The sequence below is a fragment of the Staphylococcus sp. GDY8P67P genome (assembly GCF_017892545.1).
GTDB lineage: Bacteria > Bacillota > Bacilli > Staphylococcales > Staphylococcaceae > Staphylococcus > Staphylococcus ureilyticus.
This window is the reverse complement of record NZ_JAESLH010000004.1, coordinates 115,343-230,685: the sequence shown is the minus strand read 5'-3', so window position 1 is coordinate 230,685 and position 115,343 is coordinate 115,343. Positions and strand designations below refer to the sequence as shown.

Below are 115,343 nucleotides of genomic sequence, written 5' to 3'. Positions count from 1 at the left end.
TTTCTTAACTCGGATGTAGGTGCAATATTTTTTAGCCAATGGTCTAAATTGGCCTGATCTTTTGATATACCTCTTGGCCAAACACGGTCTACAAGTACACGAACGCCTTCTTTAAGTGGTTTTTCATAAATGCGTTGTATTTGAATAGTCATAAAATACTCCTTTAATTTGAATTATTTCAATTATTTTTCTATAGCCTAAAATTTAATATTAAAAACATCAGAGGTCTCAGAGGTCATATATTCTACCTTAAAGGGTATAGATAAATATAATGCTGAAAAGGAGATTTTAACTATGACGAATTTTGATCAAGTACAACCACCCGAACAATTTAGATACCGTAGTAATGCAGTGCTTATTAAAAATTATTATGAATTCACTTGTGATAATCGAATATATTTCAGTCAAACAGAACACAAAGATTTAGCAAATCAACATTATAAGTTCGATATTGAAATTTTATCTGAAATAGACGATACCGGATTGGCATTAGATTTTAATGAAGTAGATAAAATATATAATCAAAAAATCGCAACTTATTTGGATGGTCAACTCGTTAATGAAACATTGCCATCAATGAATACAACTGCTGAAAATATAGCCTTTTGGATATGGGAACAATTTGAGCAACACTTGCCAGAGCAAAATACACTACAAAAGCTAGAATTTTTTGAGAATGCAACACAAGGTTTAGTATTGACGCGTGAATTCATGGACGGAAAATAAGGTATGTTAATAACACGGTTTCATCAATAATACGCATGTACTAGAGTATGTTAAATTTTAGCGACAACAAGGTTTAATATCGTTTTGAATAGCAACCAAAGTATACGGATAGACAAGTTCATGCAATAGATATGAATGTCTGTCCGTATTTTGTGTGCAATTTTTGTGATTTGTAAGCATACTGTAGAGTTGGAAAATTTTGAGAATATACTTAACTACATTTTTAATTTGAAATGGAAAAGTTTACATAAATAAATATTCTGAAAATTGCGATAATATGGTATATTTTATTTATCACAACATAGGAGGCACACAATGATTAAAGTAAGTCCGAAACAATTTATTAATAATGTATTATCTGGAGTAGCAATTGCAATTGTTGCTGGGCTCATACCTAATGCTATTTTAGGTGAGGTGTTTAAGCTTTTAGCGCCGAAACATGCCATTTTTGAATCTTTACTACAGGTTGTTTTAGGTATTCAATTTACAGTTCCACTATTGGTAGGTGCTTTGATTGCAATGCGCTTTAGTTTAACGCCTTTAGCGACCGCTGTAGTTGCTAGTTCAGCTTTTGTTGGCAGTGGTGTTGCGCAATTTAAAGATGGCGTATGGGTACTTGCTGGAGTAGGAGACTTAATTAATACAATGATTACAGCAGCAATTGCAGTATTTTTTATATTGGTAATTGGTGAACGTTTTGGTAGTCTCACATTGATTATTTTACCAACCATCGTTGGTGTAATTTCAGGTTTGATTGGTTTGACGTTATTACCATACATACAATTAATTACGACTGGTATCGGTAACTTAGTTAATACATTTACAGAATTACAACCTATCATCATGTCAATGCTTATTGCACTTGTCTTTAGTTTCATCATCATTTCACCAATTTCTACAGTGGCTACAGCATTAGCTATTGGTATTAGTGGTTTAGCAGCAGGTTCAGCCTCATTAGGTATCGTAGCATGTGAAGGAGTTCTTGTTGCAGGTACGATGAAAATAAATCGATCAGGTGTACCTATCACAATATTTTTAGGTGGTGTAAAAATGATGATTCCTAATATGGTTCGACATCCTATCATTTTATTACCTATCTTTACCAATGCGCTAATCACTGGTTTTTTTGGTGCATTGCTAGGTATTGCAGGTACCAAAGAATCTGCAGGTTTTGGTATCATTGGACTCGTTGGGCCAATCAGTGCATTTAGACATATGGAAGCGCCGTTACTACTTAATCTATTATATGTATTTATCGCTTTTTTTGTCGTTCCGTTTATGATAGGTTTCTTAATCCATATGTTCTATATGAAAGTTTTGAAATTATATAATAAGGAAGTATTTAAATTTTTAGCATAAAATAAGCAGATATATGCTTGATTAATGTAATATATTGAAAATACGTATAGTTAAAATGTAAGAGAAAACATTAAAAAAGGCCTCAAATCAAAGGTCTTTTTTTATTTTGTACAAAAAAATTTGCAAGTTTGACCCCAATATATAAAAAAGATATCGAAATATATTATTACAGTTATGTAACAAAACGGTTGTTTGTAATTTTTCAGACAATATAAAAAATGAAGTGGTTCAAGTGAAAATACTTTTTTTATGCCAGTATTCATAAATCGTATGAGCAATAATAATTATTTGAGAACGTTGTATAAAATGATTACAAAAGATTGCAATGTTACAAATCAGAATAATTTTTGTAAAGTTTTGTTATATAAGTGTAATATGTTTGATAAAAATATGTGGTATATTAACTATGGTCAAAAAACAAAACATAAAATTTAAAGAATTTTAGCAAATACGACAAAAAAATTATCGAAAATATATTTTATTAGAAATTAAATTTGGAGGATTTATTTTATTATGAAAAAATCAATTTTAGCTTCATCATTAGCAGTAGCATTAGGCGTAACAGGATATGCAGCAGCATCTGACAACAATCAAGCTCACGCTTCAGAACAAAACATCGACAAAGCACATTTAGCAGAATTAGCATTAAATGATTCAGCTGAATTAAATCAAAAACCATTACACGCTGGTGCGTATAACTATAATTTTGTACTAGATGGTAACGAGTTTACTTTTACATCAGACGGTAATACATGGTCATGGGAATACCATGCAGTTGGTGCACAAGCTTCAACACCTAACACTACACAAGATGTAAGTTCAGAAGTTAGTGTTAATACAAATGAAAAATCTGCAAGTGAAGTACGTTCGCAACAATCATATACTGCTCCAGCAGCAGTAGAAGCACCAAAAGCTTCAGCAACTACAAATGTTAGAACAGCACAAACAAGTGCAGCTACGCAAACATATAAAACAGCTCAAGCATCAGCAGCTTCAACTGGTGGATCAGTTAAAGCACAATTCTTAGCGGCTGGTGGATCAGAAGCTATGTGGAATTCAATTGTAATGCCTGAATCAAGTGGTAATCCAAATGCGGTTAACCCAGCAGGATATAGAGGTTTAGGCCAAACTAAAGAATCATGGGGTACTGGTTCAGTAGCAGATCAAACTAAAGGTATGTTAAACTATGCTAAACAACGTTACGGTTCTGAAGCAGCAGCATTAGAATTCCGTAAAAACCACGGTTGGTGGTAAAATCTATAACGCTGAACGAGTTCTGTTTGGTGATATAGATAAAGAGTGACTCAAGCGAGTCACTCTTTTTTTATATTGACATGTTAGAATATTCTGATAAAATTAATATTAATTTAATTATAAAGTAACTTATCCAGAGAAGTGGAGGGACTTGACCCGTTGAAACTTCAGCAACAGACTTATCTATTATCATAAGTACTGTGCTACATTCAACAAGTAAAATACTTGATAGATAAGTGTCATGTGAGAGCTATATGTCACTTAAGGGGCATATAGTTTTTTATTTTAAGGAGGACTTTTAATGGTAATATCAGATCGATTATCACAAATTCCGGATAGTTACTTTGGCAAAACGATGGGGCGTAAAATAGAGCCTGGTCCTTTGCCATTGATTAATATGGCAGTAGGTATACCTGATGGTGCAACGCCTAAAGGTATTCTTGATTGTTACGCAGAAGCCATCTATAAACCAGAAAATCAAAAATATGTCGCTTTTCATGGGAAAGAAACATTTAAGCAAGCAATCGTGGATTTTTATAAAAGACAATATGAGGTTGAATTAGATAAGGATGAAGAAGTTTGTATCTTATATGGTACGAAAAACGGCTTAGTCGCTTTGCCTACATGCATCGTTAATCCAGGGGAAAATGTGCTGCTTCCTGATCCAGGTTATACAGATTATTTAGCAGGTGTATTATTGGCAGATGCTAAGCCACAACCACTTGTGTTAAAGCCACCTTATTATTTGCCACAATGGCATACGATAGATAAAGATGTCTTATTGAATACGCGCTTAGTTTATCTAACTTATCCAAATAATCCTACAGGTTCAGTTGCTACAAAAGATGTGTTTGATAAAGCAATTAAACAATTTCAAGGCACAAAAACTAAAATTGTTCATGATTTTGCCTACAGTGCATTTGGTTTTGATTATAAAAATCCAAGTATTTTACAATCAAAGGGTGCTAAAAACTTAGCAATAGAAGTTTTCTCTTTATCAAAAGGATATAATATGTCAGGTTTTAGAGTTGGTTTTGCTGTAGGAAACAAAGATATGATACAAGCATTGAAAAAATATCAAACACATACGCACGCTGGTATGTTTGGTGCACTGCAAGATGCGGCTACCTTTGCTTTAAATCACTATGATGATTTTCTCTTGAGTCAAAATGAAATATTTAAAGTTCGTAGAGATAAGTTCACTGCTAAATTGAATGCAGTGGGAATCCCTTTTGAACCGATGAATGGTGGCATATTTTTATGGTTGAAAACCCCTAAACATTATGATGGTGAAACATTTGAAACGTATTTATTAAAAGAAAAATCCATTTTGGTTGCGCCAGGTGTTCCATTTGGTGAACATGGGCGGCACTATGTACGTATTTCATTAGCAGTGGATGATGATAGCTTAATGGAAGCCGCAGAACGCATTCAATCATTAAAACATTTATATGAAGCAGATTAGGAGTGAAACGATTAATGAAAAGCATTAAACTTTTTGGTGTCAGAGAAGAAGATATCCCTTTTATTAATGAATGGTCAGAAAAAAATCAGGTTTTAGTAGATTTAGATAGTGACATTTTATCTTTGGAAACGGTAGATCGTGTCAAAGGTTTTGATGGGGTATCATTGTCACAACAAATTGAATTAGATGAAACAGTATATAAAAAATTACATGATTATGGCATTAAGCAAATTGCTCAGAGAAGTGCTGGATTTGATAGTTACAATCTTGAGTTAGCTAAGCAATATGAACTAGTTATAACCAACGTACCTTCATATTCTCCAAATTCAATCGCTGAATATACCGTATCCCAAGCATTAAATTTAATTAGAAATTTTAATGATATACAAAATAAAACTGCAACATATGATTTTAGATGGCAACCAAGTATTTTGTCACGTTCTATAAAAGATTTAAAAGTTGCAGTTATTGGTACAGGTCGTATTGGTTCCATTGTTGGTAAAATTTTTGCAGAAGGTTTTGGTTCAGAAGTAGTAGCATATGATATTGAACCTCAAATTTCATGCGAAGCGTATTTGACATATCAGGAAAGCATGAGTGAAGCAATTAAAGACGCGGATATTGTCACTGTACATATCCCAGCGACAAAGGATAATACATATTTGTTTAATGAGACAGTATTTACAGAAATGAAAACTGGTGCCGTGTTTATTAATTGTGCGCGCGGTACGATTGTTGATACAAAAGCGCTTATAGATGCATTGAATAGTGGGAAATTAAAAGGAGCAGCATTAGACACTTATGAAGGTGAGAAAGGCTTATTCCCAAGTGATCAACGCAATACACAATTGGATGATGCAGTATTAGTTGAATTGATAGAGCGACAAGATGTCATTCTATCTCCACATATTGCTTTTTATACAGATGCAGCTGTGAAAAATCTTATTGTGGATGCGCTAGATGCAACATTAGAGGTAATATATACAGGGGATAGTAAACTTCGCGTTAATTAAATAGGTAATATAAAAACAGGGCTAAGACGTTTGATTTCGTCTCAGCCCTTATTTTATAAATGTACAGGTTATTTAGCATCATAGCCTTGATCTTCGATAGCATCTTTCATGCTTGTCATTGTAACTTTATTGTCGTCAAAATTGACTTCAACATTACCAGCCTCCAGGTTTACATCAGCTGTTGATACGCCATTTAGATTCGTCAGCGCAGATTCTACTGCATGCTTACAATGATCGCAGCTCATGCCATCAACTTTAATTGTTTCTGTTGCCATAAGAATCACCTCCTTAAATTAAGGATATTTATTATTAGTATTATTACAAAATTGAGTTATAATTTCATTCGTTTTAATCTAAGCGAATTGGTTACTACACTTACGGAGCTTAATGCCATAGCTGCGCCAGCTACCCATGGTGCAAGTAAACCTAAAGCGGCAATAGGGATACCGGCAACGTTATAGCCGAACGCCCAAAATAAGTTTTGTCTGATATTGCTTATCGTTGAATTACTAGCTTTGATTGCTTTAGGAATTAATAATAATTCTCCGCCTAAAATAGTGACATCCGCTGCTTCTATTGCTACTTCTGTACCTGTACCAATAGCAATACCAATATCGGCTTGAACTAATGCTGGTGCGTCATTAACGCCATCTCCAACCATAGCAACAATTTTATTATTATCTTGTAGTTCAGCGATTTTTGAAGCTTTTTCTTCTGGTAATACTTCTGAAATTACAGCGTCTATACCTACTTGTTTAGCAATCGCTTGTGCTGTTCGTGCATTATCTCCTGTAAGCATTGTTACGGAAATACCTAATTCGTGTAGTTGTTGTATTGCTTCCTCGGCAGAGTCTTTGACTGTATCAGCGACTGCAATCACACCTTGCAGTGTTTGATTAATAGCAATGAGCATAGCCGTTTTACCTTCGTATTCATATTTAACTAAATTATCTTCATACATTGAAACATCTATATGCGCATCTTTCATGAATTTACGTGTGCCAACAAATACGTCTTGGTTATGAATCATTGCTTGAATGCCGTGTCCAGGTACGGCTTCAAAAGCAGATGTTTCTAATAAGTCGATGTTTTTTTCATTTGCATAATTGACGATTGCTTCAGCTAATGGGTGTTCAGAATCTTTTTCTGCGCTAGCTAATAGTTGTAGGGTTTCATTATTACCCTCAAAATCAGTCACAATTGGTTTACCGTTTGTGATTGTTCCTGTTTTATCTAGAACAACTGTATCGACTTGGTGCGTACGTTCTATGTGCTCGCCGCCTTTAAATAAAATACCATTTTCAGCAGCCTTACCAGTACCCACCATAATTGAAGTGGGTGTTGCGAGGCCCAATGCACATGGGCAAGCGATCACTAATACAGCGATTGCTGCTACAAGCGCAGGTTCAAATTGGCCCGTTTGAACAAAAGCAATCCAAATGATAAATGTGAGTATAGCAATGCCTACGACAATAGGAACAAAGTAACCAGAAATCGTATCAGCTAAACGTTGTATAGGCGCTTTTGAACCTTGAGCGTCTTCAACTACTTTAATAATAGAAGATAAAGCAGTGTCTTTTCCTACTTTTGTTGCTTCTATTGTAATCGTACCGTTTTTATTCATTGTTGATCCTATCACATTATCGTTTAATGTTTTTTCAACAGGGATAGATTCACCGGTTAACATAGATTCATCTATCGCAGTCATACCTTTAATTATTTGACCATCAACTGGTATTTTTTCTCCTGGTTTTACTTGTATATAATCTCCCACAACAACTTCACTGAGTGGCACCATCTGTGTTTTACCATTTCTGATTATACGTGCTTCTTTGGCTTGTAAGCTTAACAATTCACTTAAAGCATTGGTAGTTTGTGTTTTGGCACGACTTTCTAAATATTTACCAAATAAGATAAGTGTTATTAATACGGCACTCGTTTCAAAATACAAATGAGGTGTATCATTTGTATTGCTCAACCATTTTATCATTTCATAAATACTGTAAAAGAATGCTGCGCTCGTACCTAAAGCAACTAATACGTCCATATTGGCTGAGCCATTTCGTAGATTTTTATAAGCGCCTACATAAAATTGCCAACCAATTATAAATTGAACAGGTGTAGCTAATATGAATTGAAACCAGGGATTCATTAAGAAACTCGGTAATGGTAGTCCGAATAAATGGACAAACATCGTCAATAATAAAGGTAAAGAAAGGATGGCTGAAATGATTAATTTGTTTCGTTTCCCTTTTAATTCTTGAGCTTTGCGTGAATTCTTTTCTGAAGGAGCTGCTTTGGTTTTTGCATCATAGCCGATGTTTTGTATTTTCTTTATCAATTCATCTATAGATGTCACTTCTGGATTATAATTTATCGTTGCATTTTCGGTTGTGAGATTGACGTTGGCTTGTTCAACACCGTCAGTGCGATTAAGAACTTTTTCAATACGATTTGAACATGCAGCGCAAGTCATACCGATGACATCTAAATCAGCTTTTTCAGTGACAACATCATAACCTGTATCTTTAATTTTTTGAGTTAAAGCATCGATTGAAGTATGATCTGAATTATATTCAATCGTTGCTTTCTCGGTTGTGACATTGACATTTGCTGTGACATCTTCCATTTTATTTAAATTCTTTTCGATACGGTTTGCACACGCGGCACAAGTCATGCCCGTAATGCCTAGTGTCGTTTTTTTGTTGTTACTCATCTCAGTGACTGCCTCCTTTTGTTTTATAGATTTATAACGAAACGCTATTTGTATGTCATCTGTTAAATTTAATATACCCCCTATAGGTATAAAAGTCAATGTGTTTGTTTGAAACAAAATAAGCTAACATCAGTATGTATGTAACAAGTGATGTTAGCTTATGATTTAAATCAAAGTTATATTAGATGTTGCTGCTGATTGACTTTGCTGAGTTCAGAAACAATTTTACGGCTGTCTTTATTAAGATGTTTTACATAAATCATATTATTTTTCTTTTTATAATTTTCTATTAAAGTATCTATTGCATTGACAGCTGAATCATCCCATAGATGTGCTTGGCTAAAATCGAGATAAATTGTTTGATCTCTTATTTCTAAATCTAATTGATTCATTAAAGAATCGATAGAGACAAAGAAAATTTGTCCTTTAACTTTATAATAGACGTGATGATTTTGTTCCTCATATTGGACAGAAACATTGGATATCTTTGTAGCAAAACATAATGCACTGATGATAACACCAACAATGACGCCAAGCGCTAGATTACTTGTGAACAAAACGATAACGACCGTTAATATCATCACAAATGCATCAGAACGTGGGGCTTTTTGAATAAATTTAAATGATCCCCAGTTAAATGTACCTACCGAAACCATCACCATGATGCCTGCTAAAATTGGCATTGGAATTTCAACAACCCAGTCACCAAAGACCATAATTAAGATAATTAAAAATACACCCGCTGTAAATGTGGAAAGTCGTGTGGTTGCACCTGAGCGCACATTAATAACCGACTGTCCAATCATAGCACAACCTCCCATTGCACCGAAAAAGCCTGTGATAAAGTTTGCGATACCTTGTCCACGAGCTTCTTGATTCTTGTTGCTATAACTATCGGTTGCCTGATCGACGATGCGTGAGGTTAATAAGCTTTCTACAAGACCTACGATTGCCATTGATATGGCATAGGGAAATATAATTTTAAAAGTCTCCATATTAAATGGTACATTTGGGATTATTAATTGCGGTAAGCTTTTTTTAATTTCGCCTAAATCTCCAACCGTTTTAACGTCTGCCCCGGTAACTAAATATGCGATTGTTAATACGACGATAGCAATTAATGGTGCAGGTATACGATTGAACACACGAGGTAATAAATAAATGATTAATAGTGTGATAATGACAAATAAGTATGTAGGCATGGAGATACCAAAGATATGTTTAAGTTGTGTCATAAATATCATTATAGCTAATGCGTTCACAAACCCAATCATTACAGAATTTGGAATAAATTTCATAAGTCTACCTATTTTCAACAACCCAAAGATGATTTGAATGATTCCCATTAAAATGGTGGCAGCAAGTAAATATTGAATACCATGATCTCGAACTAATGGCACAATAACTAAAGCAACAGCACCAGTAGCAGCTGATATCATTGCGGGTCTACCCCCAACTAATGAAATGACAACAGCGATGATAAACGAGGCATATAATCCAACCATTGGATCTACACCTGCAATGATAGAGAATGAGATTGCTTCAGGAATTAACGCAAGTGCTACAACAATACCTGCTAATATATTTGTACCTGGTGCAGTGAGCCATTCTTTCTTTAATTTATTTAGCATAAACTGTGCTCCTTTATTAAAAGTCAATTTTAATAGTATAGCACATAGCATAAAAAAAGTTTATAGTACTTTATGACAAAAAAATTTAAAAAAATATAATTTATTACGAAATAAACATGTGACAGTTTTGTAATTTGAAAATATGTATTTGTTAGTAAAATCAAACGAGAAAATAAAGTGAATTCGCTATGATACAAATATAAATAAAAGTAAAGTGATTGAAGGAGTGTAACACATGTCTATTCTTAAAGTAGAAGGATTAACTAAAAATTATGGTAATAAACATAGAAAACAAGAAGTACTCAAAGGCATAGATTTTGCAATAGAAAAAGGTGAATTTGTGACGATTATGGGGCCATCAGGCTCTGGAAAAACGACATTGCTTAATGTGATTAGTTCCATAGATTATATAACGAGTGGTACTGTTGAAATTAATGGCCATCAAATTAATAAAATGAGTAATAAAGCATTAGCAGACTTTCGTAAAAAAGAAATAGGTTTTATTTTCCAAAATTATAGTGTGCTTAATACATTAACTGTTAAAGAAAATATAATGTTACCACTATCTATTCAAAAATTATCTAAACAAGAAAAAGAGCAAAATTATAACGAAGTCACGCAAGCATTAGGTATTAGTCAACTGGGCCATAAATATCCAAATGAGATATCTGGAGGACAACAACAACGTACTGCTGCGGCAAGGGCTTCAGTACACAAACCTGCTATTATTTTTGCAGATGAACCAACGGGTGCCTTAGATTCAAAAAGTGCACAAGACTTACTAAACCGTTTGGAAGAGTTAAATCAAAAGACGAATGCTACCATCGTAATGGTCACTCACGACCCCGTTGCAGCTAGTTATTCAAATCGTGTCATTATGCTAAAAGATGGTGATATACATTCAGAAATATATCAAGGTGAGGATAGTAATCAAGCATTTTATAAAAACATCATTCACATGCAAACTGCCTTAGGTGGTGTGGCAAATGAATTTTAATCAAATCGTTATCAAGAATTTAAGGAAAAACGTTAGACATTATGCCATGTATTTATTTTCCTTAATTGTCAGTATCGTTTTATATTTTAGTTTTGTAACTTTAAAATATACAAATAGTATTAATAATGAGCAATCATTAAAGACAATTCAAAAAGGTTCAGAAATTGGCGCAGTATTTTTATTCTTTATAATTGTTATATTTTTAATGTATGCAAACCAACTATTTATTAAGCGTAGAACGCGTGAATTTGCGCTGTATCAATTGATTGGTTTAACAAGAAACAACATCATGAGAATGTTAGTCATTGAGCAAGCGATGATGCTTTTATTAACTGGCGTTATCGGCATGATTATCGGCATATTTGGTTCGAAATTGCTGCTGATGATCGTGCTCAAAATATTAGACATCAATATGAGCGTATCGTTATCGTTCCAATTGCCAGCAGTCATACAAACATTGATGCTTATTGTGGTGTCATTTGTACTCATACTCATACAAAGTTTTATCTTTTTACGTAAGCGTAGTATTTTAATGATGATGAATGACAATGCACGCACAGAAGCAACCAAATCTCAAATCACTGTGATCGAAGTGATCTTCGGTGTGTTAGGTATTGTGATGATTGGTGTAGGATATTATATCTCAACAGAAATGTTTGGTAAGTTTCTCAATATGGTTATCTATTCACCATTTATCATTTTATTTTTAACGGTGTTAGGGGCATATTTATTTTTCCGTAGTTCCGTTTCGCTTATATTTAAAACGTTAAAACGTTCAAAAAAAGGCAATGTGTCAATCACTGACGTTGTGTTTACATCATCTATCATGCACAGAATGAAGAAAAATGCATTATCATTAACAATCATTGCAACTATTTCAGCAGTAACCGTAACGGTATTATGTTTTGGTGCAATTAGTAAATCAACGATGGATGAAAATACAAAGTTAATGGCACCTCATGACTTAAATTTTAAAGATAGTAAACAAGCAAAACAATTTGAAAGTAAATTACAAAAAGCACACATTGAAGTAAAGAAAGACTATAAAGAAGTGACACGTGGCGATATATTAAATGATCAAGTATTTCAAAAATCAAATATGGGTAATATGAAAACCTTGTTTGTTACGAGCAATCAATACTTTAATGATAAAGCAGTTTCTGGAAATAAAGCTAAATTGATTAACTTAGCAGCTGGTTCTGGAATAGTAAAATATGATTTAAATAAAGAGATTCAGTTAAAAAATAGTCATACGGAAACATTCAAGGTGATTGGCGACAGTAATAAAGCGACATTTATGAGCGAAGTAAGTTATGGTGGTCCAGTATTATTAGTAAGCTCGGATAAATATGAGCAAATCAAGCAAGAAGGTAAAGAAACGAATAAACAATACGGTTATGATTTGAAACATCATACAGATTTGACAAAAGCAACGAAAATTGCACAATCTATTGAACCGAGTATCCAATCACAAGGTATGATAAAACAAGAAATGAATGAAAGTGTCGGCATTTTATTATTTGTCACTTCATTTTTAGGTTTGGCATTTTTAGTGGCAGCAGGATGTATTATTTATATTAAACAAATGGATGAGACTGAAGATGAAATCCCGAACTTTCGCATTTTAAGAAAAATTGGTTATACTCATCAGGATATGTTGAAAGGACTAGGGTTAAAAGTAATTTTCAACTTTGGCTTACCTTTAGTTGTGTCACTGATGCATGCTTACTTTGCAGCAAAAGCTTTTATGGGTATTTATAATGCGACAAGTATGACACCAGTTTATGTTGTCATGATAGTATATTCAATTGTGTATTGTATATTTGCAATTATGTCTTTTATACATTCAAGCCGAATTGTAAAACATTCAATTTAAAAAATAAAACATTCTATTAATAAGCTTAAATAAAATGCTGTGAATGAAGTTATAAACATATAACATGATTCACAGCATTTTTAATTTATGTATCGGGTTTTTTTAAATATGTTTGTCGTTGTCTATTCGTGGTATGTAGTACACGGCACAATGATTACACATGGGGGTATAATGATGAATTTATTAGAATTTCATAAGCAAATTAAAGGTTATACACAAAACAAACAACCAGGTATTCAAAAAGAGATGAATCCACAGCCTATAACAGAGATGGAAGGTTATAAAAGCGGTGGCAAATTAACGGGCAAGGTTGCTCTGATTACTGGCGGTGATTCTGGCATTGGGTGTTCTGTAGCGATGCTATTTGCAAGAGAAGGTGCAAATGTTGCTATTGGCTATTATGATGAACATGAAGATGCTCAAAAAGTAGTGGATGATTTGAAAAGAATAGGTGTAAAAGCTAAAGCCTATGCACATGATTTAAAGGTAGTGTCAGACGCTCAAGCATTAATTGATAAAGTGGTTAAAGACTTTGGAGGTTTAAACATTTTAGTAAATAATGGTGGCGTTCAATTTCCACAGGATAGTTTTCAAGAAATTACGCCAGAGCAAGTGAAAGAAACGTTTGAAACTAATATTTTTGGCATGATGTTTTTATCTCAAGCAGCAGCGCCACATTTAGCAGACGGTGATGCCATTATCAATACTACAAGTGTAACAGCATATAGAGGATCAGCGCATCTTATTGATTATTCAGCAACCAAAGGGGCAATTGTAGCGTTTACAAGATCTTTAGCGACAAGTTTGATAGAACGGGGCGTACGTGTAAATGCTGTTGCACCTGGTCCGATATATACACCTTTAATACCTGCTACATTTTTAGAAGAAAAAGTAGCACATCAAGGTGGAGAAACGCCAATGGGTCGCCGAGGACAACCCGCAGAACTAGCACCGTCGTATGTATTTTTAGCGTCTTATGCAGATAGTTCTTACATTACAGGACAAGTCATTCATGTAAATGGCGGTGATTATATTACTTCTTAAGTATAGTGTGTAGCTTGATTATTATGGACTAACGAAATAACAACTTACTGCAACTTTGATAGTAAAGCTTACTCTATAAAATTAGTAATGAATGTAGGGTGTGTCTTGTTTTAAAGTTAATTGAAATATTTGATTTAGCATTATCATTTTGTAGCCCTTAAGGGGATAGACTTTGATAATACCTTCTATATTAAGTAGTAGTAAAAAACACTTTCATATCAATTCATGCAAAAGCATGAATTGAACGAAAGTGTTTTGTTATATTTTATAGCAAATGTAAAATCCTTTGAAAGATGAAAGTACTTTTGCAATGTTTGTAAAGTTTTCTAAAGTTGAGCGTGTATTGTTAATATGATATTTAACATAGATATGTTATTGATCTAGTTTTGAATTGAGAGATGCTAGGTTGCATGTACATCTATATCTAAAAAGTATGTTAATCATTTATAACTAAGGCATCAAGTTTGATGCATACGTTTTAAAATATTAAAAGAAATCTGAAGGAATGAAATCATCGACATTGATATTTTTTAAAGAGTCAAAGTTAACATTTTCAATATTTTGTAGTATTTCTCCTTCTTTAAATTGTTGATAATAATTTGTAGTTTCTGCTACGATATCGTGATCTTGAAATGTTTTTACGACACCTAAGATTAAGAGGACTGCTATTGCACCTTTGATGATTGTTTTCATAAGTAATGACTCCTTTTAATGATAATACATATATTATAAATGAAAATTTAGTCTGTGACATGCGTCCAGAGTATTTACATACTATCGTACCTTAGTTGTATACGACGTGCTTATGAAAATATATGGTCATCAATTCTAATTAAAGTTTCAATTAGAGACCAAAAGCAATTGGTAACCAGAAATAAGCAAATAGTGATATGACAATAATGGTGAATATATTTAATATAAAACCAGCTTTTACCATATCTTTCATTTCTAATTCATCAGAACTAAATACCGCTGCATTTGGTGGTGTTGAAATGGGCAACATGAAAGCACATGTTGATGATACTGCTACAATACCCATAATAATGAAAGGGTCTTGGCTGATAGCTGCAGCAAATCCAATACTGATTGGCATTAACATATTTGATACGGCTGTATTAGACATCACTTCGGTAAGGAATAAAATGCCAGTCGTAAGCACGATAACAATTAAAATGAGTGGCAACGGTTTTACAACGCCTAGCATACCCCCAAACCACTTTGTTAAACCAGAGTCTTCAAAAGCAGCAGCTAACGAAAGACCGCCACCAAACAATAGTAATATACCCCAAGGGAGTTTACTCATATCATCCCAAACAAGTAAACCACCTTTGTGGGATTTAGCTGGAATTAAAAATAAAAGCACTGCACCTATCATTGCAATAACTGTGTCTGATAAGTGGAGAGAAGATGGAAGCAGGCTACCACAAATCCATAATATACTAACAAATAGAAATACAATACCTGTTAATTTTTCTTCTAGACTCATAGGTCCTAAATCACGTAATGATTTTTTAGCAAAATCAGAAGATATTTGATCTGCATCTTCAATTTTAAAGAGCCATTTTGTCATTAACAAATATAATATGATAAGTAATATAATTGTTAATGGTAATGCAAAAATCATCCATTGTGCAAAAGAAACTGTTCTATTTAAGCTTGAAGAAGCGATTGCAGCAAAAACTGCATTTGGCACTGAGCCAATTAATGTTGCGAGACCACCTATAGAAGCGGAATAAGCGACCGTAAGTAATAAAGCTTTACTGAATTTATGTGCTGACTCAGGCTTTAAAAATTGTGCGTTTTGGATTTCATGTATTAAAGCTAATGCAATCGGTAACATCATTAAGGCTGTTGCAGCATTTGAAATCCACATCGATATAAATGCCGTTGCAATCATGGTACCTAAAATAATCCTATTGCTATTAGAACCCATCATAGCGATAATCGTCATAGCGATACGTTTATGTAAGTTCCATTTTTCAATTGCCAAGGCAATAATGAAGCCCCCCATATACATAAAGACGATCGGATCAGCATAAGCACTTGCAGCTACTTGTTCGTCTGTGCCTCCACTTAAAGGTAGTAGAATAAGTGGTATGAGTGAAGTAGCCGGAATAGGAATCGCTTCTGTAATCCACCACGTGGCGACAAAAAGTGTTACAGCAAGTACGGCCCTAGGAGCGTCATCTAGCCCAGTAATCTCAGGAATAAAATAAAAAGTAAGAAAAAGCAACGGTCCTAGTATCAAACCAATTTTTTGTTTCATAAAAATCCCCCTTGTTTGTACCCTTGCATTAGTAAGAATATCAAGTTGGAAAAGTAATGACAATTTATTTTTCAGAAAATTGTAAAAAAACAACTGTTTTATTGTTAGAATAAATTTAATCTTATGCATGCAAAATAAAGGGGAGTGATTTTATGGTTTTGGGTACACTAGTAGGAAAAGATGATACATGGGTATTATGGGCGATTATTATAGTTTGGGCCACAATAAGTATCTTTTTAGAACAACGATATCAATGGGCAAGTACGATTTCAGGAGCGATTATTGCATTGGTAGGAGCGATGTTACTTTCTAACTTTAAAGTTATCCCAACGAGTGCACCAGTTTATGATACCGTGTGGGATTATATTGTCCCTTTATCTATACCGTTGCTACTTTTTAGTTCAAATATATTAAAAATTTGGAAAGAAAGTCGGCGATTGTTATTTATTTTTTTAATTGCGTCAATAGGGACCATGATAGGGACAACTGTAGCTTTTATTATATTAAATCATTCAGTGCCTTATTTATCAAAAATAGGGGCGATGATGACTGGAAGTTACATTGGTGGGGGTGTGAATTTTGCGGCATTAAGTTCCAAATTAAAAACGCCTGGAGAAATGGTTTCATCCACAGTTGTTGCAGATAATAGTGTCATGGCATTATATTTTCTGTTATTAATTGCTATACCATCCATTCCGTTTATTAAAAAACACTTTAAAACACATTATCATAGTGATCATACACCGGCAGCACAACAATCATTTTGGCAACCAAAAAAAATTCAATTATTAGATATCGCATTTTCAATCGCTGCAGCAATAGCAATCGTTGCAATCAGTTTTAAACTTTCTGAATTAATACAACATGTTGTACCTCAAAGTAATTTGCTCTTAACTATACTTGTGTCATTTTTTGGTGATTTCTATCTCTTACTTACAACTTTAACACTTGTCATCGTTGCAATTTGGGGAAACTTCTTTGAAAAATTAGCAGGTGCCTCTGAAATTGGAACATTCTTAATTTATATTTTCTTTGTTGTCATAGGTACACCAGCCTCGTTTGTTACGATTGTAAAAACGGCACCGTTGTTATTTATTTTTGTTATGATAATTTTAATATTTAACTTGGGTTTGAGCTTGTTGTTAGGAAAATTGTTGAAATTCAACATTGAAGAGATATTACTTGCAAGTAATGCAACTGCTGGAGGTCCTACTACTGCAGCTGCATTAGCTATTGGTAAAGGTTGGACTGATTTAGTCGGACCTATATTAATTGTAGGTACATTAGGTTATGTGATTGGCAATTATGCAGGTACATTAATGTATCAATGGTTATCTTATATTGCATAGTGGTAAGACAATTATTTAGAAATATCATGACGCGATGATATAGTTAATCTGGTGAATTATTATAGATGAGTGAGGGATGTAATATGAGGGAAAAAGAAAAAATGTTAGCTGGACAATGGTATGACGCAAATTACGATGAAAATTTGGATAAAGAAAGAAATATAGCTAAAGACTTATGCTTTGAATTAAATCAAACGAAACCTAGCAATAAAGCAAAGCGTCAAACTATTTTGAAGGCATTGTTACATGCTGAACCAAATAATTTGGAATTATTAAGTCCGTTTTATGTCGATTATGGTTATAACCTTTTTTTAGGTGAACAGGTGTTTATCAATCATGATTGTTATTTTATGGATGGTGGTAAAATTTTTGTGGGCAATCATGTGTTTATTGGACCAAAATGTGGTTTTTACACTGCGATACATCCATTAGCATATCAAGATAGAAATCAAGGATTGGAACAAGCGTTACCCATACATATAGGAGATGATGTATGGATTGGCGCAAATGTCATAGTCTTACCAGGAGTAACAATAGGTAATGGCTCAGTAATTGGTGCGGGAAGTGTTGTATCTAAGGATATTCCTGAGAATGTAGTTGCAGTCGGCTCTCCGGCAAAACCAATAAAAACGATTGAAAACAACGCATCGACATGATGATATTAAATATTGAACTTTTTCGATAGGAGTTAGTGACATGATTCAACGTTTGCAACGGATCATGTTACGACTCTTTTTTATTTTTTAACAGGATAAATAAAATATTATTGCGTGAAATTTTAAAATAAATTAAATTTGTTTTAAAAAATGTTCCGCGGAGCTTAATTAGAAATTAATAAAATTGTTCGGAATATAATAAAAAATTATGTTAGAATATATAAATATGGAAATTGAAAAGTTTATATTTTGTGATTTTCAAATATTTTAATATTTATTTTTTGCAAGTAGCTTTGCCATCCATATTTAGAAAGGATTGAACGATTTATTGCACAAATTTATTGTGTGAGCAGTTCAAAGAAAGAGGAGAATGATTCATGGATATTTTAATAGGGACCTTGTTTTTAATCGTTGTACTAGTGTTATTTACATTATTTACATATCGTGCTCCTAATGGCATGCGTGCAATGGGAGCATTAGCTAATGCAGCGATAGCAACATTTTTAGTGGAAGCTTTTCATAAGTATGTTGGTGGAGATCTGTTTGGTATTAAATTTTTAGGAGATCTTGGTGATGCTGCTGGTGGACTTGGCGGTGTGGCAGCTGCAGGTTTGGTAGCTTTAGCAATCGGGGTTTCGCCTGTGTATGCTTTAGTGATTGCAGCAGCTTGTGGCGGTTTAGATTTAATACCAGGATTTGTTGCTGGTTATGCAATTGGTTATTTAATGAAGTTTGCAGAACATAAAGTGCCGGACGGCGTAGATTTAATAGTGGGTATTTTGATTATAGCGCCACTAGCAAGATTAGTAGCTACTGTAATTACGCCATTAGTAAATAATTCATTATTGAAAATTGGGGATATTATTCAAAGTTCCACAGAAATTAACCCGATTATTATGGGTCTTATACTTGGTGGCGTCATTACAGTTGTTGGAACGGCACCATTAAGTTCCATGGCATTGACTGCGTTATTAGGTTTAACTGGGATGCCAATGGCAATTGCAGCCATGGTTTCATTTGCATCATCTTTCATTAACGGTACGATGTTTAATAAACTTAAACTAGGAGATCGTAAATCTAGAATTGCAGTTTGTATTGAACCATTATCACAAGCAGATGTTGTGTCAGCCAATCCAGTACCCGTCTATACCGCTAACTTTATTGGTGGTGCTTTAGCAGGTGCGGTGATAGCATCATCAGGTATGATTAATGATGCGACAGGTACAGCTACCCCGCTCGCAGGTTTTCTTGTTATGTTCGGTTTCAATAACCCGATAAAAATAATTATTTATGGCGCCATTGTAGGTGTTATAGGTTTAATCGTAGGATATGTATGTTCAGTTTGGTTTAAAAATTATCCAGTCGTTTCGAAAGAAGAGATAGAAGCACGATAATGCTACGTTATAAGTAAATGATGTAAATGTTAATCTTAAAATAGTCAACCGTGTTTCATACTGATCATAAAAACCATTATAAAAATGAAAAGCAGCATATAGCAGCCATTTAGTATTTGTGGATGCTATCATGCTGCTTTTTAAATTTCCATCATTAAAATTAGTGTGTAAAAATGTGTATCATGTGAAATTAATCGCTTAACTGACTATCTGGGACGTCAGTGATAAACATATGTCCTGGTGCATGTGTAATCATCAATTCTGGTTTAGCATCTAACGCAACAGATTGAGGCGTAACACCACAGCCCCAAAATACTGGTACTTCATTTTCTTTAATCGTGACAGGTTCGCCAAAATCAGGATTTGTTATGTTTTCGATGCCAATTGTTGATGGATCTCCTATATGTATTGGCGTACCATGAACATTTTTAAAGTGTGTCGTAATTTCTGTTGCTTTTATAGCTTGTTGCATAGTCATCGGTCTCATACTAACAGTGATATTTCCTGAGAAATGGCCACTTGGTGCGGCTGGAATATTTGTTATATACATTGGAACATTATGTTCTTCTTCAATGTGACGTATTGGTAGACCCGCCTCCAACAAAGCATGCTCAAAAGTGAAGCTGCAGCCAATCAAAAAACTGACCATGTCATCATTAAATAAATGAGATATGTCAGTAGGAGATTCTACTAATTCGCCATAACGGTATACTTTATATTGTGCTACTTCATTTGTGATGTTAGCTTCTTTACCATAAGTAGGAAAAGAGATTGAACCAATTTCTGAAACATCTAAAAGTGGGCATGTTTTTGGGTTTCTGAAACAGAATTTTAAAAAATCATATGCATAAATAGAGGGTAATATGACTACATTAGCTTGGACATAACCTTTAGCCATTCCGCTTGTATGACCTGTAAGTTCATTTTTACTAATCATTTTTCTTAATATACTTGGGTGTTGGTTTTGTAAATTCATTAAGTGTTCATCCCCTTAAATTTAACGTCTTAGCTACATTTTAGCAAAAAGTAGCATATAAGTTGTATAAAATGTTCAGAATCTTTTGGAAAATATAAATAGACATCGTATTGAAATTAAAGTACATTTGGATTTCAATACGATGTCCGTTTGTGATATTTAATACTCAATTAAACAATGGTAATTTATTGGGTCAGCTGGATGAGTTTAAACAGTATGATAGATTAATCATCTTTGTTTTTGGTATCTTTATCATGGTTTTTGCCATTATCGTTATGATTACTTGGTTCATTTTCTTCTATCGGGGCATCCTCATCGGTTTCTAAATGATTTGTTTCGCGTTCTTCTAGTGGTATAGAATAATCTTTATCATCATTGATGTAGGTCATTTTAAAGTGTTCCGTTGGTTCTCTTCTCAATGCACGCATTAGAGAAAAAATCATGAGTAATAAAATAATTGAAAATGGTAGACCTGTTACAACTGAGGCAGTTTGTAAACTCGTTAAACCACCTGCAATTGTCATAGAAACAGATATAGCACCAATTAATATGCCCCAAATAATTTTATGTTTGATTTTAGGATTAGCAATACCACCAGTTGCCATACCCGCAACAATATGTGTAGTAGAATCAGCACTTGTAATGATAAATATAAAGATAAGTGCGATTGCTAATGCACTTGTGATGTCAGCGATAGGAAATTTGGATAATAATTCAAAAAGAGCAACAGTATAATCCTTGTCGACAATATTAGCGATATTGTCGTTACCATTCAATGCTATTTTAACAGCTGTACCACCAAATCCAGCTATCCAAGTAAATGAAATTAAAGGTGGGATAATTAATACACCAATAACAAATTCTCTAATCGTTCTACCGCGAGAGACACGAGCTACGAAACCACCAATAAATGGTGACCAAGATATAACCCATGCCCAATAGAAAACAGTCCATTGTTGTATCCAACTGTTATCGCCTGTATATGGGCTGATGCGTAAACTATATTCAATGAAATGACGTAGATAATCACCGATTGCTAATGTATAAGATTCTAAAATAAATTTAAAATCACCAAAAATAAACATGAAGATAAGTAATATTGCGCCTAAGCCAATATTGATATTACTTAACCATTTTACACCTCTATTTAAACCAGTAATCGCTGATGTTAAAAAAATACCTACCATTAAAATAGTGATTGATATTTTGGTAACATTATTGTTAGGAACGTTAAAGACATGTTGTAGACCACCACTAATTTGCATAATACCTAAACCAATAGATGTGGCAATCCCCATTACTGTAGCTATAATGGCTAATACATCTATCACATTTCGATATGGTCGTTTATAAGATTCACCAAATACAGGTTCCATCGCCGTTGAAATGAGACCATCACGTTTTTTTCTAAATTGGAAGTACGCCACTGTTAAACCGGCAATTGCGAAGATAGACCATTGAGAAATACCCCAATGAAAAAAAGTATAGCCCATAGCAACACGCGCTGATTCTGATGAAGCGTCTGGCGTTTTTCCAGGAAATGGAGAGTGTAAATAATGCGTTAATGGTTCTGCTACACCCCAAAATACAATGCCGACACCCAAACCTGCAGAAAAGAGCATCCCAATCCAAGACATCATAGAAAATTCAGGAGCTTCATTATCATCACCCAATTTAAAGCGACCATAACGTGAAATGGCTAACGCAATTAAAAATATATCTAAAATAAAAATAATTACTAAAAACAGCCATCCAAAACTATTTGCTATATAATCGTAGACTTGTTGTGCGTGATTACCAAAACTTTTAGGGAAAATACCTGCAATTAATGTTATAAGTACAATAATTGCAACAGATATCATATAAACAAGATTTCTATGTTTCTTCTTTCTGTCGTGTGCATTTTTGTCACTCATAATAGTGTTAAATCATCCCTTTGTTTTCATTTATATTAAGAAATTACCCTAATACAATGACACTATTCATTGAAAATGCTAGCGAATATTATAATATGGATGACGTTGCATGATTCATATTTTTGTGGGTATAGAACATATGAAAAATTATAAATTGCAAAGGAGGTTGCATATGAAACGTACTTTTGAAAAAGTACTAATTTGGCTAGGAATTTTCATACAATTTGTACTGATTTTTTTAATGGCTATTGCTGCACCATTTTTAAACGATCGGAGTTTTAAACGTTCATTAATGGGTTCTTTTAAAAATCAAGATGCTATTAGCGATAATTTAACTCAAACAGAAACATCACAATTATTAGATAGTATTAGTCAATTATTTATCGTTGCTTTAGGCTTAGTTATTGTAACGACAATCTTAGCATTAATATTTGTTTTATTAATCAAGAAGATACCAAAAACTGCAGGTGTTGTATTTATATTACTTGCAATTGTCTGTGTGTTTACATTAAATATATTTACAGCATTGTTATGGCTAATTGCAGGCATCATACTGTTAGTTAAAAAACCACATAAACATAATAAAAGTCAAAAAAGTACATAAAAATTAAATATTGTTTGTTGACTTGATAAATGTCATTATTCAACGATGGTTGAATTGAATGGACGTTGTAACAATTTTAATGTGACATTATACGAATTAAACACTTTCTTTAAGTTCATAAATGTAAAAAATTTAAAGAAAGTGTTTTTTGAAATCACTTGAACGATATAAATCAAGCGCAATACAGTTTTTAAAAGTAAAAGTTAGACATAAAATACGATTTATTTTTATAAAAGTTATTGTAAGCGATTGCATTTGTTGTGTGATACCTATACAATGAAAATAAGAATGGAATTTTTCCATTTTAGTTTTCTATTTACAAACTTACATGGGGGTAGAAAAAATGGTTGTCAACTATACAAATGAACCAGGCATTGACTTTACTGATAATAACAATGTCGAATCATTCAAAGAAGCATTAAAGAAAGTTAAAGGTGAATTAAATCAAAAACTTCCGTTAGTGATTAATGGGGAGAAAATTTTTACTAAGGATACATTTCAGTCTATCAATCCTGCGAACACTTCTGAAGTTATTGCTGAAGTATCAAAAGCTACAACAAAAGAAGTAGATAAAGCTTTTGATGCAGCTAATGAAGCTTATAAATCTTGGAAACGTTGGACGCACAGAGATCGTGCTGAATTTTTAATTAGAGTTGCAGCTATTATTAGACGACGCAAAGAAGAAATATCAGCAGTGATGGTGTATGAAGCTGGTAAACCATGGGATGAAGCAGTTGGTGACGCAGCTGAAGGTATTGATTTTATCGAATATTATGCTAGATCAATGATGGAATTAGCAGACGGTAAACCAGTATTAGATAGAGAAGGCGAACACAATAAATATTTTTATAAACCAATTGGTACTGGGGTAACAATCCCACCATGGAACTTCCCATTTGCAATTATGGCGGGTACTACTTTAGCGCCAGTTGTTGCTGGTAATACAGTTCTTTTAAAACCTGCAGAAGATACCCCGTTAACAGCGTATAAATTAATGGAAGTATTAGAAGAAGCAGGTTTACCAAAAGGTGTTGTGAATTTTGTACCAGGTGATCCAAAAGAAATTGGCGATTATCTTGTTGATAGTGTTCATACGCACTTTGTTACGTTTACAGGTTCACGCGCAACAGGTACACGAATCTTTGAAAGAGCCGCAAAAGTTCAAGAAGGACAGCAATTTTTAAAACGTGTTATCGCTGAGATGGGCGGTAAAGATGCGATTGTTGTTGACAAAGAGATCGATACAGACTTGGCAGCAGAATCTATTGTTTCATCAGCGTTTGGCTTCTCAGGTCAAAAATGTTCTGCTTGTTCACGTGCGATTGTTCATCAAGATGTATATGATGAAGTATTAGAAAAAGCAGTTAAACTTACACAAGATTTAACTTTAGGAAATACAGAAAATAACACTTCAATGGGACCAGTTATTAACCAAAAACAATTTGATAAAATTAAAAATTATATCGAAATTGGTAAAAAAGAAGGTAAGTTAGAACAAGGTGGCGGTACAGATGGTGCTACTGGTTACTTTGTTGAACCTACGATTTTCTCTGGACTTAAATCAAGCGATCAAATCATGCAAGAAGAAATCTTTGGGCCTGTTGTTGGTTTTGTAAAAGGAAAAGATTTTAATGAGTTATTAGAAATCGCTAATGACACAGATTATGGATTAACAGGTGCAGTTATTACTAATAATCGCGAAAACTGGATTGAAGCTGTTAAAGAATATGACGTTGGTAACTTATACCTAAACCGCGGTTGTACTGCAGCGGTTGTTGGTTATCATCCTTTTGGTGGTTTCAAAATGTCTGGTACAGATGCAAAAACAGGTAGCCCAGATTATCTATTGCACTTCTTAGAACAAAAAGTTGTTTCAGAAATGTTTTAATTGTTAACAATCGGCTAGGATAACATTTCTAGTAAAATAAAGATTCTGGGATAAATCCCAGAAAAATAGCACTCAGATGATTTAATTCAATTCAATTCATCTGAGTGCTTCTTTTTATTCATCATTAACTTGAATATTAATCATTTTATGAAAAAGTGCATCAATGGCTTCATACGACATATTACTATTATGTTCACGCATCCATTCCATAAAACCGTATAAAGTCGCACCGTAAACATAAAATACTAAATCTATTGGAACGCTTTGGTCAACCGTTATCCGATGTTCGTTTGCTTTAATATCATTTTGCAGTATACGGATAAAATGATTTTCAACTGTACGTTCAAATTCTTTATCGTCTTCTTGTTTATGCTTTATTTTACTAAAATCGTCAATGTGTGTGACGGATTGTTCCATGCTAGTAAAAGGGTTATTGATACGATCTTTAATATCTGTGGAAAAGTAATCTTGAGTTAAGTAAGTCATTAAATAAATAAGTAAATCGTATTTATCATAGAAATGCTTATAGAAGGTTGTACGATGAACTAACGCTTCATTGCAAATTTGATTAACTGAAATAGTTGAAAACGCATATTTTTCTAATAGTACATATAAGCTTTGAGATAATGCCCGTTTTGTTTTGATTACACGCAAATCTTTTTCATTCATTCTACAATTCTCCTAATCTGTAGTTTAAATATACGGAATTGGATATTTAGTTCTTTTTTAAATAGGGTAAATCATTATAAGATGTCAATAGAAATAATCTACAGTATATGTATAAACTATAACGTTGATTAATTAAGGAGGCAATAGTTTGGCGAAATTTTTATACAAATTAGGTTCATTTGTTGCAAAGCACAAATGGTGGAGTGTTGTTGCTTGGGTGATTATTCTTGCAGCAATTATTATACCGCTTACAATAAGTTCACCTAAGTTTGATAATGATATAACTATGAATGGCTTACAGTCATTAGATACGAATGACAAAATAGAAGACGAATTTGGGCAAGACAGTGAGAAAGCTCAAATTAGAGCAGTCTTTAAAAGTGATTCAGATAATGGCATAGTGAAGCAAGATATGACTAAAGATATCAAAGATACATTGAAAGATATTAAAGATGATGATGGAGATATTAAAAATATCTCAGACCCTTATGACAATAAACAAATCAGTGAGGATAAATCGACAGCCATCGCTGATATTAATTATGATGTGTCTGCAACGTCATTAAAAGAAGATTCAAAAGATAAAGTGAAAGACCAAGTTGAAAAATTAGAAGATGAGCATAATGTACAAGTAGAACTGATGGGTACAGGTATGGAATCGACTGAAATTGGCGGTTCTTCTGAATTAATCGGAGTGATTGTCGCATTTGTTGTACTTCTAATTACGTTTGGATCGTTTATTGCAGCAGGTATGCCAATCATTAGTGCTTTACTTGGTTTAGGCACGGGTGTAGGTATCATATCGTTATTGACGTATGCATTTGATATTCCAAATGTTACTTTAACATTAGCGGTTATGATTGGTTTAGCAGTAGGTATCGATTATGCATTATTTATTTTATTTAGATATCGTCAAATTGTTAAAAGCGAACCAAATCACATTAAAGCAATAGGTTTAGCTGTAGGAACTGCAGGCAGTGCAGTCATCTTTGCAGGTGTTACAGTTATTATTGCTGTTTGTGGATTATCACTTGTTGGTATAGATTTCCTAGCCGTAATGGGCTTCGCTTCTGCAATTAGTGTATTTGTCGCAGTGATTAGTGCATTAACTTTATTACCAGCATTGATTAGCATTTTCCATAAGCAAATTCATCCTAAACAAACGAAAACTGAGTTTGAGGGAGATGTAGATACGAAATGGTCCAAATTTGTAGTTGGAAAACCACTTGCAGCAGTGCTTATTGGACTTATTATCTTAGTTGTAGCTGCTATACCGATTAATGATATGCGTTTAGGTATACCTGATGATGGTATGAAACCAGCGGATACAACTCAGAAAAAAGCATATGATATTGTATCTGATAAGTTTGGAGAAGGATATAATGGTCAAATTGCAATGCTTGTCAATGTGAAAGATCAAAATGATGATCCTGAAGCGTTGCAAAAAGACTTACAAAGCTTGAGCAAAGATATTAAAGATATGGATAATGTGAAAATGGTTGCACCGCCCCAATTAAGCAAAAATAAAGATTATGCATTAGTAGCGGTAATTCCTGATAAAGGTCCAAATGCTAAATCTACCAATGATTTAGTTCATGATTTGAGAGATTATAATGATGATGCGAGAGACAAATATAATTTCAAAACTGAAGTATCTGGACAAAGTGTAATTAATATAGATATGTCGCAAAAACTAAATGAAGCTATCCCATTATTTGCTGGCGTAATCGTAGCATTAGCGTTCGTACTATTAATGGTTGTCTTCCGTTCTATCATTATTCCACTAAAAGCAGTTCTAGGTTTCGTCCTTTCTTTAGTGGCAACATTAGGCTTTACGACTTTAATAATGCAAGAAGGATTTATGTCTGAACTGTTTGGCGTAGATACAACGGGACCATTACTAGCTTTCTTACCGGTTATTACAATTGGCTTGCTCTTTGGTCTGGCGATGGATTACGAAGTATTTCTTATGTCTCGTATTCATGAAGAGTACAGTAAAACAGGTAATAATGAGCACGCGATTAAAGTAGGTATTAAAGAAAGTGGTCCAGTCGTTGTTGCGGCAGCACTTATTATGTTCAGTGTGTTTATTGCATTCGTCTTCCAAGATGATGTAATGATTAAATCTATGGGATTATCACTTGCATTTGGTATATTGTTTGATGCATTTATCGTACGTTTATTATTGATTCCTGCGTTGACACAATTATTTGGCAAAGCATCTTGGTATATGCCTGCATGGTTAAATAGAATATTACCTCACGTAGATATTGAAGGGCATGCTTTACAAGGCGAGATGCCTGCATCTAATTATTCACGTATCAATCAGTCTTCTGGTAATGATAGTTATGATCGTACATTTAGCATTCGCAAACAACAAAACGCGTACAATGGAGAAACTAATACGATATCTGTAGATCAAAAAACAAAAAGACTATATAACGAAATTGCACAACAAACAACACAACAAGCATTCTTATATGAAGCTTTAAAATCATATAAAGAAGATTTAACACAGTTGCAAAATGATAGTGAACAATCAACATCCTTCGCTACACACGTAGAGAATAAAAACGAAAGTACGCGTGGCCGTGAAGATGATGAAATTGTTAAGCTATTAGCACAACAAAGTGAAAACATTCGACATTTAAATGAACTAATTGAAAAAACAATTAATAAAAAGTAAAAATTCCGGGAATTAACACTGTTCTCAGAAAAATACTAATCCGTTGTGTACGGATTAGTATTTTTTTTATTTATAATATTCCTAGAGCTAAAGTTTTTTTAAAAGTCTGTTGGAGTATCGTTCGATTCTGTATCTACTTCACTTGAAGTGTTAAAGCATACCAGTTTAACACACTTTAACATCGTTTTAGCATATCCATAAATTAGCAAGATATATTAAGCACATAAATGACCGTCAACAAAATCAGAGACTTTATTTGAAGATAGGTAGATTTTTGTCCAATTAACGACAAATTAAAATCAAAATAGCAAATACGCACTTATTTTATTAAAATATATTTTAATAAAGAGGTGTGTTATGGAAAAATTTTATGATATCGAATTTAATCCAAGCAATAATTCAGTATTTAATTTTAATGATGGTGTACGTATCGTTCTCGTATTAAAAAATAAATTAAAATTTGTCAGTGGGACTAGTATTCATAAATTTCAAGCAGGTGATGTTTTTATTATCAATCATCGAGAGCGTTATCGACTGATTGAGGAGGATGACACTTTATATACCGCTATTCATTTGAAAGCATCGTATTTAAAACAATATATCAGTGATTATAATGATAAAGTATATATTTTAAATTCCCAGACATTGCAAAACGTCATTTATCAACAAATTCTGAATGTTGTGGCTAAGATAGGTGTCGTCTATATTCGAAAAGGTAAATTTTATAGATTATATATGGAACAACTGTTAATTGACTTAATGTTTATGATTGTAAGATATTTACCAGCTTATGAAAATATAAATCATGAACATCATGTCAATGATCATCGTTTAGCATTTGTATGTAAATATATTGAAAGAAATTTCACCAAACCAATCACATTAAGTGAAGTAGCTGAAAAGGTGCATTTAAGTCACACATATTTGTCTAAATTATTTACAAAACATATGGGTATCGGTTTCAATCACTATGTCAACCATATTAGAATTGAACATTGTAAAAATGACTTAATACAAACAGATGATGCTATCACTCAAATTGCTTTTAAAAATGGCTTTAGTAACTCTAATATGCTGTTGAAATATTTTAAATTAGACACAGCATTAACGCCTTCGCAATATAGAAAAAAATATCAGGTAGAAGATATAGTGAGCACCGCCAATAAACCCACTGAGTCAGAAAACTATCAAATGTATCTATACTATTTAAATTCTTATATACAACAAACGCTAGGTACTATGATCCAATCCCCCTATAATCAAAAAGTTATTGATATTACATTGAATTACGATCAAACACACGATTTATCAGATTATAACCATGTGATTCAAATTGGTAGTTTTGATACATTGCGCCTTCAAAGATACAGAAAACAACTGTTAGAAGTTCAACAATTTTTAGGCTTGGATCATGTTTTGATCAAAGATCCTATTTTAAAAGGCTACATTGATCATAAAGTTATTGAAAGTGATGAACTTATTCCTACTATGCATCCTTATATGAAAGTAGATGAATGCTTAAGTTTTTTATTTGAACATCACATAGGTTTAGGAATTGAAATTGATCCTCCAACATTACCATCCCAATTTGCGGAATATACAAAAGAATTAAGATTTTTATTAGAGCATATTTATAATACTGTGCCGAATAGACAACAATTCAAATTAGTCATTTACTTGAAGGGCAAAAAAGCCAATATGCTATTAAAAATAATAATGTTATTTAAGGAATACTTTGAACATACTCAGATTATACTTAATACGGATATCACTGATATTAATGAAGTGACAACTGCCCAACAAATCTTGGATAGTTCCAGTGAAGATGTTGATAGTATAGCGTTTAGCGCAAACCAAAATGATATTATTAATTTCAAATCAATTGAAAGTCAACAGTATGATTTAGCTAAAAGACATATCATAGAACAGTATAATAAGATCACTGAACGATTTAATATAAAAGGAAAAGATGTTTCAATTGTCCTACTTAATTGGAACACTTTAACAGGTAATACAAGCCTTACAAATGGTGAATATTTTAGAGCAGGTATCATATTTGAGCAATTGATTGATATGAATCATCAAATTAACGCAATTGGCTATTGGCTCAATCACGAATTACACCATCAATATAATTCAAATGAGGTTACTTCTGAATTAAATGGTATTGATTTATATCATCAGTTTGATGGAAAAAGACCTGCATTTTTTACAAGTATGTTTTTTAAAAAATTATTTAATCAAGTACTTTTTAAAAATGAAGACTGTATGGTTGTAGGACAGAGTGATCATTTTCAAATCGTAATATGGGATGCAGAACATTACAATCCATATTATATGACGAATGAACAAACAGATTATTTAAGTCATAAAGAGTATCAACTCAATATATTAAATGCAACTACTGGATCATATAAAATAAAACATTTAACACTAGATAAAAATAATGGTGCGCTTTATCAAGTTTGGCAACAGTACAATACACAACATGGTATGGATATAGAAACAATTAATTATGTGAATAGAATCTCTTACCCTAAATTAGATGTCAGTGAAGTTGATGTCGTAGATACGATATCTTATCATTTGAAATTACAAACCAACGCCATACAGATAATTGAATTTAAAAAATACTTTTAATTATATTTATAGAGAAAAAATACAATATGATTCGCTGAGTAGTATGTTTGACGATAAAATGGTCATCAAATTTGTTTAATGTTAAATGCAAAATGACAAAAATAGCATAGTCCATTTTTGTCATTTAAAACCACAAATGATATTTAGAAAATAATCGATACTAAAACCACAATTATTATATATTTTAGCAAAATATATCCGACTACTATATTTTATAGAGAGGATAGCAAGTATCATTTATTGATTTATTGAAAATGTCGAGAGATAAGTACATTTTCCAACTAAGCTAATCTTCCCTATTTGTCATTTTAAAAATATTTTAGGAGGATGAACAAATGACGCAACAGGGAAATACGAAGAGTTATCAAGGTGACAACAAATTAATATTAGGTATTGTATTAGGGGTTGTCACTTTTTGGTTATTTGCGCAATCTTTATTAAACGTAGTTCCTACGTTACAACAATCATTTAATAGTAATATTGGTACAATCAGTATTGCTGTTAGTATTACAGCATTATTCTCAGGGATGTTTGTTGTTGGTGCAGGAAGTCTAGCGGATAAAGTAGGACGTGTGAGAATAACATATTTTGGTTTATGGTTAAGTATCATTGGTTCTTTATTGATTATAATTAGTAATCTACCAATACTACTTATCATAGGAAGGGTAATTCAAGGTTTATCAGCAGCAGCAATCATGCCTTCAACTTTAGCAATTATGAAGACATATTTTGAAGGTAAAGATAGACAGCGTGCACTGAGTTATTGGTCGATTGGTTCATGGGGTGGCTCAGGTTTAGCATCCTTATTCGGTGGTATGGTTTCAACTTTTATTGGTTGGAGATGGATTTTTATTTTATCTATCATTGTTGCACTAATTGCAATGTTATTAATAAAAGGGACACCGGAAACGAAATCTGATAGTACAACAAACTTGAAATTTGATTTTACTGGGCTAATTCTTTTTGTAGTTATGATGTTAAGTATTAATGTCGTGATTACGCAAAGTGGTACATTTGGCATGCTTTCACCTATAATAATAGGATTGCTTATTGTATTTATTATCACAACTATAGCTTTTGTCATAGTTGAAAACAAAAAGCATAATCCATTAATTGATTTTAAATTATTTAAAAATAAAGCTTATACAGGCGCGACATTATCCAATTTCTTACTTAATGGTGTTGCAGGTGCCTTGCTGGTAGCCAATACATTCGTTCAAAAAGGTATAGGTTTCAACGCATTCCAAACAGGACTTTTATCGATTACATATTTGGTTACTGTATTGTTGATGATTAGAGTCGGTGAAAAAGTTTTACAAAAAGTGGGTGCTAAAAAACCGATGTTGTTAGGTACAACATTTAATATGGTTGGTATTATTTTAATATCATTTACATTTTTGCCAAGCGCACTATATGTCGTAGTATGTATCATAGGTTATTTACTATATGGATTAGGTTTAGGTTTTTATGCGACACCTTCTACAGATATGGCGATATCTAATTCTCCTGAAGATAAAGTTGGTGTAGCTTCGGGTATTTATAAAATGGCTTCCTCATTAGGTGGTGCGTTTGGTATAGCTTTATCAGGAGCATTATATGGCGTTGTTACAGAAGCTACAAATGTGAAATTTGGAGCGATGGCTGGTTTATGGCTAAATGTATTAATGGCATTGCTTTCATTCGTTATTATTCTTTTAGCTGTGCCATCATTTAAGAAACAAAATAAAGCATAATTCAATATTACAACGTTGTCATTTGAAAAGTATATAATGACATTAAGGTATCGTATATTTCATTGGAGGAATGATTATCATGAAACAACTGATTGAAAAATTGAAAGAAAAAGAAGCACGTATGATTGAGATACGTCGATACTTACATCAACACCCAGAACTATCATTTTGTGAAAAAGAAACACCTAAGTATATAGAGTCGTTTTATGAAGGTAAAGATTGTAAGGTTGAAACGAATGTAGGACCAAATGGTTTGAAAGTTATTATAGATAGCGGTAAACCAGGTAAGACAATCGCAATTCGTGCTGACTTCGATGCTTTACCAATTCAAGAAGATACGGGTCTAGCATTTTCTTCTAAAAATGATGGTGTGATGCACGCATGTGGGCATGATGCACATACTGCATATATGTTGATTCTTGCAGAGACACTTATTGAAATGAAAGACCAATTTAATGGTAAAGTGGTTGTTATACATCAACCTGCCGAAGAAGTACCTCCTGGTGGTGCTCAGTCAATGATTAAAGATGGTGTTTTAGATGGTGTTGATCACGTACTAGGTGTTCACGTCATGAGTCATATGCCTGCAGGTAATATCTATTATCGAGAAGGAAATGTACAAACTGGGCGTGACTTCTTTAAGCTTAAAGTCAATGGTCAAGGCGGACATGGCTCTTCGCCACATACAGCAAATGATAGTATTGTAGCAGGTGCATATTTTGTAAATGCTTTACAGACCGTTGTTTCCAGACGCTTAAATCCATTTGAAACAGGTGTTGTTACCATAGGTTCATTTGATGGTAAAGGACAATTCAATGTGATTAAAGATAGTGTTGAAATAGAAGGTGACGTACGTGCGTTAACAGATGATACTAAAAACACAATTAAAAAAGAAGTGACGCGTTTGTCAGATGGATTGGAAGCGATGTTTGGTGTCAAATGTGAATTAGACTACCATGATGATTACCCAGCATTGTACAATGATCCTGAGTTTACAAAATTTGTTGTAGACACAATAAAAGAAGCGGATACTGATGCCATTAAAAATGTTGAAAGATGTGAACCACAACCGCCTTCAGAAGATTTTGCTTACTATGCAAAAACAATTCCAGGCACATTTATTTATGCTGGTGCTGCACCAGAAAATGGTGAAATCCATCCCCACCATCATCCTAAATTTAATATCAGTGAAAGTTCAATGCGAGTTTCTGCAGAAGCAGTAGGACTAACAGTATTAAATTATCTTAAATAATAGAATTAATTATGAAAGCTACCATACATTTCTATTGCAGTAGAATACATGATTTACGATAGTAGAATATTGATTAGTGTTATAAACCTAATTAATATTTATAAATAAAAAACAGGCGCATACGAGGTTTATTACTTGATAAACCAACCATACGTATACACCTGTTTTTTTGTTGTATAAATCACACGTTGATATAGGACAAAATAAAATTACATTAAATAACTAATGAGGTTTTTCGCTAATTAAAAAAGTGATCATGATAACAAAAGGTTTAATATTAGGTCATTTAGTGTATATGTAAATTGAAAAAAAGAAAGGAATGATTACATTGAATGGCGAGAAAAAAATAAACGCCCTGTTAGATGATTATCAAAAGCAATTAAAGAAATTATTTAAGTATGATAAAGCAAACGCACTGAGTTTTGATAATGAAAGTAGAAGTAAAGTCGCAGAACAAAAAGGTGTTTTTGTAATTTTTGAAAATAAAAAACCAATATTTGTTGGGCAAGCTGGTGGATTTATGACTGGTTTTAAATTTACACAAAAAGATTTATCTGATAAATTAGGCCAATTTAATTCAGCTTCAGACGCTGGTACTGCAAAATTTAGAAAAGCGTATTTAGCGCATCATGGTTTAGATGAAGCAGAAATGAAAAATATTAAGGCAAGTGAAAAAAATTTAAAGTTTCAATACATTAAGGTTAAAGATAATTTAGCTTTTATCAATATTTTAGAAATTTTAGCATTAGAATATGCTAAGAAAAATAAAATAAACTTATTTAATTTTTCTTAGTTAAAATCTATGTGTATTTGAACTGCTGAGAAAGTGGTGATTAAAATGAATATTGGAACATTTAAAATTCATTTTCAACAACATGATATTTTTGTGAAATTGCCCAAAGCATACGATGAAGCAAAAGAAAGTGGTTATTCACTTATATTAATGCAAGATGGAGACGAGTTATTTAAAGATATTGAGCGAGATATGATATTGGTTGGAGTACAGTCCAACAATAGAAATCAGGATTATAGCCCATGGGAAACGGTTGTAGATGGGGTTCATTATAAAGGGGAAGCGGATGCTTATATTTTATGGATGACTAAGCATTTGCTTCCTTATTTAAGAAAATGTTTTAATATATCACAAAGAAACGAAGATATCTGTATAGCTGGCGCTTCACTAGGTGGATTACTTGCTTTGTATACATTATTTAAAAGTCCAGAAAATTTTGGCAGCTACATATTAATATCACCTTCTGTATGGTACCCAGGATTTGTACAGTTTATGAAACAACAAACCGTTATTAAAGATGACAAACAAATTTATTGGTATGTCGGAGCGCTCGAAGGACAACAACAATTTAGCATGAAACAAGAGATGTTTGTTCGAACAGAATTCGCTGTAGATATATTAAGTGAATTACTGTTTTCTGACAAAGCAATATTTTATTATACTACTAATAGGAACGGTAAACACAATGTATTGTATTTTAAAAGCTATTTTGCTAAAGCAATTAAGAAATTATTTTGATATTGTCAATTTTAGGAAAAAATTAAGTATTTAGTTTAAATTATCAGAAAATTCATAATAATCTGCGGTCAATAACCCCCTTTTCAATAAAACAATGGTAATATTTTAGTTATATGTATTTTTATAAATTGTATTATCACTGATTGCAATTTTCAGATTTGTAAAATACATGAATGAATATATCGTTATTAACATTGAAATAGGGGATGTTTTTATGACAGTGAAAATAGAAAAAGTTTCAGGTAGTAAGTTATTAACTGGCATTGTTTTATCTATATTAACATACTGGTTATTTGCCCAAGCATTTTTAAATATTGGACCTAAAATACAAACTACTTTTGATGCGAGTCCGGATATCGTAAATATTTCAGTGAGTCTAACCTCATTTGTAACAGGTGTATTTATGGTAGTAGCTGGGAATATATCAGATAAATTTGGTAAAGTGAAATTGACGAGAATTGCTTTAGTGTTAAGTATTGTTGGTTCTTTGATGTTGATTGTTTCAGGAAATGTTGTAATGCTACTACTTGGTCGTATTGTACAGGGACTTTCTGCAGCGATTATCATGCCAGCCACAATTTCTATAGTGAATGATTTTTTTGACGGTGATGATAGACAAAAAGCACTCAGTTTTTGGTCAATCGGTGCATTTGGTGGTACTGGGTTATCTTCCTTTTTTGCAGGAGCACTGGCTACATTTATTTTTTGGCAGTCTATTTTTATATTATCGATCATATTATCAATTGTAGCTTTAGTTTTACTGCGTAAATTACCAGAAAGTCGGATTAATAAAGCAGAAACGAGCCCGTTTGATTATATCGGTTTAATCATTTTTATTATTATGATTGGTAGCATTAGTTTTGTCATCACGCAAGGCTATAAAATAGGTTGGTTAAATGCTGTAACAGTAATCTTATTTGTCATATTTTTAATTTGTATATACATATTTTTCAAAGTAGAACGTGTCAAAAAGGTGCCGTTTATCGATTTAGATTTATTTAAAAATAGGCCTTATATTGGTGCCGTTTTAGCTAACTTTTTATTGAATACCGGTGTAGGTGTGATTGCTTTATTAAATATGTACGTACAATCCGGCTTGAAATTAACAGCTTTCCAAGCAGGATTGTTAACTTTACCTTATTTAATTTCATTATTGCTAGTCATTCGCTTAGGTGAGAAGAGTATTAAAAGATTTGGTGCAAAACGCGCAATGATTATCGGCCCAATATTTACTGGCTTAGGTGTATTAATGTTCAGTTTGACATTTTTTGATACTACGCTTTATGTTGTTGTAGCGCTAATTGGTGCTATATGCTTTGGTGGCGGTACAGGATTATTTGCGACACCAGCTTTAAGTACTGCGGTTTCTACGACTCCACCGGAAAAAGTAGGTGTTGCTTCAGGGATTTTTAAAATGGGATCTACATTAGGCGGTGCATTCGGTATAGCAATTATGACTTCTATTTTTACTGGTATAATTCAAAGTGGTCAAAGCATACACATTGCAGCGGGTGTAGGTTTTATCATGGGGACTTGTTTAGTATTATGTGGTGTATTAGCAAGTACACTTGTTATACCAACACGGAAAGTGCGTCAGTGAAGGGTATTTCGTTTATTAATCGCTAGGTTGAGTCTAGGTATTATGATTCGTTCCACGCCTTTTTCATTAATTATGTGAAATGGAGTGCTTATGAGGAATATATTTCATGACAAAATGTAGTTAATAAGTATATCTGATCTTGTTGCTATACAATGACTTAAAGAGTGATTACCGAGTTTTTCTATCATGACTTGTATCGACTGTATCTATTTTACAATAAAATATAAAAAGATTATGATAATCACAAAATATACTAGAAAGAAGTGGTATGATGCACTATAAAACATATTATGAGTCACCGATTGGTCGGATTGCACTTACGTCAGATGGTGAAGCAATTACAGGCTTGTGGTTACCGAAACACGATGATTTCGAATCAAATTATGACGAGGCATTAACAGAAGCGGAATTACCAGTTTTTGAAAAAGTTATTAGTTGGCTCGATAAATATTTTTCAGGAAATAACCCGAAAATTGATTTTGCACTGAAACCTATAGGAAGCGAATTTAGAGAGCAAGTTTGGGATGTTTTATTGAAAATACCATATGGAGAGACTGTTACTTATGGTGAAATTGCTAAAGAAATAGGTATTAAAAGAAATAAGCCAAATATGTCTTCACAAGCAGTTGGTGGTGCGGTTGGTACAAATCCGATTTCTATTATAATTCCATGTCATAGAGTCGTTGGAAAAAACGGTAGTCTTACTGGATACGGTGGTGGCATTGATACAAAAATAGAGTTGTTGAAATTGGAAAAAGTAGATATGCAACCGCTTTACAGACCAAAATATAGTACGAAACCTTAAGCGTAAATTTGCGCATGACTGAAAAATATTGTAAATAAATATTATTATTTTATACATTTTGTATTTTTTATCAATAAAATTTTCTAAAAATATAAAGTTGTTTCTCTTGCTCAGTGTGTTATCCTATAAAACGTCTTTTTTATTATTATTAGAGGGGTGGAAAATTTGGATAATACAAAAAAGTCGTTTTCTAGTGTGTTTATTTATTCAGCACTAGTCGTAGGCTTATTAGTAGTTATTGGAGCTATTTTTCCAGCTAAATTTGGGGAAATTACCGGTGTTATTTCTTCTTGGGTGACAAAAACGTTTGGTTGGTATTATATGTTACTGTATACAGTAATTTTAGGTTTTTGTGTATTTTTAGTATTCAGTCCTATTGGAAAATTGAAATTAGGCAAACCGACAGATAAACCAGAATTTCATACAGTATCTTGGTTAGCGATGTTATTCAGTGCAGGTATGGGCATAGGTTTGGTGTTTTATGGTTCTTCAGAACCGATATCACATTATTTAGCACCGCCAACAGCAGATCCTGAAACGAAAGAAGCGATGGCACAAGCCTTTAGGTCTTCATTTATTGATTATGGATTTCATCCTTGGGCAGTTTATGGCGTAGTGGCATTAGGTTTGGCATATTCTCAATTTCGTAAAGGAGAAAATGGCTTAATTTCTAGAACGCTAAGACCAGTGTTGGGCGATAGAGTAGATGGCCCAATTGGTGTCATTGTTGATGTTTTAGCGGTATTTGCAACTATTATTGGTGTTGCGGTTTCTTTAGGTGTAGGGGCAATACAGATAAACGGTGGTTTAAATTATTTATTTGGTGTGCCGAATAACTCTGTTGTTCAAGGAATTATTATTGCTGTAGTTACCGTATTATTTTTATATAGTGCATGGAGTGGCTTGAGTAAAGGTATCCAATATTTAAGTAATTTAAATATGTTTTTAGCAGCATTGTTGCTTATTGTTATCTTTATTGTAGGACCAACCGTATTGATATTAAATATGATGACAAGCGGTACTGGTGATTACCTTAATTCACTGATTTTTAATAGTTTAGATGTAGCACCATTAAATGAACAAAAAGCTGAGTGGTTGAAAAGTTGGACGATTTATTATTGGGGCTGGTGGATGAGTTGGAGTCCATTCGTGGGTATATTTATTGCGAGAATCTCAAAAGGTCGTAGTATTCGCGAATTTGTAATTGCCGTATTAGGCGTACCCGTTGTGATTAGTATTATTTGGTTTAGTGCTTTTGGTGTAACTGGCATAGATGTTGGACAAGCTCATAGCGAGATATTTAAAATGCCACCAGAAACGCAATTGTTCGGTATTTTTAATGAGTTACCATTTGGTTTTTTATTATCAATTATTGCGTTAGCATTAATTGCTTCATTCTTTATCACTTCTGCAGACTCTGCAACCTTTGTTCTAGGTATGCAAACTGCATATGGTACTTTGAATCCTTCAGGATTTATCAAAATTGTATGGGGACTTGCATTAGCAGCTATCGCTTACGTATTATTATTAGCTGGTGGTGATACTGGACTAGATGCATTACAATCAGCGGCAATTATTTCTGCTTTACCGTTTAGTTTTGTCGTTATATTAATGATGATTTCCTTATATAAAGATGGAAATGAAGAGCGTAAATATTTAGGGTTATCGTTACAACCCAAAAGAGAGATTGAAACACAAGATTTAAACGAAACAAATCGTGATTAATTCTTATAGGAAATTTCAACATAGTGACTTTAATATGATAAAAGAGGATGCCTTTATGTAAGTGAAGTAAAAGGTATCCTCTTTCTTTTATATAAAAAGACCCGTAAGTGAATATTAAAAATTCATTTACGGGTTTATAAATAATCTTTGATGTTAGATAAAGTTATTCAGATATAGACATTTTTATGTCATTAATCATTCTGAATAAAGTGAGATAAGATTAAGTGAATTGAAACTTAATTTAATGTATTATAATTACGAATATGATCATTGATACTTTCGAGATAGAAAATACCTTTTGTTTCATTTGCTAGCTCAACATCATGGTCAAATTCAAGGTTGTCGAAACGTTTGAAAAATGTTTCATATGTGTCAACAGAGATTTCTGTACGATGATTTAATAGATTTTTATGTTTTTCTATATCAAGCGCATCTTGATAACCTTCCACTAATTTACCGCTAAAGAATTCACCAACAGAGCCTGAACCATAGCTGAATAGACCAATTGTATCACCAGCGTTTAATTCGGTATGTGTTTCTAATAATGAAATCAAGCTTAAGTACAATGACCCAGTATAAATATTACCTACATAACGGTTGTAATAAGTTGCCGCGTCATATCCAGAAGTTAATCGTTCTTTAGTTTCTGTGTTGATATCTTCAGTTAAGATAGAATCAAGTGCTTTTTTACCCATTTTAGTAAATGGCACGTGGAAACATAATGATTTAAATGTATCTAGTGTAGTATTATATCTACGTGCATATTCATTCCAACTTTCTTGAAATGAGTGGATATAGGCATCTTTTGATAATGCACCATCCACAAGTGGATACGGTTGTCCACTTGGACGCCAAAAATCGTATACATCTTCTGTAAATGCAACTGCGTCATCATTTAGTTCAAGAATACGTGGATTTTGTGTTATCATCATAGCAACTGCACCTGCACCTTGCGTTGGCTCACCGCCAGATTCTAGGCCGTAGCGCGCAGTGTCACTAGCAATAACTAAAACTTTTTCATTGGGACGGCTAGCGATATAATCTTTCGCTAATTGAATTGCAGGCGTGGCAGCGTAGCAAGCTTCTTTCATTTCAATACAACGTGCGAATGGTTGAATACCTAAAAGATTATGTATTTGAACTGCAGATGCTTTAGCAGAATCTATAGCAGATTCAGTTGCAACAATAACCATGCTAATTTGTTTTTTATCATCTTCAGAGATGATTTCTTTGGCAGCATTGGCACCCATAGATACAATATCTTGGCTCATTGGGCTGACTGCCATTTCATTTTGCCCAATACCAATAAGAAATTTATTTGGGTCAACTTGACGAGATTCGGCAAGTTTAGCCATGTCTACATAAAAATTTGGAACATAAAAATTGATTTGATCAATACCAACTGTCATAAAGTGTATCGACACCTTTCTTTAATAAATAAGCAATTGTATCATATCAAATCACATGTATAAAATACAATGATTTACCACATGTTCAGAAGGAGAATAATAATGAAAAAAATAGCAATCGTAAGTGCCAAGCGGACACCTATAGGAAAATTCAGAGGAAAATTAAGTAATTATACTGCAGTAGAATTAGGTACAAAATCGTTAGAAGCTGCAATGTCAGCAATTAATCTCAAACCTGAAATGATAGAGCAGGTCATTTATGGCAATGTACTTCAAGCTGGAAATGGTCAAAATCCTGCGCGACAAGTTAGTATCAACGCAGGTGTACCTAATACTACACCTGCGATGACTATTAATGAAGTCTGTGGTTCAGGATTGAAATCGATTATATTAGGCAAACAACAAATTCAATTAGGTGAAGCAAAAGTAGTAGCAGTAGGAGGCATTGAAAGTATGACCAATGCTCCCCAAATATTACTTAATGAAGATGCAGCGCCAGTAGAAAGTTTTATGCATGACGGTTTAACTGATGCATTTCTAAATGTACCAATGGGCATTACTGCAGAGAAAATAGCAGAAAAATATAATGTTACACGAGCAGAACAAGATGAATTTGCGAATGACTCGCAACATAAAGCGGCACAAGCTTCCAGCTCAGGTAAATTTGATAATGAAATTGTTCCCTTAACAGATAGTGAAGGCCAATTAATGACAGCAGATGAAGGTATTCGTGGAAATAGCAGTGTTGAAAAATTAAGCACATTAAAAACAATATTTAAAGAAGATGGTACTGTCACAGGAGGGAATGCTTCAAGTATCAACGATGGCGCATCAACAATTATTTTGATGGATGTAGATTATGCAAAACAAGAAGGATTTGAAATTATTGCAACATTAGGTGAACACGCGGAAATTGGCTGTGATCCTGCCTATATGGGGTACGCACCGTACCATGCAGTGACGGAATTATTAGCAAAAGCTAAGAAAGATATAAATGATATTGAAGTTGTAGAAATGACAGAAGCATTTGCTGCTCAAAGTATACCGGTTAAAAATAATTTGGGGATACATCCTGATAAGCTTAACTTATACGGTGGTGCTATTGCTATAGGTCATCCTATAGGTGCGAGTGGAACGCGGTTGGTGACAACTTTAGTGAATATCTTATCGCAAGAAAATAAACAAAATGGTATTGCAACTGCATGTATTGGTGGCGGTTTAGGTATTGCATTATATGTAGAAAAGGGGGATGCATGATGTTACCATTAGGCAAAGATTTTCGTCATTTATCACGTGAAGAAAAGTTAAACTGTCTAGTCGAATATGGTTGGTTGAATAAAGAAAATCAGGATATGTTATTAACACATCCTTTAATTCCAGAAGAAATAGCTAACAGTTTAATTGAAAATGTGATCGGTCAAGGTGCATTACCTGTCGGATTACTACCTGAAATTATTGTAGATGACAAATCATATGTTGTTCCAATGATGGTTGAAGAACCTTCTGTTGTTGCAGCTGCAAGCTATGGTGCAAAATTAGTTAATGAAACAGGAGGTTTTCATGTCATCGCTAGTGAGCGGTTAATGATTGGACAAATTGTTTTTGATAACGTAAAGGATACCCAACGGTTATCTCAAAATATTAAAAATCTTGAACCAAAAATTAAGCAAATTGCAGATGAGTCTTATCCCAGTATTATTAAAAGAGGTGGCGGTTATCGTCGAGTTGAAATAGATACTTTTCCTGAAGCACAGTTAGTATCACTCAAAGTATTTGTAGATACGAAAGATGCAATGGGCGCTAACATGTTAAATACAATATTAGAGGGGATTTCTGCATATTTAAAAACAGAAATTGAAGATGTAGATATATTGATGAGTATTCTTTCTAACCATGCCACTGCTTCTGTGGTTAAAGTACAAGGCGAGATAGATGTTCAATCACTATCGAAAGATGGACGTGACGGGGCCAAAGTAGCACATAGAATGGAAAGGGCATCTGTGTTAGCGCAAGTAGATATTCATCGTGCAGCAACACATAACAAAGGTGTTATGAATGGTATTCACGCAGTTGTCTTAGCTACAGGTAATGATACACGCGGCGCCGAAGCCAGTGCTCATGCTTATGCGAGTAAAGATGGACAGTATCGAGGCATAGCTACTTGGCAATATGATGCATCACGTCAAAAATTAGTTGGTACGATTGAGGTTCCAATGGCATTGGCAACAGTTGGTGGAGGGACACGTGTATTACCTATTGCACGTGCTGCCTTAGATTTAATGAAAGTTGACTCGGCACAAGAACTTGGTCATGTTGTAGCTGCAGTTGGTTTAGCTCAGAACTTCGCTGCATGTCGTGCACTTGTTTCAGAAGGTATTCAAAAAGGTCATATGAGTTTACAATATAAATCATTAGCAATTGTCGTAGGTGCTCAAGGTGACGAAATTACGAAAGTCGCTGAATTGTTAAAAGAAAAGCCGAGCGCAAATGCGGCTATGGCAGAACAAATTCTCAATCAAATGAGAGAAGCACATTAGTAATTAAATGATGTTTTTATAATAGGTGTAATCGTGTCTTTAAAACATTTTATATGAAAGGCGGAGTGATGATACATTGTTTTCATTACTCCGTCTTTTTGTACAATCAATCATTGTGAATTAAACTATAAATATTTTATTTTGGGATTTGAGTTCAATATAATATAAATGAAAAGATTAAAAGAAATGAGGGAATATGATGGGCAATAATATACCGGCATTATCATATGATCACACGAATCATTCTGTGGTGCCACTTTTAGCATCGGAACAAAGCCTACAAACAATTACTGCAGAACCGTGGCTGGAAATTTCAGATGAAGGATTACAATTAGAAGGGTTATGCTTTAATAGAAATGGAGATTTAACACTTTGTGAAGTATTTGGTGGAACTATCTTTCACGTGACTTTACCAGACAAAAAAGTCACTCAGCTTTTTAAATCACATAAAGAAAATCCTGCAGCTGTTAAAATCCATAAAGATGGAAGACTATTTATTTGTTATTTGGGTGATTTCGAACGTTCGGGTGGCGTGTTTGCGGTTAATGCTGAAGAAAAAGCAGAAGAAACGATTGTGTCAGACATTGATACAGAATACTGTGTGGACGATTTAGTGTTTGATAGTAAAGGTGGATTTTATTTCACTGATTTTAGAGGATACTCTACAAATCCTAAAGGTGGTGTATATTATGTTGCGCCAGATTATAAATCCATAACGCCTGTGATTCAAAATTTAGCAGTTGCTAATGGCATAGCTTTAAGTACTGACGAAAAAACACTATGGGTAACTGAAACAAATGCGAATCGATTACATCGCATTGATTTACTAGAAGATGGCGTGACCATTGCACCATTTGGCGCTTCTATACCTTATCATTTTACTGGCCATGAAGGGCCAGATTCATGTTGTATAGACAGTGATGATAATTTATATGTTGCAATGTACGGACAAGGCAGAGTGTTAGTGTTTAATAAAAAAGGTTATCCTATTGGACAAATTTTAATACCAGGACGCGATCAAGGGCATATGCTTCGTTCAACACATCCTGCATTTATTCCAGGTACGGATCAATTAGTGATTTGTGCCAATGATATTGAACAAGGTGGCGGTTCTTGGATTTATACAGCAAAGGGATTTGCAAAAGGTCATCATAGCTACCAGTTTCATTAAAGTAAGATAAAAAAGCGTTTTAAGTCATTGAGTGGGACAGGAATCTCGATTTCTTAAAAAGGTTTCGTCATCTCATCGCGACAAGAACAACAAGCATTAAACAAAGCATAAAGTGATTAACTGAGCTAAAGTACATGTTTAACTCCTACTAACTTAATGACTGACAATATGAAAGTCTGGGACGAATCAACGTCGTCCCAGGCTTTTTCAGTATACACTACCTTTGTTAGTAGTTTTTATATATTAATTATGTAGAAATCATAGCATTAAATTGTTAATTGAAGTTTATAAACACGATCGTAAGGCGAGGTGCTTTGTTAATTTTAAGTATAACAATAAATTAATTGAGATAAAATTCATTAAAAATTTATAAATACACTATTGAAAGCGCATACATTTTTAAGTATGATATAAATTAACAAAGGTAGGTGTTTGCTATTTTAAAGTCAAAAGATAAGCATAATGATGAAAAACAGGATTTAAAGAAGCCGTTAGGAGTTACGTCGGCAGTTGTTACATTGTCAATTATGATTATTACTATGTTAATAACTGTGGCGGTATTAGAAAAAGAACCTCATATACCATTAATGATAGGTACTGCGGTAGCGATTATTGTGACAATGCTACATGGTTATGAATTTAGTGAAGTAGAAGAAATGATGTACAAGGGTATACGGCATGCGTTGCCAGCGATTGTTATTATTATACTTGTAGGTTTAGTTATTGGTTCATGGATTGGTAGTGGTGTTGTAGCAACGATGATATATTATGGACTACAATTAATAGATCCGCGGTATTTTTTAGCAGTTGTAGTTATATTATGTGGTGTCGTAGCGTTAGCGATTGGAAGTAGTTGGTCTACAATGGCGACTGTTGGTGTAGCTTCAATGGGGATTGGAGTTAGTATGGGGATTTCTCCTGGTATGGTTGCTGGTGCAGTCATTTGTGGTGCTTATTTTGGGGATAAGATGAGCCCATTATCGGATACAACAAATCTTGCTTCAGGCTTATCTGGCGTTGAATTATTTGAACATATTAAGCATATGTTCTATACAACTATTCCGGCAGTAATTATTGCATTAATTGCATTTTTCTTTATTGGTATGCAGTATGGCAATAAAAATTTTGATACGAAACGCATCGATGCAATTCTTAGCACTATGCAAGATAATTTTGTAATTTCACCATGGTTGCTGTTAGTACCTTTAGTAGTTATTGTATTGGTCACGTTCAAAGTCCCAGCGATACCAGCCATTTGCGTCGGTATTATATTTGGTTTTTTTGCTCAAATTTTTGTGCAAGGTGGAACAATAACAGAAGCGCTGACAGCTTTGCAAACAGGATATACGATTGAATCAGGTAATAAACTTGTAGATGAATTATTTAATCGAGGCGGATTAGAATCAATGTTTTATACGATTTCATTGACCTTAGTAGCGATGACTTTTGGTGGTGTGCTGGAATACTCAGGCATGTTATCTGCATTGATTTCAGTGATTTTAAAAGTAGCGAGAACAACTGGTTCATTGATTGCATCAGTCATTGTTTCTTGTATTGGTACTAATTTTACATGTTCAGAACAATACATATCTATCATTGTACCTTCTAGAATGTATGCGAGTGCTTTTAAAGACAAGGGTTTACATCCTAAAAACTTATCTAGGGCATTAGAAGATGGTGGAACGTTGACATCAGTATTCGTTCCTTGGAACACGTGTGGCGTATTTATTGCATCAACGCTAGGCGTATCGGTAATGGAATATGCACCATTTGCTATTGTGAATTACACTGTTCCTATAATTTCAGTCATTTTTGGCTACATTGGGTTTAAAATAATTAAATTAAAAGATTCAGATAAGGCGCATACAGATAATACTAACTTAGCTTAATTTTTTGAATTTTATAAAAATTAACCATTTAATCTAAACAGAGGAGAAAACAAGTGAAACTTACTTGTTTTCTCCTTTTATAGTGAAATTTAGCACAAAAATTTGATCACTCAAGTTACTTTGGCTTGTCAACGTACTAATCATACTAATGTTCCAAATGATGAATTGATTTAAAAGATTGAAAAAAAGATATTTAATCGTATACTAGGATATACAAATTGAAGTTTAATATAGAGGAGCATATATATGGATATTAAACATATGAAGTATTTTGTGGAAGTCGTAAATCAACATGGTATGACAAATGCATCTAAATCATTATATATCGCCCAACCAACAATAAGTAAAGCGATTAAAGACATTGAAAAAGAATTGGATATGCCACTGTTTGATCGAAGCAAACGCCAACTTGTACTAACAGATGCTGGCTCAGTTTTTTATCATAAAAGTAAAGAAATCCTATCTTTATACAAAGATTTACCTAAAGAAATTAATAGTCTACTAGGTTTAGAAACAGGTCATATTAGTATTGGTTTGTCTGCAGTCATGAATATGAATAAATTTATACATATTTTAGGTGAATTCCATCAACAATATCCTAATGTAACTTATAATTTAGTGGAAAATGGTGGCAAAATGATTGAACATCAATTAATTAATGATGAAATTGACATCGGTATTACAACTTTACCAGTAGACCAGTCTATTTTCCATTCGTTGCCGTTATATCAAGAAGAGTTGAAATTAGTTTTGAATAAAGAACATCGTCTTGCGCAATATCAACAAGTGAAAATGAGCATGTTAAAAGACGAAGACTTTATCCTTTTTAATGAAGATTTTTACTTGAATGATAAAATTATTGAAGCAGCAAAGAATGCCGGTTATATACCTAATACAATATCTAAGATTTCACAATGGAACTTTATTGAAAATCTGTTAAATGCTCATCTAGGTGTCAGTATTTTACCGGAAAATATCGTAGGTTTATTAGACAGTGACTTTAAAAATATAACACTTGAAGATCCAGGCATGAGTTGGGAATTAGGTGTGATATGGAAACGAGATAAATATTTAAGTTATGCAACCAGGCAGTGGATTGATTTTATGAAACAACGTTTATAAAAGAAGTAGATAGGCGCTACGTACTATTTGTGGGAGTAGTTTGGGAATCAAAAGAATGTTTTGTTTTCAAACCTATTCCCGCTATTTTTTAGCTGTAAAAACCGATACTTAAAAAGTCATTTGAAAAGATACATCGAAAAATAGTCGATCAAATTAATAAGTTATAGCTATTTGGAATATGTAAAATCGCTTTCATAGAAAATAGTAATAGGTATTATGAAAAAACAATATTTTTATTATATTTAATGGCGCGTTATACTTAGTCATGTAATCAACAAAGTAGTTAAAAGTCAACAGTTCAAAAGTATTAAAAAGGGTGATGAGTATTGCAGGTAGCGCTAAAGATTGTCAAAATTATGTTTCAAGCATTAATTATTATGGGTATTACTTTTATTGGTAATAAAATTCAAATGATTTTTGATATTCCGATTGCAGGCAGTATTGTTGGATTAATTTTATTTTTCTTATTACTGCAATTTAAAATTATTCCGACAAAATGGGTAGAAGAAGGCTCTAAATTTTTCTTAGCTACCATGGTATTTTTCTTTGTTCCATCTGTCGTAGGTATTATGGATGTCGCTAGTATGATTAATATTAATTTTGTTTTATTCTTTATCATGATTGTTCTAGGCACATGTTGTGTTGCTTTAATTTCAGGTTTTATTGCTGAAAAAATGGTTAAAGCTGAACAATACGGGAATGGTCAAGATTAGATGGTACTTCTAAAAGCATTGTTAATGATACTATTGACAGTTTGTATGTACGTTGGAGCAAAAAAATTACAATTTCAATACCGGAGCCCATTTTTAAACCCTGCCCTTATATCATCGATTGGAATTATCGTTGTATTATTATTATTTAACTTAGATTATCAACAGTACATGGTCGGTGGTAAGTGGATACACCAACTATTAAATTGTACAGTTGTAACATTAGCATATCCACTATATCAAAATCGTCATAAAATATTAGCTAATGGTAAAATTATATTTAGCAGTGTAATTACAGCAGTAATTTTGAACTTTGCATTTGTTTATGTCATATTAAAAATGTTTGGTTATTCAAAAGAAGTTATTGTTACGATGTTGCCAAGATCAATTACAGCTGCAGTAGGTATTCAGGTATCTCACCAAATGGGTGGTGTTGATGCAATAGCAGTGTTATTTATCGTTGCAACTGGTTTAATCGGGAGCATTTTAGGAGCATATTTGATTAAGTTCGGAAGATTTAAAACTTCTATTGCAAAAGGCCTAACTTTTGGTAATGCATCACATGCTTTTGGTACAGCTCAAGCACTTGATATTGATTTAGAAGCAGGCGCGTTTAGTTCAATTGGAATGATTTTGACTGCATTATTAAGTTCAATCGTCCTCCCGATACTCATAATCTTTTTATATTAAGCAATAGTGTTAAAGCACAGTATTAACTATTTTAAGGGATAATAAATAAATCGTTAAAATTTGGAAGGAGCAATTTTTACAATGGCAAAAATTAAAGCAAATGAAGCATTAGTAAAAGCATTACAAGCATGGGAAATAGATCATTTATATGGTATTCCAGGAGATTCTATAGATGCAGTAGTAGATAGTTTAAGAACTGAAAGAGATAATATTGAATTTGTTCATGTGCGTCATGAAGAAGTAGCAAGTTTAGCAGCTGCCAGTCATACAAAATTAACTGGTAAAATTGGTGTTGCATTAAGTATCGGTGGACCAGGTGTCGTTCACTTACTTAATGGTATGTATGATGCCAAAATGGACAATGTGCCTCAACTTATTTTAGCAGGACAAACAGATAGTACAGCACTAGGAACAAAAGCATTCCAAGAAACAGATATCAGTAAAATGGTAGACGATGTGGCAGTCTATAATCGTCAAATCTCTGAAAATGATAAAGATATATTTGGTATTGTTAATGAAGCTATTCGTACAGCTTATGAGAAAAAAGGTGTTGCAGTTTTAATTCTGCCAAATAACCTATTGACAAACAAAGTGAAAGATACAACAAATACACCAGTGGACACTGCGCCACCAGCACGTATTGCACCAAAACCACGTAGCATTAAAAAAGCTACTAAGTTGATCAACAAAAGTAAACGTCCAGTTATGATTATTGGTACTGGTGCTAAACATGCTAAAGATGAAGTGAAAGAATTTATTGAAGCGGTTAAAATTCCTTCAATCATTACTTTACCAGCAAAAGGTATCTTAGCTGATGCACACCCATATAATTTAGGTAACTTAGGTAAAATTGGTACTAAAGTATCTTATCAAACGATTCAAGATGCTGATTTACTAATAATGGTAGGTACAAACTATCCTTATGTTGACTATTTACCTAAGAAAAATATCAAAGCAATTCAAATCGATACAAATCCAGAAAATATTGGACATCGTTTTGACGTAAATGCTGGTATTATTGGTGATAGTAAATTAGCATTGCAACAATTAACAGATAGTGCTAAACATGTGAAAAATCGCGACTTCTTAAATAAAACATTAGAAAGAAAAGCGACTTGGGATTCTTGGATGGATAAAGATAAAGCAGATGAAAGTTCACCAATTCGTCCAGAACGTCTAATGGATGCAATCAACCAAGTAAAAACAGATGACGCGATTTTCTCAATCGATGTCGGTACATCTACTGTATGGTCAACACGTTATTTAGATTTAACAGTAAATAATAAATTTATCGTTTCTAGTTGGTTAGGTACGATGGGCTGTGCGCTACCAGGTGCATTGGCAGCAAAACGTGCTTATCCTAATCGTCAAGTAGTTGGTATAGCAGGCGATGGTGCATTTGAAATGGTAATGCAAGACTTTGCAACAGCAGTTCAATATGATTTACCAATGACTATATTTGTTTTAAACAACCAAGAATTATCATTTATTAAATATGAACAACAAGCTGCTGGAGAGTTAGAATATGCAATTAACTTCACTGACATAGACTTAGCGCAATTTGCTGAAAGTTGTGGTGGTGTTGGTTATACACTTAAAGATCCAAATAGAATTGATGAAGTCGTAGAAGAAGCAATGGCTCAAGATAGACCAACTATTGTCAATGTTTATGTTGATCCAAATGCTGCACCATTACCTGGTAAAATTGTAAAAGATGAAGCTATTAACTATGGTAAATGGGCATACAGATCTATTACAGAAGATAAAAAATTAGATTTAGATGAAATTCCACCAATGTCAACAGCTGTCAAACGTTTCTTCTAAATCATTATAAATAAAAGATTCAGAGACTTTAATTTCTCAGACTAAGATTAAACGCCAATTCCTATTGAAATATGATAGGAATTGGTGTTTTTTGCTTTGTAAAGTTTTGTATCAAGTTGCGGCCGGATTCTAATAAATACAAAGTGATTTTGTAGCGTGCTGACGCCTAGGGAAAAGATATGAGTGAGAGACTACAGGCTCGAATCATATTCCCAGGCAAGCATGCACGGACAAAATCACAATATTTTAATTATCAAGAGATTAATCATACACTTTTTAAAACTTTTTCAAAAAGATGATTTGATGATTTAATTTAAGATATTTAAAAATAGATTGAAAGTTCAGCATAATATCTATAAAGTGTATTATTATAATAGTTATTTATTAAATTGATTTATCAGGTCAGTTTTAAGTCACAGTATTTTTCAATTAAAAACAATTTAATGGGGGATATTTAAAATGTTCAAATCAATTTTCAAAAGGATAACATTTAAAACGCCGCATACATATGCATTGTTGTTATTTATCATTGTTGTAGCAAGTCTTCTCACATATTTAATACCAGCAGGGGAATATGCACGTGAAAAAAAAGACGGACAAACATTGGTTATATCAGGTTCATATCAAGAAGTATCACAACATGGCGTTTCGTTTTTTGATATATTTCGGGCGATTCCGGAAGGGTTATTGAGTGGAGGAGAAATTGTATTTTACATTTTCTTAGTAGGTGGCGCATTCGGTATTGTTCATAAAACAGGAGCCTTTGAAAATGGTGTGAATAAAGCTATGAGCACACTAGGTTCTTATAAAGTATTGATGATTCCTTTGACTATGACGATATTTTCTATATTAGGATTTTCAATTGGATTAGCAGAAGAAACAATTATCTTTGTTCCTATTGGGATTATTATAGCGAGAACATTAGGATATGATGCGTTGACAGGAGCTGCAATGGTTATACTTGGAGCAGCAAGTGGTTTTATTGGTGGTATGTTAAATCCATTTACTGTTGGTGTCGCGCAATCTGTAGCGGAGTTGCCACTATTTTCAGGATGGGGACTGCGTTCGATTATTTATATTTTTATTTTATTGGCAGCTATAACAACAGTAATGATATATGCACATAAAGTGAAACAAGATATGTCGAAAAGTATTGTTTACGAACTGGAACAAGCTGAAGGACAGTCAACGGCAACGATGGATACACCACGCTTTACAAAGCGACAAAAAGTAGGTTTATTACTCATTGTTGCAGCGATTATATTAAATGTGTTTGGTATTTTTAATTATGGTTGGTCCTTTAACGAAATGAGTGCTAATTTCTTATTAGCAGGTTTACTTGCAGGTGTCATTGGTGGATTGGGCATCAATGGGACTTTTGAAGCTATGATAGAAGGTATGAAAGATATTTTATTTGGCGCAATGATTGTTGGTTTTGCTAAAGGTATTATTGTTATTTTAGAAGATGGGCAGGTAATAGATACTATCGTCCATGGTATGACTACCTTGCTTACAGATGTCCCTTCGTCGGCAGTAATTATCGCGATGTTTATCTTACAATTCTTTTTAAATTTCTTTATACCATCAGGTTCTGGACAAGCATTAACTACTATGCCACTCATGGTGCCAATTTCCGACTTGTTACATATCAATAGACAAATTACTGTACTTGCATTCCAATATGGTGATTCAATCAGTAACGTCTTATTTCCAACTTCTGCAATTTTAATGGGTGCTTTAGCTGTCGGAAAGATATCCTATACACAGTGGCTTAAATTTGCTTGGAAATTAATTTTAGTGTGGGTCATTATATGTTGCATTGGTATGTCAATAGCCCTGATGATAGGTTATTAATCAATATGGATTAAGTTATACAATTAAGTTGAAATTTATGTTGTTAGGCGTAGTATCTGATATTAAAGTATGAATTGAATATTGGATATACGCCTATTTTTATATTATTAATTATTAAAATGTTGAAATATTCAGAAATTACAAATAAGATATGAGATAAGACACTAGTAAAGAAGGTGAGGCAATGCAATATAGACCATTTATAGAAATACTGCCAAAAGTTACATTGAGACCGCCAGATCTTAAAATGGCCGAGGCATTATTTGAAACCATTCAAGAAAATTTCGCGCATTTATCTCGATTTTTAGATTTTATTACAGAGGATCTCACTGTAGATGCAGAAAAATCATATTTAAAAATGATGATACAACATCAAGCTGAAAGTAAAGGTCAATTATTTCTAATCTATTACGAAGATAAATTGATTGGCACAATAGATTTACATAAAATAGATTTAAAAAACAGCAAAGCAGAAATAGGTTACTGGCTGGCGAAAGGCTATACAGGTAAACGAATTACGACAGAAAGTGTTGCATTTATATGTGGCTATGCATTTAAAATTTTAGGACTGAATAAACTCACGATTATTGCTGATGTGCGAAATATTGCTAGCAATAAAGTTGCTGAAAATGCAGGTTTTCATTTTGTCGCTACTGACGTTCAAGACATGAATGATGGTGAAAATTTTCAAGATATGAATCGCTATATTTTATTAAGAGATCATTATGATTTGGCAGAAAATAATTAAACGTAAGATTGATTGTCTATATCAAGCATGCTTAATTGTATCTGGTGTATCCAATACTCAAGCAATTGTTAAATTATTGAAATGACCCATATTTACTTTGGCAATACGCTGACAAAAAGATGATAAAAAGGGGGTTACGGACTTGATGGCTAGAGGCATTAATCATATTGGTTTAACTGTACCTGATATTGAAATAGCAACAGCTTTCTTCAAGGAAGGTTTAGGTGGTCGTATTTCTTATGATAGCCAAACTAAAATGGATGAACCTAGAGGAGGTCAATTTGTTGAACATGTATTAGGATTGGAGAATGGCGCTGAAATTGTAAAAAAAAGAATGATGGTGTTTAATGATGGTCCTAATATAGAGATGTTTGAATTTGTACAAGCCAACCAAAAAAGCGCCGTAAATTTACAAGATATTGGTTATACACATATTTCGTTTTACGTGGATGACTTTGAAACATCGCTTAATAAAATTAAACAAGCTGGGGGACGACCTATCTCTGAACCTCATAGTAATACAAAATATGAAGATACAGATGGTAATCGTACTGTATATGTGAAAACACCATGGGGAAGTTTGATTGAATTACAAACAATACCAAATGGTTATTACTATCCTAAAGATAGCGAGGCAAGCGTATTTATTCCAGACGTGTAAGAAATATTGACACAGGAGGTCAAAAGTAATGTTAAGCAAAAAATTAGATGTCGCCAACTTATCCACACCTATTCATAAGTTAGAGCACTTAAGTCAACGTTTAGGCAAAGAAATTTATATTAAAAGAGATGATTATACTGGCACAGAAATATCAGGGAATAAAGTAAGAAAGTTAGAGTATACGATACAATATGTAATTGATCATGGATACGATACGATTATTACAACCGGTGCAATCACATCTAATCATGCTAGAGCAACAGCAGCACTATGTGCAAAGTATCAAATTGAATGTCATCTCGTACTAAAAGGCACCATGAAAGCTTTTGAAGGTAATTTATTTTTAGACGCTATGTTTGGCGCACATATACATGTGATTGACGACAATCAGTCTAGAGAAATAGCGATGACTCAATTGAGACATACAATAGAAGGCAAAAATAAAACACCTTTTATGATACCAACGGGTGCATCAGATTGGATAGGCACGCATGGTTATATCAATGCCTTTGAAGAAATTTTAAGACAAGAAGCCGAATTAGGTTGTCATTTTGACTCTATTAATGTCGCCGTAGGTTCAGGTGGCACATATGCAGGTTTATGGTTTGGTAAGCACAGTAATAAAATTGATACTAAGATAATTGGCTATGCAGTCAATGAAAGTGCGGCGACCTTTAAAAATAAAGTGCAAACAATCATTAATCATTTAGATGAAAGCATAGACACATTCGATACAATCACCATTAACGACTGTTATATTGGATTAGGTTATGCGCAAGCAACAGATGAAGAATTAGCATTTTATATTGACATTGCACAACTAGAAGGTATTGTATTAGACCCAACTTATACAGGGAAAGCTTTTAGAGGTATGGTTAAAGAAATTCAAGCAGGAAAATATGATGATCAACAAGCAATTTTGTTTATTCATACGGGTGGTTTACAAGGTTATACAGAAGAAACAAGAACACGTATTCAACAATTGCTGCCACATTTCGATAATAATTTATAATAAATTGAGATTGAGGATTATGATAACTTTTTGTAGTCTAAAGCAAATAAATTGCTAAAAAGACTGTATATAGTGCATAATATTAAACACTTTATAATTAAGGAGGGTGTTCTAAATGACGCAAACATTAACTTCTATGGATGAATATCATTCATTTATTAACAAATATCCGCTCGTAGTCGTTCACGTAATGAGAGAAAATTGTAGTGTTTGTCACGCGGTATTGCCACAAATTGAAGACTTGATGCGCGAATTTCCAGACATACCGTTAGGCGTGATTAATCAAAGTAATGTAGAAGCAATTGCTGGTGAATTATCAATATTTACTGTACCAGTTGATTTAATCTTTCTCAACGGTAAAGAAATGCATCGCCAAGGCAGATTTATTGATATGCAACAATTAGAACACCAATTATCCATGATGCATGAAAGTTTAAAATCATAAGTGAAAGTGAAATAGATAAAAATTGTATATTATAAGTGCTTAGACATCCTGTTGTTAGTGTATTAACATAAAAGTAATACTAATAATAGGATGTTTCAATTTAAAAGGATTATATTTAAAAATAAATTGCCTAAAATAAAAAAGAGGTAAATTAAAACACAAGTATCATATATAATAAAAATAATGTATGATAAGATTAATCTATTGAATTGAGGAGGAGTATTTATGCGCATAGAAAGAATATGTCCGAATGAAGCTGAAGCGCTGTATACTTGCATGAAAAAGATTGATCAAGAGACACAATACATGCTTTATTTACCTGATGAAAGAAGTTTTAATAAAGATAGCCTGGTTGATGATATTAAACATAATTTTTATATTGGTGTTAAAACAGATGAAAATGATATCTTAGGATATTTATCTGTCCATATTAGTAGGTTAGCTAAAATTAAACATATCGGTTACATCGTGACAGGCGTGTTAAATGAACAACATCATCAAGGATTAGCTACAAAGATGTTTCAAGAAACAATAAAGTGGGCAGAGCGGAAAGGGTTAAGAAGACTTGAATTAACAGTCATTACAACCAATACTCCGGCAGTTAAATTTTATGAAAAATTAGGCTTTAAAATTGAAGGTATTAAACATGAATCTATTTATATGGATCATCATTTTTATGATGAACTATATATGTCAATGATGATAAATCAATCATTTTCAATAGATTCAGCTATACTCGAACGTTAACTTAATATAAGTTATCAATACATATTAATATTTTGAGTGACCTATCTAATAATTGAGCTTAACCTTCTAGTCATAAATCAATCGTTTATTGGAGGTAGTATAAGATGCTAAAAAAAATATTAACCTTTGCAAGTGTTAGCGTGATAGCTTCATACTTATTTGCCAAGCTTATAGAAAAACGTAGTTATCAAAGCTTTTTGTATGAAATAATGATTAGAGCGACAAAGATGAAACAGCCATTTGAAAAGAAAATAAACGCACAAAAGGCGCTTGCGTCTGTAAAAGCACAAACGCAAGGCGAGTATGCAGGCACGGATTATAACTTTGACAATGCCGTTTATACTAAAAAATTGCACGATATAACCAATTATGTTGTGAATGATAGAGAAGATCATCAACAAAAAGTAGTGATATACATTCATGGTGGTGCATGGTTCCAAGATCCGCTGCCATATCATTTCGAATATATAGATATGTTGGCAACAGCATTTGACGCAAAAGTAATCATGCCAATATATCCAAAAATTCCACACGCAACTTATAAGGAAACTTTCGAATTACTAGAAGAAATTTATAGATATGAATTAGATCAAAAGATGAGTTCTGAGTGTATTGTTATTATGGGCGATTCGGCTGGAGGTCAAATAGCATTATCTTTCGCACAATATTTGAGAACGTTGGACTTACCACAGCCAAGTGATATTGTGATGATTTCACCTGTGCTGGATGGTACATTTAGTCATCCAGAAATTCATAGCTATGAAAAAATTGATCCTATGTTAGGTGTTGCAGGAAGCAAATATTTAATTAGCTTATGGGCTGACAAACTGTCATTAACGGATTGGAGAGTATCGCCAATATATGGAACATTCAATGGATTAGGAAGAATGACTATTTCAATAGGTACCAAAGAAACACTTTATCCAGATGCTGTTAAGCTATCGCGAATGTTAAATGCTCAAGGTATTCACCATAACTTTATCCCAGGATACCAACTATTTCATATTCATCCTATTTTCCCAATTCCTGAAAGAGCACAATTTATCAAAAAGTTAAAAAAGATTATAGACTAACATAATCACATATTAACACGGTAAACATTTTGGGTTGATATGATAAAACACCACGATGAGGTTTGAATTCATTGAATATATATTTAGAGGTTTTTCAACAATTTCATTCACATGTCTTTGATATATTATTTGTAGGAATAAGTACTGAAGTTTCCATTGGTAGTGTATGTTGAGCCATGTTATAACCATTATACATAAGTTACCTTGATAATTTAGTATAGTTAGTGTTTATTAAATTATCAAAGTGACTTGTTTTTAAGTGTTTTAATGTAAAATTAGATATGGATGCGTTGTATTTTGGCGAGATGCTTGAGGGAACAGGATAAGTTGAAGACGACAGGCTGAAGCTGTCCCCATAAAAGAGCGAGCCAACAATACGAAGTATTGAGTAACAAAAAAGCACGCAGATGAATTGATTTAAATCAATTCATCTGCGTGCTTTTTTCTAGGATTTATGTACCAAATTCCATTATGTTTTTATAAGATTATATCAAAAGCGTAATGATGGCCGATTTATAATCATGCTTATTTTGAGTTATTTAAATAAGTAGAGAAGAAATCTGTAAATAAATCAACAAATGTTAGATATACATCTTTTTCCACATGCTCATCTACTTGGTGTGCTTGGTTAACAGCACCGGGACCATACATAATAAATGAAAAGTTTTCATCTTTGTCTACCAGTAAATCAGACGCGTCGGTAACACCAGGTGAAGCTTCAGTTGGTAATGTAGTATTTAAATATTTTTCTCCCATTTCAACAGCAAGTTCAGTCAATTTATTTTCTCCTGTAGTATAAACAGGTGGTCTAGACATGTATGTGTCAATATCAATATCCGTTTGTTCAGTTTCGACTTGCTTTAAGATTTCATTGAAATATGAGATGAATTGTTCGTTATCATGCTCAGGAATTGTACGAATATTAAATTCAGATTCAGCATGTTCTGGAATTGAATTTACCTGGTTACCCCCGTTGAAAATTGTGGCATTCATAATTGCATTGCCTAACAAATCATTGCTTTTAGTGAATTTTTCAAAGCCTTCATCAGCTTTATAAACAAATTTTACTAATGGTGAAATTGCATTGAAACCTAGCTGTGGCATAGAACTATGTGAAGCTTTACCACGGGAAGTGACACGAATGTCCATAGAGCCTTTGTGTGCATAGATAATTCTATCTTGAGAAGGCTCAGCAATCACAAGTGCATCGACATCATTCATGTATCCTTTATCTTGAAAAGTTTTTGCACCTTCACCTACAATTTCTTCACCAGCAGTTGCCAATAAACGAATTTTCCCATGTTGTAATAAGTTTTGATCATGAATATCTATCATACTGATGACTAATGCTGCTAAACCTGATTTCATATCAGCTGAACCACGACCATACAGTTTGCCATCAACTTCAGTAAGTTTGAATGGATCATATGTCCATTTACTTTCATCACCAGCAGAAACAACATCCATATGACCAGAAATGCCCAATATTGGGCCATCTTTACCGATTTCAGCCACTAAGTTTGCACGACTGTCGTTAATTTTAATGATGTCGGAATTTATGTCATGTTCTGCTAATAACTTTTGCAGATATTCACAAACTTCGATTTCATTGTTATTAACGGATTTAATGCTAATCAAGTCTTCTAAGATTTGAATTTTCTCTTGATCAGTAAACTTACTCATAATAAAAACCCCATTTCAGATATAATAAGAAAACTAACACCATAATTATATCTGAAAATTCAGACTGTTTGAAATTAAACCCCTCCGTAAAAAGGCATAATAATGAGAATTTGAACAAATTGTCAAAAATAAGTTACAAAAATTAAACATGGTTTTTAGATGCGTCATTATCTAAAGACCATGTTTTTATCGTTTTATATTGGTTGATTGTTGGTTGACCTATGTGTTTAGATTGCAAATGTTTAGGGGTAGAACGATTTTCTTGTGTAGATGAAGTAGATGGTTCGGAAGATTTTGTGGTGTTGTTAGTCTCATCTACATTTTCAATATGTCTCGTATTATCTGTATCAAGTACTGCACCACGCATATCATTGCCTTGGAAACTGCCTACTAAAATCATGATTAAATAACCACAAGTTATAAGCGCAACAATAATGAGATAGAGTGAAACAGTTAACTTTACAGGTTTGCTCATGTCCATCCTCCTAGAATATCTTTAATTCCTTTCACCCTTAAGATAACATTCGAATTTTAATAATGTGTAAATTTCAAGTAAATATTATATTTCGTATTTTTAACTTTAATTAGTAATTGATGAAAAATTTTTATATTATTTTTTGCTTAAAATTTTTAACTGAAGAAAAAGCATTATCGTTGATATGAAAGTATTTAATATAATCTTTAATATAATTTTACATTAAATGTAAATGTGTATTTACATTCAATTAACAGTTAATTTATAGACTTTATATAAAATCAACAACTACGTGGTAGCATGTCATTATTGAAAGGTATAATGATTAGATTATAAATTTAAGATCATTTTTGTAATGTTTTTTTGCTAAATTAATGATTTTAGCATGTAATTAATAAATACGCTGATGAAAAGAGGGACAGAGTTTGCTACTAATCATAATTTGTGTAGGCGTTATTCTATGGTTAGGAATTGTCGAGAAACGAAGACATTCTGACAGATTAGAAAAGATTCCTATACGTATTAATATAAATGGTATTAGAGGTAAATCAACGATTACACGCTTGATTTACAGTATTTTGCGGGAAGATAAATACCGCGTGATTGGTAAAACAACTGGTACAGATGCACGTATGATGTACTGGTTTACACCAAGAGAATATCCAGTATATAGGAAACCTCAGGGTGCAAATATCGGCGAACAACGAGATATCGTCAGAAAAGTTGTGAAACAAAGAGCTAACGCATTAGTCAATGAGTGTATGGCAGTTAATCCAGACTATCAAATTACATTCCAAAAAGATTTAGTGAAAGCGAACATTGGTGTCATTGTTAATGTGATGGAAGACCATATGGATGTGTTAGGACCAACTTTAGACGAAGTTGCTCAAGCATTTACAGCAACGATTCCATATAAAGGACATCTCGTGGTAATGAAGGACGACTATACTAAATTTTTTGCTAAAGTAGCTAAACGGCGTAAAACAAAATTAATTGTAGTCGATAAAGAAGAAGTACCAGAATCATATTTACGAGAATTTGGATATATTGTCTTTCCGGATAATGTAGCAATTGCAATGGGAGTTGCTGAAGCATTAGGCATCGACAGAGACACTGCCTTAAGAGGTATGTTAAACGCACCACCAGATGTAGGTGCTGTTGAAGTTAAATACTTTAATGCAAACAATACAAGGAATGTCTATGTGAATGCCTTTGCAGCAAATGAGCCACAATCTACTAAAGCAATTTTAAATAAAGTAGAATCATATAATTACCCATATCAAAGAATTGTTATAATTTTAAATTGTCGCTCAGATAGGGTAGATAGAACCCGACAATTTGTAGAAAATTTCATAAAAGATGTACCGTTCGATACATTAATTTGTACTGGAAAAAGTACCCAAATGGTATCGGAAGTGATGAGAGAATTACCCGATAAAAAATATTTGAATTTTGAAGGTAAAAATATAAGTGAAGTTGAACGTGCGCTTTATGCAGAATCACATAATGCTTTGATATTCTGTGTTGGTAATATTCATAGACCAGGAAAAGAAATCGCACAATATATAGAAGGGATACATTAATATGATAGGTTCAGAGTTATATTTTTCATTATTCGTGGGGATTGTTTTAAGCCTCATATTTGCCGAAAAATTCGGCATTAGTCCTGCTGGATTAGTTGTTCCAGGATATCTAGCGCTGATTTTCGATCAACCAATCATGCTGCTATCTGTACTAATCATTAGTTGCATTACATATTTTATTGTGAACCATGGTATTAGCCGCTTTGTTATTCTTTATGGGCGTAGGAAATTTGCTGCAATGATATTAACTGGAATGGTTTTAAAATTTATATTTGATTTAATTTATCCATTAACGCCATTTAAGATGGTAGAAATGTCCGGTATTGGTGTTGTAATACCAGGTATCATCGCAAATACTATACAAAAACAAGGTGTCGTAATAACTTTATCTACGTGTATGTTATTAACATGTATTACATACATTGTCTTATTCTTTTATAGCTTTATTAATTAGTAAGGAGCAGATATATGAAGCAATCTAAACGATTTTCTATCGATGAGCGTGTTTTGAAGTGGACAAAGCGCCATAAAAGAAGGAATTCCATATATACCGGCTTGATATTAATTATAGCGATCATTTTGTTAGTATTTGTATTAAAGCAACAGGATTTTGAACCTGTTAAAGCTATGAATAAAGGAAAAGATGAAATTAAGCTAACATATCTAGGTAATGTGGAATTAAACAATCATACAAGAAAAAACAATATTAATGATACTTTTAGTGCTGTCGAAAACATGTTGAAAGATAGTGATTATTCTACAGCAAGCTTGAATTTAACCAAGTTTTCAGATGATAGAAAAACAAATATTAATAAAAATTTAGAAAATGTAATGTTTTTAAAAAGCTTAAATATTAAAAGTTTAAATATTATAAATCAAGTTACTGATAACATTACAGCAAGAGATTTTAGTAAAGCTGTTGAGGCACAAAATGGATATAATTTTTTAACTGGTAATGGTTCTAATCCTATCAACAGTAAAACAGTACAACAAACAGTAAAAGGTAAAAAAGTAGCTAATGTTTCCTTTACAGACGTTGAGTCTGATTACACAGATCCTTTAAAAAACACTACATCCATTAGCTTGGAACCTAATATTTATGTTCCATTAATAAAAAAATTGAAAGAAAAAAATGATTATGTAGTCGTTAATGTGGACTGGGGTATAACCGATGAAAGGTCAGTAACAACAAGGCAAAAACAGTATGCACACTCACTCGTAGATGCAGGTGCTGATGTCATCGTCGGACATAACACAGTTGTTCAGGAAATTGAAAATTATAAAGATGCCAGCATTTTTTATAGTTTAGGTAATGTAACTTCAGAAGGTTTTTTATCAAAAAATAAACAAGGTTTAGCTGTACAACAGAATTGGAACGGTAAAAATTCTAAATTCATGATTACGCCTATCAAATCAGTGGGCGGTAAATTGACTAAATCTACACCTAACAAAATTGAAGAAACAAAATTATTAAATAATATTAAAGGTGACAATATAAATCTTAAAAAAGAGAATGGAGGTTATACGTATGAACATTAAAGATCATTGGGTAAGTATTACAATAATTGCAGTTGTGTTGATAATATTCTTACTAATTGTATTCGCTAGAGCGAACGAAGGTTTAGACCGTTATGAACAAAATGAACTTAAATCTTCACACCATCAATATTTATCTAAAGGAGCTTAGCTATGAGTATTTATAATAAAAAAACGCTCATCGTAATATTACTCCTTACTATTATCATATCCTTTGCATTTTATATGATTACAAAAAAGGATAATTATGATAAAGATGATTTATATGAAAATAAAATTGCGGATCATCAACAAGACATATCGGATAAAAATTACGGTGTAGCTTCAAATAATCCGATTGCTACACGTGTTGGAGAAAAAATATTGAAAGATGGTGGTAACGCAGTTGACGCGTCAATCGGAGTGTCATATGCCCTTGCTGTCACTGAACCACACTCTTCTGGCCTAGGCGGTGGAGGTGCGATGCTGGCTTACGATGGTCAAGAAAATGTTGCACCAAAACAATGGCAGTATAAAGATATTTCTTCTTTTAATTACAAGCAAAAAGATAAAATTGGTGTTCCAGGTTTCGTTCGAGGTCTTGAAGACGCTCATAAAGAGGCAGGAAAAATGGATAGAAAGAAAATCATGAACTATGTTATTCCTTTAGCTGAAGAAGGCTTTGAAGTTGATTCAGAATTAGAAAGAAGTTTGAAACTATATGGTTCAGATGTAGATAGAGATTCACCTTTCTTTGAAGGAGAGCAAACCAAAAGAGAAGGTGATGTCATTAAGCAACCAGCTTTAGCTAAAACATTAAAAGGTATTAGAGATAACGGTCCTAATTATTTCTATGATAAAGTTGGTAAAAGTATCACTAAGCAAACGGATGACAAACTAACCGAAAAAGATTTCCAAAGTTATAAAACAGAGAAAAAAGAGCCAGTAAGTACAGACTATTTAAATAATAAAGTTTATGCTGCATCTAATCCTTTAGGAGGATCACTGATGCTACAAGGTTTAGAAATTGATGAAGCTACTAATAATCAAGCAGCTCAAGGTGATCGTTTGGATTATATCACTGGTATTTTAAAATCTAGAGACTTGATGTATCGAAATAGGGATATTGTAAATGGGCAAGATGAAGACTATGATGAATATCTTTCCCAAGATTACCTGTTAGGTAGATTAAATGAAATTAATTTTGAAAGTAATTTCAATACAAATAACATCGATAATACGAGCACAACACACTTTGTGGTTGTTGATAAAGATGGACAGTTGACAAGTACAACGAATACGTTAGCAAGCTTCTTTGGTTCAGGGGAGTATGTAAAAGAAGGATTCTATATGAATAATTCATTAAGTAACTTCTCTTCTAATCCATCTAGTCCAAACTATGGTGCTAAGCATAAGCAACCACGCTCATTTACTTCACCGAGCATCGTAGTTGGACCTGATTATTACATGGGTATAGGAACGCCAGGTGGTAACAAAATTCCGACTACGCTCAATGAGGTTATTATTGATTACTTACGTAGCGATGGCACACTACAAGATTCTATTGATAAACCACGTTTTTATAACGATGGAGGAAAAATCTTTTACGAAAATGCCACAGATCAGCAAGATATAGACATTTTCAAAAGTTTAGGATTTGAAATTGAAGAAAAACGTAATGACCCTAACTTTGGTAGTGTACAAGCTGCACTATATAATAAAAATGATAAAACAGTAGAAATCGGTCATGATGTGGGTAACAGGTAGATTTTTTTAAAAAATGTATAAAAAAAAGTCCAAGGCATCAAATGATGTCTTGGACTTTTTTATTGAGTTTTAATTTCTATCATTCATGTACTGTGCTTATTTGAGAAATTATTATATAACGTACGCGCAAAGATAATAACTACAACAATTGCACCTATGTAACCTACAAATGGGTATATAATGGAAACTAATTCTCCAAAAGGTAAAGTACCACAAATAATAAAAATAACACCTAACACAACTGTAACAGGCACGCTAAGTTTTGCTGGAAAAATTTTCATAAATTCATTTTTAACTAACCAATACATTGGGGCAGTTGTAGAATAAATACCCAATAAAATACATACTGAAAATATAAATGCTATCAATGGCGCAATCGTATTACCTAAATAAAGTACAGGAACCTCTAATTCAAATACATGATCAGAATGCACTAATAGTGCAATAATCATTACAACCACAGTTAGCATCAACACAGAGCCACCAACAATACCTGTAATGCCTGCTTCTTTTCTACTATTAGATTGTTGACCAAGCTGTGAAAAGAAAATACTTCCTGCTAAGATGTTATAACAGAAAAATAAACCGCCAGCTTGCCACCAATGTGTTGTTGGTTGTAAATTTTTAGCGCTTTCTGGTAAATAGAGCATATTAGATAAATTACCGATATTTGAGAAAAAGACAATTAGACAAATACCTATTGTCAAGATGACGATAATCGGACCTACAGTACCAATAATATCAACCAATTTTTTTAAACCTAAAATCACTGTAATCATTGCAATAATGCCCATACCTAGTACACCAACTAGATTGGGAAGATGGAATTGCTCTGCAACTACAGCTCCTGTACCAGCAATCATGATGACAACAATGCTAAAAATAAAAATAATTGTAAAGTATTCAATCATTGTTCCCAGGATATTGCCACAATAATACTTAAATATTCTGCCAGGTTGTTTTAATTGAAGATCAAATCCCTTCATCATTAAAGTTGAACCAAGTAAACAGAACAATAATGCGCTAACTAAAGCTCCGAATATACCATATATGCCAAAGGAAGCAAAAAATTGCATCACTTCTTGTCCTGTTGCAAAACCAGATCCTATGAGATAAGCGATGTAAGCACCGCTAAGTTTTATAATATTTGTGAGTTTAATTTGTTGTTGCATCATTGATTCCCCCAATTTTACCAACCTTGACCAGCAATGTCGTAATTATCTAATTTTCCAGATGCTAAATCTTCAATTGCAGATTCTAAGACATTTAATGCCGTATCAAGTTGGTTATACGTTATGACTAATGGAGGTTGGAAACGCAGTACGTTTCCAGCTACTGCAATAATCACAACGCCATTATCAAAACAGCGATTACAAACTTTTAATGCCGCTTCCGCATCACGTGTTTTACTATCTTTATCAGCAACGATATCAATACCTATCGACAATCCTTTGCCTCTGACGTCCCCAACTGCTTCGAATCGTTCGATCCACGTATCCATGCGTTTGCGTACATATTCACCTTTTTCTGTACTCGCTTGAAGTAAATGCTCATCCTCAATCATACCAATTGTAGCCAAGGCCGCTTCACAGCTTACTGGGTTAGCTCCTGTTGTAAACAAATGTGCTGGCGCTTCTAATGTGTCCATGATTTCAGCACGTCCTATAATTGCAGACATAGGTAGTCCACCTGCTAATGATTTTCCAAAGGTAATCAAATCCGGTTCAATATGATAATGTGAAACTGAACTCCATTCGCCAGTTCGACCAAGACCTTGTTGGATATCATCCACTGCTAATAAAATGCCATGTGTCTTGCATAAATCTTGTAAAGCTTCAAAGTAGCCATCTATTGGCTCTAATAATCCCCCGTCACCTTGTATTGTTTCAATAATGATACAAGCTACTTCATCAGCAGGTACATACTTTTCAAACATTTCTTTAAGTGGCGCGAGGTATTCATCAACGGTGTTAGCGTTTGGACTACCAAACATGCCTCTGTAGCTATCAGGGAATGGAATATGATAAAAGCCTGGCAACATTGGACCATATTTTTTTCTCATGTTTAGGCTTATTGCGGACATCGATAATGACCCATAAGTAGATCCGTGGTAAGCATTCACGAAACTGATGATATAAGGTCTTCCTGTATATGCTCTTGCAAGTTTTACGATACCGTCATTTGCATCTGAACCAGAAAGTCCGAAAAGAACACGTTTTTCGTAGTTTCCTGGTGCGATTTCACAGAGTTTCTTAGCAAGTTTAACTAAAGGCTCATGATACATATAAGCAGGCGTATAGTGTATGAATTTATCTACTTGTGATTTAATAGCATCTGACACTGGTTGGGGTGCATGCCCTACATTTTGTGAGCTAGCACTAGCAAGTAAATCGATATATGTATTGCCGTCCATATCAACAAGTGTTGCACCATAACCATGAGAAATAGCTAATGGATAATATTTTATTCGTCCTGGTTTAGCAAAATACTGACTATCTTCATTGATTAATTGAGTGGCTTTTTCCATTCTGTCCATAAATATCATTCCTCCCATGTATTACTCAATATAAATTGGTTTAAAAGTTATACAAATTCAATTCGCACCTTTAACTTCATATCCCGTTTTTTAAAGAGTGAGGTGTTATTAAATATGTTTTATATAATTTCATTAATATTCTTAAATATAATGAAATGGTGATACGTATGAATATACTAAGAAAATTCGGAATTGTAAATATATTCTGAAAATTTAAAGTTGAATAACACTTAAAATTTGTAATATGACACATATAATCTTGCGTAATGCATTGTGTGAAGACAAAATATACATTTATTAAAATTTTAGAGAAATGATGTATTGATAATTGGGCAAAACATAGGGAAGATGAAATATATAAAACTATGAAATGGATAGTTAGGTTTTGAGAAGTTTTTCGTTTATAATATAAATGATATGAGCGATACAATTCGATGTAATTGATAATTGTTTTCAATTATAGTATCTTGAGTCTACACTAATGTTATAGCATAGTCATGTTTACTTGTATTAATAATATTTATCGTTATATGTAAAGAGGGAGTTTTAGATGAACAATAGTAAGATAGAAGTTAAAGATTTAATAAATATAGGACTCTTTACGGCTATATATTTTATTTTTATAGCACCTCCTGGCATTTTAGGTATTATACCTATATTCATGTTATTGCTTCCTGCAATGGTTGGTTTAGTAGGTGGCATACCTATTATATTACTAATATCAAAAGTTCAAAAATTTGGTGCATTGACAATATGCGGAACGATTGTAAGTCTTATTTTAGCTATTATGGGACATCCATGGATTGCGTTGGTATTTAGTATTCCTGTGATATTATTAGCTGATGGCTTAATGGCTATGAAACGTTATAAAAGTTGGAAACACAATTGTTTAGGGTACATTCTCTTTTCCTTTTGGCCCATTGGTACATTTATACCATTTTACTTTATGAGAAATTCATATTTATCCTTTATTCAAGATAAATACGGTATTGAATATGAGCAAACGGTCGCCACTTTATTTTCTGTAGAAATGATACCAGTTATTATTATTACTACAATCATTGGTGCATGGATCGGCGTTTATATAGCAAAATTAATTTTAAAAAAACATTTCAAACGTACAGGTATGATTTAACATGTATAGTCAAACGATCCCACAAAGCCACTTACTAAATTTAGATCCTAGAATTAAAATTGCGCTTATCTTGATGATATCACTCGTTGCATTAACAGGCGGCGTTACAGGTGTTGAAGTGTATTTAAGGGCAGTAATCATACTTGTGCCAGCATTATTATTATTATGTATTAAAAAATATACTATAGGGCTAGTCATCTTGATATTAACTGTGATGGCGTGGTATGGAGAAGCGTTTGTAACGATTGATGGTAACCAAGTTGCTACATTGTTAATTTTTGTACCGGCAGGCATCATAACACGTTTTTTACCATCCCTCGCAATGGGCTATTATATATTTAAAACCACACAAATTGAAGTGCTAATAACAGGTTTAGAACGAATGAAATTGTCTAGAAAAATCACGATTCCAATTGCCGTTATGTTTAGGTTTTTACCGACAATTAGAGAAGAATCGGCTGCTATAAAGGATGCTATGAAGATGAGAGGTATATCTTTGAAAATTGCTTTTATACATCCAATACAATATGTTGAATATCGAGTTGTTCCATTACTAAACAGTGTTGTGAAAATTGGTAACGAATTAACTATTGCTTCAATTACACGTGGGTTGAATTTAACGCATAGACGTACATCAATCATTTCGCTTAAAATACGTTGGTTAGATTGGTTGTTGTTAGTGTTAATACTGTTCTTTTGTATCATTTATTATGTAATGTGAGGGTAGGATATGATTCAATTTAAAGACGTATCTTTTAAATACGATGAAAGCAAAAGTAAAATATTAAATAATATTAACCTTACTATTGATGATGGTGAGGTTATTTGTTTAACAGGAACTTCAGGTTGTGGAAAAACAACTTTAACAAGGTTGCTAAATGGTATTATTCCTAATTTTTATAAAGGACAGATAGAAGGTCAAATTTTAATAAATCATAAAGATGCACAGCAACAAGATGTTTATGAGTTAACACAGCAAAGTGGTTCAGTTTTCCAAAATCCAAGATCACAATTTTTTTGTTTGAATACGACTAGTGAACTGGCATTTGAACTTGAAAATTATGGTGTATCAGCTAGTCGGATTATGACACGAATCAAAGAAACCGCTGAACAGTTTAATTTTAAACACCTTTTAGATAGGGATATATTTAATTTGTCTGGCGGTGAAAAACAATTGCTAGCTTGCAGTGCTATTCAAGTATATGGTCACGAATTGATTATTTTGGACGAGCCATCGTCAAATTTAGATTTTAATACAATGTTAAAGTTACAACAAATGATCGAAACTTGGAAAGCGGAAGGTAAAACAATTATTATTGCTGAACATCGATTACACTATTTAACTAAAATAGCTGACCGTTTTATGATAATGGATGACGGAAAAATAAGTGCAATTTATGAAAATGAACAATTTAATAAGTTATCAAATAAACAATTAGCAAAGCTAGGATTAAGAGCTATTCATTTAGAACAATTGCAAGTAAAAACTAAAGTGAATAATAAAGTGGGTTACTTAAGTTTACAAAATTACTATTTTAGATATAAGAGAAGGCAAAAATTAGCTTTAGATATAGATGATATCAGTATCAGTAAGGGAAAAGTGACAGCGATTATTGGCCATAATGGTTCAGGTAAATCAACATTTGCGCGCTGTCTAACTGGAGTCGAGAAAAAATTTAAAGGGACTATTAATACTGGAGAAAAGTGGGTAACACCACAACAAAGTCTTGCAGAAGCTTATTTGGTATTTCAAGATGTTAACAATCAATTATTTGCTGAAAGTGTGGAAGAAGAACTGAGGTTAAGTAATCCAACTTTAAATGATGAGACAATTAAGCGGTGTTTGCAAAACTATAGTATTTCTGAACATCTAGACAGACATCCTTTGTCACTATCTGGAGGTGAGAAGCAGCGTTTAGCTATTGCTAGTGCAGTAGAAACGAAAAGGGATATATTGATTTTTGATGAACCTTCTAGCGGTTTAGATGGTCACCATATGCGGGAAATGAGTACAATTATTAACCAATTGGCAAATGAAGGACACACAGTATTAGTTATAACTCATGATTATGAAATGTTACTCGCTTGTGCAGATGAAGTGCTTCATTTAGAAAAAGGAAAAGTAAAAAAGCAATATGAAATTAACAACGATACAATTGAATATTTACAATCATTTTTTAATATCATTTGAAAAATACAAGATGTAAATAATTAAACGAGATAGATATTATTGATATCTATCTCGTTTGTCATGTTTTTAATGTATTTTTGATAAATCAAGAATTAATCGGAAACATGATATATTTTATTTCTGATTTTGTAACTGTAATAGTTAGTAAATTATGATAACTATGCATCGTTAACTTAGAAAGTGGAGTATTAGCCTTGTTGATTTGTTCGAGAATTTTGGAATCAATAGCGCTTAAGTCCAGGTTATTTGGGATCAAATGTGAAATGATACCGTGATTTTCGTTAAGCACTCGTGTGTAAACTGGAAAATCAGTGATGTAATTATGAACGATATTTGCAATTAGGTCAGATGTTGGTGTTGAATAGTTTAAACTATTAAATAATAGCATGTGAAAATGATGTTTAGATTTACCAATTAAACCATAAGGGAATTTAGCGATATGCAAATTTAAAAAAGGTTTTAATAAACTGAAAACGTGAACGATTGGCATGGTACTACAATTATGATTAATCAGCATAAATTGTTCATCATCTTCAGAAAAATATGGAAATGCAAAGCCACCAATTAATGTTTGAAAATCAATTAGCAAATGCATCAGTAAGATATGTGGTGAAATGGACATATCTTTATAATAATGTTTTAAATTGGAATGTGTGAGATTATTAAAAACCACTTTTTTGGCAATAGTTGGATGTAATTGGTTTAAAAATAACATAATGGTCTGATGGGTATCAAAAGCATTATCAGCGTTGAACCAGTTTCTTGATATAATGTTTTTTAGTAAATACCAATCTGTATCAATGAAATAAAAATCAGCATTTAATGAACTAATATTTTTTTGAAATCTTGAAAAGTTGCCACTGTTTTCCAAGATATGTCCAACATTAACCGCACATTTTATAGTGGGGAACTGTTGTTTAAAGTTATCAATTAATCTTTGATCATTTTTAAATGTTTTATGGTTTGTTTCAATAAGTAAACTAACATTTGAAATATGTTCATTAAGCAGCGTTAATGAAGTCAATAGTTTTATAATTTGGTAATCAATTGATTGTGAAAAGGATGGATTATCAACTTTCAAAGTTATTTCAAAACCTTTGATAAGCAATTGTTTGATTGCTGCAAATACATTGTGATGGTCTAATTTGTTTAAATCATCGAAATTAGTGTGAAGTAAAATTAAATTTGGTTTTGAAATTAGCGATAGCATATTAATTGAAAAAGTAGATTGATTAAATGAGATTAACTTATGTAAATCATTAAACGTGATAAAAGTACGTGTCATATTAAATTTCTGAGTATACTTCAGTTTATTCAAGACGATTTGATTAGACGAAATATGTTGATTATGAGAAAAATTATATAATTTGTTGGTAGTCTTGCTTAAGTTGGGAGTGCTTAACGAAACTTGGTATAGTGAATTTAAATCATTTTTTCTGAATTGATGAATATAGAATTTTGGCGGCATCTTTATATAGAATTTGAAATTTTTAGAATATGTACTAACATTAGTGAAACTATATTTTAATGCGACGTCGTAAATGCTTTGTTCTTTCTCTAATAAATCAAATAAAGATAATGCAATTTTAAGAGAACTTGTATATTGTTTGAAGTTCATATTTAATATTTTGGAAAATAAAATAGATATATATGATTGTGATATATAAAAAGCATTAGATACTTGTTTTGTAGTTAAAGGTTCATTGATGTGTTTATGTATGTATTGAGTCAAACGTTGAACCAGAGGGTGTTTAGTATACAAAATAGGTAAATATTGATCGTCTAAATCAACTTTTGCTTCTTTAAGTAAAAACTCAATAATATTAGATATATAAAGATGCATACATTTTCTATTTTGAGTATGATTCTGTAATTTTTGCAAAACTAAGTTTCGAAATTGCTCTATATATTTAATTTGTTTGATATCAAACAAAGCATTAGCGATGGATTTATCTTTTTCTATAAATAAAGGTAATGGAATCTTAAGTTCTATTAAATTATCAATATCGATATATTGATAAAGGTCTGCATTATTGATTATACAAGCGTGATCAATAGTTATCATCGATCCATTTAAATTTATTTTACATGATTTATTTATAGGAATTAAAATAATAATTTCATTTATGCATCTTGCCAACTCAGTCATATAATGATTTTTTATTGATAGAGAGCTTATCACAAAGATCACCTTTACTTTATTTTGTTACACTCACAATTAAATGATTAACGTTATTGTACAACCGACACAGACAAAATAGTTAGGTTACAAATAAAGTTTGTTAAAATGATATTAAGAATTAATAATTCGTATTTTGGATATGAGTATAGATAGAAAAATCACTATTTTGGAAAATAAAATGCCTTTTGAAGTAATAAAATGATAGGTTTCTATTTAATTTACTCGAAAATTAAAAAATCTCAATATTAATGATAGCGCTTGCATTTATTATGGTGAATATATATAATGAATCTAGCTGACATGAATAAGTCGAAGCAAATAACTTAAACGTTTAAGGTGAGTGGCATGGAAAAAAATAAACCTACACTTCATGATGTAGCAAAAGTTGCTGGGGTATCAATTGCGACCGTTTCCAATGTATTGAATAACAAAAGTACTGAATTAGGTAAAAAGACGAGGCAGAAAGTATTAGATGCAATTGATAAATTGCATTATGAACCGAATCAATTTGCAAGAAGTTTAAAAACAGGGCAGTCTAATTTAATTGTTTTTATTGTACCTGATCAAAATCCTTTTTTTACTGAGATACTGACAGAATTAAACAACGAATGTCAAAAACATCAATTGCATGTAGCTGTTGTGTCGTCTGAGGAAAACGAGTTAAGACAACAAGCGTTGATAGAAACATTTATCGCGCAAAATGTAAGCGCTATTATATTAGTTCCAGTGAAGTCTAAATTAAAATTTAAGAAAGAGTGGAGCCAAACACCTATCTTGACTATAGATAGGAAAGTAGATGGTACATATTTACCTTCTATAAGCGTGGATAACAAGAAAGCAGCGTTTGATGCAACTCAGAGAATTATTGATAGTACCTGTAAAAATATAGGGTTACTGTTAGCGAATCCTGATATAAGCACAACGTCAGAACGGAAATCTGGATATGAACATGCGTTGAAAAAAAATAATATTAAGTTAGATGAGCAACTCATTTATTATAGCAATCAGCAATTGGGTACGGATGCACAAATTGACAGTGGGTATCATGCGACTAAATCATTAATTAACAAACAGGTTCAAGCTGTTGTGGCAACTAATCATTTATTGTTATTAGGTGCTTTACAAGCAATAAAAGAAAGTGGCAAAAAAATTTCTCAAGATATGATTATCATTGGTTTTGATGATAGTTACTGGAATGAAATTTATACTCCAAAATTATCTGTCATTTCACAACCTACAAAAGAGATAGGTCGTGTCGCAGGCGAAATGATCAATCATCTAATTCAAGGGGAAAATGTCTCTTCGATTGAACTAAATACAAAACTAATCATACGTGAATCTTGTTCATTTATAAAAGATAAGTCATTATGATAAAAACTAAAATGTATTCCAAGTCTGATACTTGTTGATTGTTGTTATGATTATATACATTGGAGTAGATATTGTATTATGAATTGTTTAACCAAGACGGGTTTTTGAAATCATTTGATTTTAATCCCGTTAACTTAATCGCTAAAACTTAAACGTTTAAGATTATTTTAGTTATATTTTTAAATAAGGGGGAAATATTTTGAATAACATTACAATTTCTAAAGATAGTCCAAAAACATGGATGGGAATCCCGAAAATTATTTTTATTGCACTTATAGCTATATTTATTTTTATGACAGGAGATGGGATCGAACAGGCATTTTTATCAAAAAATATTGTTGATATCGGTTTTTCTGGTGGTCAAGCTTCCTTAGTGTTTACAGTCTATGGCGTGATGGTAGTTGTGGGTTCTTGGTTAGCGGCTGTTTTATCTGATGTTTACGGTCCTAGGAAAATAATGGCTTTAGGAACAATAATATGGTTAATTTTCCACGTGCTTTTTTTAGTGTTTGGAATAGGAATGGAAAATTTGCCTATGATGTTAGTGTTATATGGTATTAGAGGATTAGGTTATCCTTTGTTTTTATATGGTTTCTTAGTATGGGTAACCTATATCACTGATAAAGCAAGATTAGCCACAGCAATTGGTTGGTTTTGGGCAATGTTCTCAGTTGGAATGGGGGTAATTGGTACTTATTTACCTAGTTTCACTATTCCATTTATAGGTTTTAATGGAACACTATGGATGTCATTAATATGGATTTTTATAGGAGGTTTAATTGCATTTATCGTTGTAGGAAAACGGGATGTAAAGCCGAATATAACGCTTTCGGTTAAACAAAGATATACTAAAGTATTAAAAGATATCGGCGTAGTTTATAAGAATCCAGAAATTATTAAAGTCTTTATCGTACGCATCATTAATCAATTGTCTTTGTTTGGGCTAGTTATTATCTTTCCAGTATTATTCACGGAAACTATTGGATTTTCAATGCAACAATGGTTATGGACATGGGGAACAATGCATGTGACGTGTATCGTTGGTGATGTAGTTTGGGGTATTATTGCTGATAAAATTGGTTGGAAACGTCAAGTGATGTTATTTGGTTGTATTGGTTGTGGCATCACGACATTATTATTTTATTATTTACCAATACTTAGTGGTGATGTGTTTGCAATTGCAATTTTATGTGCAGTATTATTCGGTATTACACAATCAGCATTTGTACCTATTTTTGCAATTTTTACAGCTTTAGAGCCTGATCATATTGGTGCTACACTTTCTTCACATAATCTTGCTGCTGGATTGAGTAATTTTATTGCACCATTAATTGCCACGCTTATATTACCGTTATTCAACGAAGTTGGCGTCGTATGGGCTTTTGCTATTTGTTATTTCATAGGTGCAGCAATCACTTATTATATTAAAGTTCATCAACCAGGCATTGGGGACGATAAAGTTGAAGCATTAAATGCACAAATTGAAAATTATTAAGAAAGGAAGATGTAAATTGGAACAGGTTGTACTTGGTATAGACCTAGGTACGAGTTCAGTGAAAATTATTGCTGTGAATAAAAGCGGTCATGTTATTGAACAATCAAGTATTCCTTTGAAATTGAGTCAGCCATATATTGGCTACAGTGAACAAGATCCTGAATCATGGGTGGAGGCAGTAAAAGAAGGTATAAAAAAGTTAATAAATACAGAAACAATGACAAATAAACGTATTAGTGCCCTTTCGTTTTCTGGACAAATGCATGGTTTAGTACCACTGGATAAAACATACCAACCTATTAGAAATGCAATACTATGGAATGACACTAGAACTACTAAACAATGCGAGGAATTAGAAAACAAATTTGGGAAGACACTTTTAAATAATCCTATACTTGAAGGTTTTACATTACCTAAACTTTTATGGATGAAACAGAACGAACCAAATTATTGGCAACAATTAGAAGTGTTTTTGTTACCTAAAGATTATGTACGCTATCGACTAACAGGTCATATTGCTATGGAATATAGTGATGCAGCAGGTACGCTTCTTTTCAATCCAAAAACAAATGACTGGGAAAAAGAAATTGGGGACAAGTTGGAACTTGGTGATATATACCCACCGTTAGTACAGTCGCATAGTTATGTAGGTAATGTTTCAGAAATAGTTAAAAAAGAACTAAACATTAAAGAAGATATTGCTGTTTTTGCTGGTGGTGCAGATAATGCATGTGGCGCTTTAGGTTCAGGTGTTATTAATGAAGGTCAAACGTTATGTAGTATAGGAACTTCAGGTGTGATTTTATCGTGTACTACAAATAATCAAGTAGATTATGGACATAACATTCACTTCTTTAAACATGCCATGCCTAATATGTCGTATGCAATGGGTGTCACATTAAGTGCAGGTCATAGTTTAAATTGGCTCAAAGAAAAGCTTTTTAAAGCATATTCATTTGATGAAATCTTGAATTTTGCTGAGAAATCTACTATTGGAGCAAATGGTTTGTTGTTTTCACCATACATTCAAGGTGAGCGAACACCACATGGTGATGCATATATTAGAGGAAGTTTCATTGGGATAAATAGTAATACAGAAGAAGCGGATTTTGCACGAGCTACAGTGGAAGGTATTACTTATTCACTATATGAATCCATTGCATATATGAGAGAAAACGGTAGGCATATTGATGAAATTATTTCGATTGGTGGTGGCGCTAGAAGTAGTTTTTGGTTACAAATGCAAGCAGATATTTTCAATACTCAAGTCACTGGATTGAAATATGAAGAAGGCCCAGGTGTAGGAGCAGCCATGTTAGCTGCATATGGATTAGGTTGGTTTAATACAATGCAAGCATGTGCTGAAACATTTATAGCGCTAGGAGAGACATATAAACCTAATATAGAAAATCATAAAAAATATAAACAGTATTTTGAAATTTATAAGAATATATACGCTCAGACCAAAACGATAACAGAAAAATTATTAAAGATTAATTAACTATTAGGAGGAAATTAAAATGAATAATAATATTCCAGAAACTATGAACATTTCAATATTAAATAAACCATTTGAGATGGAACTTAAAGAAGTAGACGTTCCTAAATTAGGACCTACAGATGTTTTAGTAAAAGTGATGGCGGTAGGTGTTTGTGGATCGGATGTTCATTATTATGAACACGGTCGTGTAGGGGAATTTGTTGTTGAAAAACCATTGATTTTAGGACATGAATGTTCAGGAATCGTTGCTGATATCGGCTCAAAAGTAACACATTTTAAACCCGGGGATAGAGTTGCCATTGAACCTGGAGTTCCCTGTGGAGAGTGCGAATACTGTAAAGCTGGTAAATATAACTTATGTCCTGATGTTAAGTTTTTAGCTACGCCTCCTATTGATGGTGCATTTAGTCAATATATAAGTCATCCTGAGGGATTTTTATTCCATATTCCTGATGCACTATCATATGAAGAAGCAACATTAAATGAACCATTTTCAGTTGGCGTACAAGCATGTAAACGTGCAAAAGTTCAGCCAGGTTCCACAGTAGTAATAATGGGTATGGGCCCAGTTGGTTTGATGGCTGTTGTAGCAGCAAAAGCTTTTGGTGCTACAAGAATTATAGTGTCAGATCTTGAACAAATAAGATTGGATGAGGCATTAGAACTTGGTGCAACACATGTTATAAATATTAAAGAAGAAGATGTTATTACCCGTATCAATGAAATAACAAATCATAACGGTGTAGATTATGCTTTTGAAACTGCAGGTAATCCAACAGCCTTACAAAATGCACTAGCGGTCTTGAACAATGGCGGAACTTTAGCAATAGTTGGCTTGCCACAACAAGAAAATATTGAGTTAAATATACCTTTTATCGCTAACCATGAAATTAATGTTGTAGGTATCTTTAGATATGCCAATACTTATCCAATGGGCCTTGAGATGTTATCTTCAACTGCAGCTAATTTAAATACAATGTTTACCGATGCATATGATTTGGAAGATGCACAAGAGGCAATGGAAAGAGCAAGAACCAATAAAAGCGGATCATTAAAAGTTATGGTTTATCCTAATGGGAAATTAAAGTAATAGTATTATAAGAAGATCTAAAATCACTGCCTGAAAGTGATTTTAGATCTCTTTTCAAATGAGCAACTTTAGCACATTTGTTGAGAATGCAGTGCGATACCATTAGTGTTAATGGGTGCATAAAGTTTAATTCTGGGAATGGAATATAACTATGATGATAGATGGCAATAAAAGCCTAGAGATATAGCACGAAACATTCTCTTAGAATATTATATATCTTAAAATGTATTGTTACAATATAAAATTCAAAAAATTTAAAATAAATAAATGATATGCGTTATAAATAAAAAATAGGTGCTTATTTGTAGTGATATAAAATTAAGCTTTGAATTAATTGAAGAGCAATGATAATTACTTATTTTTTTGATAAAGTTCAAATGCTTTGTACAGAAATATTAGGGAAGATACAATTAAAAATAAAGTGAATAATCCGTTAAAAATAGGATTGCTGAAAAGTTGGAAAATAGTAACTGAACTTAATGATTCTAAAAATACTGAACCGGTTGTTTTTATTTGTAAGAAGTCAAAAGAAAGTAAAATCAAAGTAATCATCAACATGTAACCTACGGCGATAAAAAAGAGGTTTAGTAAATCTAATAGAAACATCCTTCTCATAACAACCAGCCTCCCTTCTTACTGTTCTATAACCGATTTGTAGTATAATAAAGCTATATTTAAAGAAATTTACAAAAAATTAATAAACGATAGAGTGAATATCTTTTCAATTGTCCTTATCAATTTACATAAAAATAAAAATGATAATAAACTGTTTGACTTTGTTGAAATGTGATAAAGAATAAGTAAATGTGTGTTTTGAATAGGAGGTTTAAAATGTATAAAGCAATTATTTTTGATGTTTATGGAACACTTTTTGACATGTCCTCTTTAAAAAAAGGTATGACGCAATTTGATGATGAACAAGCAACATCAATTTCAAAGATGTGGAGAAAAACGCAATTAAATCACATGTTTTTAAAACAAATTATGCAAAGATATATTTCCTTTGATGAGTTAACGAAAGAAGCTTTACGTTATACAATGGATGAACACAAAATACAATATGATCGTGAAGATATAAACAGGTTGTTTGATGCTTTTTTAAATTTAGAGTATTTTTACGAAGTACCTAAAATACTCGCGCAACTTAATAATATGAATATCGATGTTGGTATACTATCTAATGGAAATGATAACATGCTTAGACCATTGATTGATAATTCTGAGTTAGGGGAAAATATTAATACAGTTATGAGCGTTAATGAAATTAAACAATATAAACCCAGCCCTGCAAGTTATGCATTGATTTTGAAATATCATCATCTGAAAAGAGAAGAGATATTATTTGTTTCTTCTAATTCTTGGGATGTAACGGGAGCAACCAATTTCGGTTTTGATACAGCTTGGGTGAATAGACAAAATGGACATTTTGATTATAATGGACAAAATCCTACAATAACAGTTAACAATTTAAATGAATTAATTAATTGGTTAGAGATGAATAAATAAACATTTAAGATTGTCCAGAGAGTATTTACAGTCATTAAAAGTGAAAAATCATCATAGTAATTTGAATGAAAAAATGGATGTCAGTTTTGAATGTTTATACTATTTACTCTAGTTAAATATGTGATGGTAAAATTGAAAATGTTAAATACAAAATGGCTAATCCACTTCGTATGGATTAGCCATTTATAGAGTACGCAGTTTCTGTATTAAGCTTTGTTTAGTGATCGTAAGCGTGTTATATCACGTGCTTAGTGATTTTATTTAGCCGTATTTAAATATTGTGGTAATAACTGGCTATATAAATCTATAAAAGTTAGATAAGTATCTTTATAAACATATTCATCAACTTGATGTGCTTGTCCAGTCTCACCTGGGCCATACATTACAAATGAGAAACTTTCATCTTTATCTTTCATTAAATATGATGCATCTGTAGTTGCAGTAGAAGAAGTCACATCCAGATTTCTATCAAAATAGGAATCACCTAAAGATTTAGCTAATTTTAAGAATGTATTATCTCCCTTAGTATATACAGGGTCGCGGTTTACATAAGGGTTAACAGTTATATCAGCGTCACTTTCTTGGTTAACTTGATCTTTTATACTGTTAAATAACGCCTCAAATTTATTATTATCATAATCTGGTATGGTACGCATGTTAAACAGTGACTCAGCATACGCTGGTATAGAATTGACTTGGTCACCACCGGATATGATTGTTGAATTCATTGTTGGCGTACCGAGCAACTCACTTTTAATATCAACTTTATTATACGCTTTATTTAAATAATGAATAAAATCGACCAATGGATTAATCGCATTATAACCTAATTCAGGCATTGAGCTGTGTGAAGATTTACCTTTGGATATCACTTGAATATCCATGGTACCTTTATGTGTATAAACAATGCCATCTTGTGAAGGCTCTGCGATTAATAGGGCTTCGACGTCATCCATATAGCCTTTTTCATGTAATAATGCAGCGCCGTCACTCGTTACTTCTTCTCCTGCAGTCGCCATAAATCTGATAGTACCTTGATTTAATGTACCTGCTTCTTTAATTTCTATTAAACTAACTGCTAAAGCGGCTAGTCCTGATTTCATATCTGCAGAGCCACGTCCGTGTAATCTTCCTTGATTATCTTCTGTAAGCTTAAATGGATCATAATTCCATAAATTTTCATCACCTGTAGTGACAACGTCCATATGCCCTGAAATACCAACCACAGGTTTTCCGTTACCAATTTCTGCAACTAAGTTAGCTCTTGTGTTTTCGCCTTCCAGTTTTTCGATTTTGGTTTGAATTCCGAATTTATTAAATAAATCTTGTAAATAATGTGCGACATCAAGTTCTTTTTCGTTCACAGATTGAATTTCAACAATGTCAGACAATATCTTTACACGCTCATCATTAGAAAATACTGACATACAAACACATCCTTTATATATATTGAATACTTTAGTATCTACCACATTATTAATTTTTAAAACTATAAAAGGATTGATGCAAAAAAAATATGCTTTGTTAGATAATGAGTTGTGCTATACTTATAATGAATCGTTTGATTTAGACAAAGGAGCATGCGTGACATGAAAAAATGGGGAAGTAGACTTGTCACATTAATTGGTGTGGCACTCATTATAATAGCAATTTATTTATTTATGAAACCAAAGATTGATAATTATTTTACTCAAAAAGACAATGAAAATAAAATAGAACATTATGACCAACAATCTAAAACTTCTGAAAAAAAGAAAGTAGAAATACCTAAAGATAAGACAAAGATGGCAGGTTATTTATCAATTCCTGATGCAGATATTAAAACACCTGTTTATCCTGGCCCGGCCACGCCGAAACAATTAGATAGAGGCGTAAGTTTTGTGGAATCAAACGAATCATTAGAGGATCAAAATATCGCAATTGCAGGTCATACATTAACGGGTCATTCGGATTATCAATTTTCTAGGTTACCTGAAACGAAAAAGGGAAGCAAAGTTTATTTTAAAGTTGGAGATGATCGAAGAACGTATCAGATTACTAAAATTTATGATGTAAAACCAGATGAAGTTGAAGTGTTGGACGAACAAGCATCGAATAAGAAGCAACTAACATTAATTACATGTGATAATTACAATGAACAAACAGGTGAGTGGGAAGATAGAAAAATATTTATTGCCGAAGCACTATAACATGCACCGCTAAATAAAAGTCATATAAAAAGTCCGTATTCATTAACCAAGTAAAACATGAGTTTGAATACGGGCTTTTTTAAATGTTAATTTTCAATTGCTTGAATAAATCTTTTGGTGATTTCTTTAGGACGTGTAATCGCACCTCCGACGACTGTACAATGAACATTTAAGGCTGTAACTTGTTTAAACATTTCAGGTGTGATGACATTTCCTTCAGCTATAACTTTTGCATGAACATGTGAAATCACATCTTTTAAAAATTTGAAGTTATCTTCATACAATATATGTCCTTTAGTATAAGCAGTATAGCCTCGAAGGGTCGTTCCTATGTAATCAAAACCTAATTTATCAGCATATTGTGCTTCTTCAAGTGTAGAGATATCAGCCATAATTTCTATATTTGGTGCTTGCTGACGTATATAAGAAACAAGTTCTTGTAATGATTCTTCAGGACGTTCCTGCTTTGTAGCATCCAAGGCAATAACTTCACATTTGCTTTCTAGTAATTCATCGACTTCTTTACGTGTTGCGGTGATAAAAACATCAGAATTTGCATAGTCTCTTTTGACAATACCGATGATAGGTAAATTCACCTCTTGTTTTATCGCCATAATGTCTTCTTTAGAGTTTGCTCTAATGCCAACAGCACCACCTTCATATGCAGCTAAAGCCATTTTTGACATGATAAAAGATGAATGTAACGGCTCATTTTCCAAGGCTTGACATGAGACAATTAATCCTTGCGGTAACATAATAATACACTCCGTAACTTTAGTAGATTTAATAAAATACTTTACTATCTAATAGATTCATATTTTTAATATAACACCAAGAAAATAATAATCAATATATTTCATTGTTATGAAAAACATTTTCATTTATACTATAGCTATGATTGGGATGGGAGGATAGATAATATGAAATTTGAAAATCGCGTGCAACGTTACCATCATTTATTTACTAAAACAGATAAACAAATCGTAGCGTATATTCAAAACAATGACTTTGACGACACATTTTCAACAATTAATTCATTAGCATATGCGATTGGTACTTCGCCTGCAACGATTACAAGATTTAGTAATAAATTAGATTATGAGAACTTTCAAGATTTGAAGTTTAATTTACAGCAAGAAATGTCGGAAAGAGTAATAGAAAATAGTCCTTTAATTCAACGTATTCATAAATATCATCAAAATATTATTCAGCAAACAGGAGAATTTATTTCTGATGAAAAAATTCAAAGTTTTGTTAACCAAATTATTCGAAGTAGACAAATCATTTATGCAGGTCTTGGTAGTTCTGGATTATCAGCTACAGAATTTTACTATCGTATGATGAGAATGGGTTTGAAAGGGAATGTGTCTACAGATGCTCATCAAATGAAAATATTTGCTTCTTTGTTATCAGCATCAGATACATTTGTAGCGATTTCAAATAGTGGTGAAACTACAGAGCTTATAGCTGCAGCCAAAGTAGCACATGAACGTGGGGCTTATGTCGTAGTTATAACGAATTATGAAGGAAGTCCAATTACTGAGTGTGCAGATTTAGTGCTCATAACAACTGATCAATCTAGAAATAAAGACACACAATTTATTAATACTCAAATCGCAACATTGTTTTTAATAGATATTGTCAGTTACTTATTATTAGATGATACATATATGCATAATGTATATCAACATACGAAAAAAGTAGTGTTAAATGAATAGAGTCATTGTGAACGTAAACACGTAAATAAATGTTACGAGGTTCGTTAGGCATATAAGTATCCTTGATTAAAACAAAAGCGCCAAATTCTATTGTGATTATATAGAATTTGGCGCTTTTGTAGTCCATGGACATTAATATGGTGGATATATTTCAAAGTATGAAGAAACAAGTAAGTGCTGTGCTCGCTTAATTGTGTTTATTTATGACCGCTTTCTTCGTGTGCAACAGTAAATACCTGCATAAACGAAAAATTGGCTTAATATCAATATTTCTTTGATAGTAGGATTTTTGATGGTTTTGGTACATAAAGGACGTAATTTTCATGGCTATAACAGCATAACGTCGTCAATAGCTGTTTTAAAATTTAGAGACTGCGCCATAAAGTGCAGCATGATTCTGTGTACGCGTTGTTTGTATATGAGCATGACCGTATTGCTCAGGTAAGTAATGTTCGACTTTAGGTACGATGTATTTTAATAAATTTTGTCCTTGTGAAGAAACACCGCCACCGATCAGAATTAAACCGGGATCATAAATAATCTGTATTTGAGCGATACCTTCTGCGATTGAATCACTCCATTGATTGAGTATAGATAATGCAAGATTATCTTGTTGATCTGCGAGTTCAAATAATTTTGGTACATTGTCTTGATAAATAAATCCTTTTTCTAACATGAGTGTTTTTAAGGCAGTTGTTGAGGCACGTTGTTCAAATGTTTTGTTTGTTTGTCTATCAAAAAGTAAATAACCAATTTCATTAGCACGATTTCGTTCCCCGTTGTATAGTTGGGAATATTTATTATAAAAAGCGCCCCCAATTCCTGTACCCAGTGTTAAGCAAAAAATATTTTGTGCGCTGTAATCATGGAAAACCAATTCCCCTAACAAAGCTGCATTGACATCGTTAAATACGTTCACCTGAGCATTTAATGGTTTAAGCAAACACTTGAAGTCAGTATCTACGTAATTGGGTATGGTTGGACCAGCGTATTCAACTATGCCACGGCGTTCGTCTATAACGCCTGCGCTAGAAATGCCGACATAAAGTGGGGATATTTGATAAGATTTTTGAAACGTCATTACAATGTTATAAATTTTATCCTTAATAAATGTATCTATGTTGTTAGGGGTAGGTGTTTTGATATATTCTATAAAATTTAATGATTGATCAACTACAGCTGCTTTAATTTCTGTCCCTCCAATATCAATAGCAATCTTATATGGATGCATATACAAATCCTCCTTAATTTTTAAAAGAAAATCGATGTTGAAAAAAGTTTTCACTTATATTGTTTCGAAATGATGTATTTTTTCAAAATTCTATTGCCACACTCTATGATAGCGTTTACAATTTGAACTGTAAATAGAATAAATAAAAGATATTTTTTAAAGCATTATACAGTTATATAAATGATTTTGAATAATAACTTAAATATATAGATGGAGGGTTATACGATGGAAGAGAATTTAAAAGGTTTATATGCAGCATTATTAGTACCATTTGATGAAGATGGTCAGGTTAAAGAGAAAGGATTGGCGCAAATTGCTCAAAATGCCATTGAAACTGAAGGCTTAGATGGACTTTATGTTAACGGCAGTTCAGGTGAAAACTTCTTATTAAATAAAGAACAAAAGAAACAAGTTTTTAAAGTTGCGAAAGAGGCGGTTAATGAAAATGTAAAATTGATTGCTCAAGTTGGGTCGTTAGATTTAAACGAAGCAATAGAGTTAGGTAAATATGCAACTGAATTAGGATATGATGCGATTTCAGCAGTTACACCGTTCTATTATCCATTTTCATTTGAAGAAATCAAAGATTACTATTTTGAATTAATTGAAGCGACACAAAATAATTTAATTATTTATGCAATTCCAGACTTAACTGGCGTTAACATTTCTATAGAACAATTTGGTGAATTATTTAATCATGAAAAAGTGGTTGGCGTAAAATATACAGCTCCTAATTTTTTCCTATTAGAACGTATTCGAAAAGCGTATCCAGATAAATTAATACTTTCAGGTTTTGATGAAATGTTAGTGCAAGCAGCTATTTCTGGTGTGGATGGCGCAATTGGATCTACTTATAACGTGAATGGTAGACGCGCAAGACAAATTTTTGAAAAAGCTAAAAGCGGTCAAATTGATGAAGCATATCAAATTCAGCATGATACTAACGACATAATTGAAAATGTGTTGTCTATGGGCATTTATTCTACATTAAAAGAAATTTTAGCGACACGTGGCATTGACGGAGGTTTACCGAAACGCCCATTTAAACCATTCAATGAAAATAACAGAGCTAAATTAGAAACATTAATTAACAAATACGATTTGTAGGTTACCGTATAAGGGGATGAATTAAATGGAACAAGTAGGTTTTGGTACATGGAACTGGATAGCAGTAGTTATTTACCTTTTAGTTATGCTTTTAGTCGGAGCATATTTTACCAAACGCGCAAGCCAAAGTACAGATAGTTTCTTTACGGCTAGTGGTCGTTTGCCTTCATGGGCAGTAGGGTTCTCTATCTATGCAACGACTTTGAGTGCGATTACTTTTATGTCTACGCCAGAAAAAGCATTTTTAACAGACTGGTCATATATTGCAGGTAATATTGCGATTGTAGCAATTATTCCTTTACTTATTTACTTTTATGTACCATTTTTTAAAAAATTAAAAGTGACATCTGCGTATGAATATTTAGAGGCACGTTTTGGACCTAGTATTCGTGTTATTGGTTCATTACTATTTGTATTATTCCATATTGGGAGAGTGGCCATTGTCATTTATTTACCTACATTAGCGATTACATCTGTGTCAGATATGAACCCTTATGTTGTGGCAAGTTTGGTTGGTATCTTATGTATTCTTTATACATTTCTTGGAGGTTTCGAAGGTGTAGTATGGAGTGATTTCATTCAAGGTGTCATTCTATTAGGTGGGGCAGCAGCAATTATTATTTTAGGTGTCGTCCACATTCAAGGGGGAATGGGCACCGTTGTCAGTGATGCACTGGAACATAATAAAATCATTAGTGCTGATAACTGGAAATTTAATACTGCCGCGGCAGCAATTCCTATCATCTTTTTAGGAAACATTTTTAATAACTTGCATCAATACACAGCAAGTCAAGATGTGGTACAACGTTATCAAGCGTCAGATTCTATATCAGAAACTAAAAAGTCTTTATGGACGAACGGGTTATTAGCTTTAATATCAGCGCCCTTATTCTATGGTATGGGAACAATGATGTACTCATTTTATAGTCATGAAAGTGCATTGCCTAAAGATTTTAATACTTCATCTGTAGTACCATACTTTATACTTACTGAAATGCCACCATTTGTTGCTGGATTATTGATAGCGGCAATATTTGCAGCGGCACAATCAACCATTTCTTCAAGTTTAAATTCAATTTCAGCTTGTATTTCTGTTGATATTAAGCACAGATTCTTCGGCAAGAAAAATGAAAAAAGCGAAGTAGGATTTGCGAGATGGATGATTATTCTTTCAGGTTTATTTGGATTCGGCATGTCTATTTATCTAATTGCAGCAGATTCTAATGACCTTTGGGATCTATTCTTGTTAATTACTGGATTAGTGGGTGTGCCATTGGCTGGTGTGTTTGCGGTTGGTATATTCACACGTCGTACGAATACATTCGGTGTGCTGATGGGATTAATTTTTGGAATTATTTTTGCTTATATCTTTAATGGTATGGGTGGCGGTAATTCACCATTCTATGTATCAATTATTTCGTTTATAGTAGCCTTTGTTTTCTCTTATATCATAAGTATTATTGTGCCAGGCAAACAAAAAGACATTACTGGTTTAACCATCTATGATATTAAAGAAAAATCTAATTATGTCTCTATTGTCCGTATGAAAGAAGACGATCAAGAAGTCTAAAGTTTTATGTAGTTAGGTATAATAAATGATGCGTTGAATTGTTATAAAACAATTTACTTCTGTTTATCTCAAAATATTTTTGAGAAAATGAATACGTTATATAAGGTAGGTAGAATGAAGCATATTGTGTATATGCGTTCTATTCTGCCTCTTTTTTTAATTTTTGAAAATCATGTTATTTACAGCATAAAATATGTGATTCATTTTAATTCCTCGAAAATTATGGATATAATGAATTACAGATATAAGCAGAGTATTCGAGGGGATGATAAGTATGATAAAAGCAATCGCAGTAGATATGGATGGTACATTTTTGGATTCAAAAAAACAATATGATCAAGAAAGGTTTAATCGTATCTTTCAACAATTAAAAAATGAAAATATTAAATTTATAGCAGCAAGTGGTAATCAATACGCAAAATTAAAATCTATTTTTGGAGATAAAGCTATGTTTTTTGTTGCGGAAAACGGTGCGGTTATTTATGAAGACAATACGTTGTATGATTATCAAGCATTTGAAAAAGATGTTTTCCATAATATTGTTAATTACTTAAACATCACGCGTGGTATCAATGAAATAATTGTTTGTGGCGTAAAAAGTGCTTACATATTAAAGAATAATGGACAATCATTTAAAAAAGATGCACATTTTTATTACCGACAATTAAAAGAAATAGCATCCTTGCAAAATTTACCAGAAGACGAATATGTAAAAATAGCCTTAAATATAGATAGAACAACACATCCAACACTTGATGAAGATTTGTCAAATCGCTTTTCACAAGAATTATCACTTGTATCGAGTGGTCGAGATAGTATCGATATCATTTTACCTGGTATGACCAAAGGTAATGCGTTAGCAAGATTATTAAAAAAATGGGAACTATCGGAAGATGAACTCATGGCTTTTGGAGATGCAAATAATGATTTAGATATGCTGCAATTAGCAACACATAGTTATGTAATGGAAAATTGTGAAGATGAAACCTTATTCGAAATTGCAAAGTATGTAGCACCGTCAAATGATAAACAAGGTGTTTTATCAATTATTGAAGATAGAGTACTAAAATGAAAAATTAATATTTAAAATTTTGGCAGTATTACGCTTAAACATATTACTTTCATCCGTCTAACAACCTATCTTATACTAAAAAATATAAGCTACAAATGGAAAGGAAGGCAAACAAGAAATGAATGATATGCAACAGACAATTATAAATGCATTTAATTTTAGACATGCAACAAAAAGGTTTGATTCAGATAAAAAGATAAGTGAAAGTGAATTTAACACAATCTTAGAAGCGGGTAGATTGTCTCCAAGTTCTCTAGGATTAGAACCGTGGAAATTTATCGTAGTACAAAATGCTGAAATTAGAAATAAGTTAAAAGAAATAAGTTGGGGTGCAAAAGGGCAGTTAGAGACAGCAAGCCACTTTGTAATTTTATTAGCGCGAAAAAACGTAACTTCTAAATCACCATTTGTACAACATATGATTCGAGACATTAAACAATATAGCGAAGACAGTATACCTGCTACAGAAGAAAAATTTGATAATTTCCAAACAAGTTTCCATATTAATGATAGTGCGCAGACATTGTTGGAGTGGGCTAAAAAACAAACATATATTGCACTAGGTAATATGATGACGAGTGCAGCATTATTAAATATTGATTCTTGCCCTATGGAAGGATTTGATTTAGATGCTGTTACGCAATTTTTAAGTGATGAAGGTTTGATGGATGAAGCGCATTTTGCACCATCTGTAATGGTTGCATTTGGTTATAGAGAAAACGCAGCAAAAGAAAAAGTACGTGAACCTCAATCACATGTAGTAGAGTGGGTTGAATAATAAGCGTTACGAGGACTCAAATATTTAAAATTCATAAAAAAGAAAGCCAATTCATTCATACAATGTATTGAATTATAAACGTCAATTTCTGTTGTCATTACAGAAATTGACGTTTTCTTTGTTTTATGAACTTTAAAAGTGAGTTGGATTATTATACTGATGGCGTATGATGTCACTGTTTTTAAGTTTTATCAGCAATTAATGACATATTATTGTGTAATCTAATACTTAAACCATCTATAAAAAAAGTTTCTTCAGTATCGATACTTGGTTTATAAATATCGATATGGGCTAATCCATAGCTTGTATCATTTTCAACTCTAGGTAAGCGTGATTGCCAAGTATTTACTGCAATATGGTGATGATAATATTTAGATGACATAAAAAGAGCTTGCGGGAAGTTAGAAATATGCTGGAGACCTAGTTGCTCAATGTAAAAATGTTGAGCGATGGTTAAGTCGGATGTTTTCAAATGCAAATGTCCAATCTTCGCATTATTTGGCATTTCATCCCAGCCCATCTTTGTTCTTTGATTAAGTAAATCATTCGTATCTACTTGTAACGTATCCATTTTCACTTTATCATTTTCCCACAACCATACAGACTTAGGTCTGTCGAAATAAACTTCAATGCCATTCCCTTCTGGATCATTAAGGTATAAAGCTTCACTTACTAGATGATCTCCACCACCAACCGGAATGTTTGATTGCGAAATATGAAATAAGAAATTAGCTAAGTCTTTGCGGTCGGGCAGTAGAAATGCTACGTGAAATAGTCCTGCTTCACTTAAAGAAGGCTGACGTCCCTCTGGTATTTCACATAACGTAATTGTATGGCCGCTCAAACCTACTTGCAAAACTGCAGAAGTATCATTTGTTGATACCACTTTAAGTCCTAGAATATGTGAATAAAAATTCAACATCGTTTGTAAATTTTTAATGTTTAAGGTGATATTTGTTACTTGAATTGCTGATTTATCGTGAAAAGTCATCGCCTTGCTCCTTTATATTCGGTTATGAGTTATAGATACAAATTAATGTAAAAAGTATACCAAGTCAATTTAAGTGTCTCATGACGTAGAATTACATAAAGTTTAATATCACTTCTATATTTACATTTAACAACATATGGTAATATGTGAACATGGACAATTTGGAGGATGGAGTGGGGTGAGCGTATGCAAGTTTTTTGGAAATTGGGATGGTTTTTCAAACAACATAAAGGCAGTTATCTTATTGGATTGAGTACATTATTTTTAATTGCTTTAATTGAAATTTTACCTCCACAGATTATAGGTAAGACTATTGACGATATGGTGGGAAACAAATTAACGCCTAAACTATTAATGATTTATCTTTTGTTATTAGTATTGGTAGCAATTTTAACTTATGTATTAAGGTATATATGGAGATTATCAATATTTGGAACTAGTCAAAAGTTGGGGCAAATATTAAGAACATATTTATATAAAAAGTATACAGTTATGAGTGCTATCTTTTATCAAAATCGAAGAACTGGTGATTTAATGGCACATGCAACTAATGATATAAGAGCAGTGCAAAATGCCGCGGGTGCTGGAATATTGATGATTGCAGATTCTTTGATAACTGGTGGAACAGTGGTGATCACAATGGCTGTAACAGTAAGCTGGAAATTAACATTGATTGCAATGATACCACTACCTTTTATGGTATTGTTAACAAGTTTTTATGGATCGTTACTTAGTAAAGGATTTAAAAAAGCACAAGCAGCGTTTAGTAGATTGAACGATAAGACTCAAGAAAGTGTTGCTGGTATCAAAGTAACTAAGACATTCGGTTATGAAGCGAGTGACCAACAAGATTTTAAAGATTTAAGTGATGATGTAGTTGATAAAAATTTAAAAGTTTCGAAAATTGATGCATTATTTGATCCGACAATCACATTAGTGATAGGAATGAGTTACTTTTTATCAATCGTATTTGGTGCAAAATTGGTTTTTAATAATACAATCACACTTGGTCAACTGATTACGTTCACGACATATTTAGGGATGCTCGTTTGGCCATTATTAGCACTAGGACTATTTTTTAATATCGTTCAAAGGGCAAAGGCATCATATGAACGAATTGAAGAAATAGAAAATACCCCTAATGATATAGATACAGATTATAAACTTAACACTAGACCCGTTGGAAATATTGAGTTTAATATTAAGGAATTTAATTTCCCGGGTGATTCGAAAGAAGGTATCTATAATGTACATTTTGAAGTTAGGGAGGGTACTACTGTGGGCATCGTTGGAAGAACTGGTTCAGGGAAAAGTACGCTGATTAGATTGCTACTTAGAGAGTATGATACAAAAGAAATGCATGAAATCACATATGGTGAGCATCCTATTCGAGATTATAATGTACAGCTTTTGAGAAATCAGTTTGGATATGTACCACAGGAACACTTTTTATTTTCAACTTCAATTCGTAATAATATTGCATTTAGTAATGAAAAAATAGGTGATAACCAAATATTTGCAGCAAGTCAAGCAAGTGATATTCATGAAGATATATTATCTTTTCCTGATCAATATCAAACAGTGGTAGGTGAAAGAGGCGTATCATTGTCAGGAGGACAAAAACAAAGAATATCCATTGCGAGAGCGCTATTAATAGACCCAGAGGTATTAATACTTGATGATTCCCTTTCTGCAGTAGATGCCAAAACCGAAGAAGTGATACTAAGCAATTTAAAAAAACTAAGAAAAGGAAAAACTAATATTATTACTGCGCATCGGATGAGTGCTGTGAAACAAGCGGATGAAATTATTGTTATGGATAAAGGAACGATTGTGGAAAAGGGCACACATTCTACTTTGATGAATCAAAAAGGATGGTATTACGAAACATATCGAGCTCAAGCTTTACAACAAAAGCTCACGCGTAATTTAGATGACTTAACGAAAGGGGACGATACCAATGGCTGAGAAAGTTAATTTAACTGCAAAAGATCAAGCTCAGGCTTTGATTAGGTTATTTAAGTATACGACCCCTTATAAAGGAACTATTGCTTTAGCATTTTTAACGTTAACAATATCAACGATTGCAAGTATGTTGACGCCTTACTTAGTGAAAGTATTTATTGATGATTATCTTACGCCACGCGTTTTTCCCCAACAAGCAATGATATGGCTGATGATTATCTTTATTAGTATTCAAATAATAGGTGCAGTAACAATGTATTTAAGCCAATATCTTTTTCAATATCTTGCTTTTAAAGTGATCCAACAATTAAGAATTGACGCTTTTAATAAATTAGGTAAATTGGGAATGAAATATTTTGATAAGGTATCAGGTGGTAGTATAGTCTCTAGGTTAACGAATGACACTGAGACAATTGTTGATATGATTATAGGCGTATTTTCAACATTTCTTATAGCCTTTTTTATGATGATTTCTAGTTATATAATGATGTTTATTTTAGAGATGAGATTGGCTTTAATATCTTTAATATTTTTACCAGTTATTATATTTATTCTTGCGAGTTATCGTAAATACTCAGCTGTTTTATTTGCAAAATCTAGACAAAAATTGTCCGATTTAAATACAAAATTAGCAGAGTCTATAGAAGGCATGAAGATAATACAGGCGTTTAACCAAGAAAAAAGATTAAACAGTGAATTCAATCGTATTAATGATGAACATTATCAATATATGTTAAAAACTGTGAAACTTGATAGTTTATTATTGAGACCTGCAATAAGTTCTCTAGCTATTTTTGCGGTAGTTATGATTTTGGGATATTTTGGTATCATTAGCTTTACGACAGGTATTACGGCTGGCGTTGTATTTGCATTTGTTCAATATATGGAACGGTTTTTTGAACCAATTAATCAAGTGAGTCAAAATTTAAATATTTTGCAACAAGCTTTAGTTTCAGCGAGTAGGGTATTTACTTTAATTGATGATGACACATACGAACCTGAACAACAACCTGTACCATCGTACACAATTGAAGAAGGAAAGATTGAATTTAGAGAAGTCAGTTTTAGCTATGACGGAAAGACAGATGTATTAAAAAATATTAATTTTACCGTTAATCCTGGTGAAATGGTAGCTCTTGTTGGTCATACGGGTTCTGGGAAGAGTTCAATTATAAATTTGTTTATGCGTTTTTATGAATTTGAACGAGGGAGCATTAATGTGGATGGACATTCAATAAAAACAATCCCTAAACAAGAATTAAAACAGAAAATAGGGCTAGTGCTTCAAGACGCATTTATATTTTATGGTACGGTTGCATCAAATATTAAACTGTATCATCCAACGATGACATTTGAACAAGTAAAAGCTGCAGCAGAATTTGTACATGCGCATCATTTTATTGAAAAATTGTCAGGTCAGTATCAACATAGAGTGATTGAAAAAGGAAGCTCATTTTCAAGTGGCGAACGACAATTGATAGCATTTGCAAGAACAATTGCTACAAATCCTAAAATACTTATTTTAGATGAAGCGACAGCAAACATTGATTCTGAAACAGAGGAACAAATACAACAATCTTTGAATACAATGAGAAAGGGAAGAACCACTTTAGCCATTGCGCACAGACTTTCTACGATTCAGGATGCAGATAAAATACTTGTATTAAATCACGGAGAAATTGTAGAGCAAGGCACACATGAAACGCTGATTAAAAAAAATGGTATTTATTATAATATGTATGCATTACAAAATGGTTAAATCACCCATTTTTGAACAAAATCAATGAAGTATGGAAATTAACGTTATTACAAAATTTAAATGAAACTAAACAATCAAAAGCCAAAATAAAAGGGGTGCAGTCAAAGAACTATTGAGGTAGCTCTATATTTTATAATTATGGAAGTGCGTTCGTTATGTATTAGAATCGAATGTAGGTTTAAAGAATAAACAAAGCAAATGAGCCTGGGGGACTACTGATTCATCCCAGGCTCATTCAAAATGATGATTTAGTTTAAGATGTTTTATATCCAAATTTATTTTGGACTTTGAAAAGGTTGTAGACACCTAATTAATCTGCATATACATCTTGAAATTCTGGTTTTTTCTCAATAACTGACTTAGCAAAAGGGCATGTCGCGGAGACTTTTAAATTGTTATCACGTGCATAGTCAACTACTGATTTTACAAGTTGTGAACCTAAACCTTGACCACCAAGTTCATCTGGTACACCTGTATGGTCAATGATTATATGGTTGTCACCTTGAGATTGAAATGTAATCTCCGCTTGTGGATTATCTTCGTTATCGCCTACATAAAATTTATTTGTACCTTGTTTGATTTCCGCCATTCTAACACCTCCATGTTATTAACATCATATATATTTAATATCACATTTTGCCTTAAGTTAAACAAATTTTAAAATTAAGCATATATTTCAAACATAAATGATGTTAGTAAAAATTGAAGAATAATAAAAAACCATTGAAAAAATGTGAAAATAAGTTTATAGTTTTAACGGAATAATTTCGATTTGGAGGGGCGTTTTTTGAAAAAAATTATGTTACTTATTCTGACCTGTATATTCATCGTATTGTTAAGTGCATGCGGAAATATAAATTCTGAGAAAAAAGACGTCAGTTCGAACAATAGATTAAAAATATATACGACAGCCTTTGCATTCCAAAGTTTCACTAATCAGATTGGAGGCAAATATGTAGAAGTTGATTCGATTTATCCACCTGGTGCAGATATGCACTCTTTTGAACCAACACAAAAAGAAATGATTAATATCGCTAAAAGTGACTTGTTTATCTATTCGAATGAAGAAATGGATCCCGTTGCCAAGAAAATTGCAAGTTCAATTAAAAATAATAATTTGAAGTTACCTGTTGCTGCACACCTTGATCACCATGATTTAATTTCAAATCATGAAGCACATGACGATCATGACGAACATGAACATCATGAAACACATGAAAGCCATAATCATGGGGGGGAAGATCCACATGTATGGCTAGATCCGGTGTTAAATAAAAAATTTGCTAAGGTGATTAAAAATGATTTGATCGAGAAGGATCCTAAGCACAAAACGTATTACACGCGTAATTATAATCATTTGATAAAGGATATGAATGAAATTGATCATGAGATGAAGCGAATCACACAACATCCTAAACGTGATACAGCCATAATTTCTCATGACTCTATAGGTTATCTTGCAAATCGCTATCATTTTAAACAGCAAGGTGTTAGTGGCATGAATAATGAAGAACCTAGTCAACGTGAACTCATGAATATCGTTCAAAATATAAATAAAACTAAACAACCTTATGTATTATATGAACAAAATATAACATCTAAAGTTACAAATGTTATTCAAAAAGAATCTAATACAACCCCACTAAAATTTCATAATATGGCAACCTTATCAAAAGAAGATATAGAGGATAAGCAAATATCTTATCAATCTTTAATGAAAGAAAATATGAAGTCATTAAATAAAGCACTTAATGAGTAATTTTAATATAAAGATAAGAGGTTGAGACAAAAAATTTGTCTCAACCTCTTTTGATTTTGTGATAGAAAGTACTATCATCGTTTTTTAATATACATTTAGTCATTTCAACATGTTTTGTATTTTTCAACAATTAACATTTTTAATCATATCTGATGTAAGACACTGTTGTATTATAATATTCTTCAAGCCCACGAATACCATCAGCGCCTCCAATACCTGACTCTCTCCAACCAGCATGATATCCATTCACAACTTCTTCTGCTTCACAATTTGCATAAACCTCACCAAATTTAAGACGTTCAGTTGCTGTCATTACTTCTTTTAAATCTTCTGAAAATATATAAGATGATAAACCGGCATTTGTGTGATTGGCGTGTTCAATAGCTGCTTCAAAATCAGAATATTTAATTATAGGTAGTACAGGGCCGAAAATTTCTTCTTTAAAAGCTTCGTCGTCTGGACTAACTTGGTCTAAAATCGTTGGTTCATAAAAATAACCAGAACGATTTATGATGCTGCCACCTGTAATTAATTGAGCCCCATTTTGAATTGCCTTTTGAACTTTTTCATCTATGCTTGCTAATTGTTTTTGATTGATAATTGCACCGAAATCAGTTTGATCATCGAATGGATCGCCTACATTTAGAGTCTCCATTTTATCTTTTAGTTTATTAATGAAAGTTTCGTGAATATCATGATGAACAAAGATGCGTTCAGGACAAGTACATACTTGTCCTGCGTTATTAATTCTAGCAGCCACAATGTAATCAACTGCCTTATTTAAATTGGCATTTGGTGTCACTATTACAGGCGCATTACCGCCAAGTTCAAGATTAACTTTTTTAACCGTTTGGGCACTTTTGGCATAAACGGATTTACCCGCGCGCATACTACCTGTGATTGATATTAATTGTATATCTGGATGTTCTGCTAATTGCGTACCTACAGTTTCTCCTTTACCAGGAACAATTTGAATAAGACCCGCAGGAATCGTTGATTGTCGGAACAATTCTGCAATTTTTAAAGTTACTAATGATGTTTCTTCACTAGGTTTTATTATTACAGAACAACCTGAGATTACAGCAGGAATGACCTTTCTCATTAATACCATGATGGGTGCATTCCATGGTACGATACCTGCTGTCACACCAATAGGTTTTTTAGTTAATTGTATCGTCTCATTTTCACGACTATTTTGAATCACTTCACCTTTGCTATTCATACTTTGACTTGTCATATAATCTATAAAGTGTATTGCCTTGTTTATTTCACCGATTGCTGAATTGAGTGTTTTACCTTGTTCTTGAACATATAATTTTGCAATTGTTTCTTTATGTTCTTCTAATAACGGAATTAGCATTTTTACATGGTCAGCACGTGTTGGTTGAGGGACCTTTTCCCATTCTAATTGTGCATGTTTAGATTTTTCCACAGCTGAATTTACTTCGTCTTTAGTCGCAAATGTAATTGTGTCTATGATTTCTTCTGTCGCAGGATTAATGACATTCATTGTGTCATTAGACTCACTTTCTACAAATTGGTTGTTTATAAATAATTTATTCATTACGACACCTCCACACTATGATATATACCACTTATTTGAGCAGAAGAAACGGTTTGAGAAATAATCATAAAACTTTGGTTTTGTTAAGTAATCGGATGTTAGTATATTTTTTATACTTAATGTGTTGACTTATGTTCAAAAGGGTATTATAATTTATCTCGAAATCGAAATAAATTGAAAGTTGGTGATGCAATGAATCGTACTAAAGAGTCATTGAATACCTTTATTGGTTTAAATCGAACCGTAGATCATTTAGAACAAATCGTCAGAAATGATATTCAACGTTATGGTTTGAATATAACGGAGTTTGCAGTTTTAGAGTTATTATATAATAAAGGTGATCAGCCGATACAACGTATTGGTGACAGAGTTTTAATTGCGAGTAGCAGTATCACTTATGTCGTTGATAAGTTAGAAGCAAAAGGATATGTAGTAAGAATTCGAAATATACAAGATAAGCGCGTAACGAATGCTTCAATTACAGAAGAAGGACATGCATTGATGAATGATATATTTCCAGAACATGCAGCTACGTTAGAATCAACTTTCTCAGTATTGTCAAACGAAGAATTAGCAACATTGCAACAAGCTTTAAAAAAATTAAGTGCTCAACCTATCAATAAGTCGTAGCACTTAAAAATTTTATTCAAAATTACTTCGAAATCGAGATAAATATAATGGAAAAAGGAGTTTTATTATGACAAACACTCAATTATTAGGAATACACCATGTAACAGCAATCACAGATGATGCTGAACGAAACTATAAATTTTTTACTGAAGTATTAGGAATGAGACTTGTGAAAAAGACTGTAAACCAAGATGATATATATACTTATCATACATTCTTTGCAGATGATGTTGGTTCTCCAGGAACAGATATGACATTTTTTGATTTTCCTAATGTTCCTCAAGGGCATTCTGGTACAAATTCAATTACACGTCCGTCATTTCGTGTGCCTGATGATGCAGCGTTAGCATATTATGAACATAGATTTAATGAATATAATATTAAACATGAAGGCATTCAAACATTATTTGGTAAAAAGGTATTGCCTTTTGAAGAAGCAGATGGACAAAGTTATCAATTAATCTCAGATGAAAACAATAAAGGTGTGGCAGCTGGTCAACCATGGAAAGAAGGCCCAGTACCAACAGATAAAGCGATTTATGGTCTAGGCCCGATTGAAATAACTGTTAGTTATTTTGAAGACTTTAAAAAGATTTTAGAAGATATATTTGGTATGACAACAATTATAGAAGAAGAAAACGTTGCAGTATTAGAAGTAGGTGAAGGTGGTAATGGTGGCCAAGTCTTTTTAAGAAAAGATGCAACTGGACCAGAAGCAAGACAAGGTTATGGTGAAGTGCATCATGTTTCATTCAGATTAAAAGATCATGAGGCAATATCTAAATGGTTAGAAAAATATGAACAGTATGGTATTGGTAACTCAGGCTTAGTAGATAGATTTTATTTTGAAGCATTATATGCACGTATTGGTCATATTTTGATTGAAGTTTCTACAGATGGACCTGGATTTATGGGAGATGAACCATATGAAACATTGGGCGAAAGCCTTGCATTACCACCATTTTTAGAAGAAAAACGTGATTATATAGAATCAGAAGTGCGTCCATTTGATACAAGACGTTCACATTAAATTGTGAGATTGCTTAAATCTTAATATTAAAAAGTGAGAGGGTAGTTATTTTATGGAAGATATTAGTCATATTCATCATATTTCGGCGATTGTAGGTAATCCAGAAGAGAATATTCAATTTTATAGAGATATACTCAATTTAAAATTAATTAAGAAAACAGTGAATTTTGATGATCCTTCCACGTACCATCTATATTTTGCGAATGGCAATGTGGATAATGGAACAATATTGACATTTTTTAATTGGCCCAACAATTATAAAGGACGTATCGGTTCTGGTCAGGTTCAACGTATAGCATTTCGAGTGCCTAAAGGATCATTAGAAGATTGGGAAAAACATTTGCAATCACATGGGATAGAAACTGCGAGAACACAATTATTTAATAAAGCTACGGTCGAATTTTCAGATACACATGCGTTACCATTAGCACTTGTGGAAGCTGATGAAGTGCATACGTACGATAGTGGAGAAAATATTATAGGTTTTCATGGTGTTAGCATGCTATCAATTGAGCCATATCAAACAGTACGAACATTAAATGAGGATATGGGGTTAGAGCTAATAGATGAAAATAAGAGTCATATTCACCTTGAAACTAAAGGAGAATGGCGACACCATGTGATAGTTCAAAAAGAAGTTGCCGATGTGCGTGTACGATGGGGTGTTGGTGTCGTGCATCATATTGCCTGGTCAGTACCTAATGATGAGGAACACAAAGCTTGGCAAATGAAAATGAAAGACAAGGGCTATCATGTAACGGAAGTGAAAGATCGCAATTATTTTAATGCTATTTACATGAAAGAACGTGGTGGCATTATTTTTGAGTTTGCTACTGAAGGACCAGGATTTACGATAGATGAACGATTTGAAGACTTGGGTACACATCTTATGTTACCGCCACAATATGAGGAACAAAGAGAAGCATTATTGAAATTATTACCACCTATTCGAATATAAGTATATTAAAAAGGAGATGATAAATAATGGAACACATTTTTAAACAAGGTGATTTAAACGGTCCAACTTTTATTTTATTACATGGCACAGGTGGAGATGAACATGATCTTTTACCTTTAGCACAAGCATTAAATGCAAGTTATAATGTACTAAGTGTAAGAGGAGAAGTTTCGGAAAATGGTATGAATCGTTTCTTCAAGAGATATGGTGAAGGACAATATGATGTTGAAGATTTGAAATATAGAACAAACAATTTAATACAATTTTTAAAAGAAGCGGCTGAAACGTATCATTTTGATTTGACCCAAGCTATACCAGTAGGCTTCTCTAATGGTTCTAATATTGCGATAAGCATGATGTTACACCCAGATATTTCATTTAACAAAGCACTACTTTACGCACCTTTATATCCTTTAGAGTCAGTAAATGACAAAGATTTATCCAATACCAAGGTATTATTATCAATGGGTGAAAATGACCCTATCGTTTCTGTTCAGGATAGTCAACATGTGATTGATATCTTTAATCAAGCTGGCGCAACAGTTAAACAAATATGGGTGAATAGTCACGAGTTGACACGTGAAGGCATTATTGCGGGCCAATCATTATTAGAAGATGAATAAATAACAATTTAATTAGAATAATGATATGTAAGTGCTGCGATAGCAAAATAAAAAACCTCTAGACCAACTCAATATTATGATTGAATGATGATAATATTGAAACTCTCGTCTAGAGGTTTTTGTTATGATGAATGTGATTTATAAAAGATACCTTTGATTAATATAGGAATTAACAAAATAAAACCAAAGAGTCCCATCAATGGAAATACTTTTCCAATTAACTCAATAAAACCGACAAACGTAGTAGCAAATGTAATAATTGCAATAATTATAATTAAAATATAATAATTTTGTTTATACGGTTCTGTGAAACGAGAGGCAAATGCATACATTAATCCCACAACTGTATTATAAATCACTAATATCATGATAATGGCCATAAAATGACCAATCACAGGTGAAATTTGTTTTGCCAATAATAGTGACGGTAATGCTACATTTGTTATTTTTGTAAATTCTGTGACCATACCAAGGTTTAACATTAATAATAAAAACGTTATGACCAAGCCACCTAAAATACCACCTAAATATGTTGCCTTTTCAGATTTTATACGTCCCCCCATTACAGAAAGAAAACTAAACGCAGCTGCAATTTGCAAACTGCCATAATTAATTGCATCAAACCACCACCATTTATCTGTACGTGTGCCACTATTGGCATATTGCGACGCTGAATCAAAGTCAAAACTTCCAGTAGTGAAATAATAAATAGCAATTATTGATACAATAATAATTAAAAATGGTGTAACCATGCCTAAAACAGTGATTAAACGATCAAATTTTAAGCATAAAGTAGCCAAGATAATAATGACTAAAATCAAAGCGCTAATAGCATAAGGTATATCAAAATTTTCATGAATCGTTGAAACGCCACCCGCTGTCATTATCATAGCTAATGCAAGTAAAAACAGTGTTAAAATCATATCAAAAATTGTCGCAATTGTTCGAGGTAGGTAAAACTTTATGGGCTCAGTATGGCTGTGTGAACGCAATCGGTAGCCTGTATTTAATACCAATACACCAGCTATGGTAATGATAAATCCGGTGATAATAACGCCTAAAACACTAAATTTACCATTGCTAGTAAAAAATTGGAAAATTTCTTGGCCCGTCGCAAAGCCGGCACCCACAACAACACCTACAAACGCAAAAGCAACGATGATACTTTCTTTTAAACTAGACATATAATTGGAATCCTTTCTTGCCATACATATGGTAATCATACTTATTTAATAAACATCACAATGATTTATTTTATCTTAAACAAAACGAGAAATAAATCATAAAGTTCATATCATATATACATTTGTATTTTTTGAGAGAACGGAACAGCTCTAAGGTTGAGTAAACAAATTGAAAATATTCATAAAGGCAGAACCTAAAAAAACTAGGCTGCATACCCATGGAATTTAGGGATTAACAGCCTAGAAAATGGTGCTTTGATTAAGTTTACAATTTAAGAGAACGGCGTTTATAAATATTGTCGTTTTCTATATTTTTATGAAACAACGTAGCATTCGCCGCGTTGTTTTTTTGAACTTTTAGTCACTGAATACGGCATCATTTCATTATCATTTTATGAAGAAGTCATGGATAAAATTAGTTGACAAATCGGTCATGCATCAATACTTTTAACACATCAATTTTTTCTTGTATATCTTTACCAGTATTAGTATCACGTATTTTTTTACGTTTTAACTCTTTGTCTACCACGCGTCTTATAGAAAGCTCGTCAGCCCCATTGAGCAAGACATGTTTTTTAGAATTAAAGTGTTGGTGTGCTACAAGCTGCATTCCAAAAGAATTATAGAGTAAAGTATAGCCGGCAATACCAGTTGTAGATTGGTAGGCTTTTGAAAATCCACCGTCGATGACAATCATCTTACCATTTGCTTTGATTGGGTTTTCGCCGTCAATTTCTTTAACTGGTGTATGGCCATTGATTATATGTCCTTCTTCTGGATCTAAACCGAAATCTTTTAACATTTTTTTGCACATATTTACGTCTTCACGTAAATAGTAATAAGGGTTTTTAGTTTCTTTATGTGCTGATTTATCATTAATAAAATAACGTTCAAATGTTGTCATTGCTCTTTTTCCAAATAAGGACGAATACTTACCTGTCCATAGATACCAAACAAGATCCGTTGCTAGATCATCATGTATGTCTTTATGGTCAAATGCCTCTCTTACAAAGTATTCGAAATGGTCAAGCAAATCTCTGCCATAGCATTTTTCACCATCAATAACCATAGATTCCATTTCTCCATTTTCATCCACAGGAATACAACCATGAATTAGCAAGTTGCCATTATAAGGAAGGTAAAGTTTCCCTTTTTGCATTAAAAATGTCATGTGACGTTTTAATTTTTCAGATTGTTGCACTGATAATAATAATTTTTCTATTACTTCGTGTTCATCTTCAGTTAATGCGTTAGGGTTGCTTGGATCAATTGTTTGGAAACAAGTATGTTCTAAAGCATAAGTTTTACCATAAAGTGTGGCTGTATGATTTTCATAGTCGATGCTTTCCAACACTAATCGTTCTTCCATTTCAAAGTTAGGTCTACGCTTAATGATAGGTGCTTCTAGTTTAAATTGGATGATTGCGATTGCTTGGTGAATTTTAGTGATTTGTTCTATTTCGGATTGAGACAGTCCTTCAGCATTTTTAGGTTTGAAAGCAGGATTGTCACCTGAATAGTATTTTTCAGCAAGTGTTAATAATGGACGTAAATTAATACCATAAGCATCTTCAATAATGTCTAAGTTATCATAACGCGCACAAATTCTGAGTAAATTTGCTAAGCACACTTTAGAACCAGCATAGGCACCAATCCACAAAACATCATGATTTCCCCATTGTACATCAACAGAAGGATAGTCAATTAAGGTGTCCATGATTTTATCAGGTTCTGGACCACGATCATAAATATCACCTACAACGTGTAAATGGTTCACCACGAGATGTTGAATTGTAAAGGACAGACCGACAATCAGATCATCTGATTGTTCGAGTTCAATAATTTGATTCATTAGTGTCTGATAATATGAATGTTTATTATTATATTTATTACTTTTATATAACAGCTCTTCTATTATAAAAATATAATTTTTAGGTAAAGTTTTGCGTAATTTTGTTCGTGTATATTTAGAAGAAGCATAAGTGACTAATTTGATAAGACGATTAATCGTTGTGATATACCATTCATCTAAGCGCTCTTTTGAGGTAAAACTATTTTTAATTAATTTTAATTTTTCTTCTGGATAATATACAAGTGCCGAGAATTCATTTATTTCTTGGCGTGTCAAAGTATCTTGAAATATATCACTGATTTTAGAACGAACATTTCCTGAACCATTTCTTAATACATGTTGAAATGCATGGAATTCTCCATGTAGGTCACTGACGAAATGTTCCGTACCTTTTGGAAGTTCTAAAATAGACTCAAGATTTATAATTTCAGTTGCTAATTCCTCTCTGTTATTAAATTGTTGAGATAATAAATCTAAATATTTTTCTTTTACACTTTTTTCTGTTGCATCATGCATTATTTATGTCACTCCAATTAGGTAGTTTTGTTACTCATTCTATTTAATAAAACGTTTCCATTGTATGTGTAATATTGTAGCATTATTTTTGGGGTGAGTGTCTAGTATTGATTACATTATTTATACTATCTTTTAATTAATGGGAATGGCTTCATTTTTTTGTCAAAAAAGCGGTAAAATTGTTAAAAATAACGATGTTACTCAAATAAGCAAATTCTCATATAAATGTAAATATTGTAGGAAACATACATTTTTTTGAATTAGAAAAATAAGTATTTAACCCTATAATTGTAAAAATACACATATTATTTAAAACGATAAAAATAGCTTTATAACAATTGTTTTGAGCGTATTGAAGGTGATTTGGAATGTATTTGCAAAAAATATTTTTTAAATAGCGGTTTAAAAATTTTTAAACTTTTGTATAATAAGTGCATGTAACAAAATTATACAAAGGGAGTTTATTTTATGTTTACTTTGGGAGCATCGTTATCGAGTCAAGTAAATCCAAACTGGCAGACATATATTATGCTTGGTGCGTATTTTGTTGTGCTATTAGTCATTGGATATTACGGCTATAAGCAAGCGACAGGTAATATCAGTGAGTATATGTTAGGTGGTAGAAACATAGGGCCATATGTTACAGCATTATCTGCTGGAGCATCAGATATGAGTGGTTGGATGATTATGGGATTGCCCGGTGAAGTTTATACGACAGGGTTATCAGCTGCATGGTTGGCAATCGGTCTGACTATTGGTGCATACATAAATTATCTCGTTGTAGCCCCACGATTACGTGTGTATACAGAAAAAGCTGGAGATGCAATAACATTACCTGATTTCTTTAGAAATCGTTTAGATGATCAATCAAATGTGATTAAAATTATATCAGGTGGTATTATTGTCGTGTTTTTTACACTGTATACTCATTCTGGAATGGTTGCAGGTGGTAAATTATTTGATAGTGCTTTTGGTTTAAACTACCATTTTGGATTATTATTAGTTGCTATTATTGTAATTGCGTATACTTTCTTCGGCGGATATTTAGCCGTGTCGTTAACGGACTTTTTCCAAGGGGTAATCATGTTAATTGCTATGGTCATGGTACCAATAGTAGCGATGATGCAATTAAGTGGATTGGATACTTTATCGCAAGCGGCAGATTTGAAACCGACAAACCTTGATTTATTTAAAGGTACAACGGTTATTGGTATCATATCATTCTTTGCTTGGGGCTTAGGTTATTTTGGACAACCACATATTATTGTGCGTTTTATGTCTATTAAATCAGTGAAACAATTACCGACAGCAAGACGTTTTGGCATAGGTTGGATGGCAATTAGCTTACTGGGTGCAGTTGGTGTAGGTCTTGTAGGTATTACATTTGTCAATCGTGGTGGTGTAACACTTGAGGATCCAGAAACACTGTTTATATTAATGGGTCAAATATTGTTCCATCCACTTGTGGGCGGTTTCTTACTTGCAGCTATTTTAGCAGCGATTATGAGTACGATTTCGTCACAACTATTGGTGACATCAAGTTCATTAACTGAAGATTTTTATAAATTGTTCCGTGGTGAGGAAGCAGCAAAAAAACATGAAAAAGAATTTGTTTTTGTGGGACGTATGTCAGTTGTTTTAGTTGCAATTGTATCAATTATCATTGCATGGTCACCTAATGACACAATTTTAAATCTTGTAGGTAACGCTTGGGCAGGTTTTGGTGCTGCATTTGGACCACTTGTATTAATGAGTTTATATTGGAAAGGTTTAAGTCGTACTGGTGCAGTCAGCGGAATGATTTCAGGTGCAATTGTTGTAATTGTTTGGATTGCTTTTGTTAAACCATTAGGTGAAATTAATGATTTCTTTAATTTGTATGAGATTGTTCCAGGATTTTTAACAAGTTTAATTGTTACCATTTTAGTTAGTAAAATGACGAAGAAACCTCAAATTGATGTAGAAGGCGATTTAGAAGAAGTTCGTCAAATAGTAAAAGGTAATAAGTAATCATTATCATAGTAGTTTGATAAAGGGGTAGTATTTTGATTATATAAATATTAAAAGCGCACATAAGTAATAGAAAATTTTCTGCTCAAAATTTTAGGGAGAAATTAAAGATCGTGAAAGACTAACTTCAAAGGGGGAAGTTAGTCTTTTTTTATAAAAAAATCAGACAAAAACCCTACGGATTTTGTCTGATTGCTAAGATAGATATCAGTTATACGAGCAAATGACGTAAAAAGTTTTAAACTAAAGCAAAGCGTACACTTATTGATGTGTGCGATTCTTTTTGTAGATACGAATAAAGAGATATACGACAGCTATAGCGATGATGACATACATAATATATGAATAAGTGTGTAAGCCATTCATTAACGTATCAAAACTGTTGCTCAACATGCTACCTAAGAAGATGAGTGCAATGTTCCAAATTGTAGTACCTATTAACGAAAGAATAGTAAATAATACAATATTCATTCTATTAATGCCTGCTGGTATGGTGATTAATACGCGTAAAACAGGAATAAAGCGACAAAGAAAGACTGCAATAGCACCGTATTTTTTAAACCATTCATTAGCGCGAGCAATATCTTTTCCTTTGAGTTTGATCCATTTTCCATATTTATCAACAAAACGATATAAACGTGCTTCAGAGACGATACTACTGATGTAATAAAGTATGATTAAACCGATTAACGATGAAATGGTAGATATGATAAAAAGTAAAGGTATGGATAAATCAGATTTAACTGTCATCAGTCCTGCAAATGTCAAAATAATTTCAGATGGAATAAAAGGTAATATATTTTCTAATAGGATTAATATTGCAATAGCAGTATAACCCCATGAATTTATAAAGTTTGTCAGTATTTGTTCCATGGCGATAAGTGTCGCTCCTTTTCTTAATCAAACATGATGGTATTTTTTAATTACTTCTGTATTATAATCTAAATTAATGTGTAATGCATATTTAAGGTAATATAAAGATAATTAATAAATTTGTTGCCTTAAAATTTCAATGCACTGAGGGATTTAAGAAAAACTTATTTCAACTAATATTATAGTGAAGATTTAGGTTTTTAAAGAACTGGTGTTAATACCTGTCACATAAACTGTGTACGCTGTTCATAAGAATGAATAAGGTATTATCATAAAATGAAAAAAGTAGTTGTAAGCGATTTCATATTGTGGTAATATCTAGGCACACAATAGGTCATATGATGACTAGTGAAATAGGGAGAGAGTGTGGGTAAAAAAATGGAACAAAAAAGAACAAATATAAGATGGTATTTTGCTATTGCGTTTTTCATTATAGGTGTAATTGCTTATATGGATAGATCAAATATTTCCATTATTGCAGGACCTATGATGGAAGATTTACATTTGACGAAAACACAGTTTGGTTTATTAGCATCATTTTTCTCGTTAGGGTATGCGTTGATGCAAGTACCTTCAGGTTTTTTGGCAGAAAAGTTTGGCTCTAAAAAAATGTTAACAATTGCGCTCGTATGGTGGAGTGCTTTCACGATTTTAACTGGTGTTGTTAAAAATCATGGTTTATTATATGCTGTACGTTTTTTATTTGGTATAGGTGAGGCACCTATGTATCCTTCGAATGCAGTGTTTAACTCATTTTGGTTTGCTAAAGGTGAAAAAGGACGTGCTTCGAGTGCATTGTTAGCGGGTTCATATTTTGGACCAGTGATTGCACCTGTAGTTACGATTGCTATCGTTAATATGTTTGGATGGCAAGCTGTATTTTATATTTTTGGTGCTATTGGTATTGTCATTGCATTATTATGGATTATTATTTCAAAAGATTTACCGGAACAACATAAAATGGTAAATGAAGCAGAAAAAAAATATATTATGGAAAACCGTGATATCATAAAAACTGAAAAAAGTAACGCGCCGTGGAATATCTTCTTAAGAAGATTTAGCTTTTATGCATTGGCTGCACAATATTTTGTTGTACAATTTGTTGTGTCACTATTCTTAATATGGTTACCTACATATCTAACGGAACAATATAATGTCAAATTAACCGACCCTGATATGGCTTGGGCAGCAGGTGCACCATGGATTGCTATGTTCTTATTAATATTATGTGGCGGTGCAATCTCTGATAAGCTATTACAAAATGGAAAATCAAGATTTGTTGCGAGAGCGTCCATTGCAATCATCGGTTTTGTGGTATTTTGTATCTCATTATTCATGTCAATTCAAACAAACAATTTAGTAGCAAATGTGCTGTGGTTGTCATTATGTTTAGGCGGAATAGGAATTGCTACAGGAATGAGTTGGGCGGCAGCTACAGATTTAGGACGTAATTTTTCTGGTTCAGTATCTGGCTGGATGAATTTATGGGGCAATATCGGTGCATTGCTGAGTCCTTTATTAGCAGGTATGATGGTTGATATTGTTGGTTGGACAGTGACATTAGAATTAGTTATTATCCCAGTCGTGTTTGCAATAATTATGTGGTTTTTTGTTAAACCGGATCAACCGTTAATCATTGAAAAAGAAGAACTTTAATACTCTTTTAAACAAACTTTGCAAGAGCGATTATCTCAGGAGGTTATATATGATTTTAGTAACTGCAGTAATGAAGATTAAATCAGAACATAGAGAAAATTATTTAGCAGAGGTTGAACGCTTAGTCATTGCAGCAAATCAAGAAGCAGGTGCATTATATTATGCGCACTTTGAAAATACAAATGAACCTCAAACTTTTGCTTTTATAGAAAAATATAAAGATCAAGCTGCATTAGAAGCACATAATCAATCTGAACATTTTCAAACATTTTTTAAAGAAATAGAAACTTATTTACTTGAAGCGCCTAAAATAGAAGTTGCTACAATTAAATAATTAATAACATAAGCGTATAGAAGATAAACATCTATGATTAACGCATAAGCGCCCGTTTCAAATTCAATTGAATAGAAACGGGCGCTTTCATTTTTTGAAATATTGAAGCGTATTAACTGAACATTTTCCTATGATGGATGCCATCTTGGTAAAACGAAGTTGACGTTTATTTATAGCTTGAATCGATATTTATAAATGAAATCAAAGTGTGTTTTATCATAGTTTTAAAATAAAGCATATAAGATTGATATCGAGAAATATTTAGGTTTCATTAATGCTTTGTGAGCACAAAGTTATTGGAAAACACAATTATATTGTATAATAATATGTTGTGAATTATTGTGAATAGTGAAATTCTTTAAAAAGATACTGATATAAGGAGAGAAAATATCATGCTATATCAACATGGCACGCTCGGTACATTGATGGCTGGATTATTAGATGGCACTATGGAAATGAATGAAATTTTAAAACATGGTGATTTAGGTATCGGTACGTTAACAGGATCAGACGGTGAAGTTATTATATTAGATGGCGTCGCTTATCATGCTGATGCACATGGTAATTTCAAACAACTAGAAGGTAGTGAAATGACCCCTTTTTCTACGGTCACACCATTTCAACCGGATGTTAGTTTTGAAGTGAGACATATTACTGATTCTGAATATGTATTAAATCAAACCAAAAGCCACGCTGCCAGTGAAAACTTATTTTTTGCGGTTAAAATATCTGGGAAATTTGAAAACGTACATGTTAGAATGATGCCAAAACAAGAAAAACCGTATACTAAACTAATTGAATCGGCTAAACAACAACCAGAGTTTCATTATGATCAAATTGAAGGTACGATCGTTGGTTTTTATGCACCAACACTTTTTCATGGCATAGCTGCCGGAGGTTTCCATTTACATTTTGTAGATAGAGATAAAACAATAGGTGGACATGTATTGGATTTTGAAATGAATCATGGCGATGTAGAAATAAGTAATATTGAAACACTTGAACAACATTTCCCAGTAAATAACGCGACATTTTTAGAATCTGATATTGATTATTCAACAGTGCACGAAGACATCAAACAATCAGAATAAAATTACTCGTTAAAGTAGAATATAGTAATGATTAAACATATTCATTATAACGATTTGTAGGAAATGCCCTAGCAGAAACCAATAAAAGTGTTAAAATAGTTTAGTAATCGTTAATTAAAATGTATCTGATTTCTCTACCAAAATTTGTGAAATGAACTATTTTACAATGTACTTCCCCAGTTGTAGATTTATGTATTTGATAAAGTGAGCTGAAGGATAAATTAAATATCTTTAATATTGTATAAAAGCAAAGTATTTATATTTAAAGCTATGTATAACAAGTTTTTCACAAAACAAAATGACCTTAACGGGGACGGGACTATGAGATCGAAATATAAATTTTAGATTTCTAACCCGTCTTTTTTATGTTTTCCATCAAATCAGATGAAATATCATTGTTAAAATAAAATAAAAAGGAGAGGTGAATCGCCATTGATTAAATATTTAAAGTCACTCACAAAATTTAATGCTATGAAAATCGATGTTGCTAAAGGTATTAGACAAGCGATACTAATGTTTTTGCCATTAATGATTGGTTATTTAGTCGATTATTTTTCAATCGGTCTATTAATTTCAACAGGTACGTTAGCACATATTTATGTGTTTGGCGGTACGGCAAAGTCTAAACTTCGTACAGTATTTTTTACTTCAATAGTATTTGCATTATCGATGATGTTAGGCACGTTGACCGTCAATCAACCCATCATATTTGGTATTTTATTATTGATTGTAGCAGTAATACCATATTATGTATTTAGTTCATTAAACATTCCTGGACCATCATCAACTTTTTTTATTGTGGCATTTAGTTTGCCAATTAATTTACCAGTTGCTCCAGATGAAGCATTAATAAGAGGTGTTTCAGTATTTATCGGAGGTTTATTAGCAACATTTGTAGTAATCGTGGTGATTTTACTGTCAAAAGAATCAGCTGAAATTAAATCAATTAAAAATGATTATAATATTATAAAACAATTAGTTTATAATTTTGATGATCCAAAAGCATTTTCAAAAGCATCCCGATTTGCTGTGACTGCTTTTAGAAATACTGATAACCAACTCATCACTGCAAGTTCTGCCAAATCTCAAAAGTCACCACAATTCCAACGTTTAATATTGCTACATAATATTGCACAAGGTATACATTCAGAATTACTGGAATTAAATGAAAAAAATGTACGGCCTTTACCTCAAGATATTAAATTGATGGTAGACTACGTAATCAATTTAGTATATACGCAAGGTAAGACAAATAAAACATGGACTCGCCAAGTTGATATTGATGAAGCTTATCAAAAACTTGTAGATAATATATTCAAAGTTGATGCCATAATGAATGCAAATGATGCACAATTGGAACACGAAGTGGATATACGTGTACCTATTTATGGTCATCGATTAGTTACGAATTTGACAATAGATTCATTTGTCTTTAGAAATACTATACGCTATATCGTTATTATGGCAATTGCGATTTTTATCGCATTGATGTTTGATTTTGACAAAGCATATTGGATTCCACTTAGTACGCATACAGTATTATTAGGTTCAACTACATTACACAGTTTTGAACGTGCTGGATCAAGAGGTATCGGTACGATTATAGGTGTACTTGTACTGTCATTAATACTATTGTCTACACCACCTGTACCTATCGCTATATTACTCCTTGCGGTTGCAGCAGGTATAACAGAAATATTCGTTGGAGCAAATTATTCATTTGCAGTTATATTTATCACAATCCAAGTTATATTATTAAATGGTTTAGCATCGAACCATCTCTCGATTTTAATAGCACTTCCACGAATTATTGATGTGATTGTTGGTATTATTATTGCTGTTGTTTCTTTACTGATCATAGGTAGAAAGACTGCTTCTTCAATGTTACCAGGCACGCTTGCAACAGTAGCTCGTAATGAAGCAGTGTTATTCCATTATTTATTTTCAAGCAACAAATACTCATCGAGAGAGCGAGATAAAAAAGAAATGTTGCATTTAAGTGTTCAACTAAACAATATGAAACAAATATATAATAGTGCGAATGGTGAAGTATTTAGTAATAAAAGGGTTATACAATACTATTATCCTAGTATATATGCACTAGAAGAAATCAGTTTTATGCTGACGAGGGCATTAAGTAATGAAAAACGTTACCATATTAATGATGAAACCATGGGAGAGTATTTGTTAGTATTTGAAAACATTGCTAAACATTTTGAAATCGGTTCTAATATCAATGTTCAAGAAATGGCAACTTTACCACAATACATGCACATTAGAACTTCTTTAATGAGTATTCAACATAATTGTCAAAATGCAAGACAAGCAAATAAATCACCTCATGAATAATACAAAACAAGCCAATGTTACGGTAGTTAATATCCGATGACATTGGCTTGTTTTATATTTAAAATTTAATGAAGTGTTTTGTGAAGTCTTTACAAATATGGAAAAATAACAATGCTCTAATAAGCATTGCTACTTTCCGATATCTAGTTGGAATCTTGTTGTTTTCTAGCTTTTTCTTCTTCTTCTTGTCTTTTTTCCTTTATATCTTCTTGTGCTTTTCTTTGTTGTTGTTCTTGTTGTTGTTGTTCTTTATGCAATTGCTTGTATCGCTGTTTTTGTCTATATCCGTAAGTACTTTCAAGTATGAGTGCTTCATTATTTAGACCAACACCTATTGCACCAGCTACAGTCGAAATTGATGCAGCAAACCAAGCTAAGTTTATGTAAGTTGTTAAACCTGCAGATGTTTTTAATTGTAATGCTTGACCTAAATAATCTGAGGGGAGCACAATTAAACTTGCAATCAAAAAGAGTGAGAACAAAATAAAGTAATAAATAATAACTGAAACAGTTAAAGTCATCGTTGTAGTTAAGTTGTATAAGGTAGTGATTTGCTTATTCGTACTCTCTTTTTTTGATTCCCATAAATTATGTGCAATGATCATCCAAATCATCATACCGAAAATTGCTACAAGCATCATTAATAACAAGCGCCACTCAGAATATACAAAGCTTAAATTCCACATTGTCGTAAAAATGATTCCAAAGGCACCTGTAGTGAAGGCGATTGCCACAACATTACTTAAGCTTTTTAACATGTTAAATGGGTTGTTTGCAAATGTCATACCACTAACAAGACGAAAAATACCTTTAGACTTGGACGATACGTAATATTGCGTATGTTGTGAGGTAGTATTTTCAAAGTAAACAGTTCGTGATTGTAAATTTGATAAAGGAAACTGCGCATTCATCAATGACATAGCGTCATGATTATTGTTAATTTTTTCAGAATGCTTAAATTCATTTATTGCCTTTAGAATAGCCAATATAGAGTTTTGAATTCTTTTTTTGATTGGACGCCATCCATAAGCAGGGATAGAAATTAAACTAGCACCATTTTGTCTATTGATATCAATGGCAACTACTTTTTGTTGTTCAATCATCGGTAGGTCAGTGAGTCCAATTGTAAAATGCCATTGATTATGCTCTTGATAATCAGCAATTTTACTGAAAATTTGTTGGACGCTTTCTGCTGAACCAGTCAAAGGATCAATAATTGTATCGATTTCCCATTTAACTGAATGCTCATATTGCTCACTAAGGATGTGGGGCAAATCAATTTCAAGATTACGAGCTACTTTTTCAGTGACGCCCGGTGCAGCAATAATACCTATTTTAGCCGTTGTTGTGTTCATTTAATCCCTCCTCATGATGTGATTGTTTTTCACCCTTGTAGTAATCAGCTTTTGCATATGCGCTAGAGCTATCTTCATCTTCTTGTTCCAGTGATTTAGATCTATAGTATTGTCTAAAAGAATACGTCACACGTTTAATTTTTTCAGCATTTTCAACAGTGGATCCCATAGCGCCAGCGAGTATACCTAATGACGTAATAAACCAAATTAAGTTAATATAATTTAAAATAGTTGGATGCTCACTGTTTAATGATGTCCAATTTGAAAACAACTCGGGAGGTACAAATAATATTGTACTTAGAGATAACAAGATATATAGTACTATAAAATTTAAAAAGGTGATGGTCAATAAGGTTGTGAAGGTCGTGATGTTATAAATAAAGCGATAAAGTTTTTGTGTATTAGCGCTAGGTCTTTCCCATAATTTATAAGAATAAATTAGCCAACCAACCATGCCTAATACAGATAGTAACATCAGTAAAATATACCGCCAATAACTATAATCAAGACTGATATCCCAAGGTGTAGAAAATATTGCTATATAAGTTCCTGTGGCAAATGAAACAGATATGATTTTTTTAAAATCAAAAATGGCAGACCAAGGTTCATTGGCAAAAGTCATGCCACAAATCAAATGAAGCCAACCTAAAAATGTAGATTTGGCAATGATACGGGATCTATAATTTTCATTATTATCCTTAGGTATGACTTCTTTAAATTGAGTCAATTTAAAATGCTTAAAGTTTAAAGTGTTTTTGTTTCTACCAGAAGAATGTAAATATTCAATAATAAATATTAAGCACTGTCTTAATTTCTCTTTTAACTTAAAGTTTCCCAACGCTGGTAATGATAAAAGTGCTGTTTTAGTATCGAAATCAATATCACATAATGCACTTTTATTTTTAGAAAAATTAGGTAAATCCGTAATACAAATTGTATAATCCCAATTTTTTTGTTGTTTCATATTGGATGCAATATCCAAAACTTTATCCATATGTTCCGCAGTCCCAATCATAGATGCAACGTGTATTTCAAATTGCCATTCCACGCCATTATCTACATGTTTTGTGAAATCTTTTGGGAGCTCTGAATAAATTTTGTTGATTAATTTATGAGGCATGTCAGGAGAAGGGATTAAGCCAATGGATAGATTCATGTTAGTTAAACCTCCTTTTATTTAACACTGATTCTTACGCATCATTCCCTTTCAATTAATGAACAAATCATAGTTGTCTTAAATATTTATATCATTTTTAATGCATTTATTTAGTTTGTTAAAGGAAAAAAGAGGTAAAAGAGAATTAATATAAGTTTGAATATGGAGGTTTTATCACATGCCTTGGACGATGGAAGATTATCCACAAAGTTGGAAAAATATGGAAAACTTGGAAAGAAAAAAAGCGATAGACATTGGAAATGCAATGCTAAAAGATGGATATCAAGAGGACAATGCGATTCCAATCGCTACGAAACAAGCTGAAGATTG

95 protein-coding genes, 1 pseudogene and 1 riboswitch (2 of these 97 running past the window's edge) are annotated in these 115,343 nt (G+C 32.7%); of the genes and pseudogenes, 69 read left to right on the top strand and 27 right to left on the bottom strand.

Annotated elements, in window-relative coordinates; translation table 11 throughout:
- Positions 1–152: the start of a DUF488 domain-containing protein gene (locus KA833_RS01120; RefSeq protein ID WP_046206713.1), read on the bottom strand. 202 nt of this gene lie to the left of the window's left edge; 152 of the gene's 354 nt are visible here — the first part of the coding sequence; the start codon lies at positions 150–152; the stop codon falls past the left edge of the window.
- 142 nt (positions 153–294) lie between these two features.
- Between KA833_RS01120 and KA833_RS01115 the strand changes: the two genes are divergently transcribed.
- The 5 genes from KA833_RS01115 to KA833_RS01095 all read left to right on the top strand — a co-directional run bounded on the left by KA833_RS01115 (position 295) and on the right by KA833_RS01095 (position 5,817).
- Positions 295–726, top strand: coding sequence for a 6-pyruvoyl trahydropterin synthase family protein (locus KA833_RS01115; protein ID WP_210128165.1), 432 nt, complete (start codon positions 295–297; stop codon positions 724–726).
- Between the two features lie 315 nt (positions 727–1,041).
- Positions 1,042–2,085, top strand: coding sequence for a PTS sugar transporter subunit IIC (locus KA833_RS01110; protein WP_046206715.1), 1,044 nt, complete (start codon positions 1,042–1,044; stop codon positions 2,083–2,085).
- 513 nt (positions 2,086–2,598) lie between these two features.
- Complete coding sequence (locus KA833_RS01105) at positions 2,599–3,339, top strand: aggregation-promoting factor C-terminal-like domain-containing protein (RefSeq protein WP_064209228.1); 741 nt, start codon at positions 2,599–2,601, stop codon at positions 3,337–3,339.
- Between the two features lie 126 nt (positions 3,340–3,465).
- Positions 3,466–3,578: riboswitch (SAM riboswitch) on the top strand.
- A 62-nt stretch (positions 3,579–3,640) separates the two neighbouring features.
- Positions 3,641–4,804 (top strand): aminotransferase class I/II-fold pyridoxal phosphate-dependent enzyme, encoded by a 1,164-nt coding sequence (locus KA833_RS01100; protein ID WP_070658009.1) that lies wholly within the window; start codon positions 3,641–3,643, stop codon positions 4,802–4,804.
- Positions 4,805–4,818: 14 nt separating this feature from the next.
- The gene (locus tag KA833_RS01095) at positions 4,819–5,817 is read left to right on the top strand and encodes a D-lactate dehydrogenase (RefSeq protein WP_046206718.1); all 999 of its coding nucleotides are present in this window, start codon (positions 4,819–4,821) and stop codon (positions 5,815–5,817) included.
- A gap of 68 nt (positions 5,818–5,885) precedes the next feature.
- Here the strand turns inward: KA833_RS01095 and copZ are convergent, their stop codons facing one another.
- The 3 genes from copZ to KA833_RS01080 form a co-directional block, all read right to left on the bottom strand.
- The gene (gene copZ / locus KA833_RS01090; RefSeq protein WP_046206719.1) at positions 5,886–6,092 is read right to left on the bottom strand and encodes a copper chaperone CopZ; all 207 of its coding nucleotides are present in this window, start codon (positions 6,090–6,092) and stop codon (positions 5,886–5,888) included.
- Between the two features lie 56 nt (positions 6,093–6,148).
- The gene (locus KA833_RS01085) at positions 6,149–8,533 is read right to left on the bottom strand and encodes a heavy metal translocating P-type ATPase (RefSeq protein WP_107365372.1); all 2,385 of its coding nucleotides are present in this window, start codon (positions 8,531–8,533) and stop codon (positions 6,149–6,151) included.
- 176 nt (positions 8,534–8,709) lie between these two features.
- Positions 8,710–10,164, bottom strand: coding sequence for a SulP family inorganic anion transporter (locus KA833_RS01080; RefSeq protein WP_064209231.1), 1,455 nt, complete (start codon positions 10,162–10,164; stop codon positions 8,710–8,712).
- A gap of 235 nt (positions 10,165–10,399) precedes the next feature.
- Here KA833_RS01080 and KA833_RS01075 point away from each other — a divergent pair, with 235 nt between their 5' ends.
- The 3 genes from KA833_RS01075 (at position 10,400) to KA833_RS01065 (ending at position 14,081) form a co-directional block, all read left to right on the top strand.
- Positions 10,400–11,161 (top strand): ABC transporter ATP-binding protein, encoded by a 762-nt coding sequence (locus KA833_RS01075; RefSeq protein WP_046206722.1) that lies wholly within the window; start codon positions 10,400–10,402, stop codon positions 11,159–11,161.
- On the top strand, positions 11,151–13,037 hold the full coding sequence (locus tag KA833_RS01070) for an FtsX-like permease family protein (protein ID WP_070037283.1): 1,887 nt from the start codon (positions 11,151–11,153) through the stop codon (positions 13,035–13,037). Before KA833_RS01075 ends, KA833_RS01070 begins: the two co-directional genes overlap by 11 nt.
- A 174-nt stretch (positions 13,038–13,211) precedes the next feature.
- Positions 13,212–14,081: an SDR family oxidoreductase gene (locus KA833_RS01065; protein ID WP_210128167.1), complete on the top strand. Its 870-nt coding sequence runs from the start codon at positions 13,212–13,214 to the stop codon at positions 14,079–14,081.
- Between the two features lie 486 nt (positions 14,082–14,567).
- Here the strand turns inward: KA833_RS01065 and KA833_RS01060 are convergent, their stop codons facing one another.
- Together KA833_RS01060 and KA833_RS01055 are read right to left on the bottom strand one after the other, a co-directional pair.
- Positions 14,568–14,774: a hypothetical protein gene (locus tag KA833_RS01060; RefSeq protein WP_019469992.1), complete on the bottom strand. Its 207-nt coding sequence runs from the start codon at positions 14,772–14,774 to the stop codon at positions 14,568–14,570.
- Between the two features lie 151 nt (positions 14,775–14,925).
- Positions 14,926–16,347: an SLC13 family permease gene (locus KA833_RS01055; protein WP_064209234.1), complete on the bottom strand. Its 1,422-nt coding sequence runs from the start codon at positions 16,345–16,347 to the stop codon at positions 14,926–14,928.
- A gap of 152 nt (positions 16,348–16,499) precedes the next feature.
- Here KA833_RS01055 and KA833_RS01050 point away from each other — a divergent pair, with 152 nt between their 5' ends.
- The 3 genes from KA833_RS01050 (at position 16,500) to KA833_RS01040 (ending at position 19,746) form a co-directional block, all read left to right on the top strand.
- The gene (locus KA833_RS01050) at positions 16,500–17,696 is read left to right on the top strand and encodes a DUF819 family protein (RefSeq protein ID WP_210128169.1); all 1,197 of its coding nucleotides are present in this window, start codon (positions 16,500–16,502) and stop codon (positions 17,694–17,696) included.
- Between the two features lie 83 nt (positions 17,697–17,779).
- Positions 17,780–18,352, top strand: coding sequence for a sugar O-acetyltransferase (locus tag KA833_RS01045; RefSeq protein ID WP_210128172.1), 573 nt, complete (start codon positions 17,780–17,782; stop codon positions 18,350–18,352).
- Positions 18,353–18,729: 377 nt separating this feature from the next.
- Positions 18,730–19,746, top strand: a complete 1,017-nt coding sequence (locus tag KA833_RS01040; protein WP_064209237.1) for a PTS sugar transporter subunit IIC — start codon at positions 18,730–18,732, stop codon at positions 19,744–19,746.
- A 190-nt stretch (positions 19,747–19,936) separates the two neighbouring features.
- Here the strand turns inward: KA833_RS01040 and KA833_RS01035 are convergent, their stop codons facing one another.
- A complete protein-coding gene (locus KA833_RS01035) occupies positions 19,937–20,722 on the bottom strand; it encodes a putative hydro-lyase (protein ID WP_192946430.1) in 786 nt (261 codons plus the stop codon).
- Positions 20,723–20,946: 224 nt separating this feature from the next.
- A complete protein-coding gene (locus tag KA833_RS01030) occupies positions 20,947–22,638 on the bottom strand; it encodes a BCCT family transporter (RefSeq protein ID WP_070037302.1) in 1,692 nt (563 codons plus the stop codon).
- Between the two features lie 172 nt (positions 22,639–22,810).
- Here KA833_RS01030 and KA833_RS01025 point away from each other — a divergent pair, with 172 nt between their 5' ends.
- Both KA833_RS01025 and pruA read left to right on the top strand, forming a co-directional pair.
- Entirely contained in the window at positions 22,811–23,242 is a 432-nt protein-coding gene (locus KA833_RS01025; RefSeq protein WP_210128173.1) for a DUF4064 domain-containing protein, read from the top strand.
- A 343-nt stretch (positions 23,243–23,585) separates the two neighbouring features.
- Positions 23,586–25,130, top strand: coding sequence for an L-glutamate gamma-semialdehyde dehydrogenase (pruA, locus tag KA833_RS01020; RefSeq protein WP_064209241.1), 1,545 nt, complete (start codon positions 23,586–23,588; stop codon positions 25,128–25,130).
- A 114-nt stretch (positions 25,131–25,244) separates the two neighbouring features.
- Here pruA and KA833_RS01015 read toward each other — a convergent pair whose 3' ends face one another.
- Entirely contained in the window at positions 25,245–25,799 is a 555-nt protein-coding gene (locus KA833_RS01015; protein WP_064209242.1) for a TetR/AcrR family transcriptional regulator, read from the bottom strand.
- Positions 25,800–25,947: 148 nt separating this feature from the next.
- On the opposite strand from KA833_RS01015, the gene KA833_RS01010 reads away from it, so the two are divergent.
- From KA833_RS01010 to KA833_RS00970, 9 genes are all read left to right on the top strand, one after another.
- Entirely contained in the window at positions 25,948–28,485 is a 2,538-nt protein-coding gene (locus KA833_RS01010; protein ID WP_046206735.1) for an MMPL family transporter, read from the top strand.
- 357 nt (positions 28,486–28,842) lie between these two features.
- Complete coding sequence (aryK, locus tag KA833_RS01005) at positions 28,843–31,125, top strand: transcriptional regulator AryK (RefSeq protein WP_210128174.1); 2,283 nt, start codon at positions 28,843–28,845, stop codon at positions 31,123–31,125.
- Positions 31,126–31,460: 335 nt separating this feature from the next.
- The gene (locus KA833_RS01000; protein ID WP_064209245.1) at positions 31,461–32,858 is read left to right on the top strand and encodes an MFS transporter; all 1,398 of its coding nucleotides are present in this window, start codon (positions 31,461–31,463) and stop codon (positions 32,856–32,858) included.
- Between the two features lie 76 nt (positions 32,859–32,934).
- Positions 32,935–34,110: a M20 family metallopeptidase gene (locus KA833_RS00995; RefSeq protein ID WP_064209399.1), complete on the top strand. Its 1,176-nt coding sequence runs from the start codon at positions 32,935–32,937 to the stop codon at positions 34,108–34,110.
- 328 nt (positions 34,111–34,438) lie between these two features.
- Complete coding sequence (locus KA833_RS00990) at positions 34,439–34,903, top strand: hypothetical protein (protein WP_064209246.1); 465 nt, start codon at positions 34,439–34,441, stop codon at positions 34,901–34,903.
- A 45-nt stretch (positions 34,904–34,948) separates the two neighbouring features.
- Positions 34,949–35,641 (top strand): alpha/beta hydrolase, encoded by a 693-nt coding sequence (locus KA833_RS00985; protein WP_064209247.1) that lies wholly within the window; start codon positions 34,949–34,951, stop codon positions 35,639–35,641.
- Positions 35,642–35,855: 214 nt separating this feature from the next.
- Positions 35,856–37,241 carry an MFS transporter gene (locus tag KA833_RS00980; RefSeq protein WP_210128176.1) on the top strand — a complete coding sequence of 462 codons (1,386 nt, stop codon included), beginning with the start codon at positions 35,856–35,858 and terminating at the stop codon, positions 37,239–37,241.
- A gap of 271 nt (positions 37,242–37,512) precedes the next feature.
- Complete coding sequence (locus tag KA833_RS00975) at positions 37,513–38,046, top strand: methylated-DNA--[protein]-cysteine S-methyltransferase (RefSeq protein ID WP_210128246.1); 534 nt, start codon at positions 37,513–37,515, stop codon at positions 38,044–38,046.
- Between the two features lie 165 nt (positions 38,047–38,211).
- Complete coding sequence (locus tag KA833_RS00970) at positions 38,212–39,771, top strand: BCCT family transporter (RefSeq protein WP_210128178.1); 1,560 nt, start codon at positions 38,212–38,214, stop codon at positions 39,769–39,771.
- A gap of 236 nt (positions 39,772–40,007) precedes the next feature.
- On the opposite strand, the gene KA833_RS00965 is transcribed toward KA833_RS00970, so the two are convergent.
- Positions 40,008–41,180 (bottom strand): hydroxymethylglutaryl-CoA synthase, encoded by a 1,173-nt coding sequence (locus KA833_RS00965; protein WP_046206743.1) that lies wholly within the window; start codon positions 41,178–41,180, stop codon positions 40,008–40,010.
- 102 nt (positions 41,181–41,282) lie between these two features.
- Here KA833_RS00965 and KA833_RS00960 point away from each other — a divergent pair, with 102 nt between their 5' ends.
- From KA833_RS00960 to KA833_RS00890, 15 genes are all read left to right on the top strand, one after another.
- Positions 41,283–42,437: a thiolase family protein gene (locus tag KA833_RS00960; RefSeq protein ID WP_210128181.1), complete on the top strand. Its 1,155-nt coding sequence runs from the start codon at positions 41,283–41,285 to the stop codon at positions 42,435–42,437.
- A complete protein-coding gene (locus KA833_RS00955; RefSeq protein WP_210128189.1) occupies positions 42,437–43,717 on the top strand; it encodes a hydroxymethylglutaryl-CoA reductase, degradative in 1,281 nt (426 codons plus the stop codon). The genes KA833_RS00960 and KA833_RS00955 overlap by 1 nt, the downstream gene beginning before the upstream one ends.
- 196 nt (positions 43,718–43,913) lie before the next feature.
- Entirely contained in the window at positions 43,914–44,888 is a 975-nt protein-coding gene (locus tag KA833_RS00950) for an SMP-30/gluconolactonase/LRE family protein (protein ID WP_070037326.1), read from the top strand.
- 428 nt (positions 44,889–45,316) lie between these two features.
- The gene (gene nhaC, locus KA833_RS00945; RefSeq protein WP_081338766.1) at positions 45,317–46,777 is read left to right on the top strand and encodes a Na+/H+ antiporter NhaC; all 1,461 of its coding nucleotides are present in this window, start codon (positions 45,317–45,319) and stop codon (positions 46,775–46,777) included.
- Positions 46,778–47,023: 246 nt separating this feature from the next.
- Complete coding sequence (cidR, locus tag KA833_RS00940; RefSeq protein ID WP_046206747.1) at positions 47,024–47,899, top strand: cidABC operon transcriptional activator CidR; 876 nt, start codon at positions 47,024–47,026, stop codon at positions 47,897–47,899.
- A gap of 326 nt (positions 47,900–48,225) precedes the next feature.
- Positions 48,226–48,612, top strand: a complete 387-nt coding sequence (locus tag KA833_RS00935) for a CidA/LrgA family protein (RefSeq protein ID WP_046206748.1) — start codon at positions 48,226–48,228, stop codon at positions 48,610–48,612.
- The gene (locus KA833_RS00930; RefSeq protein ID WP_046206749.1) at positions 48,613–49,299 is read left to right on the top strand and encodes an LrgB family protein; all 687 of its coding nucleotides are present in this window, start codon (positions 48,613–48,615) and stop codon (positions 49,297–49,299) included.
- Positions 49,300–49,380: 81 nt separating this feature from the next.
- Entirely contained in the window at positions 49,381–51,123 is a 1,743-nt protein-coding gene (locus KA833_RS00925; RefSeq protein WP_046206750.1) for a pyruvate oxidase, read from the top strand.
- A gap of 459 nt (positions 51,124–51,582) precedes the next feature.
- Complete coding sequence (locus KA833_RS00920; RefSeq protein WP_210128191.1) at positions 51,583–52,977, top strand: YfcC family protein; 1,395 nt, start codon at positions 51,583–51,585, stop codon at positions 52,975–52,977.
- Between the two features lie 184 nt (positions 52,978–53,161).
- Positions 53,162–53,725: a GNAT family N-acetyltransferase gene (locus KA833_RS00915; RefSeq protein WP_210128193.1), complete on the top strand. Its 564-nt coding sequence runs from the start codon at positions 53,162–53,164 to the stop codon at positions 53,723–53,725.
- Positions 53,726–53,870: 145 nt separating this feature from the next.
- The gene (locus KA833_RS00910; protein ID WP_210128197.1) at positions 53,871–54,386 is read left to right on the top strand and encodes a VOC family protein; all 516 of its coding nucleotides are present in this window, start codon (positions 53,871–53,873) and stop codon (positions 54,384–54,386) included.
- A 28-nt stretch (positions 54,387–54,414) separates the two neighbouring features.
- On the top strand, positions 54,415–55,398 hold the full coding sequence (locus tag KA833_RS00905) for a D-cysteine desulfhydrase family protein (RefSeq protein WP_210139438.1): 984 nt from the start codon (positions 54,415–54,417) through the stop codon (positions 55,396–55,398).
- Positions 55,399–55,513: 115 nt separating this feature from the next.
- Positions 55,514–55,843, top strand: a complete 330-nt coding sequence (locus KA833_RS00900) for a thioredoxin family protein (protein ID WP_073344240.1) — start codon at positions 55,514–55,516, stop codon at positions 55,841–55,843.
- A gap of 225 nt (positions 55,844–56,068) precedes the next feature.
- Positions 56,069–56,590, top strand: a complete 522-nt coding sequence (locus tag KA833_RS00895; RefSeq protein ID WP_046206756.1) for a GNAT family N-acetyltransferase — start codon at positions 56,069–56,071, stop codon at positions 56,588–56,590.
- A gap of 104 nt (positions 56,591–56,694) precedes the next feature.
- The gene (locus KA833_RS00890; protein ID WP_210128199.1) at positions 56,695–57,663 is read left to right on the top strand and encodes an alpha/beta hydrolase fold domain-containing protein; all 969 of its coding nucleotides are present in this window, start codon (positions 56,695–56,697) and stop codon (positions 57,661–57,663) included.
- 10 nt (positions 57,664–57,673) lie between these two features.
- On the opposite strand, the pseudogene KA833_RS14050 reads toward KA833_RS00890, so the two are convergent.
- The 3 genes and pseudogenes from KA833_RS14050 to KA833_RS00880 form a co-directional block, all read right to left on the bottom strand.
- Positions 57,674–57,859 (bottom strand): annotated as a pseudogene (locus KA833_RS14050) (IS5/IS1182 family transposase); the annotation flags it as partial.
- Positions 57,860–58,188: 329 nt separating this feature from the next.
- Complete coding sequence (locus tag KA833_RS00885; RefSeq protein WP_064209257.1) at positions 58,189–59,346, bottom strand: ArgE/DapE family deacylase; 1,158 nt, start codon at positions 59,344–59,346, stop codon at positions 58,189–58,191.
- Positions 59,347–59,488: 142 nt separating this feature from the next.
- Positions 59,489–59,821 carry a hypothetical protein gene (locus KA833_RS00880; RefSeq protein ID WP_046206759.1) on the bottom strand — a complete coding sequence of 111 codons (333 nt, stop codon included), beginning with the start codon at positions 59,819–59,821 and terminating at the stop codon, positions 59,489–59,491.
- Between the two features lie 425 nt (positions 59,822–60,246).
- Here KA833_RS00880 and pgsB point away from each other — a divergent pair, with 425 nt between their 5' ends.
- Genes pgsB through KA833_RS00855 form a run of 5 tightly spaced genes read left to right on the top strand, consistent with a single transcriptional unit; the run spans position 60,247 to position 64,686 of the window.
- On the top strand, positions 60,247–61,404 hold the full coding sequence (pgsB, locus tag KA833_RS00875; protein ID WP_210139436.1) for a poly-gamma-glutamate synthase PgsB: 1,158 nt from the start codon (positions 60,247–60,249) through the stop codon (positions 61,402–61,404).
- Position 61,405: 1 nt separating this feature from the next.
- Positions 61,406–61,858 (top strand): poly-gamma-glutamate biosynthesis protein PgsC, encoded by a 453-nt coding sequence (pgsC, locus tag KA833_RS00870; RefSeq protein WP_210128200.1) that lies wholly within the window; start codon positions 61,406–61,408, stop codon positions 61,856–61,858.
- A gap of 14 nt (positions 61,859–61,872) precedes the next feature.
- Positions 61,873–62,943, top strand: a complete 1,071-nt coding sequence (locus KA833_RS00865; protein ID WP_064209259.1) for a CapA family protein — start codon at positions 61,873–61,875, stop codon at positions 62,941–62,943.
- Positions 62,933–63,091 carry a hypothetical protein gene (locus tag KA833_RS00860; RefSeq protein ID WP_019470031.1) on the top strand — a complete coding sequence of 53 codons (159 nt, stop codon included), beginning with the start codon at positions 62,933–62,935 and terminating at the stop codon, positions 63,089–63,091. The genes KA833_RS00865 and KA833_RS00860 overlap by 11 nt, the downstream gene beginning before the upstream one ends.
- Positions 63,092–63,093: 2 nt before the next feature.
- Positions 63,094–64,686 (top strand): gamma-glutamyltransferase, encoded by a 1,593-nt coding sequence (locus KA833_RS00855; RefSeq protein ID WP_046206763.1) that lies wholly within the window; start codon positions 63,094–63,096, stop codon positions 64,684–64,686.
- 83 nt (positions 64,687–64,769) lie between these two features.
- Here the strand turns inward: KA833_RS00855 and KA833_RS00850 are convergent, their stop codons facing one another.
- Both KA833_RS00850 and KA833_RS00845 read right to left on the bottom strand, forming a co-directional pair.
- A complete protein-coding gene (locus KA833_RS00850) occupies positions 64,770–65,858 on the bottom strand; it encodes a YkvI family membrane protein (protein WP_046206764.1) in 1,089 nt (362 codons plus the stop codon).
- A 17-nt stretch (positions 65,859–65,875) separates the two neighbouring features.
- A complete protein-coding gene (locus KA833_RS00845) occupies positions 65,876–67,213 on the bottom strand; it encodes an aspartate aminotransferase family protein (protein ID WP_210128247.1) in 1,338 nt (445 codons plus the stop codon).
- A 559-nt stretch (positions 67,214–67,772) separates the two neighbouring features.
- Between KA833_RS00845 and KA833_RS00840 the strand changes: the two genes are divergently transcribed.
- The 3 genes from KA833_RS00840 to KA833_RS00830 are packed head-to-tail and all read left to right on the top strand — an operon-like array spanning position 67,773 to position 70,548.
- Entirely contained in the window at positions 67,773–68,357 is a 585-nt protein-coding gene (locus tag KA833_RS00840) for an MptD family putative ECF transporter S component (protein WP_046206765.1), read from the top strand.
- A gap of 1 nt (position 68,358) precedes the next feature.
- Positions 68,359–69,078 carry an energy-coupling factor transporter transmembrane component T gene (locus KA833_RS00835; protein WP_210128201.1) on the top strand — a complete coding sequence of 240 codons (720 nt, stop codon included), beginning with the start codon at positions 68,359–68,361 and terminating at the stop codon, positions 69,076–69,078.
- Positions 69,079–69,087: 9 nt separating this feature from the next.
- Positions 69,088–70,548 carry an ABC transporter ATP-binding protein gene (locus KA833_RS00830; RefSeq protein WP_046206767.1) on the top strand — a complete coding sequence of 487 codons (1,461 nt, stop codon included), beginning with the start codon at positions 69,088–69,090 and terminating at the stop codon, positions 70,546–70,548.
- A gap of 85 nt (positions 70,549–70,633) precedes the next feature.
- On the opposite strand, the gene KA833_RS00825 is transcribed toward KA833_RS00830, so the two are convergent.
- The gene (locus KA833_RS00825; protein WP_210128202.1) at positions 70,634–72,613 is read right to left on the bottom strand and encodes a helix-turn-helix domain-containing protein; all 1,980 of its coding nucleotides are present in this window, start codon (positions 72,611–72,613) and stop codon (positions 70,634–70,636) included.
- Positions 72,614–73,075: 462 nt separating this feature from the next.
- Here KA833_RS00825 and KA833_RS00820 point away from each other — a divergent pair, with 462 nt between their 5' ends.
- The 5 genes from KA833_RS00820 (at position 73,076) to KA833_RS00800 (ending at position 79,693) form a co-directional block, all read left to right on the top strand.
- Positions 73,076–74,101 (top strand): LacI family DNA-binding transcriptional regulator, encoded by a 1,026-nt coding sequence (locus KA833_RS00820; RefSeq protein WP_204179986.1) that lies wholly within the window; start codon positions 73,076–73,078, stop codon positions 74,099–74,101.
- 199 nt (positions 74,102–74,300) lie between these two features.
- A complete protein-coding gene (locus tag KA833_RS00815; RefSeq protein WP_245336250.1) occupies positions 74,301–75,596 on the top strand; it encodes an MFS transporter in 1,296 nt (431 codons plus the stop codon).
- Positions 75,597–75,612: 16 nt separating this feature from the next.
- Positions 75,613–77,097 (top strand): xylulokinase, encoded by a 1,485-nt coding sequence (gene xylB, locus KA833_RS00810; protein ID WP_245336249.1) that lies wholly within the window; start codon positions 75,613–75,615, stop codon positions 77,095–77,097.
- A gap of 19 nt (positions 77,098–77,116) precedes the next feature.
- A complete protein-coding gene (locus KA833_RS00805) occupies positions 77,117–78,187 on the top strand; it encodes an NAD(P)-dependent alcohol dehydrogenase (RefSeq protein WP_210128204.1) in 1,071 nt (356 codons plus the stop codon).
- A gap of 831 nt (positions 78,188–79,018) precedes the next feature.
- Entirely contained in the window at positions 79,019–79,693 is a 675-nt protein-coding gene (locus KA833_RS00800; RefSeq protein ID WP_064209266.1) for a haloacid dehalogenase type II, read from the top strand.
- A gap of 257 nt (positions 79,694–79,950) precedes the next feature.
- On the opposite strand, the gene KA833_RS00795 is transcribed toward KA833_RS00800, so the two are convergent.
- Positions 79,951–81,120: an ArgE/DapE family deacylase gene (locus KA833_RS00795; protein WP_210128205.1), complete on the bottom strand. Its 1,170-nt coding sequence runs from the start codon at positions 81,118–81,120 to the stop codon at positions 79,951–79,953.
- A gap of 162 nt (positions 81,121–81,282) precedes the next feature.
- Here KA833_RS00795 and srtA point away from each other — a divergent pair, with 162 nt between their 5' ends.
- The gene (srtA, locus tag KA833_RS00790; RefSeq protein ID WP_070657983.1) at positions 81,283–81,882 is read left to right on the top strand and encodes a class A sortase SrtA; all 600 of its coding nucleotides are present in this window, start codon (positions 81,283–81,285) and stop codon (positions 81,880–81,882) included.
- Positions 81,883–81,968: 86 nt separating this feature from the next.
- On the opposite strand, the gene KA833_RS00785 is transcribed toward srtA, so the two are convergent.
- Positions 81,969–82,637 (bottom strand): N-acetylmannosamine-6-phosphate 2-epimerase, encoded by a 669-nt coding sequence (locus tag KA833_RS00785; RefSeq protein ID WP_070037368.1) that lies wholly within the window; start codon positions 82,635–82,637, stop codon positions 81,969–81,971.
- Between the two features lie 165 nt (positions 82,638–82,802).
- On the opposite strand from KA833_RS00785, the gene KA833_RS00780 reads away from it, so the two are divergent.
- Entirely contained in the window at positions 82,803–83,600 is a 798-nt protein-coding gene (locus KA833_RS00780; RefSeq protein ID WP_019470049.1) for a MurR/RpiR family transcriptional regulator, read from the top strand.
- Positions 83,601–83,958: 358 nt separating this feature from the next.
- Here the strand turns inward: KA833_RS00780 and KA833_RS00775 are convergent, their stop codons facing one another.
- Positions 83,959–84,831 carry an ROK family protein gene (locus KA833_RS00775; RefSeq protein WP_070037371.1) on the bottom strand — a complete coding sequence of 291 codons (873 nt, stop codon included), beginning with the start codon at positions 84,829–84,831 and terminating at the stop codon, positions 83,959–83,961.
- A gap of 225 nt (positions 84,832–85,056) precedes the next feature.
- Here KA833_RS00775 and KA833_RS00770 point away from each other — a divergent pair, with 225 nt between their 5' ends.
- The 4 genes from KA833_RS00770 (at position 85,057) to KA833_RS00755 (ending at position 89,358) form a co-directional block, all read left to right on the top strand.
- On the top strand, positions 85,057–85,938 hold the full coding sequence (locus KA833_RS00770) for an N-acetylneuraminate lyase (protein ID WP_064209269.1): 882 nt from the start codon (positions 85,057–85,059) through the stop codon (positions 85,936–85,938).
- 25 nt (positions 85,939–85,963) lie between these two features.
- A complete protein-coding gene (locus KA833_RS00765) occupies positions 85,964–87,508 on the top strand; it encodes a sodium:solute symporter family protein (protein WP_103161511.1) in 1,545 nt (514 codons plus the stop codon).
- A gap of 274 nt (positions 87,509–87,782) precedes the next feature.
- Positions 87,783–88,580, top strand: coding sequence for a Cof-type HAD-IIB family hydrolase (locus tag KA833_RS00760; RefSeq protein WP_210128206.1), 798 nt, complete (start codon positions 87,783–87,785; stop codon positions 88,578–88,580).
- Between the two features lie 118 nt (positions 88,581–88,698).
- Positions 88,699–89,358: an NAD(P)H-dependent oxidoreductase gene (locus KA833_RS00755; RefSeq protein ID WP_210128207.1), complete on the top strand. Its 660-nt coding sequence runs from the start codon at positions 88,699–88,701 to the stop codon at positions 89,356–89,358.
- 181 nt (positions 89,359–89,539) lie between these two features.
- Here the strand turns inward: KA833_RS00755 and KA833_RS00750 are convergent, their stop codons facing one another.
- Positions 89,540–90,349 carry a VOC family protein gene (locus tag KA833_RS00750; protein ID WP_210128208.1) on the bottom strand — a complete coding sequence of 270 codons (810 nt, stop codon included), beginning with the start codon at positions 90,347–90,349 and terminating at the stop codon, positions 89,540–89,542.
- Positions 90,350–90,535: 186 nt separating this feature from the next.
- Between KA833_RS00750 and KA833_RS00745 the strand changes: the two genes are divergently transcribed.
- The gene (locus KA833_RS00745; protein WP_210128209.1) at positions 90,536–92,317 is read left to right on the top strand and encodes an ABC transporter ATP-binding protein; all 1,782 of its coding nucleotides are present in this window, start codon (positions 90,536–90,538) and stop codon (positions 92,315–92,317) included.
- Positions 92,310–94,073 (top strand): ABC transporter ATP-binding protein, encoded by a 1,764-nt coding sequence (locus KA833_RS00740; RefSeq protein WP_192946496.1) that lies wholly within the window; start codon positions 92,310–92,312, stop codon positions 94,071–94,073. Before KA833_RS00745 ends, KA833_RS00740 begins: the two co-directional genes overlap by 8 nt.
- A gap of 310 nt (positions 94,074–94,383) precedes the next feature.
- On the opposite strand, the gene KA833_RS00735 is transcribed toward KA833_RS00740, so the two are convergent.
- The gene (locus tag KA833_RS00735) at positions 94,384–94,662 is read right to left on the bottom strand and encodes a GNAT family N-acetyltransferase (protein WP_019470056.1); all 279 of its coding nucleotides are present in this window, start codon (positions 94,660–94,662) and stop codon (positions 94,384–94,386) included.
- Positions 94,663–94,860: 198 nt separating this feature from the next.
- On the opposite strand from KA833_RS00735, the gene KA833_RS00730 reads away from it, so the two are divergent.
- Entirely contained in the window at positions 94,861–95,832 is a 972-nt protein-coding gene (locus KA833_RS00730; protein ID WP_070037377.1) for a metal ABC transporter solute-binding protein, Zn/Mn family, read from the top strand.
- 139 nt (positions 95,833–95,971) lie between these two features.
- Here KA833_RS00730 and aldA read toward each other — a convergent pair whose 3' ends face one another.
- Positions 95,972–97,396: an aldehyde dehydrogenase gene (gene aldA / locus KA833_RS00725; RefSeq protein ID WP_204179995.1), complete on the bottom strand. Its 1,425-nt coding sequence runs from the start codon at positions 97,394–97,396 to the stop codon at positions 95,972–95,974.
- Positions 97,397–97,588: 192 nt separating this feature from the next.
- Between aldA and KA833_RS00720 the strand changes: the two genes are divergently transcribed.
- From KA833_RS00720 to mhqD, 4 genes are all read left to right on the top strand, one after another.
- Positions 97,589–98,026: a MarR family winged helix-turn-helix transcriptional regulator gene (locus tag KA833_RS00720; protein ID WP_046206973.1), complete on the top strand. Its 438-nt coding sequence runs from the start codon at positions 97,589–97,591 to the stop codon at positions 98,024–98,026.
- A 67-nt stretch (positions 98,027–98,093) separates the two neighbouring features.
- A complete protein-coding gene (gene mhqE, locus KA833_RS00715; protein ID WP_210128210.1) occupies positions 98,094–99,056 on the top strand; it encodes a ring-cleaving dioxygenase MhqE in 963 nt (320 codons plus the stop codon).
- A 52-nt stretch (positions 99,057–99,108) separates the two neighbouring features.
- Positions 99,109–100,014 carry a VOC family protein gene (locus KA833_RS00710; RefSeq protein WP_046206781.1) on the top strand — a complete coding sequence of 302 codons (906 nt, stop codon included), beginning with the start codon at positions 99,109–99,111 and terminating at the stop codon, positions 100,012–100,014.
- 26 nt (positions 100,015–100,040) lie between these two features.
- A complete protein-coding gene (mhqD, locus tag KA833_RS00705; RefSeq protein WP_064209277.1) occupies positions 100,041–100,637 on the top strand; it encodes a methylhydroquinone degradation carboxylesterase MhqD in 597 nt (198 codons plus the stop codon).
- Positions 100,638–100,759: 122 nt separating this feature from the next.
- Here mhqD and KA833_RS00700 read toward each other — a convergent pair whose 3' ends face one another.
- Together KA833_RS00700 and KA833_RS00695 are read right to left on the bottom strand one after the other, a co-directional pair.
- Positions 100,760–101,821: a YkvI family membrane protein gene (locus tag KA833_RS00700; RefSeq protein WP_210128211.1), complete on the bottom strand. Its 1,062-nt coding sequence runs from the start codon at positions 101,819–101,821 to the stop codon at positions 100,760–100,762.
- A gap of 415 nt (positions 101,822–102,236) precedes the next feature.
- Positions 102,237–104,189 (bottom strand): fructose-1,6-bisphosphatase, encoded by a 1,953-nt coding sequence (locus tag KA833_RS00695; RefSeq protein ID WP_210128212.1) that lies wholly within the window; start codon positions 104,187–104,189, stop codon positions 102,237–102,239.
- 468 nt (positions 104,190–104,657) lie between these two features.
- On the opposite strand from KA833_RS00695, the gene putP reads away from it, so the two are divergent.
- Positions 104,658–106,199, top strand: a complete 1,542-nt coding sequence (putP, locus tag KA833_RS00690) for a sodium/proline symporter PutP (protein ID WP_046206784.1) — start codon at positions 104,658–104,660, stop codon at positions 106,197–106,199.
- Positions 106,200–106,460: 261 nt separating this feature from the next.
- On the opposite strand, the gene uptA is transcribed toward putP, so the two are convergent.
- Positions 106,461–107,072, bottom strand: coding sequence for an undecaprenyl phosphate transporter UptA (uptA, locus tag KA833_RS00685; protein WP_046206785.1), 612 nt, complete (start codon positions 107,070–107,072; stop codon positions 106,461–106,463).
- Between the two features lie 378 nt (positions 107,073–107,450).
- Between uptA and KA833_RS00680 the strand changes: the two genes are divergently transcribed.
- From KA833_RS00680 to KA833_RS00665, 4 genes are all read left to right on the top strand, one after another.
- The gene (locus tag KA833_RS00680; protein WP_046206974.1) at positions 107,451–108,728 is read left to right on the top strand and encodes a pyruvate MFS transporter; all 1,278 of its coding nucleotides are present in this window, start codon (positions 107,451–107,453) and stop codon (positions 108,726–108,728) included.
- Positions 108,729–108,777: 49 nt separating this feature from the next.
- On the top strand, positions 108,778–109,062 hold the full coding sequence (locus tag KA833_RS00675) for a putative quinol monooxygenase (protein WP_046206786.1): 285 nt from the start codon (positions 108,778–108,780) through the stop codon (positions 109,060–109,062).
- Positions 109,063–109,454: 392 nt separating this feature from the next.
- Positions 109,455–110,153 (top strand): acetolactate decarboxylase, encoded by a 699-nt coding sequence (gene budA / locus KA833_RS00670; RefSeq protein WP_019470066.1) that lies wholly within the window; start codon positions 109,455–109,457, stop codon positions 110,151–110,153.
- 432 nt (positions 110,154–110,585) lie between these two features.
- The gene (locus KA833_RS00665) at positions 110,586–112,502 is read left to right on the top strand and encodes an FUSC family protein (RefSeq protein ID WP_210128213.1); all 1,917 of its coding nucleotides are present in this window, start codon (positions 110,586–110,588) and stop codon (positions 112,500–112,502) included.
- Positions 112,503–112,645: 143 nt separating this feature from the next.
- Here the strand turns inward: KA833_RS00665 and KA833_RS00660 are convergent, their stop codons facing one another.
- Positions 112,646–113,857, bottom strand: coding sequence for a 5,10-methylene-tetrahydrofolate dehydrogenase (locus KA833_RS00660; RefSeq protein ID WP_210128214.1), 1,212 nt, complete (start codon positions 113,855–113,857; stop codon positions 112,646–112,648).
- A complete protein-coding gene (locus KA833_RS00655; protein WP_019470069.1) occupies positions 113,838–115,013 on the bottom strand; it encodes a hypothetical protein in 1,176 nt (391 codons plus the stop codon). Before KA833_RS00655 ends, KA833_RS00660 begins: the two co-directional genes overlap by 20 nt.
- A 178-nt stretch (positions 115,014–115,191) precedes the next feature.
- On the opposite strand from KA833_RS00655, the gene KA833_RS00650 reads away from it, so the two are divergent.
- Positions 115,192–115,343, top strand: the 5' portion of a protein-coding gene (locus tag KA833_RS00650) for a DUF2188 domain-containing protein (protein WP_019470070.1). It continues 262 nt past the right edge of the window; the window shows 152 of its 414 coding nt (coding positions 1–152); it begins with the start codon at positions 115,192–115,194; its stop codon lies off the right edge, out of view.

Coding starts and splice junctions, on each gene's coding strand:
- copZ (WP_046206719.1), bottom strand. CDS start 6,092: ATGGCAACAGAAACAATTAAAGTTGATGGCATGAGCTGCGATCATTGT.
- KA833_RS00895 (WP_046206756.1), top strand. CDS start 56,069: ATGCGCATAGAAAGAATATGTCCGAATGAAGCTGAAGCGCTGTATACT.
- KA833_RS00915 (WP_210128193.1), top strand. CDS start 53,162: ATGCAATATAGACCATTTATAGAAATACTGCCAAAAGTTACATTGAGA.
- KA833_RS00825 (WP_210128202.1), bottom strand. CDS start 72,613: ATGATAACTATTGATCACGCTTGTATAATCAATAATGCAGACCTTTAT.
- KA833_RS00985 (WP_064209247.1), top strand. CDS start 34,949: ATGAATATTGGAACATTTAAAATTCATTTTCAACAACATGATATTTTT.
- KA833_RS00905 (WP_210139438.1), top strand. CDS start 54,415: ATGTTAAGCAAAAAATTAGATGTCGCCAACTTATCCACACCTATTCAT.
- KA833_RS00845 (WP_210128247.1), bottom strand. CDS start 67,213: ATGGAAAAAGCCACTCAATTAATCAATGAAGATAGTCAGTATTTTGCT.
- KA833_RS00950 (WP_070037326.1), top strand. CDS start 43,914: ATGATGGGCAATAATATACCGGCATTATCATATGATCACACGAATCAT.
- KA833_RS00850 (WP_046206764.1), bottom strand. CDS start 65,858: ATGCAACAACAAATTAAACTCACAAATATTATAAAACTTAGCGGTGCT.
- KA833_RS00865 (WP_064209259.1), top strand. CDS start 61,873: ATGAAGCAATCTAAACGATTTTCTATCGATGAGCGTGTTTTGAAGTGG.
- KA833_RS00740 (WP_192946496.1), top strand. CDS start 92,310: ATGGCTGAGAAAGTTAATTTAACTGCAAAAGATCAAGCTCAGGCTTTG.
- KA833_RS01085 (WP_107365372.1), bottom strand. CDS start 8,533: ATGAGTAACAACAAAAAAACGACACTAGGCATTACGGGCATGACTTGT.
- KA833_RS01060 (WP_019469992.1), bottom strand. CDS start 14,774: ATGAAAACAATCATCAAAGGTGCAATAGCAGTCCTCTTAATCTTAGGT.
- KA833_RS00910 (WP_210128197.1), top strand. CDS start 53,871: ATGGCTAGAGGCATTAATCATATTGGTTTAACTGTACCTGATATTGAA.
- KA833_RS00820 (WP_204179986.1), top strand. CDS start 73,076: ATGGAAAAAAATAAACCTACACTTCATGATGTAGCAAAAGTTGCTGGG.
- KA833_RS00960 (WP_210128181.1), top strand. CDS start 41,283: ATGAAAAAAATAGCAATCGTAAGTGCCAAGCGGACACCTATAGGAAAA.
- pruA (WP_064209241.1), top strand. CDS start 23,586: ATGGTTGTCAACTATACAAATGAACCAGGCATTGACTTTACTGATAAT.
- KA833_RS00760 (WP_210128206.1), top strand. CDS start 87,783: ATGATAAAAGCAATCGCAGTAGATATGGATGGTACATTTTTGGATTCA.
- uptA (WP_046206785.1), bottom strand. CDS start 107,072: ATGGAACAAATACTGACAAACTTTATAAATTCATGGGGTTATACTGCT.
- KA833_RS00785 (WP_070037368.1), bottom strand. CDS start 82,637: ATGTTACCGCAAGGATTAATTGTCTCATGTCAAGCCTTGGAAAATGAG.
- KA833_RS00805 (WP_210128204.1), top strand. CDS start 77,117: ATGAATAATAATATTCCAGAAACTATGAACATTTCAATATTAAATAAA.
- mhqD (WP_064209277.1), top strand. CDS start 100,041: ATGGAACACATTTTTAAACAAGGTGATTTAAACGGTCCAACTTTTATT.
- KA833_RS00955 (WP_210128189.1), top strand. CDS start 42,437: ATGTTACCATTAGGCAAAGATTTTCGTCATTTATCACGTGAAGAAAAG.
- KA833_RS00880 (WP_046206759.1), bottom strand. CDS start 59,821: ATGAGCAAACCTGTAAAGTTAACTGTTTCACTCTATCTCATTATTGTT.
- putP (WP_046206784.1), top strand. CDS start 104,658: ATGTTTACTTTGGGAGCATCGTTATCGAGTCAAGTAAATCCAAACTGG.
- KA833_RS01000 (WP_064209245.1), top strand. CDS start 31,461: ATGACGCAACAGGGAAATACGAAGAGTTATCAAGGTGACAACAAATTA.
- srtA (WP_070657983.1), top strand. CDS start 81,283: ATGAAAAAATGGGGAAGTAGACTTGTCACATTAATTGGTGTGGCACTC.
- KA833_RS00745 (WP_210128209.1), top strand. CDS start 90,536: ATGCAAGTTTTTTGGAAATTGGGATGGTTTTTCAAACAACATAAAGGC.
- KA833_RS00855 (WP_046206763.1), top strand. CDS start 63,094: ATGAGTATTTATAATAAAAAAACGCTCATCGTAATATTACTCCTTACT.
- budA (WP_019470066.1), top strand. CDS start 109,455: ATGCTATATCAACATGGCACGCTCGGTACATTGATGGCTGGATTATTA.
- KA833_RS00780 (WP_019470049.1), top strand. CDS start 82,803: ATGAAATTTGAAAATCGCGTGCAACGTTACCATCATTTATTTACTAAA.
- KA833_RS00860 (WP_019470031.1), top strand. CDS start 62,933: ATGAACATTAAAGATCATTGGGTAAGTATTACAATAATTGCAGTTGTG.
- KA833_RS00765 (WP_103161511.1), top strand. CDS start 85,964: ATGGAACAAGTAGGTTTTGGTACATGGAACTGGATAGCAGTAGTTATT.
- KA833_RS00795 (WP_210128205.1), bottom strand. CDS start 81,120: ATGTCAGTATTTTCTAATGATGAGCGTGTAAAGATATTGTCTGACATT.
- KA833_RS00920 (WP_210128191.1), top strand. CDS start 51,583: ATGTTCAAATCAATTTTCAAAAGGATAACATTTAAAACGCCGCATACA.
- KA833_RS00775 (WP_070037371.1), bottom strand. CDS start 84,831: ATGCATCCATATAAGATTGCTATTGATATTGGAGGGACAGAAATTAAA.
- KA833_RS00735 (WP_019470056.1), bottom strand. CDS start 94,662: ATGGCGGAAATCAAACAAGGTACAAATAAATTTTATGTAGGCGATAAC.
- aryK (WP_210128174.1), top strand. CDS start 28,843: ATGGAAAAATTTTATGATATCGAATTTAATCCAAGCAATAATTCAGTA.
- KA833_RS00800 (WP_064209266.1), top strand. CDS start 79,019: ATGTATAAAGCAATTATTTTTGATGTTTATGGAACACTTTTTGACATG.
- KA833_RS00890 (WP_210128199.1), top strand. CDS start 56,695: ATGCTAAAAAAAATATTAACCTTTGCAAGTGTTAGCGTGATAGCTTCA.
- KA833_RS01115 (WP_210128165.1), top strand. CDS start 295: ATGACGAATTTTGATCAAGTACAACCACCCGAACAATTTAGATACCGT.
- KA833_RS01015 (WP_064209242.1), bottom strand. CDS start 25,799: ATGAATGAAAAAGATTTGCGTGTAATCAAAACAAAACGGGCATTATCT.
- KA833_RS00710 (WP_046206781.1), top strand. CDS start 99,109: ATGGAAGATATTAGTCATATTCATCATATTTCGGCGATTGTAGGTAAT.
- KA833_RS00655 (WP_019470069.1), bottom strand. CDS start 115,013: ATGAATCTATCCATTGGCTTAATCCCTTCTCCTGACATGCCTCATAAA.
- cidR (WP_046206747.1), top strand. CDS start 47,024: ATGGATATTAAACATATGAAGTATTTTGTGGAAGTCGTAAATCAACAT.
- KA833_RS01110 (WP_046206715.1), top strand. CDS start 1,042: ATGATTAAAGTAAGTCCGAAACAATTTATTAATAATGTATTATCTGGA.
- KA833_RS00975 (WP_210128246.1), top strand. CDS start 37,513: ATGCACTATAAAACATATTATGAGTCACCGATTGGTCGGATTGCACTT.
- KA833_RS01075 (WP_046206722.1), top strand. CDS start 10,400: ATGTCTATTCTTAAAGTAGAAGGATTAACTAAAAATTATGGTAATAAA.
- KA833_RS01035 (WP_192946430.1), bottom strand. CDS start 20,722: ATGAATTTACAAAACCAACACCCAAGTATATTAAGAAAAATGATTAGT.
- KA833_RS00700 (WP_210128211.1), bottom strand. CDS start 101,821: ATGTCTAGTTTAAAAGAAAGTATCATCGTTGCTTTTGCGTTTGTAGGT.
- KA833_RS01040 (WP_064209237.1), top strand. CDS start 18,730: ATGGATATTTTAATAGGGACCTTGTTTTTAATCGTTGTACTAGTGTTA.
- KA833_RS01030 (WP_070037302.1), bottom strand. CDS start 22,638: ATGAGTGACAAAAATGCACACGACAGAAAGAAGAAACATAGAAATCTT.
- KA833_RS00750 (WP_210128208.1), bottom strand. CDS start 90,349: ATGACTTTTCACGATAAATCAGCAATTCAAGTAACAAATATCACCTTA.
- KA833_RS00925 (WP_046206750.1), top strand. CDS start 49,381: ATGGCAAAAATTAAAGCAAATGAAGCATTAGTAAAAGCATTACAAGCA.
- KA833_RS01065 (WP_210128167.1), top strand. CDS start 13,212: ATGAATTTATTAGAATTTCATAAGCAAATTAAAGGTTATACACAAAAC.
- KA833_RS01045 (WP_210128172.1), top strand. CDS start 17,780: ATGAGGGAAAAAGAAAAAATGTTAGCTGGACAATGGTATGACGCAAAT.
- KA833_RS01100 (WP_070658009.1), top strand. CDS start 3,641: ATGGTAATATCAGATCGATTATCACAAATTCCGGATAGTTACTTTGGC.
- KA833_RS00755 (WP_210128207.1), top strand. CDS start 88,699: ATGAATGATATGCAACAGACAATTATAAATGCATTTAATTTTAGACAT.
- pgsC (WP_210128200.1), top strand. CDS start 61,406: ATGATAGGTTCAGAGTTATATTTTTCATTATTCGTGGGGATTGTTTTA.
- KA833_RS01105 (WP_064209228.1), top strand. CDS start 2,599: ATGAAAAAATCAATTTTAGCTTCATCATTAGCAGTAGCATTAGGCGTA.
- KA833_RS01080 (WP_064209231.1), bottom strand. CDS start 10,164: ATGCTAAATAAATTAAAGAAAGAATGGCTCACTGCACCAGGTACAAAT.
- mhqE (WP_210128210.1), top strand. CDS start 98,094: ATGACAAACACTCAATTATTAGGAATACACCATGTAACAGCAATCACA.
- KA833_RS00900 (WP_073344240.1), top strand. CDS start 55,514: ATGACGCAAACATTAACTTCTATGGATGAATATCATTCATTTATTAAC.
- KA833_RS01070 (WP_070037283.1), top strand. CDS start 11,151: ATGAATTTTAATCAAATCGTTATCAAGAATTTAAGGAAAAACGTTAGA.
- KA833_RS00885 (WP_064209257.1), bottom strand. CDS start 59,346: ATGAGTAAGTTTACTGATCAAGAGAAAATTCAAATCTTAGAAGACTTG.
- KA833_RS00980 (WP_210128176.1), top strand. CDS start 35,856: ATGACAGTGAAAATAGAAAAAGTTTCAGGTAGTAAGTTATTAACTGGC.
- KA833_RS00680 (WP_046206974.1), top strand. CDS start 107,451: ATGGAACAAAAAAGAACAAATATAAGATGGTATTTTGCTATTGCGTTT.
- KA833_RS00660 (WP_210128214.1), bottom strand. CDS start 113,857: ATGAACACAACAACGGCTAAAATAGGTATTATTGCTGCACCGGGCGTC.
- KA833_RS00770 (WP_064209269.1), top strand. CDS start 85,057: ATGGAAGAGAATTTAAAAGGTTTATATGCAGCATTATTAGTACCATTT.
- KA833_RS01055 (WP_064209234.1), bottom strand. CDS start 16,347: ATGAAACAAAAAATTGGTTTGATACTAGGACCGTTGCTTTTTCTTACT.
- KA833_RS00965 (WP_046206743.1), bottom strand. CDS start 41,180: ATGACAGTTGGTATTGATCAAATCAATTTTTATGTTCCAAATTTTTAT.
- KA833_RS01025 (WP_210128173.1), top strand. CDS start 22,811: ATGAAACGTACTTTTGAAAAAGTACTAATTTGGCTAGGAATTTTCATA.
- KA833_RS00830 (WP_046206767.1), top strand. CDS start 69,088: ATGATTCAATTTAAAGACGTATCTTTTAAATACGATGAAAGCAAAAGT.
- KA833_RS01050 (WP_210128169.1), top strand. CDS start 16,500: ATGGTTTTGGGTACACTAGTAGGAAAAGATGATACATGGGTATTATGG.
- KA833_RS00675 (WP_046206786.1), top strand. CDS start 108,778: ATGATTTTAGTAACTGCAGTAATGAAGATTAAATCAGAACATAGAGAA.
- KA833_RS00720 (WP_046206973.1), top strand. CDS start 97,589: ATGAATCGTACTAAAGAGTCATTGAATACCTTTATTGGTTTAAATCGA.
- KA833_RS01095 (WP_046206718.1), top strand. CDS start 4,819: ATGAAAAGCATTAAACTTTTTGGTGTCAGAGAAGAAGATATCCCTTTT.
- KA833_RS00930 (WP_046206749.1), top strand. CDS start 48,613: ATGGTACTTCTAAAAGCATTGTTAATGATACTATTGACAGTTTGTATG.
- KA833_RS00835 (WP_210128201.1), top strand. CDS start 68,359: ATGTATAGTCAAACGATCCCACAAAGCCACTTACTAAATTTAGATCCT.
- KA833_RS00695 (WP_210128212.1), bottom strand. CDS start 104,189: ATGCATGATGCAACAGAAAAAAGTGTAAAAGAAAAATATTTAGATTTA.
- KA833_RS00840 (WP_046206765.1), top strand. CDS start 67,773: ATGAACAATAGTAAGATAGAAGTTAAAGATTTAATAAATATAGGACTC.
- aldA (WP_204179995.1), bottom strand. CDS start 97,396: ATGAATAAATTATTTATAAACAACCAATTTGTAGAAAGTGAGTCTAAT.